The organism is Mesorhizobium sp. L-8-10, assembly GCF_016756635.1.
Lineage (GTDB): Bacteria > Pseudomonadota > Alphaproteobacteria > Rhizobiales > Rhizobiaceae.
In genome coordinates this window covers 6242551-6355268 of sequence record NZ_AP023263.1, presented here as the reverse complement: position 1 = coordinate 6355268, position 112718 = coordinate 6242551, and the positions used below count along the sequence as shown (strand labels likewise).

The 112718-nt window shown below is 64.3% G+C and carries 106 protein-coding genes and 2 pseudogenes (2 of these 108 only partly in view); 59 read left to right on the top strand and 49 right to left on the bottom strand.

Going from position 1 to position 112718, the window contains the following annotated elements:
• Nucleotides 1–1072, bottom strand: partial view of a S9 family peptidase gene (locus JN280_RS29760; protein ID WP_202307636.1) — the 5' portion only. The gene continues 1034 nt to the left of window position 1, outside the view; only the first 1072 of its 2106 coding nucleotides appear in the window; it begins with the start codon at nucleotides 1070–1072; the stop codon falls past the left edge of the window.
• Between the two features lie 112 nt (nucleotides 1073–1184).
• Between JN280_RS29760 and JN280_RS29755 the strand changes: the two genes are divergently transcribed.
• Nucleotides 1185–1556, top strand: coding sequence for an SH3 domain-containing protein (locus tag JN280_RS29755; protein ID WP_202307635.1), 372 nt, complete (start codon nucleotides 1185–1187; stop codon nucleotides 1554–1556).
• Here the strand turns inward: JN280_RS29755 and msrB are convergent.
• A complete protein-coding gene (msrB, locus tag JN280_RS29750) occupies nucleotides 1543–1977 on the bottom strand; it encodes a peptide-methionine (R)-S-oxide reductase MsrB (RefSeq protein ID WP_202307634.1) in 435 nt (144 codons plus the stop codon). The genes JN280_RS29755 and msrB overlap by 14 nt on opposite strands.
• A 417-nt stretch (nucleotides 1978–2394) precedes the next feature.
• Here msrB and JN280_RS29745 point away from each other — a divergent pair, with 417 nt between their 5' ends.
• Nucleotides 2395–2820, top strand: coding sequence for a MucR family transcriptional regulator (locus JN280_RS29745; protein WP_202307633.1), 426 nt, complete (start codon nucleotides 2395–2397; stop codon nucleotides 2818–2820).
• 91 nt (nucleotides 2821–2911) lie between these two features.
• Here JN280_RS29745 and JN280_RS29740 read toward each other — a convergent pair whose 3' ends face one another.
• Nucleotides 2912–3340, bottom strand: a complete 429-nt coding sequence (locus JN280_RS29740; protein ID WP_202307632.1) for a SufE family protein — start codon at nucleotides 3338–3340, stop codon at nucleotides 2912–2914.
• Nucleotides 3341–3517: 177 nt separating this feature from the next.
• Nucleotides 3518–3919: a DUF5330 domain-containing protein gene (locus JN280_RS29735; protein ID WP_202307631.1), complete on the bottom strand. Its 402-nt coding sequence runs from the start codon at nucleotides 3917–3919 to the stop codon at nucleotides 3518–3520.
• 544 nt (nucleotides 3920–4463) lie between these two features.
• On the opposite strand from JN280_RS29735, the gene JN280_RS29730 reads away from it, so the two are divergent.
• The 3 genes from JN280_RS29730 to JN280_RS29720 are packed head-to-tail and all read left to right on the top strand — an operon-like array spanning nucleotide 4464 to nucleotide 7311.
• Entirely contained in the window at nucleotides 4464–6179 is a 1716-nt protein-coding gene (locus tag JN280_RS29730; RefSeq protein WP_244742246.1) for a sensor histidine kinase, read from the top strand.
• Nucleotides 6154–6939, top strand: a complete 786-nt coding sequence (locus JN280_RS29725) for a peptidoglycan-binding domain-containing protein (protein ID WP_202307630.1) — start codon at nucleotides 6154–6156, stop codon at nucleotides 6937–6939. The genes JN280_RS29730 and JN280_RS29725 overlap by 26 nt, the downstream gene beginning before the upstream one ends.
• Nucleotides 6940–6963: 24 nt before the next feature.
• Nucleotides 6964–7311, top strand: a complete 348-nt coding sequence (locus JN280_RS29720) for a DUF1491 family protein (RefSeq protein ID WP_202307628.1) — start codon at nucleotides 6964–6966, stop codon at nucleotides 7309–7311.
• Here the strand turns inward: JN280_RS29720 and JN280_RS29715 are convergent.
• The 3 genes from JN280_RS29715 to JN280_RS29705 form a co-directional block, all read right to left on the bottom strand.
• Nucleotides 7298–8305 (bottom strand): hypothetical protein, encoded by a 1008-nt coding sequence (locus JN280_RS29715; protein ID WP_202307626.1) that lies wholly within the window; start codon nucleotides 8303–8305, stop codon nucleotides 7298–7300. The genes JN280_RS29720 and JN280_RS29715 overlap by 14 nt on opposite strands.
• 880 nt (nucleotides 8306–9185) lie before the next feature.
• The gene (locus tag JN280_RS29710) at nucleotides 9186–9752 is read right to left on the bottom strand and encodes a DUF1254 domain-containing protein (protein ID WP_202307623.1); all 567 of its coding nucleotides are present in this window, start codon (nucleotides 9750–9752) and stop codon (nucleotides 9186–9188) included.
• On the bottom strand, nucleotides 9745–10329 hold the full coding sequence (locus tag JN280_RS29705; RefSeq protein WP_202307622.1) for a DUF1214 domain-containing protein: 585 nt from the start codon (nucleotides 10327–10329) through the stop codon (nucleotides 9745–9747). Before JN280_RS29705 ends, JN280_RS29710 begins: the two co-directional genes overlap by 8 nt.
• 119 nt (nucleotides 10330–10448) lie before the next feature.
• Between JN280_RS29705 and JN280_RS29700 the strand changes: the two genes are divergently transcribed.
• Complete coding sequence (locus tag JN280_RS29700) at nucleotides 10449–10847, top strand: DoxX family protein (protein ID WP_202307621.1); 399 nt, start codon at nucleotides 10449–10451, stop codon at nucleotides 10845–10847.
• Nucleotides 10848–10912: 65 nt separating this feature from the next.
• On the opposite strand, the gene JN280_RS29695 is transcribed toward JN280_RS29700, so the two are convergent.
• The 3 genes from JN280_RS29695 to JN280_RS29685 form a co-directional block, all read right to left on the bottom strand.
• Entirely contained in the window at nucleotides 10913–12193 is a 1281-nt protein-coding gene (locus tag JN280_RS29695; protein ID WP_202307620.1) for a TRAP transporter large permease, read from the bottom strand.
• A 14-nt stretch (nucleotides 12194–12207) separates the two neighbouring features.
• A complete protein-coding gene (locus JN280_RS29690; protein WP_202307619.1) occupies nucleotides 12208–12720 on the bottom strand; it encodes a TRAP transporter small permease in 513 nt (170 codons plus the stop codon).
• 71 nt (nucleotides 12721–12791) lie between these two features.
• Complete coding sequence (locus tag JN280_RS29685) at nucleotides 12792–13781, bottom strand: TRAP transporter substrate-binding protein (RefSeq protein ID WP_202307618.1); 990 nt, start codon at nucleotides 13779–13781, stop codon at nucleotides 12792–12794.
• A 418-nt stretch (nucleotides 13782–14199) separates the two neighbouring features.
• On the opposite strand from JN280_RS29685, the gene JN280_RS29680 reads away from it, so the two are divergent.
• On the top strand, nucleotides 14200–15402 hold the full coding sequence (locus JN280_RS29680; protein WP_202307617.1) for a D-alanyl-D-alanine carboxypeptidase: 1203 nt from the start codon (nucleotides 14200–14202) through the stop codon (nucleotides 15400–15402).
• Nucleotides 15403–15412: 10 nt separating this feature from the next.
• On the opposite strand, the gene JN280_RS29675 is transcribed toward JN280_RS29680, so the two are convergent.
• From JN280_RS29675 to JN280_RS29660, 4 genes are all read right to left on the bottom strand, one after another.
• The gene (locus tag JN280_RS29675) at nucleotides 15413–16876 is read right to left on the bottom strand and encodes a metal-dependent hydrolase family protein (protein WP_202307616.1); all 1464 of its coding nucleotides are present in this window, start codon (nucleotides 16874–16876) and stop codon (nucleotides 15413–15415) included.
• 281 nt (nucleotides 16877–17157) lie between these two features.
• The gene (locus tag JN280_RS29670) at nucleotides 17158–17412 is read right to left on the bottom strand and encodes a DUF6489 family protein (RefSeq protein WP_202307615.1); all 255 of its coding nucleotides are present in this window, start codon (nucleotides 17410–17412) and stop codon (nucleotides 17158–17160) included.
• Nucleotides 17413–17553: 141 nt separating this feature from the next.
• Complete coding sequence (locus tag JN280_RS29665) at nucleotides 17554–17784, bottom strand: DUF4287 domain-containing protein (RefSeq protein ID WP_202307614.1); 231 nt, start codon at nucleotides 17782–17784, stop codon at nucleotides 17554–17556.
• Between the two features lie 34 nt (nucleotides 17785–17818).
• Entirely contained in the window at nucleotides 17819–18178 is a 360-nt protein-coding gene (locus tag JN280_RS29660; RefSeq protein ID WP_202307612.1) for a cupin domain-containing protein, read from the bottom strand.
• Nucleotides 18179–18311: 133 nt separating this feature from the next.
• Here JN280_RS29660 and JN280_RS29655 point away from each other — a divergent pair, with 133 nt between their 5' ends.
• Nucleotides 18312–18845: a MarR family winged helix-turn-helix transcriptional regulator gene (locus JN280_RS29655; protein WP_202307611.1), complete on the top strand. Its 534-nt coding sequence runs from the start codon at nucleotides 18312–18314 to the stop codon at nucleotides 18843–18845.
• Between the two features lie 17 nt (nucleotides 18846–18862).
• Here JN280_RS29655 and JN280_RS29650 read toward each other — a convergent pair whose 3' ends face one another.
• Entirely contained in the window at nucleotides 18863–21013 is a 2151-nt protein-coding gene (locus tag JN280_RS29650; RefSeq protein ID WP_202315106.1) for a transglycosylase domain-containing protein, read from the bottom strand.
• A gap of 245 nt (nucleotides 21014–21258) precedes the next feature.
• Between JN280_RS29650 and JN280_RS29645 the strand changes: the two genes are divergently transcribed.
• The 8 genes from JN280_RS29645 to JN280_RS29610 all read left to right on the top strand — a co-directional run bounded on the left by JN280_RS29645 (nucleotide 21259) and on the right by JN280_RS29610 (nucleotide 28160).
• Nucleotides 21259–21744: a DUF3168 domain-containing protein gene (locus JN280_RS29645; protein WP_202307610.1), complete on the top strand. Its 486-nt coding sequence runs from the start codon at nucleotides 21259–21261 to the stop codon at nucleotides 21742–21744.
• 137 nt (nucleotides 21745–21881) lie between these two features.
• A complete protein-coding gene (locus JN280_RS29640; protein WP_202307609.1) occupies nucleotides 21882–22184 on the top strand; it encodes a hypothetical protein in 303 nt (100 codons plus the stop codon).
• A 102-nt stretch (nucleotides 22185–22286) separates the two neighbouring features.
• On the top strand, nucleotides 22287–22952 hold the full coding sequence (locus tag JN280_RS29635) for a response regulator transcription factor (RefSeq protein ID WP_202307608.1): 666 nt from the start codon (nucleotides 22287–22289) through the stop codon (nucleotides 22950–22952).
• Nucleotides 22953–22960: 8 nt separating this feature from the next.
• Complete coding sequence (locus JN280_RS29630) at nucleotides 22961–24337, top strand: ATP-binding protein (RefSeq protein ID WP_202307607.1); 1377 nt, start codon at nucleotides 22961–22963, stop codon at nucleotides 24335–24337.
• Nucleotides 24338–24494: 157 nt separating this feature from the next.
• A complete protein-coding gene (locus tag JN280_RS29625; RefSeq protein WP_244742241.1) occupies nucleotides 24495–24983 on the top strand; it encodes a hypothetical protein in 489 nt (162 codons plus the stop codon).
• Nucleotides 24984–25464: 481 nt separating this feature from the next.
• A complete protein-coding gene (locus JN280_RS29620) occupies nucleotides 25465–26655 on the top strand; it encodes an MFS transporter (RefSeq protein ID WP_202307606.1) in 1191 nt (396 codons plus the stop codon).
• On the top strand, nucleotides 26652–27116 hold the full coding sequence (locus tag JN280_RS29615) for a cyclophilin-like fold protein (protein ID WP_244742233.1): 465 nt from the start codon (nucleotides 26652–26654) through the stop codon (nucleotides 27114–27116). Before JN280_RS29620 ends, JN280_RS29615 begins: the two co-directional genes overlap by 4 nt.
• Before the next feature lie 27 nt (nucleotides 27117–27143).
• Nucleotides 27144–28160: a zinc-dependent alcohol dehydrogenase family protein gene (locus JN280_RS29610; RefSeq protein WP_202307603.1), complete on the top strand. Its 1017-nt coding sequence runs from the start codon at nucleotides 27144–27146 to the stop codon at nucleotides 28158–28160.
• A gap of 344 nt (nucleotides 28161–28504) precedes the next feature.
• Here the strand turns inward: JN280_RS29610 and JN280_RS29605 are convergent, their stop codons facing one another.
• Nucleotides 28505–29401: a LysR family transcriptional regulator gene (locus tag JN280_RS29605; RefSeq protein ID WP_202307602.1), complete on the bottom strand. Its 897-nt coding sequence runs from the start codon at nucleotides 29399–29401 to the stop codon at nucleotides 28505–28507.
• A gap of 159 nt (nucleotides 29402–29560) precedes the next feature.
• Here JN280_RS29605 and JN280_RS29600 point away from each other — a divergent pair, with 159 nt between their 5' ends.
• The 9 genes from JN280_RS29600 to JN280_RS29560 all read left to right on the top strand — a co-directional run bounded on the left by JN280_RS29600 (nucleotide 29561) and on the right by JN280_RS29560 (nucleotide 39996).
• Nucleotides 29561–30007, top strand: a complete 447-nt coding sequence (locus JN280_RS29600) for a (2Fe-2S)-binding protein (protein WP_202307601.1) — start codon at nucleotides 29561–29563, stop codon at nucleotides 30005–30007.
• A 10-nt stretch (nucleotides 30008–30017) separates the two neighbouring features.
• A complete protein-coding gene (locus tag JN280_RS29595; protein WP_202307600.1) occupies nucleotides 30018–32255 on the top strand; it encodes a xanthine dehydrogenase family protein molybdopterin-binding subunit in 2238 nt (745 codons plus the stop codon).
• Between the two features lie 26 nt (nucleotides 32256–32281).
• Entirely contained in the window at nucleotides 32282–32620 is a 339-nt protein-coding gene (locus tag JN280_RS29590; protein ID WP_244743632.1) for a c-type cytochrome, read from the top strand.
• 689 nt (nucleotides 32621–33309) lie between these two features.
• On the top strand, nucleotides 33310–34488 hold the full coding sequence (gene ccmI / locus JN280_RS29585) for a c-type cytochrome biogenesis protein CcmI (RefSeq protein ID WP_202315104.1): 1179 nt from the start codon (nucleotides 33310–33312) through the stop codon (nucleotides 34486–34488).
• A gap of 3 nt (nucleotides 34489–34491) precedes the next feature.
• A complete protein-coding gene (gene ccmE / locus JN280_RS29580) occupies nucleotides 34492–34929 on the top strand; it encodes a cytochrome c maturation protein CcmE (protein WP_202307598.1) in 438 nt (145 codons plus the stop codon).
• A gap of 4 nt (nucleotides 34930–34933) precedes the next feature.
• Entirely contained in the window at nucleotides 34934–36922 is a 1989-nt protein-coding gene (locus JN280_RS29575; RefSeq protein ID WP_202307597.1) for a heme lyase CcmF/NrfE family subunit, read from the top strand.
• Entirely contained in the window at nucleotides 36919–37389 is a 471-nt protein-coding gene (locus JN280_RS29570) for a cytochrome c-type biogenesis protein (RefSeq protein ID WP_202307595.1), read from the top strand. Before JN280_RS29575 ends, JN280_RS29570 begins: the two co-directional genes overlap by 4 nt.
• Nucleotides 37390–37560: 171 nt before the next feature.
• Nucleotides 37561–39090, top strand: a complete 1530-nt coding sequence (locus JN280_RS29565; protein ID WP_202307594.1) for a Do family serine endopeptidase — start codon at nucleotides 37561–37563, stop codon at nucleotides 39088–39090.
• Between the two features lie 234 nt (nucleotides 39091–39324).
• Nucleotides 39325–39996 (top strand): response regulator transcription factor, encoded by a 672-nt coding sequence (locus JN280_RS29560; protein ID WP_202315103.1) that lies wholly within the window; start codon nucleotides 39325–39327, stop codon nucleotides 39994–39996.
• Between the two features lie 136 nt (nucleotides 39997–40132).
• Here JN280_RS29560 and JN280_RS29555 read toward each other — a convergent pair whose 3' ends face one another.
• Nucleotides 40133–41491, bottom strand: a complete 1359-nt coding sequence (locus JN280_RS29555; protein WP_202307593.1) for an IS1182 family transposase — start codon at nucleotides 41489–41491, stop codon at nucleotides 40133–40135.
• A gap of 145 nt (nucleotides 41492–41636) precedes the next feature.
• Between JN280_RS29555 and JN280_RS29550 the strand changes: the two genes are divergently transcribed.
• Both JN280_RS29550 and JN280_RS29545 read left to right on the top strand, forming a co-directional pair.
• Nucleotides 41637–43076, top strand: a complete 1440-nt coding sequence (locus tag JN280_RS29550) for a sensor histidine kinase (RefSeq protein WP_202307592.1) — start codon at nucleotides 41637–41639, stop codon at nucleotides 43074–43076.
• A 3-nt stretch (nucleotides 43077–43079) separates the two neighbouring features.
• Complete coding sequence (locus tag JN280_RS29545) at nucleotides 43080–46049, top strand: bifunctional [glutamine synthetase] adenylyltransferase/[glutamine synthetase]-adenylyl-L-tyrosine phosphorylase (RefSeq protein ID WP_202307591.1); 2970 nt, start codon at nucleotides 43080–43082, stop codon at nucleotides 46047–46049.
• Between the two features lie 13 nt (nucleotides 46050–46062).
• On the opposite strand, the gene JN280_RS29540 is transcribed toward JN280_RS29545, so the two are convergent.
• Together JN280_RS29540 and pepN are read right to left on the bottom strand one after the other, a co-directional pair.
• Entirely contained in the window at nucleotides 46063–48363 is a 2301-nt protein-coding gene (locus JN280_RS29540) for a PAS domain-containing sensor histidine kinase (protein WP_202307590.1), read from the bottom strand.
• A 226-nt stretch (nucleotides 48364–48589) separates the two neighbouring features.
• Nucleotides 48590–51235 carry an aminopeptidase N gene (gene pepN / locus JN280_RS29535; RefSeq protein ID WP_202307589.1) on the bottom strand — a complete coding sequence of 882 codons (2646 nt, stop codon included), beginning with the start codon at nucleotides 51233–51235 and terminating at the stop codon, nucleotides 48590–48592.
• Between the two features lie 158 nt (nucleotides 51236–51393).
• Between pepN and JN280_RS29530 the strand changes: the two genes are divergently transcribed.
• The 10 genes and pseudogenes from JN280_RS29530 (at nucleotide 51394) to JN280_RS29490 (ending at nucleotide 65079) form a co-directional block, all read left to right on the top strand.
• Entirely contained in the window at nucleotides 51394–53703 is a 2310-nt protein-coding gene (locus JN280_RS29530; protein ID WP_202307588.1) for a xanthine dehydrogenase family protein molybdopterin-binding subunit, read from the top strand.
• 67 nt (nucleotides 53704–53770) lie between these two features.
• Nucleotides 53771–54733 (top strand): DMT family transporter, encoded by a 963-nt coding sequence (locus JN280_RS29525; RefSeq protein ID WP_202307586.1) that lies wholly within the window; start codon nucleotides 53771–53773, stop codon nucleotides 54731–54733.
• 137 nt (nucleotides 54734–54870) lie between these two features.
• Nucleotides 54871–55293, top strand: a complete 423-nt coding sequence (locus JN280_RS29520; RefSeq protein ID WP_202307584.1) for a hypothetical protein — start codon at nucleotides 54871–54873, stop codon at nucleotides 55291–55293.
• Nucleotides 55294–55386: 93 nt separating this feature from the next.
• Entirely contained in the window at nucleotides 55387–57906 is a 2520-nt protein-coding gene (gene secD / locus JN280_RS29515) for a protein translocase subunit SecD (RefSeq protein WP_202307583.1), read from the top strand.
• Between the two features lie 389 nt (nucleotides 57907–58295).
• The gene (locus JN280_RS29510; RefSeq protein WP_202307582.1) at nucleotides 58296–60170 is read left to right on the top strand and encodes an ABC transporter ATP-binding protein/permease; all 1875 of its coding nucleotides are present in this window, start codon (nucleotides 58296–58298) and stop codon (nucleotides 60168–60170) included.
• A 90-nt stretch (nucleotides 60171–60260) separates the two neighbouring features.
• Nucleotides 60261–60317 (top strand): annotated as a pseudogene (locus JN280_RS40380) (IS200/IS605 family transposase); the annotation flags it as partial.
• Nucleotides 60318–60326: 9 nt separating this feature from the next.
• On the top strand, nucleotides 60327–60557 hold the full coding sequence (locus JN280_RS39625) for a hypothetical protein (protein WP_244743723.1): 231 nt from the start codon (nucleotides 60327–60329) through the stop codon (nucleotides 60555–60557).
• A 144-nt stretch (nucleotides 60558–60701) separates the two neighbouring features.
• Nucleotides 60702–61724 carry a helix-turn-helix transcriptional regulator gene (locus JN280_RS29500; RefSeq protein ID WP_202307581.1) on the top strand — a complete coding sequence of 341 codons (1023 nt, stop codon included), beginning with the start codon at nucleotides 60702–60704 and terminating at the stop codon, nucleotides 61722–61724.
• 86 nt (nucleotides 61725–61810) lie between these two features.
• Nucleotides 61811–63415 (top strand): DUF1254 domain-containing protein, encoded by a 1605-nt coding sequence (locus JN280_RS29495; RefSeq protein ID WP_202307580.1) that lies wholly within the window; start codon nucleotides 61811–61813, stop codon nucleotides 63413–63415.
• A 62-nt stretch (nucleotides 63416–63477) separates the two neighbouring features.
• On the top strand, nucleotides 63478–65079 hold the full coding sequence (locus JN280_RS29490) for a DUF1254 domain-containing protein (protein WP_202307579.1): 1602 nt from the start codon (nucleotides 63478–63480) through the stop codon (nucleotides 65077–65079).
• Between the two features lie 400 nt (nucleotides 65080–65479).
• On the opposite strand, the gene JN280_RS29485 is transcribed toward JN280_RS29490, so the two are convergent.
• The 8 genes from JN280_RS29485 to JN280_RS29450 form a co-directional block, all read right to left on the bottom strand.
• Nucleotides 65480–66283, bottom strand: coding sequence for a helix-turn-helix domain-containing protein (locus JN280_RS29485; protein ID WP_202307578.1), 804 nt, complete (start codon nucleotides 66281–66283; stop codon nucleotides 65480–65482).
• 194 nt (nucleotides 66284–66477) lie between these two features.
• Nucleotides 66478–67263 carry a hypothetical protein gene (locus tag JN280_RS29480; RefSeq protein ID WP_202307577.1) on the bottom strand — a complete coding sequence of 262 codons (786 nt, stop codon included), beginning with the start codon at nucleotides 67261–67263 and terminating at the stop codon, nucleotides 66478–66480.
• Nucleotides 67251–68597, bottom strand: a complete 1347-nt coding sequence (locus JN280_RS29475) for a hypothetical protein (protein WP_202307575.1) — start codon at nucleotides 68595–68597, stop codon at nucleotides 67251–67253. Before JN280_RS29475 ends, JN280_RS29480 begins: the two co-directional genes overlap by 13 nt.
• Entirely contained in the window at nucleotides 68597–68758 is a 162-nt protein-coding gene (locus tag JN280_RS29470; protein WP_202307573.1) for a hypothetical protein, read from the bottom strand. Before JN280_RS29470 ends, JN280_RS29475 begins: the two co-directional genes overlap by 1 nt.
• Nucleotides 68759–68761: 3 nt before the next feature.
• Entirely contained in the window at nucleotides 68762–69253 is a 492-nt protein-coding gene (locus tag JN280_RS29465; protein WP_202307571.1) for a hypothetical protein, read from the bottom strand.
• Nucleotides 69254–69421 carry a hypothetical protein gene (locus JN280_RS29460; protein ID WP_202307569.1) on the bottom strand — a complete coding sequence of 56 codons (168 nt, stop codon included), beginning with the start codon at nucleotides 69419–69421 and terminating at the stop codon, nucleotides 69254–69256.
• Complete coding sequence (locus tag JN280_RS29455; RefSeq protein ID WP_202307567.1) at nucleotides 69414–70226, bottom strand: recombinase family protein; 813 nt, start codon at nucleotides 70224–70226, stop codon at nucleotides 69414–69416. The genes JN280_RS29460 and JN280_RS29455 overlap by 8 nt, the downstream gene beginning before the upstream one ends.
• The gene (locus JN280_RS29450; RefSeq protein WP_202307565.1) at nucleotides 70226–70915 is read right to left on the bottom strand and encodes a hypothetical protein; all 690 of its coding nucleotides are present in this window, start codon (nucleotides 70913–70915) and stop codon (nucleotides 70226–70228) included. Before JN280_RS29450 ends, JN280_RS29455 begins: the two co-directional genes overlap by 1 nt.
• A 518-nt stretch (nucleotides 70916–71433) precedes the next feature.
• Here JN280_RS29450 and JN280_RS29445 point away from each other — a divergent pair.
• On the top strand, nucleotides 71434–72399 hold the full coding sequence (locus JN280_RS29445) for an AAA family ATPase (RefSeq protein ID WP_202307563.1): 966 nt from the start codon (nucleotides 71434–71436) through the stop codon (nucleotides 72397–72399).
• Nucleotides 72400–73436: 1037 nt separating this feature from the next.
• Nucleotides 73437–73790, top strand: coding sequence for a hypothetical protein (locus JN280_RS29440; RefSeq protein WP_202307561.1), 354 nt, complete (start codon nucleotides 73437–73439; stop codon nucleotides 73788–73790).
• Nucleotides 73791–73872: 82 nt separating this feature from the next.
• Here the strand turns inward: JN280_RS29440 and JN280_RS29435 are convergent, their stop codons facing one another.
• On the bottom strand, nucleotides 73873–75276 hold the full coding sequence (locus JN280_RS29435; protein WP_202307559.1) for a site-specific integrase: 1404 nt from the start codon (nucleotides 75274–75276) through the stop codon (nucleotides 73873–73875).
• Nucleotides 75277–75482: 206 nt separating this feature from the next.
• Between JN280_RS29435 and JN280_RS29430 the strand changes: the two genes are divergently transcribed.
• From JN280_RS29430 to JN280_RS29405, 6 genes are all read left to right on the top strand, one after another.
• Nucleotides 75483–75875, top strand: coding sequence for a hypothetical protein (locus JN280_RS29430; protein WP_202307557.1), 393 nt, complete (start codon nucleotides 75483–75485; stop codon nucleotides 75873–75875).
• 28 nt (nucleotides 75876–75903) lie between these two features.
• Complete coding sequence (locus JN280_RS29425) at nucleotides 75904–76347, top strand: PaaI family thioesterase (protein WP_202307555.1); 444 nt, start codon at nucleotides 75904–75906, stop codon at nucleotides 76345–76347.
• 666 nt (nucleotides 76348–77013) lie between these two features.
• Nucleotides 77014–78354 carry an ABC transporter substrate-binding protein gene (locus tag JN280_RS29420; protein WP_202307553.1) on the top strand — a complete coding sequence of 447 codons (1341 nt, stop codon included), beginning with the start codon at nucleotides 77014–77016 and terminating at the stop codon, nucleotides 78352–78354.
• Between the two features lie 99 nt (nucleotides 78355–78453).
• Nucleotides 78454–79482, top strand: coding sequence for an ABC transporter ATP-binding protein (locus JN280_RS29415; RefSeq protein ID WP_202307550.1), 1029 nt, complete (start codon nucleotides 78454–78456; stop codon nucleotides 79480–79482).
• The gene (locus JN280_RS29410; protein WP_244742228.1) at nucleotides 79479–80423 is read left to right on the top strand and encodes a carbohydrate ABC transporter permease; all 945 of its coding nucleotides are present in this window, start codon (nucleotides 79479–79481) and stop codon (nucleotides 80421–80423) included. The genes JN280_RS29415 and JN280_RS29410 overlap by 4 nt, the downstream gene beginning before the upstream one ends.
• Nucleotides 80423–81277 (top strand): carbohydrate ABC transporter permease, encoded by an 855-nt coding sequence (locus JN280_RS29405; protein ID WP_202307548.1) that lies wholly within the window; start codon nucleotides 80423–80425, stop codon nucleotides 81275–81277. Before JN280_RS29410 ends, JN280_RS29405 begins: the two co-directional genes overlap by 1 nt.
• A 161-nt stretch (nucleotides 81278–81438) precedes the next feature.
• Here the strand turns inward: JN280_RS29405 and JN280_RS29400 are convergent, their stop codons facing one another.
• Nucleotides 81439–81621, bottom strand: a complete 183-nt coding sequence (locus JN280_RS29400; RefSeq protein WP_202307546.1) for a hypothetical protein — start codon at nucleotides 81619–81621, stop codon at nucleotides 81439–81441.
• On the bottom strand, nucleotides 81618–81947 hold the full coding sequence (locus JN280_RS29395) for a hypothetical protein (protein ID WP_202307544.1): 330 nt from the start codon (nucleotides 81945–81947) through the stop codon (nucleotides 81618–81620). The genes JN280_RS29400 and JN280_RS29395 overlap by 4 nt, the downstream gene beginning before the upstream one ends.
• A gap of 57 nt (nucleotides 81948–82004) precedes the next feature.
• On the opposite strand from JN280_RS29395, the gene JN280_RS29390 reads away from it, so the two are divergent.
• Complete coding sequence (locus JN280_RS29390) at nucleotides 82005–82424, top strand: PaaI family thioesterase (protein ID WP_202307542.1); 420 nt, start codon at nucleotides 82005–82007, stop codon at nucleotides 82422–82424.
• A 277-nt stretch (nucleotides 82425–82701) separates the two neighbouring features.
• On the opposite strand, the gene JN280_RS29385 is transcribed toward JN280_RS29390, so the two are convergent.
• Together JN280_RS29385 and JN280_RS29380 are read right to left on the bottom strand one after the other, a co-directional pair.
• Nucleotides 82702–83859, bottom strand: coding sequence for an alpha-hydroxy acid oxidase (locus JN280_RS29385; RefSeq protein ID WP_202307540.1), 1158 nt, complete (start codon nucleotides 83857–83859; stop codon nucleotides 82702–82704).
• Nucleotides 83860–83868: 9 nt separating this feature from the next.
• Complete coding sequence (locus JN280_RS29380) at nucleotides 83869–84477, bottom strand: helix-turn-helix domain-containing protein (RefSeq protein WP_202307539.1); 609 nt, start codon at nucleotides 84475–84477, stop codon at nucleotides 83869–83871.
• A 239-nt stretch (nucleotides 84478–84716) separates the two neighbouring features.
• On the opposite strand from JN280_RS29380, the gene JN280_RS29375 reads away from it, so the two are divergent.
• The 6 genes from JN280_RS29375 (at nucleotide 84717) to JN280_RS29350 (ending at nucleotide 90412) form a co-directional block, all read left to right on the top strand.
• A complete protein-coding gene (locus JN280_RS29375; protein WP_202307538.1) occupies nucleotides 84717–85826 on the top strand; it encodes a TRAP transporter substrate-binding protein in 1110 nt (369 codons plus the stop codon).
• 91 nt (nucleotides 85827–85917) lie between these two features.
• Entirely contained in the window at nucleotides 85918–86436 is a 519-nt protein-coding gene (locus JN280_RS29370) for a TRAP transporter small permease (RefSeq protein WP_202307537.1), read from the top strand.
• Nucleotides 86437–86445: 9 nt separating this feature from the next.
• A complete protein-coding gene (locus tag JN280_RS29365; protein ID WP_202307536.1) occupies nucleotides 86446–87747 on the top strand; it encodes a TRAP transporter large permease in 1302 nt (433 codons plus the stop codon).
• Between the two features lie 22 nt (nucleotides 87748–87769).
• Nucleotides 87770–88669: a 4-hydroxy-tetrahydrodipicolinate synthase gene (gene dapA / locus JN280_RS29360; protein ID WP_202307535.1), complete on the top strand. Its 900-nt coding sequence runs from the start codon at nucleotides 87770–87772 to the stop codon at nucleotides 88667–88669.
• Nucleotides 88670–88734: 65 nt separating this feature from the next.
• A complete protein-coding gene (locus JN280_RS29355; RefSeq protein ID WP_244743628.1) occupies nucleotides 88735–90087 on the top strand; it encodes an FAD-binding oxidoreductase in 1353 nt (450 codons plus the stop codon).
• A gap of 175 nt (nucleotides 90088–90262) precedes the next feature.
• Complete coding sequence (locus JN280_RS29350; protein WP_202307534.1) at nucleotides 90263–90412, top strand: hypothetical protein; 150 nt, start codon at nucleotides 90263–90265, stop codon at nucleotides 90410–90412.
• Between the two features lie 303 nt (nucleotides 90413–90715).
• On the opposite strand, the pseudogene JN280_RS29345 reads toward JN280_RS29350, so the two are convergent.
• Nucleotides 90716–91042: pseudogene (locus tag JN280_RS29345) on the bottom strand (FCD domain-containing protein); the annotation flags it as partial.
• Between JN280_RS29345 and JN280_RS29340 the strand changes: the two are divergent.
• Nucleotides 91008–91265: a hypothetical protein gene (locus JN280_RS29340; protein WP_202315349.1), complete on the top strand. Its 258-nt coding sequence runs from the start codon at nucleotides 91008–91010 to the stop codon at nucleotides 91263–91265. The pseudogene JN280_RS29345 and the gene JN280_RS29340 overlap by 35 nt on opposite strands.
• A gap of 184 nt (nucleotides 91266–91449) precedes the next feature.
• Here JN280_RS29340 and JN280_RS29335 read toward each other — a convergent pair whose 3' ends face one another.
• The 3 genes from JN280_RS29335 to JN280_RS29325 all read right to left on the bottom strand — a co-directional run bounded on the left by JN280_RS29335 (nucleotide 91450) and on the right by JN280_RS29325 (nucleotide 93300).
• Nucleotides 91450–92232 (bottom strand): methyltransferase domain-containing protein, encoded by a 783-nt coding sequence (locus JN280_RS29335; RefSeq protein WP_202307533.1) that lies wholly within the window; start codon nucleotides 92230–92232, stop codon nucleotides 91450–91452.
• Nucleotides 92233–92316: 84 nt separating this feature from the next.
• Nucleotides 92317–92685: a DsrE family protein gene (locus JN280_RS29330; protein ID WP_202307532.1), complete on the bottom strand. Its 369-nt coding sequence runs from the start codon at nucleotides 92683–92685 to the stop codon at nucleotides 92317–92319.
• 111 nt (nucleotides 92686–92796) lie between these two features.
• Nucleotides 92797–93300 (bottom strand): cupin domain-containing protein, encoded by a 504-nt coding sequence (locus JN280_RS29325; RefSeq protein ID WP_202307531.1) that lies wholly within the window; start codon nucleotides 93298–93300, stop codon nucleotides 92797–92799.
• A 191-nt stretch (nucleotides 93301–93491) separates the two neighbouring features.
• Between JN280_RS29325 and JN280_RS29320 the strand changes: the two genes are divergently transcribed.
• Nucleotides 93492–94466, top strand: coding sequence for an AraC family transcriptional regulator (locus JN280_RS29320; protein ID WP_202307530.1), 975 nt, complete (start codon nucleotides 93492–93494; stop codon nucleotides 94464–94466).
• 333 nt (nucleotides 94467–94799) lie between these two features.
• Here the strand turns inward: JN280_RS29320 and JN280_RS29315 are convergent, their stop codons facing one another.
• Nucleotides 94800–95642, bottom strand: coding sequence for a uracil-DNA glycosylase (locus JN280_RS29315; RefSeq protein WP_202315098.1), 843 nt, complete (start codon nucleotides 95640–95642; stop codon nucleotides 94800–94802).
• Between the two features lie 51 nt (nucleotides 95643–95693).
• Nucleotides 95694–96272, bottom strand: coding sequence for a hypothetical protein (locus JN280_RS29310; RefSeq protein WP_244742224.1), 579 nt, complete (start codon nucleotides 96270–96272; stop codon nucleotides 95694–95696).
• Here JN280_RS29310 and JN280_RS29305 point away from each other — a divergent pair.
• The 3 genes from JN280_RS29305 (at nucleotide 96271) to JN280_RS29295 (ending at nucleotide 99100) form a co-directional block, all read left to right on the top strand.
• Nucleotides 96271–96594, top strand: coding sequence for a hypothetical protein (locus JN280_RS29305; protein ID WP_202307528.1), 324 nt, complete (start codon nucleotides 96271–96273; stop codon nucleotides 96592–96594). The genes JN280_RS29310 and JN280_RS29305 overlap by 2 nt on opposite strands.
• Nucleotides 96594–98270 (top strand): electron transfer flavoprotein-ubiquinone oxidoreductase, encoded by a 1677-nt coding sequence (locus JN280_RS29300; protein ID WP_202307526.1) that lies wholly within the window; start codon nucleotides 96594–96596, stop codon nucleotides 98268–98270. The genes JN280_RS29305 and JN280_RS29300 overlap by 1 nt, the downstream gene beginning before the upstream one ends.
• Before the next feature lie 233 nt (nucleotides 98271–98503).
• Nucleotides 98504–99100 carry a DUF922 domain-containing protein gene (locus tag JN280_RS29295; protein WP_202307524.1) on the top strand — a complete coding sequence of 199 codons (597 nt, stop codon included), beginning with the start codon at nucleotides 98504–98506 and terminating at the stop codon, nucleotides 99098–99100.
• 150 nt (nucleotides 99101–99250) lie between these two features.
• Here JN280_RS29295 and JN280_RS29290 read toward each other — a convergent pair whose 3' ends face one another.
• The 4 genes from JN280_RS29290 to JN280_RS29275 all read right to left on the bottom strand — a co-directional run bounded on the left by JN280_RS29290 (nucleotide 99251) and on the right by JN280_RS29275 (nucleotide 102410).
• Nucleotides 99251–100390: an endonuclease/exonuclease/phosphatase family protein gene (locus JN280_RS29290; protein WP_202307522.1), complete on the bottom strand. Its 1140-nt coding sequence runs from the start codon at nucleotides 100388–100390 to the stop codon at nucleotides 99251–99253.
• Between the two features lie 56 nt (nucleotides 100391–100446).
• Nucleotides 100447–101949, bottom strand: coding sequence for an AMP nucleosidase (locus tag JN280_RS29285; protein ID WP_202307521.1), 1503 nt, complete (start codon nucleotides 101947–101949; stop codon nucleotides 100447–100449).
• An 83-nt stretch (nucleotides 101950–102032) separates the two neighbouring features.
• Nucleotides 102033–102233 carry a hypothetical protein gene (locus JN280_RS29280; protein ID WP_244742221.1) on the bottom strand — a complete coding sequence of 67 codons (201 nt, stop codon included), beginning with the start codon at nucleotides 102231–102233 and terminating at the stop codon, nucleotides 102033–102035.
• Between the two features lie 6 nt (nucleotides 102234–102239).
• The gene (locus JN280_RS29275) at nucleotides 102240–102410 is read right to left on the bottom strand and encodes a hypothetical protein (RefSeq protein WP_202307520.1); all 171 of its coding nucleotides are present in this window, start codon (nucleotides 102408–102410) and stop codon (nucleotides 102240–102242) included.
• A gap of 175 nt (nucleotides 102411–102585) precedes the next feature.
• Here JN280_RS29275 and JN280_RS29270 point away from each other — a divergent pair, with 175 nt between their 5' ends.
• Complete coding sequence (locus JN280_RS29270; protein WP_202307519.1) at nucleotides 102586–103290, top strand: glutathione S-transferase N-terminal domain-containing protein; 705 nt, start codon at nucleotides 102586–102588, stop codon at nucleotides 103288–103290.
• A gap of 56 nt (nucleotides 103291–103346) precedes the next feature.
• Here JN280_RS29270 and JN280_RS29265 read toward each other — a convergent pair whose 3' ends face one another.
• Nucleotides 103347–103691 carry a DUF2147 domain-containing protein gene (locus tag JN280_RS29265; RefSeq protein WP_202307518.1) on the bottom strand — a complete coding sequence of 115 codons (345 nt, stop codon included), beginning with the start codon at nucleotides 103689–103691 and terminating at the stop codon, nucleotides 103347–103349.
• Nucleotides 103692–104128: 437 nt separating this feature from the next.
• Here JN280_RS29265 and JN280_RS29260 point away from each other — a divergent pair, with 437 nt between their 5' ends.
• Entirely contained in the window at nucleotides 104129–104395 is a 267-nt protein-coding gene (locus tag JN280_RS29260) for a sel1 repeat family protein (protein ID WP_202307517.1), read from the top strand.
• A gap of 457 nt (nucleotides 104396–104852) precedes the next feature.
• Here the strand turns inward: JN280_RS29260 and JN280_RS29255 are convergent, their stop codons facing one another.
• From JN280_RS29255 to JN280_RS29230, 6 genes are all read right to left on the bottom strand, one after another.
• On the bottom strand, nucleotides 104853–106811 hold the full coding sequence (locus JN280_RS29255; RefSeq protein ID WP_202307516.1) for an acetyl-CoA carboxylase biotin carboxylase subunit: 1959 nt from the start codon (nucleotides 106809–106811) through the stop codon (nucleotides 104853–104855).
• Nucleotides 106811–107338 carry an O-acetyl-ADP-ribose deacetylase gene (locus tag JN280_RS29250; protein ID WP_202307515.1) on the bottom strand — a complete coding sequence of 176 codons (528 nt, stop codon included), beginning with the start codon at nucleotides 107336–107338 and terminating at the stop codon, nucleotides 106811–106813. The genes JN280_RS29255 and JN280_RS29250 overlap by 1 nt, the downstream gene beginning before the upstream one ends.
• A 3-nt stretch (nucleotides 107339–107341) precedes the next feature.
• Nucleotides 107342–108949 carry a carboxyl transferase domain-containing protein gene (locus tag JN280_RS29245; RefSeq protein ID WP_202307513.1) on the bottom strand — a complete coding sequence of 536 codons (1608 nt, stop codon included), beginning with the start codon at nucleotides 108947–108949 and terminating at the stop codon, nucleotides 107342–107344.
• Between the two features lie 146 nt (nucleotides 108950–109095).
• Nucleotides 109096–110259: an isovaleryl-CoA dehydrogenase gene (locus JN280_RS29240; protein WP_202307511.1), complete on the bottom strand. Its 1164-nt coding sequence runs from the start codon at nucleotides 110257–110259 to the stop codon at nucleotides 109096–109098.
• Complete coding sequence (locus JN280_RS29235; protein WP_202307510.1) at nucleotides 110240–110869, bottom strand: TetR/AcrR family transcriptional regulator; 630 nt, start codon at nucleotides 110867–110869, stop codon at nucleotides 110240–110242. Before JN280_RS29235 ends, JN280_RS29240 begins: the two co-directional genes overlap by 20 nt.
• 90 nt (nucleotides 110870–110959) lie before the next feature.
• Nucleotides 110960–112718: the 3' portion of a beta strand repeat-containing protein gene (locus JN280_RS29230; protein WP_202307509.1), read on the bottom strand. 1724 nt of this gene lie beyond the right edge of the window; only the last 1759 of its 3483 coding nucleotides appear in the window; its start codon lies beyond the right edge, outside the window — the gene reads right to left on this strand; the stop codon is at nucleotides 110960–110962.

Sequence of the window (112718 nt, the reverse complement as noted above, 5' to 3'; positions counted from 1 at the left end):
TGCGCGGCAGCCCATCCTTGCGTTCGAGCCGCACGAGGTAGTCCTTGAAGCTGAGGATCGACAATATGAGGCGGCCCGGTTCGTGCGGCACCAATTCGGTCCAGTTTGCGCGTTCCGGTGCGGAGGCTGGCGCGGACATGATCTTGAAGTCCTTGGCGCCGTCGGCATTGGTCAGGATGAAGAAGACCGCGCCGCCGTCCTCGATGTCATATTGCAGCCCGGTCTCGCGCGGTGCCACGATGCGGGAGGCGGCGAGCGGATCCGCCGCCGGAATGACGTGATACTCCGACGTTTCGTGGTCGTTGATGGCGATGAAGATCCACTCGTCGTTGCGGCTGCCGCCCACGCTCATGAAGAAGCCGGGATCGCTCTCTTCATAGATCAGTTGGTCCGACGCGCAGTCGGTTCCGATACGGTGGAAGAATATTCTGGACGGCCGGTGGTTGGCGTCGAGGCGGGCGTAGAAGAAGCCGTCACCCGCCGCGTCCCAGGCGCCGGAGCCGCCGGTATCCGTGACGAGATCATCGAGATCGGCGCCGCCGTCCATATCGCGCACACGGACCGTGTAGAATTCGGAACCCTTGTCGTCAAAAGCCCAGAGCAGGCGACGGTGGTCGCTCGAATGCTCGACGTCGCCGATGCGGAAATAGGCTTTGCCCTCGGCTTCATGGTCGCCATCGAGGATGATCGTCTCCTGTCCGCCATCGCGCGGCGTGCGGAAGAAGCGCGGCTGCTCGCCTCCCTTCTTGTAGGAGGAGCCATAGGCAAAGGGGCCATCCTTCATCGGCACGGAGGAATCGTCCTCCTTGATGCGGCCTTTCATTTCACCGAAGAGGACGGCGCGCAGTTCCGCGGTGTCGGCCATCAGTGCCGACTGGTAGGCGTTTTCCGCCTCGAGATGCTTACGGATCGTGGGATCGAGGACCGACGGATCCTTGAACACCTCCTGCCAGTTGTCCGCGCGCAGCCAGCCATATTCGTCGATACGGCTGATGCCGTGGTGCGTGTCCGATGCCGGGCGCTTGTCGGTCGCCGGTGGCGTGGCCGCCGGAAATGCGTTGTTCTTGGTCATTGCTTCCCGTCTTCGATGAATCGTGAATGCTCGGTGAACATGCCGATCAGGTTTGGTTCAACAGTCGGATCATAAAAGCGCAACTATAGAGACGAACCCAGGGAGACTTTGGATGAAATCTCGTGCCGCCGCCGTTGCAGCCTTTGCGCTGGCCTGCACTGTCACGTTCTTCTCGGCGGGTGCCGAAGCCGTCGTCTTCGCGGCCTGGCAGGTCGCCAATGTGCCTTGGGACGATACGTTGAACGTGCGCAAATATCCGTCGGGCAGTTCGCAGAAGCAGGCCGCCTATCCCAACGGGACGGTGCTGCAGATGACCGGGCGCTGCACCGGCGAAGGGCCCGATCTCACAGACATTGCGTATCTTCCGCCTTGGAAGCAGGCTCAGGCCGTCCGCTACCGCTGGTGCGAGGTCTGGCATGATCCTGCCAGGAACGGCCAATTCGAGACGGGCTGGGTCTACGGCAAATATATCAGGCCGCATTGACGTCCTGTCGGGGTGCCGCTTTGCGGAATTCGAGCGCCGTGCCGTTCGTGCAGTACCGCCGGCCGGTGGGATTCGGGCCGTCGTTGAAGACATGGCCCATATGCGCGCCGCAGTCCGCGCAACGCACTTCGGTGCGGCGGATGAAGAACGACCGGTCGTCGTGCTCGGTGACGGCATCGGGCTTGGCCGGCGCGCAGAAGGCAGGCCAGCCGACGCCCGAATAGAACTTGGCCTGCGACGCGAACAGCAGTCGTCCGCAGCAGACGCAATGATATGTCCCGTCGGCCATGTTCTCCCAGTTGGTGCCGGTATAGGCATGCTCCGTTCGGCGTTCGCGTGTGACGATATACTGTTCCGGTGTCAGCAGCGCGCGCCACTCGGCATCCGTTTTCTGCACCTTCAGTTGGAGATTGCCGGTCATGTCCTGCTCCTGCGGTCGGGTATCCCCGGGATATGCTTGTCGAGCGTCTGACAAGCATCTATGTGGCCAGGCTGCGAGAACTGAGTCAGCCTAGGCTGCCGGAAGAGTCTCACATGGTCCCTTCCGATGCACCGTCCGCCCGACATACAGGTTGCAGGCTGACCACACAAGAAAGGAATGATGTCCTATTTCGAAGTCGGCGTTTTCGATCACAAGAAAAACATAGGCTTAATACAAGACTGAAGCGCCGGGAACTTCCTCGAAATATAGCGTTTGATAGACTTGATTTACTGTGCACATCAATTAAATAAGTGATGCGCGAATCGGAAGGTCGAATGCCTGTCGAGTGGTCGCGCCCGGCCCCGACAACCACAAAAAACGGGGCTGGTAGAAACAAGCATTGGGGCCTGGAGCAAGATGGATATCGTAGACGCACCCGCAAAAAATAGTGAAATGTTGATCGAGCTGACGGCCGATGTGGTCGCCGCTTATGTCAGCAACAACCCCGTTCCCGTCGGGGAACTTCCCAACCTGATCGCCGATGTGCATGCAGCGCTCGGTCGCGTCGGCGGCAGCAGCGATCAGCCTGTCGTTGACAAGCAGAAGCCGGCGGTCAACCCGAAGAAGTCCGTTCACGACGACTACATTATCTGCCTCGAGGACGGAAAGAAGTTCAAGTCGCTGAAGCGGCACCTGATGACCCACTATGGGCTCACGCCGGATCAGTATCGTGAAAAATGGGGCCTGGACGCCAGCTATCCTATGGTCGCGCCCAACTATGCGCAGGCGCGTTCGCAACTGGCGAAGAAGATGGGCCTCGGCCGCAAGCGCAAGGGTCGCTGATCGGCGGTTCGATGCAATTCTACCAAACGGCGTCGCGAGGCGCCGTTTTTGTTTTTGGGCGGCTGTTTTCTGCGACGCTGCGCGGCGTGCTCTATTCCGCGGGTTCCAGTGCCGCTTCTGCCTCGCGTTTGATTCGCCGGACCATGGAGCGCAGCCCGTTGGCGCGCTGCGGGGTCAGATGCTCATCGAGGCCGAGCTCGCGCATCGTCTCCTCCGCCTCCGTTGCCAGGATCGTGCTGGCGCGGCGGCCCGAGAACAGTGCGATCATGATAGCCACCAGCCCGCGCACTATATGCGCGTCGGAATCGCCGTGAAACGTCAGGACGGGGTCAGGGCCACCGCCGCGCGCGGTGTCGAGCCAAACCTGACTGACGCAACCCCGAACCTTGTGCGCATCGTCGCGCGACTGTTCGGGAAAGGGGGACAGGCCCTGGCCGAGCTCGATGATGTAACGATAGCGGTCTTCCCATTCGTCCAGGAAGGCGAAATCGTCCTTTATGGTTTCGATCGCAATGGTCATCCTGCCGTTGATATAGTGAGCGGCGGCGCCGAGGTCACGGAAAAAGAGCTTACGCGGCAGACGCCCGCGCGAACTTCGAAAACAAGAGGCGCCGGAAAGCGATCAGCCGCTCGTATACTGCCATGCCGCGATTCGCTCCGTGCGGGAGATCGAGGATCGAGCCGGCCATGGTCAGGACTACGGACGCGCCGACGGAATCGGAGCGGAGACGTCCCGGGTCCGTTGCATAGCATTCTCCTTGAACGCGACGCCCGGTTTCGGCTGTATCTCCCCGCCCGGAATTCCGCCGGTGCTGAGCGACGGGTCAGGCTCGGCGAACCGATCGTCGAGCAGTTCGTAGGCGATACGTGCGCTTTCACGGGCGCGCACTCCGATCGTCTGCAGGGCGGACTTGCCGGTCTCGCAGACGTCAGGTTTTCGTTCGCATATGCCCGCCAGGTCGCCGACTGCATCCCGGGCCGCGAAAACGGCCTCTATCGGGCTGACGCCTGGCGCTCCGTCAGAGCCTCCCTCGCTATGGAAGGGGAGGAGCAGCAGGACCAGCGAAAACCAGAAACCCATGCGGATGAGGAAACGCATCTTTCTGCCTCTCGTCTCGTGTCGGCGGCGAGGCCCGTTGGGGGGCGCGGCCGCTTCCTTGGCAAGACACTGGCACGGCGCGCCCAAAGGACGGCTTGCCGGAACGAATCGGATTTTCCTCAATTTCGCTTCGAGTTTTAGCGATCCCGATCCGGCGCCGGGGCGCGGGCCGGTGCCGATCGTGGCATCCGCCGGTCGGTGACCCGACCGCACGCATATCACCCTGTTTTTCAAAAATATTTCGTGCCTGCGCACGGTCCCGTCAGGCACCTGCGAAGCGCGCGGCGACGATAACCCACCATTTACTATGGTCGAAGGTGAGTGCCGATTCCACCAGCTCCGGCCCGACAATCGACATCAATACGGTGCCCAAACGCACGACCTTATCCTTTCCTTAAAGGCTGGATGAGAGGGTCGGAACCAACCAAGAGCGATCCGCAAAGCGGACAGGTGCGAGTGCGTGGCGTTGAGTGCGTTGGCAACCAGATCTTCGGAATGGCTCGCCGGGTTGGCCGCAGGTTGCGACCGACTGGTCCACCCTTCCGTGACTTGCGCGGACGTCCGCGCGCGCCAGGCCCGGCTGCTCGGTGCCTTGCTGGTCGGGCCGTTCTTCCTGGCCGCTGCCGCTGCCCAGGTGTTTGTTCCTGGCCTGGGTGCGGCTGCGGCGCTCGCGGCGATCTGCGGCTTGCTCGCCGCTGCCTGGCTCGCCGTCGTGGCGGTGACGACGACCGGCCGCGACACGCTCGCCGCCGGCGCCATGCTCGCGATGGCGGCGCCGGCCGTTGGGTCGGTCATCGCGGCGGCGGGCGGTATCGCCTCGCCGCTTTCCCTGCTCGCGCTCGGCCTCGTCGTCGAACCCTATTGGGTGGCACGGACGCCCCGTTCGGCCTGGCTTGGCAGTCTTGCCGCCATTGGCGCTTTCGTCGTCCAGGCCATGGTCGCACCGGCGCTCGCCGGTGCCGACATTGCGGCCAGCGCCTGGCATTGGCTGGTGCCGGCCGGCTATGTCCTTTCGCTCCTGCCGCGGCTCCACTCACTGCTCGGCGTCGAGCCGCATCGGGACGCGGACGACGAGCATCGCGGCATCGAAGATTTCATCGACGCCGTCGTACTTCGCATGGCACTGAATGGCGATGTCGCCGACGTTTCGCGCAAGGCGCGCGATATCCTCGATCTCCAGCCGGAACTGCTGCTGTCGAGCGGCTTGCTTGACCGCATCCATGTCGCCGACCGGGTCGCATATCTCAGTGCCTTGGCCGATATCCGCGATGGCGCAGCCTCCCGCAATTGCGAGCTGAGGTTGAGGCTGCCACGTCGGGCCGACGGCCCGGCCGGCGACAACTACCGCCTCTTCTGTGTGGAGCTGGTGCGCGCCGGCGACGCACGAGAGATCGTGGTGCTGTTGCGCCAGGCCCTCCAGACGGAAGAGCTGCGTGGTGCGCTGGCCCTTGCGCGCGAGGCCGCCGACCGCAACAGTGCCGCGAAGGACCGTTTCCTCGCCACGGTCAGCCACGAACTGCGCACACCGCTCAACGCGATCATCGGCTTCTCGGACATGCTCGCGCACGGCATGTGCGGCAGGCTCGACGATCCCAGGCAGCGCGAATATGTCTGCATGATCCGCGACTCCGGCAACCATCTGCTGGCCGTGGTCAACTCGATCCTCGACGTCTCCAAGATCGAAGCCGGGTCCTACGACATCCATCCAGAGCCGTTCCGCTTCCGCGACGCGGTGGATATGTGCAGGGCGATGCTGTCGCCCCAGGCCGATGCCAAGAAGCTTAGGTTGGACATGCATGTTGCGGGTGCCGTCGGCGACGTGGTCGCCGACAGCCGTGCCATCAGGCAGATCCTCATCAATCTCGTGTCCAACGCGATCAAGTTCACGCCGGAGGGTGGCACCATCAGCCTCGCCGCCAAGCGCCTCGGCTCGCGCCTTCATTTCTCTGTCGCCGATACCGGGATCGGCATCGCCGAGGCGGATCTGGGACGCATCGGCCAGCCCTTCACGCAGATCCAGAACGACTACACCAGGCAGTTCGAGGGAACCGGGCTCGGTCTCTCGGTGGTGAGAGGGCTCGTCGGCCTGCATCAGGGAACGATGACGATCGAAAGCGCGCTCGGGCAGGGAACGACGGTGGCCATCAGCCTGCCGATCGACGGACCGGCGACCTGGCGGGCTTCGCGGGGAGAGCTGCTGTCGATGAAGGCGGCCGAAACCAGAGAGGAGATCGATGGCACGCTCCGCAAGATTGCGTAAGGTCGAGGAAGAACCGGCCGGCGTTCTCCGGCAAGGGGCGGCGTCGCTCGCGATCGTCGTGGCGCGCAATCCTGTCCTGGTCGGAGGCACGACGGCGTTTCTCGTCGCGCTCGCCTACGTCTCGGCCAACGCATTGTGGTACCAGCCCCATTTCCACGAGGGCGCGTTCTTCTCCACCCGCGACACCGCCTATGTCGGACCGCCGGCACCGGAGGAAGACGTCGTCACGCGGTCCTCGACGACCATCCATATCGAACGCGGCGCCCGCGCGGCGGTGCCGGCGCCGGTCGGCGACCCCACGGTGGAGCGGGTGCAGGCCGTGCTGCGCGACCTCGACTTCTACGGCGGAAAGGTCGACGGCATCACCGGTCCCAATACGCGCCAGGCGATCGAAGCCTACCGCAAGACGGTGGGCCTGCCGGTGTCCGGCGACATCGACGACACGCTTCTTGAGCAACTCGGTGCTGCGACCGCGGGCATCGCGCCGCGCCTGCCGGTTCCGGTGCCGCGCGTCGGACCCGAGCAACTCGCGCCGGAGGCGAGGCCGGCCGCATCGCCCAATGGGAGCGATCCCCGCATCGTCAGGATCCAGGCCGGATTGAAGGCCTTCGGCAATGACGACATCGAGATCGACGGGATCGTGGGCGCGCGCACCAAGTCGGCCATCCGCGAGTTTCAGTCGCTGTTCGGCCTGCCGGTCACCGGGGAGCCGGACGAGGTGGTGTACAGGAAGATGCGCGAAATCGGCTTGACGAACTGACGTCGGGCAGGGCCTTAGAGGCCCATGCGGGTCACAACGGATCTATGGGTGTCGGCACTGCTGCGGCGCGTCTTCGGCGACGGCGGCTTCGGGGCCGTGATGCGGCGGGGGGCGGCTGAAGCCGGCGCCGTCTTCGTGGTTACGCGCAACAGGCTCGGCGAGACTTCGCTCCTCGGCCCGGCGCCGCAAACGGCCTATGACAGTGGACGTCCGCATGAGAGGCAGTTCGCGGCGATACTGTCCGATGTCGATGGCGATGCGATCGAAGCACGGCTGGCCAAGGAGATGCGATTCGATTCCGATGTCTGGGTGGTCGAGTTGGAGCCTGGGTCGACGCCGCTGGCCGAACTGCTTGTTCTCACGACGCCCTGAGGGTGCCCGGTGAGGGCGGGTGGGCAGGCTCGTTGGCGTTCGATCCGCTGCGGTGTCGGGCATCGGGCCGGCGCGCAAGCCTCTCCGCAACGGATTCAGCCTTCCAGCCGCGCAGTTTTTCCCGTGCCGTTTCGCGGTGGCTCAGCCGATAGCGGTCGACGAAGAGTCGAATGCCTTCGGCGTGGCCGAAAAAGGCCGGAAAGATCGCCGCCACGATCAGAAAGGCTTGTTCGACCTCGAGGTCGACCACGCGCAGCGCGAGGCTCAGGTCAGCGTAGTTCGCCGTCTCGGTGATGGCCTTGGCGTGGCGCAGGTCGATGCCGAGTACCTCAGCCAGTGCGACCTGAAAATAGTTGAGGTGCCCGGTGAGCGCGGTGGCGCGCAGCTTGGAGAATCGCGCGTTCCGGATCGCCGTCGCCGACATCCGTCCGTCGTCCGCATCGGCCGTGGCCGGCAACATCATGCCTCGCAGCTTCTGCCTCACGCTCTCTGCGGGCGTATCTGCTGGGAGCCCGACGGGCGGCGATGGCGGACGATCTTCAGAAGCGGAAATTGCGTGGCTGTCCTGCGGCACCTGGGCGGGGCGGTCGAGCGCCCTGACGAGATTGGCAATGGTCGGGTTAAGGTTGCGGCGGCGGCCGATCGCCCGGGCATGCGGCAGGCCATGCCTGCCGATCAATATGATGAGGTCGGTGTCGCTGAGAACATCGGAACGGATAAGCAGCGGCGCGGCGATCCCGACCGGCTCGTTGCTCAGTCGGCGGACGAGGGCAGGCGGCGCATGGGGAATCTCGGAGAGGGCGGCGGCGACGTAGCGCTTCGATTCCGCCGAGACGGAATCGAACAGCGGCAAGGCGAGGTCTTCGAGCTGCGCGATTTCGCGCCGCGACGGACGTGGGAGCGCGCAGAAGGCGGAGACGGCCGCGCGGAACAGGCGTTCTGCCTTTCCGTGTTCGGCTCGATTGGCAATCTGTCTGAAATCCGAGGACGACACGATGACACGCCTGACGCAACACGAAGCCGATCGGCAGATATGCGCACGAACCTGGCGCAGCCAGCCGAACACGGAGCTTCCTGCAGGCCAGCGGCTGTGCCCGGCCAGATCCCGCGCTGTCGGCCGGCGCATCGATCCCACATGGCTAGGCGGTCGCCGCTTTCCCGCATTCCGACCCCGATAAGATTGTAATCATTCATGGTTAAGGGAGAATGAACCTGTCGAGCGACATGCAGGGTGTCTCGCCCAACCATCGAGGAAAGCCCTGGCTGTCGTCTCGGGCGTCGTGCTTGCTTCACGGTCGCTTCACGGCAACAGCGCTAGACCTCGTGACGCAACAAGGCGACTAGGTGCGCCGAGGTCCCGGCTGGGGCGCCGGCGCGCTGAATAAGAGGCCATGAAATATTCGGAATTCACGGCTTTCCGGTAACAGCCTGTTAACTCTGTACTGCCCTAATCGCGGCGGAGGCGTTGCGTTGTTGCTCCGGTTCAACCGAGAGGAGCGCGAAGTCATGGGCGCTATACTGCCTTTTGTGCCGCGGACAGCGGCGACAAAGACCACCAGGCCGCAGCGCGCGGTCGCTGCGTCAATCATCATCTTCCCGGGTGTCCGCTACGAGCGGGTACCTGTCGGAAACGGCGGTAAACGGGTTGCAGCCAGCGTATCGAAGGGCGAGAAACCGAAGCCGGCGCGGTATTGAAGCCTCGCATCGTGGACGCCCATACGCGTCATGTTCCTTGTCCGGGTCAGAGTTGGGCTGCGACCATGGCCTGACCCTGCCGCGACGTTTCTATGGGACCTCTTAGCCTATGAGAAATCCTGGTGACAAAAGCCGGCGCGTCGCAGGGCAAGGCTGCTTCGAATGACGCCTGCCCGCCGCTATTCGGTGCCGCAGGTCGCGCCTTTGAGATAGGCCGAGATCGCCGGCTTCCAGCTCGGGTCGGGAACGAAGCTGTTCACGACCACGATGCCTTCCTCGATATCGGCTTCCACGAATATCGAGGATTGGAACTCCGGCGGCAGATCCTTGCGGAGTTCGACCATCTGCATCGGGGTCAGCACCAGAATGTCGAGATTGCCGTCGACAGTCGCATGGTCGTTGAAACTATAGACGTTCGTTCCGTTGCGGTCATAGACGGAGACCGACCAGAACGGAACGTGGCCCGCGGCGCGTATGCGCGCGATACCGTCGCCAAGATCGAACCGGCAAGCGACTGCTTCGATGAAGGGGTCGGTCAGACGCAGCACACGCCGGTCGCCGGCGCCGCCGGAGGCGCGAACCACAGCGTAAAGATCGCCTGACCGGGCGAGGCGAGACCATGCATCCCTTTCCGAGACCACAGGAAGGAGCAGCAGGATCGCGATATGGACGATGCCCGCGCCGACGAGGCCGAGGACAAGGGCATGGAGAAGCCGGATTCCCCCCGAAAGCAGACGGCTAGTCATTGCAGACCGTCCTCAATACCTTCGGGAGTTCGATGTCGTCCATGCCGGATCTGGCTTCGATGGGGGTGTCGTAGAGCGTCAGCAGGAACGTCATCGTGCCGGTGCCCGTGACCGGCACCCAGTTGCCGGGACCCGGCCGGGGACCGAAGGCGATCGAGAAGCTGTTGTCGGGCCGGCGCATTATCTCCTGGGAATGCGTCGCCGAGGGCCCGGAGGAGCCGGCTTCCAGTGCCGCCAGCGAGGGATCGGCGGCAAACAGGGTCCAGAATCGTGCCGGCGGCACCGAACCTTCGACCTTGTAGCCGCAGTCGCGGCGCAGCAGGTTGCCCGCCGAATCGCGTTCGGCGATGAAGGTCAGTCCCTCGGCCCGCCCGAGCGAAAGCACGCCTTCGCGTGCGATGCGCGCCTTGGAATAGGGATCAGCCTGCGGCGTGCCGATATTGGGAAAGACGGTCCAGCCGCCGATCGTCACCGAACCGATGCCGGTTTGAGAATGCAGCGGGTACCAGACGCTCGCCGTGCCCGCGCCGATGGCGATCAGGAGCACTGTAAGGACGAGGAGAATTCGCTGGAGCATCGGCACGCGGTCGGGGGATCGTTCGACCGGCATAGCAAAGCACGGCGTTCTGGCGCAAGCCACGGGCGACGTCCGCGCGACGCCTTCGGAGGGGCAGTCGGGGATGGGAGGGGTGAGCCATGCCGGCTATCTTCGAGAGGGTCCTGGACTCCCGCGCCTTCGCATTCCTCGCCCGGACGGTACTCACTTTCGTCTTCTGGTCGAGCGGGTTGGCGAAGCTGGTCGACTTCGAGGCCAATGCCGCGGTCATGGAGAGCTTCAACCTCCATCCCGGCTGGGCGGCCAATGCCGTGACGCTCGTCCTGCAACTGCGAGCGTCCGCGGCAATCATTCTCAATCGCGGCGTCTGGATGGCCAGCGGAGCGCTCGCCGTGTTCACCCTGCTGACGATCCCAATTGCGCATCCTTTCTGGGCGAGAGAAGGCGAGGAGGCGTTTCGCGACATGACCGTGCCGCTCGAGCATGTTTCGCTTGTCGGCGGCCTGGCTCTGGCTGCCGCCCTGTCGAGAAAGAGCTGAACCGCTACCCTACGTCCGCCGGCCGCGGGAAATCCTTGCGGCCGGCTAGCGGCGGATAATCCCTGCTACCTCACCAGCGCTGGCAGCGTGGTCGAGAAGGCCGGGACGAAGGTGAGCAGCATCAGAACGATCAGGTGCATGACGAGGAAGGGCGTCAGTTCCCTCACCAGCGCCGGCAGGTCGACCTTGGCCGTCATGGAGACGACGGAGAGCAGGCTGCCGACCGGTGGCGATATCATGCCGAGGGTTAGATTGTAGCAGACGATCACCCCGAAATGGACCGGATCGATGCCGAGGCCCGAGGCGATGGGCGCGAGGATCGGAATGAGGATCAGCACGCCCGGCATCGGTTCCAGGAATATGCCGAACATGAGAAGCAGGATGTTGACGATCACGAGGAAGGCGACCGGGCCGAGGTCCCAGGCGATGATCGTGGCGGCGAGGTCCTGCGGAATGCCCTTGATGGTCAGTACCCAGGCGAAGGCCTGCGATGTCGCCAGCATGACAAGGACGGAAGCCGTCAGCAGCGCCGACGAGGCAACGATGCGCGGCAGGTCCGTGGGACGCAGCGTGCGGTAGAAGAACATGCCGCAGACGAGCGCGTAGAAGACTGCGACGACAGAGGCCTCGGTCGGCGTGAAGGCACCGGAGCGGATGCCGACGATGATGATGACGAGCAGGAACAGCGCGGGCATCGCGTTGAGCGTGTTCCACAGCATGGTGCGCGCGTCCGGTCGCTGCGCGGCGGAGCGATAGTCGCGCTTGCGCGAGACGTACCAGTTCACCGCCGCCATGCCGAGCGCAATCAGGATACCCGGGATGAAACCCGCCAGGAACAGGTCGATCACGGACACGCCTTCATATTGCAGGGCGTAGATGATCATGATGATCGAGGGCGGAATGATCGGGCCGATGATCGCCGTCGAAGCCGTCAGCGCGGCGGCATAGGCGCGCTTGTATCCGGCCTCGTCCATCATGCGCACCATCATCGCGCCGGGGCCGGCGGCATCGGCCAGCGCCGAGCCGGAGATGCCGGAGAACAGCGTTAGCGAGAGGATGTTGGCATAGCCCATGCCGCCGCGCAGATGGCCGAGGAACTGCATGGCGAAGCGAAGCAGGATGGCGGTCAGCGCGCCCCCGGTCATCAGTTCGGCGGCGAGGATGAAGAAGGGTACGGCCAGCAGCGGGAAACTGTCGAGCCCGGTGAACATCTCCTTGAGGATGACGAGTTGCGGGAACTGGCCGCCGACGAGGATGGCGAGCCAGGCCGAAATGCCGAGCGCGAAGGCGACCGGCATGCCGAGCGTCAGCAGGACGAGGACGGCGATGACGAGCGTGGCGATCATGGACCGGCTCCTCCTCAGACGGCCGCCGCCGTGTCTGCGTTCACCTCGTCGCTTTCGGCGAATCGACGGTCGCGCACATAGCCTCGTATCACCAGCAGGAGGTGCACGATGAGCAGCCCGAAGCCGATCGGGAACACGGCGTAGACATAGCTGAACGAAATGCGCAGGGCCGGCGTCGTCTGGAACCGCGCGCGCTGCATATAATCGAAACCTTGCCAGGCCATGACGGCGAAGAAGGCGATCATCAGCAGTGCAAGCCCGACGCGCAGGATCTGCGCCCAGCGCCGCGGCAGCACATGGTGCAGGCTGTCGATGCCGACATGCCCGCCGAAGCGCAGCACCAGCCCCGCGCCGAGGAAGGTCATCCAGATCATCAGGTAGCGGGCAAGTTCCTCGGCCCAGACGATCGAGTAGTTCGTCAGGTAACGCAGCGCGACATTGGCGAAGACAATGACACTGATGGCCGCCAGGATGAGGATCAGCGCCCAGCGGTTGGTCGCCACGAAGATGCGTTCCGCCCTGTCCATCGCTCCCTCCTGCAGGCAAGGTTCCGCCCGGCGCCTCTCCGGCCGGGCGGGGTGTGGCCGCTCGGCCGTCGTCATTTCGTTGCGATGATCCTGTCGATCAGATCCTTGCCGTATTTTTCGTAGTACTGCTGATAGGCCGCCTTGAGCGAGCTCTGGAACTCGGCTTTCTGCTCCGGCGACAGTTCGTTGACCTGCATGCCGCGCTCCTTGAGCGTCGCGACGCCGCTCTTCTCGACGTCGTCGACGAAGGCGCGCATGGCCACTACGCCCTTGGCCGCGCCGTCGCGGAAAGCCTGCTGCTCCTCGTCCGACAGATTGTCGAAGAAGGATTTGGAGACGAGCAGCATGGCTGGCGAATAGACGTGGCCGGACAGGGTCAGGTATTTCTGCACCTCGTTCAGCTTGACCGAGACGATGACGGAGAGCGGGTTCTCCTGTCCGTCGATCGTGCCCTGCTGGAGCGCGCCGATCACCTCCGGCCAGGCCATGGGCGTCGGCGCGGCGCCGAGCGTCTCGAAGGCGGTGATGTGGACGGGGTTCTCCATCGTGCGCAGCTTGAGCCCCGCCAGGTCGGCCGGCGTGCCGATCGGGTGCTTGTTGTTGGTGATGTGGCGGAAGCCCTGCTCGCCCCAGGCGAGCGCAACCATGCCGCGGTCGTCGAATAGGGGGAGTACCTCCTGTCCCACGGGGCCGTCCAGCACGTCGCGCGCGTGCTTGAGATCGCGGAAAAGGAACGGAATGTCGGTGGCGCCCACCGCCGGCACGAAATTGCTCAGTGTCCCTGTGGAGACGATGGTCGCCTCGATCGTGCCGAGTTGCAGTCCCTCGACCACCTCACGCTCGCCTCCGAGCGCGGATGACGGGAACTGACGGAAAGTGAACTTGCCGTCGGTCGCCTGCTCGACTGCCTCGGCCCACGCCTTGGCCGCCACCCCGTAATGCGAATTCTCGGCCAGCGCGTAGCCGATCTTGACTTCGGTCTGGGCGCTGGCAGCACCTGTGGCAGCGATGCATGCTGCCAATGCGGCGGCGGCAAGGAACGATGATTTGATAGACCTCATGAGAACACTCCCCTCGAATCGACGTCGGCAAGGACGCACACTGCCGGCAGCTTTGTAAAGATGTCCGGTTTTTGTCGTGAGTCATAAGTCCGCTCGTTTCTGGTTCTTGCCGGGTGTGTGGAGCGGTATCGCGTCAGGCCAGAAGTGCCGCGTGGAAGAGTTGTCAAGGATGGCCGCAAGGCCACCGCGAAGCGGCGCCTGCTCCAGATGCGACGAGAACGTGGCGTTAACTCTTGGCGCCGCCCGTTTTACCGCCCATTCACCAACCGCCCAATTACTACAATTTTAGGTTTCGTGTTGCGCACGCGCGGCAATATAGTTCCGCCGTCAAAAAGGGGAGAGGTACGGAGGGCCGGCGGCCTTGAGAGGTTCTTTGAAGAATTGCTGTAAATATACTTTTATAAGTATTTTTTCGGCGATGGTTCTCCTATTTTCGGCACTTGCTGCTTCGGAAGCCCATGCCGCCAATTCCAGCATCATATTGGACGTGAACAGCGGGACGGTGCTCGCGGCGAAAGGCCCGGACAAGCTTCAGCATCCGGCGTCGCTGACCAAGATGATGACCCTCTATCTGACATTCGAAGCCCTTCGCTCCGGCCGGCTCGGCTGGAACCAGAAAATCAAGGTCTCCCGAAACGCCGCCGGCAAGGTTCCCATGAAGCTCGGCCTGCGGGCCGGAGGAACGATCACCGTGCGCGAAGCCGTCTACGGCATGATCGTGCGATCGGCCAACGACGCTGCGGCTGCGATGGCGGAAGCTCTGGGCGGATCGGAGGCCGGCTTTGCGCGGCTGATGACCAAAAAGGCGCGAGCGCTTGGCATGAAGCGGACGGTCTTCAGGAACGCCTCGGGCCTGCCCGATGCCAGGCAGGTTACGACCGCCCGCGACATGGCCACGCTGGCGGTCGCGCTGCTCCGGGACTATCCCAGCGAATACAAGCTCTTCGCGACGAAGAGCTTCAAGTTCCGGGGAAGGGTCATCCGGGGCCACAACAATCTGATGTATCGCTATGCCGGAATGGACGGCATAAAGACCGGCTACACCAGGGCCTCAGGGTTCAATCTGGTCAGCGCCGTGAAGCAGGGAAATCGTCGTGTCGTGGGCGTGGTGCTTGGCGGACGCACGGCACGAAGCCGCGATGCCGAGATGGCCGCATTGATGGATCGCCATCTGTCGAAGGCGTCGGCAAAAGCCGTAGAGGTCGCTCGGGCCGGACGCGACGACGCGGCGCATGTGTCGATGCCGGTCAAGGGTGTTCCAATTCCGCGAGCTGCTCCCCGCACAGACGCGGTCGCCGCGCTGGTGGCGGCCGCCGGCGACCTGCGAGACGATGTCCAGCCGGCCGTCGTACCGCTGCAAAGGGACGGGACTGGCTGGCAGGTCCAGATCGCAGCCCTCGACACGGAGGATGCGGCAATGGCGCTGCTTCGTCGGGCCAGTTCGGCGCTGTCCCGCCGCTTCTCCGACATATCCCTCTACACCGAGGCCGTATCCAGCGGATCAAGGACACTCTACCGGGCCCGCTTCGTGGGTTTCGACAGCCCGGCTTCGGCCGCGTCCGCCTGCGAGGCGCTCAAGCGGCGCTCGTTTTCCTGCCTGCCGCTGCCGGCGCAGGGGTGATGGCTCGTGGTCAGGCCGTGAGCGTATTCTTGTAGATGCGGCCATCCTTCATGATGATCCTGAGGTTCTTGTCCGGATCGGCGATCAGCTTGATGTCGGCGATCGGATCGCCGTCGATGAGCAGCAGATCGGCATAGGCTTCGGCCTCGATCACTCCGATCCTGCCGGGATAGGGATTGCGCGGACCGGACATGGCCAAGAGTTCCGCGTTGGTGCCCGTCGCCATGACGAGGACCTCGTCGGGGGCGTACCAGCGGGTCATGGTCGTGAGCAGCGCGCCCTGGTTCTTTGTCCTTGATGGGTCGAACAATATGTCGGTGCCCCAGGCGGTCTTCAGTTTGTATTTCTTCGCAAGCTCATAGGCCGTGTCGGTGCCGGCGAACATGGCGAGCTGTTTGGCCCTGTTGGCCGAACCCTCCGGATAGGGATTGGCGTATTCGTTGTCGATGAAGGCCTGGCTGGAGAACCAGGTGCCCTTGTCGGCCATGATCCTGGCCGTCTCTTCGTCCATCAGCTGGCCATGGTCGACGCACCGAACCCCGCCGCGTATGGCGGTCTGCATGGCACGCGGCGTATAGGCGTGCACGGTGACATAGGTGCCCCAGTTCTCTGCCGCATCGACGGCGGCGCGGAACTCGGCCTCGGTGTACTGGGTGACGTCGATCGGATCGAAGTTCGACGCGACCCCGCCGCCGGCGGCCAACTTCAGCTGGCTCGCGCCCAGCATGAGTTGCTCGCGAGAGCGCTTCAGCACCTCGTCAACCCCATCCGCGATCATGCCTCCGCCCAGCCTTTCGCCGCGGCTGAGCGGAGCGGTAGGCTCCGCCGGCACCTCGTAAGGCAGGCGGAAATCGCCATGGCCGCTGGTCTGCGAGATCATGGCGCCCGACGGCCAGATACGCGGCCCGGCCGTGAGACCGCTGTCGATCGCCCGCTTGAGGCCGAAGGAGGGGCCCGCAAGGTCGCGGATGCTGGTGAAGCCGCGCATGAGTGTCCGATTCGCCTCCTCGGCGCAGGCGATGTTGATGTAGCCGATGTCGGCGGTCATGAGGTCGATCATGCCGATCGGCGCCATCATCGAATGCCAATGTGCGTCGATGAGGCCGGGCATCAGCGTGCGTCCGCCACAGTCGATGACCTCGGCGCCTTCGGTCATCGGGTCGGAGCCGGCTTCGATCGCCTTGATCTTGTTACCCTCCACGGTGACGCGCTGGCCCTCGATCGGCTTCCCGGACTTGCCGTCGAACAGCCTGATATTGGTGAACGCGATCGGGATTGCAGGTGGAGCTGGGATCGCTGCGACGGACACTCCCGGCCACAAGGCAGCGGCACTGATGGCTGCGGCACCGGTCAGGAACGCCCGGCGGGAGAATCGCTGCTCCACCAGCGCGTTAAGGCGCGCGAATGCCGGGCTGTGGCACAGACAGGTGAAGTCCTGCGGCTCTGCCTCCTCGGCGGGCGAACATTTGAACATCCAGACTTCTCCTCGCTGCGAGGCCTCCGATCCATTCTCGACCGGCTGCGATGGATTTTCGGCAGGACTTCTTCGGATACTTTCTGCAATCGCAGATTGGCATGAGTCGTGCGGCTGGAAAATGCGCGAGCTATGCAGATCGGGCCGAGTCGCTTTGCGCGTGCATGAAGGGGGCCGCTTCGGACACGGACGTGGCCAGTCGGCTGTCGGACCGTCAAAGAAACGCATATACACGAGACGCGCCGGGAGCCCCCGACATCGTCGAGGCCGCTAACCCCGCCTCAGCTCTTCTTGCCCTTGTCCTCGCCGCGTTCCCGCATGAATGCGCCGAACACAGCCGGAATCCAATCCGCGCCGGCCTGAGCGCCCGAAAGCCAGCTGCGAGCGAGGCTTTCGGGCGAGAACTGGTCGAGGCTCGCCATCATCTTCTTCTCGATTTCCCGCACCCATGCCTCCTGGAGCGGCTGAAGATCCGGCAGCCCCAGGAATTGCCTGGCTTCCGCCGGCGTGCAGTCGATGTCGATCGTTACTTTCAACGCGCCCTCCGTGCATCTGCGCCGGCCGCGAGGCCGGTTCGTGGGAATCCTCGGCGTCGGACCGGCTCGAACTCTATCGTAGAGTCGCCAAAGGGCGAAGCGGCGAAAGCAGGGCGGCTGAAAGCGCAGGGCCGTGGGGCCTCAAGCGTCGCCAGGCTTTCGCTTGCCTGAGAGCAGGGCGTAGATCGCCATCGCGTGGCCGTGGCCGAGATTGAACTCGTCCTTCATCCATCCGACGATCTGCCCGGCCTTCACGCCCGGCTTCAATCGCCCGTTCTCGGCGTAGCCCTTCTGGTCGGCGAGCCGCTGGAAGTCTTCCGGACCCTTGCCGGTCTTGCTCTTGATCGTGTCGAGATAACCCTGGAAAGACATGGTTGCTCCTGTTCGAAGAGGGGGAGCCGGCTGCTCAGGCCGCCGGTTGGTCGTGTTCTTCTACCCATTCCTGGATGATGCGGGCGCTCGCATGGATGCAGACGAGCTGCAGCCGACCCGTGCCGACATTGCGGAACTTGTGCGGGACGCCGGCGCCTCCGACGACGATGTCGCCGGGGCCGGCACGCATCCTGTCGCGGCCGACCATGAACTCGGCTTCGCCGGCGCGCACGATCCAGGTCTCTGTATAGGGGTGGACATGTAGGGCCGGGCCTTGGCCGGGCTCGTTGTCGACCAGGAAGAAGGACACTTCGGAGCCATGTTCATCACCGTCGAAACGAACGGTGCGGCTGGCGCCGGGGGCGGGTTCGGTGTGGCGGACGAGATTGTACATTTCAGCCTCCCGATCGGGTGGAGATATCTTCGCGGGAAGATAATTTCGCAAATCTAACTTCTCGTCAAGATATATATCTTCCTGTCGAGACATATTCCCGCTAAGGACGAAACGAACGACGGAGGACAGCACGATGGGAGACAACACCGGCGAGGCACGCGACCACGTCGAAAGGCTGCGGGGGCAGTGGGCGAGGGAAGTCCCTGACATCGACACGTCGCCGATGACCATATTGGGTCGTGCCTACCGCCTGTCGAACCTGGTGCGGCCGAGCATCGTGGCCACCTTCGCCCGGTTCGGGCTGGACCGCGGCGAATTCGACGTGATCAGCACCTTGCGCCGCTCGGGGCTGCCCTACAAGCTGACGCCGACCGAACTCTATCGCTCGCTGATGATCTCGTCGGGCGGCCTCAGCCACCGGCTGGTGCGGCTGGAGAAATCAGGGCTGATCACGCGGGAGAAATCGACCGAGGACGGCCGCAGCTTCCTGGTTGCGCTGACGCCGGAAGGACAGAAACGTGCGGAGGAGGCTTTCCGCGCGGATATGGCGAATGAGTTGCGCTTCATCGACGCGCTCAGCCCGGAAAGGCGCGAGGTCCTGTCGGGCCTGCTGCGGGAACTGCTGATCGCCGTGGAGGCGATGGATGGGGAAAGCGAGGGGCCGTAGCCGCCCGCGGCCGGCCTCTACAGTGCCGAAAGCGTCTTCGGTTCTGTCGGCGTTTCGAGGACTGGCGCCTTGCGGAACATCTGCGTCATGTCGCGCAGCACGCGGGTGGTGGCGGCGGAGAGCACGCGAGGCCGCTCGATCTCCGGCGCCGTGTCGGTATGCTTCTTGCCCGCCCCGGCAGGCTTCTCCGCGACGGGCATCTCGATGAACGGGCGCTCGATGCCCGGGATCGGCTTCAGCTCGATGTTCTGGTGCGCATAGGCCATCAGCCGCTGCCAGGTCATCGCCGGAAGCGAGCCGCCTGTCATGTTCCTGGTCGAGGTGAAGTCGTCATTGCCCAGCCAGACGGCGCATGTGTAGTTGCCGGTGAAGCCGATATACCAGGCGTCGCGATAGGCCTGCGTCGTGCCGGTCTTTCCGGCCGAGCGGATGCCTGGCAGGGCGGCGCGGCGTGCCGTGCCGATCTCGGGCACCTGGACCAGCATCGAGTTCATCTGAGCCGCCGCCTTCTCCGACAGGACGCGGTGCGGCTCCGGAGCGTCGCGGTCGAAATCGTAGACGACATCGCCGCCATGGGTGATGAGCTGGGTGATGCCGTGGCGAAGGCCCGTCATGCCGTTGTCGGCGAAGACGCTGTAGCCGGTCGCCTGGTCCATCACGGTCATTCCCGACGTTCCAAGCACCATGGTCTTGTGCGTGCTGATCTCGGATTCCACGCCCATGGCCTGGATCAGCGCCTTGATCGGCTTGGTGGTGAGGTGGTCCTTGGCGAGCCTCACGGGAACGGTATTGATGGATTTGACCAGCGCGGTCGTGAGCGTCATGCGGCCGGAATAGCCGCGCGTATAGTTCTTGGGCGACCAGCCGCCCCAGGAGATCGGACCGTCGGAGATGACCGAGTCCGGCGTGAAGCCGTTCTCCATCGCCGTCGCATAGACATAGGGCTTGAAGGAGGAGCCGGTCTGGCGCAGGGCCTTCGTCGCCCGGTTGAACTGGCTGGCGCCGTAGTCGCGGCCGCCGACAATGGCCCTGACCGCGCCATTGGTCTCTATGACGACAATTGCACCTTCGCTCACGCCGTACTCCTTGCCGTATTGGCGCAGATGGTATTCGAGCGATTCCTCCGCCGCGGCCTGGATGTTCATATCGATGGTCGTGCGGGCGACCATCGAATGGACGCCCGATTTCTGCGCCACGCGCTTGGCTTCCTCGAACGCCCAGTCGAGGAAGTAGTCGGGACTCTTCTTGTTGCCGCGGTCGATGACGTCAGCCGGATGGAGCCGCGCCGAGAGCACCTGGCCCTCGGTCATGAAACCGCCCTGGACCATGTTGGTCAGCACCTCGTTGGCGCGGGCGCGCGCTGCCGGCAGGTTGATGTGCGGCGCGTATTTTGCCGGGGCCTTGAACAGGCCCGCCAGCATGGCCGCCTCGGCGAGCGTAAGGTCCTTGATCTTCTTGCCGAAATAGAAGTCGGCGGCAGCCGCTATGCCGAAAGTGCCGCCGCCCATATAGGCGCGGTCGAGATAGAGCTGGAGGATTTCCTTCTTCGACAGGTTCATCTCCAGCCACAGCGACAGGAAGGCTTCCTTGACCTTGCGCTCGACCGTGCGCTCGTTCGAAAGGAACAGGTTCTTGGCAAGCTGCTGGGTGATGGTGGAGCCGCCCTGGACGACCGAGTTCGCCCGCACATTCTCCTGCATGGCGCGGGTCAGGCCGAGGAAGTCGATGCCGAAATGGGTGAAGAACCGGCGGTCCTCGGTGGCCAGGACGGCTTTGACGACATGATCGGGGAACTCGTCGACCGGCACGGAATCACGCTGGATGATGCCGCGCTGTCCAATCTCGTTGCCGTAGCGGTCGAGGAAGGTCACGGCGAAGTCGCCCTGGGAACGCCAGTCCTTTGACGTTTCCTCGAAGGCGGGCATGGCGAGCGCCAGCATGACCACCGAGCCGGCAGCGCCCAGGGTTGCCGCTTCGCTGGCCAGCTCGACCAGGCAGCGTCGCCAGCCGGTCACCCGGAATCGGCGGGAGAAGATCGTCAGCCTTTCCCACCATTCGCCCAGCTTGAAGCCGGCCTCGTAGAGGCTCGAATCGATCCAGGCATCGACCGCGAGGAAACGGGTCGCCCGGGGGCTTCGCGATTTGCGCGGCTTGAAAGGATCGTCCATCATCCACCCGCCCTCGTTTCGCGACGCTGCCGACCCCTGCCAGGGCAGGCCGTAAGACGAGGTTTCCTGCCTTTTCCCTCAATTCGGCGGCGGCGGCAAGCCACTCGTGCGTGCGCCTTTGCCGAACCAGCGGAAATGATGCGGCTTCAATGTGAACAAGGGGTTGATTCCCTGATCGCTACCGGCGGATAGTCGGATGTCGAGAACCGCAACGGAGCGGCTCCACAGCCTGAGGTCGAGATCGAATGGCCCCTCCGGCCGCCGAACTTCAGAGGGCAGTGTTCCAGGCGCTCCGCCAGGACGCCCGGTTCGCTGCGCTGATCGGCGAAGCGCATGTCTACGAGAGGGCGCCGGCAAACGCGCCTTTGCCGCATGCGACCTTCGGCCGGACGGGCGTCTACGACTACGGCACGGGAGGCGAGAGCGACACCGAGCAGCTCTTCACGCTGCATGTCTGGTCGAAGGCGCGCGACGATGCCGAAACAAGAGAGATCATGGATGCTGCCCGCGCCGCTCTCGACGGCCGCTCGCTGGACGGCGACGTCGCGTTTGGCCTGCGGCTGGAATTCGACCAGATACGCTACGACGAGAACCTGGCGGTATATCACGGCATGCTGCGTTTTCGCGCCGTCGTGGCGGCGCCGGGGCAGGGCGGGCGGCGAGGTCGCGCGAGGTCGCCCTCCCCGCGCAAGGCTGCCCGTCCAGGTCGAACGCTCGGGCCGCGGCGTTGATCGACAGCGGGCCGCGGGTAGGGTTCGCGGCTCCCAAGGCCCGCTTCGGGCCTTGAATGACGATCCTGGCAGAGGGGGACGGGCCGATGGTTTGCCGTTCATTTCACGTTCAGAACGTATGGGTTAGAAGACGTGCCATGATCACCTTGCACATCTTTCCCCGCCTCGCGATCCCGGCGCTTTGCGCCGCCGGCCTGTTCGCCACGCAGGCCGCGGCCGTGCCGGCCCTGTTGCCCTCGGCGCCCGAGGGGCTCCTCTATGGCGTGGCCGCCGACTGCTATGCGATCGGTCAGCAGGTGGCGGCCGAGAACGGCGGCACGCTGGCCAAGGCTTCGCCGGCGACGCAGGGCGGACAGGCGGTCTGCCGCATCGTGGTGCTTCTGCCCGCCAAGGCGGGAGAGCGGCCGCGTCGGGCGGAATTCGTGGTGCCGCAGAACTGATGCACACCCTGGCCACCGAAGGAGCGATTTTCCCGCGCCCAAAATCGGCCTATATCGTGGCATGTCGATCCCGGCAGCCCCTCTCAACAAACATGTGATTCGATGCGGATACTCGTCGTCGAGGATGACAAGGACCTGAACCGGCAACTGGCAGACGCGCTCGTCGACGCCGGCTATGTCGTCGATCGCGCCTTCGACGGCGAGGAGGGACATTTCCTCGGCGACACCGAGCCCTATGACGCGGTTGTCCTCGATATCGGCCTGCCGCAGATGGACGGGATCAGCGTCGTCGAGCGCTGGCGGCGCGACGGCCGCAAGATGCCTGTGCTGATGCTGACCGCGCGCGACCGCTGGAGCGACAAGGTCGCCGGTATCGATGCCGGCGCCGACGACTACGTGACCAAGCCTTTCCATATCGAGGAGGTGCTGGCACGGGTGCGGGCGCTGATCCGCCGGGCCGCCGGTCATGCTTCCTCGGAGCTCGTCTGCGGTCCGCTTCGGCTCGATACCAAGGCGTCGAAGGCCGATGTCGACGGCGTGCCGCTCAAGCTCACATCCCACGAATTCCGGCTGCTCGCCTATCTCATGCATCATGTCGGCGAGGTCGTGTCGCGCACCGAGCTGGTGGAACATCTGTACGATCAGGATTTCGACCGCGATTCCAACACGATCGAAGTCTTCGTGGGACGGTTGCGCAAGAAGATGGGCGTGGACATGATCGAGACGGTGCGCGGCATGGGCTACCGCATGCGCGAGCCGGCCGCGTAGCCGGCAACATGCCGAAGCTGACGCTCGTCCCGCGCTCGCTGACGGTCCGGGTCATCGCCCTGTCGACGATCTGGGCCGTGGTTGCCCTGATCGTGATCGCGACCGTCATCACCACGCTCTACCGGCAGGCCAGCGAACGGGGGTTCGAAAGCCTGCTCTCGGCTCACCTCTTCAACCTGATCAGTTCGGTCAGCGTGTCCGAAAGCGGCGCTCTGATCGGCAGCCCCGACCTCGGGAACCTCAGGTTTTCCCGTCCGGGATCGGGATGGTACTGGGCGGTGGAGCCCGTGTCGCAAGGGCTGAACGGCGAGCTCCGGTCGCCCTCGATGTTCAAGCCCATCCCTTCGCCATCGGCTTTCGAGGTTCCCTTCAATGCCGAATTCCGACGCAGCTACACCGCTGGAGGACTGTCCGGCGAGGAGCTCGAAGTCATCGAGGCCGAGTTCGTGCTGGACGCCCGCAACCGCATCGCCCGCTTCCGGGTCATGGGCAATCTCAGCGAGTTGGAGGCCGAGATCGGCAGTTTCGAGCGCAGCCTCTACACCTATCTGTCGATCTTCGGCGTCGGCATGATCGCCATCAACGCCGTCGCCATCCTGTTCGGCCTGCAGCCGCTGCAGCGGGTTCGCAACGCTTTGGCGATGGTGCGCGAAGGAACGGCGCAGCGCCTCGACGGCAGCTTCCCGGCCGAGATCGAACCGCTGGCCAATGAGACCAACGCGCTGATCGAGAACAATCGGCGCATCGTGGAACGCTCCCGCACCCAGGTCGGCAATCTTGCCCATTCGCTGAAGACGCCGCTCGCCGTGCTGCTGAACGAAGGGCGTCTGATCGGCGGCGACAAGGGCCGGCTGATCACCGAGCAGGCGGCGTCCATGCAGACGCAGCTCGAACACTATCTGCAGCGGGCAAGGATCGCCGCCCAGCGCGACAGCGTCGTCTATCGCACCCCGGTCGCCGCCTTGCTGCAGCGCATGGTGCGCGTGATGGAAAAACTCAATCCCGACACTCGGCTGGGCTTGTCATTGCCGGCCGAGGAGATCCTGTTCGCCGGCGAGCGTGAGGATCTCGAGGAGATATCGGGCAACCTGCTGGAGAACGCCATGAAATGGGCGAAGTCCGCCGTGCAGGTCTCGGTCGCGGCGTCCGGCGACAATGGCGGCAATTTCGTCCTTTCGATCGAAGACGACGGGCCGGGCATTCCCGAGCACAAGGCGCGTGAGGCGCTGAAACGGGGCAAGCGGCTGGACGAGACGAAACCGGGCACCGGCCTGGGGCTCGCGATCGTCTCCGACCTCGTCAAGGAATATGGCGGCCGGCTCGCGCTGGAGCGCTCGGCGCTCGGCGGTCTGCGCGCCTCCGTCGAGCTCAAGCGCGCGCAGTAGGCGCGCCCCGGCGCAAAGGGCCGTCGAAACCCTTCGTTTACTATCTTTCACAGCTATGCCCTATGGGAAGGGACGAGCATGCCGCGATGGCCGATCCGGCAGTAGCGGCAGAACCCAAATTCGGTCAAAGATCGCATCTACGCGGAAGGCTTCTTGCATGACGAATTTCTTCCAGGCGCCGGCACGCGGCAAGCCGATGAGAACAAAGAGATTTCAGGCGACCGTGGTCGCCGGACTGCTGGCAGTTTCCGGCTGCAGCACGATGGGGCTCGGCCGCAACGACGCGACGACGCCGGCAACCGGCGGCGGCCAGACCAGAGCCGGCGGCGCTGTCGCCTCGGCGATCATCGACGAAATGGCCGGAGGGCTAGTCGGCGGTTCAATCGGTGCGGGTCTTGACAGCGGCGAAAAGCGCAGTGCGCTGGAGGCGGAATACCGAGCGCTTGAGCATACGCCGAGCGGAGAGGTCGTGACCTGGCGCGGCGACGGCAACCGCTACGGCGAGGTGGTCGCGGCCCAGCCCTACCGGGTCGGCTCGCAGGACTGCCGCCAGTACAAGCACACGATCTATGGCGGTGCCCAGCCGAAATCGGCGCGCGGTACCGCCTGCCGTAATGCCGACGGCAGTTGGACGCCGCTGACCTAGTCGAGGTGGCACGGATGCTGGCGCATCCGGTGCGGCCCCAATCGCCCGTGCGGCCTATTCGGGGGCCGCTTGGCTTTCGCGCCAACGGGCCCGGGCGACGCGATTGCGCGCTCGAACGGTCGGGCAGATCGACCGTCGGCAGATGCCGAACGGTTCAACCGACAAAGATGAAACCCGATTGAGAAACCCCCACGGCAGTGCGCATGCGAGTCTGCGGCATGCGCACCGGTATCCATCACACTGAGGTGTGCCGAAAATTCACGGCGTTTCAGGCTCTTCCCGGCCATAGCCAGAGGTCGGCAGTTCCACGAAGATCCTGTCCTGGGCCCAGACGGCTTTTCCCCGTTATTCATGGCTCGGATCGATAAGTCCAAGTGGATTGGTCCGTCTAATGCGATTGGCGCAGAAGCGCTAATTTCCCGGGCAAGCGGTGAACCGGCGGCGTGAACGAGCCGCCTGCCGTCTTGCAAGGATGCCCGCCATGGAAACCACCTACGACACCCGGCTTCTGGGTGACCGCGCCGCGTGGGGTGCGGTGCTTTCGATGGCGCTTTGCGTTGCTGTGCTCATCGCCTCCGAATTCATGCCCGTCAGCCTGCTGACGCCCGTTGCCCTCGATCTCGGCATTACCGAGGGGCGGACCGGTCAGGTGGTCTCGATCTCGGGCATATTCGCGGTCGTTACCAGCCTGTTCGTCGCCGGCCTGACGAAGCACATCGACCGCAAGCTCGTGCTGGTCTCCTTTTCGCTGTTGCTGGTTGTGTCGGGGCTCGTCGTAACGTTTGCACCGAACTACGCGGTGATGATGATCGGCCGGGCATTGCTGGGCGTCGCCATCGGCGGCTTCTGGTCGATGTCCACCGCAATCGTCATGCGTCTTGTGCCGGAGGATGCCGTGCCCAAGGGGCTGGCGATGATCAACGCGGGCAACGCCATCGCCGCGACCGTTTCCGCGCCACTCGGAAGCCTGCTGGGTGACCATGTCGGCTGGCGCGGCGCGTTCTTCCTCGTGGTGCCGCTGGCCCTGATCGCCCTGGTCTGGCAATGGCTCAGCCTGCCTTCGCTGCCGCCGCGGGGGCGAAGGAGATCGGGCAACGTCTTTCGATTGCTGGCACGCCCCCAGGTGGGGCTCGGCATGGCGTCGATCCTGCTGCTCTTCATGGGCCAGTTCGCTTTGTTCACCTATCTGCGGCCGTTCCTCGAAACCATCACCGGCGTCGGCGTTTCGGCGCTCTCCGCAATCCTGCTCCTGATGGGGCTCGCCGGCGTCGCGGGTACCTGGGTCATCGGTCAACTGCTGAAGACAAGGCTCTACAGCGTCCTCATCGTCATCCCGCTCGTCATGGCGTTGCTGGCCACCGCGCTGATCGGGTTCGGCTCGATGCCGGTTCCCGTCACGATCCTGCTGATCGGCTGGGGTTTCTTGGGCACCGCCGCTCCGGTCGGCTGGGGCACATGGCTGAGCCGCGCTCTGCGTGACGACGCCGAAGCCGGCGGCGGGCTTCAGGTCGCCGTCATCCAGTTCGCCATCACGCTGGGCGCAGCGACGGGTGGCCTGCTCTTCGACATTCTGGGCTGGTGGAGCCCATTTGCCCTCGGCGCCATCCTCTTGCTGGGGTCGGCTCTCGCCGCCGCCGCAGCAGCCATCGACCACCGGAAAGAAGCAAGATGACGTGTCGCCTCATCACCCGCCGGGCCGTGTTTCAGGCCATCGTGCTCGCCGGCGCCCCGTTCGGCTTCGCCGGGACGAAGAGGGGATATGCACAAGGATACGCACCAATGAAGATCCGCATCTCGTTCAACGACCAGAGCATGACGGCGACGCTCGAGGATAATCCGTCCGCGCGTGACTTCGCCTCGCTGCTGCCCCTCGAAGAACTGACGATCGACAACTACGCGAACAACGAGAAGATCAGCTACCTGCCGCGCAAGCTCACCGAAGAGGGCAGCGGCCCGTTCGACAACGAGCGTCCCGGCGATGTCTGCTACTACGCCCCTTGGGGCAACCTCGCGTTCTTCTACGCCGGATATCACTGGTCCCAGGGACTGATCCGGCTCGGCCGCATCGACGGCAGCTTCGATCCCCTGCTGGTGCGCGGCGAGTTCCCCCTCGGCATCGAACCGGTTTCCTGACCGCAGATCCACGAAAGGAGAACAACCATGCTCGGAACGGTTCTTTATGGTCCCGGCGACATCCGCTGCGAGGAGGTCGAGGAGCCGAAAATCCTCGCTCCTACGGATGCCCTCGTCAAGCTTTCGGCCAGTTGCATCTGCGGCTCCGACTTATGGCCCTATCGCGGGCTCCAGCCGGTGATCGAACCTATGCATATGGGGCACGAATATTGCGGTGTGGTCGTCGAAGTCGGCAGCGCGGTCCGAACCGTGAAACCCGGTCAATTCGTCGTCGGCTCGTTCTGCATCTCCGACAATACCTGCCCGCATTGCCGTTTCGGCTTCCAGTCATCGTGCGAGCAGCGCGAGTTCATGAGCCGCGCACAGGCACCCTATGCGCGGGTGCCGCTCGCCGACGGCACGCTGGTCGCCACCCCCGACTTGCCCGCGGACGATCTGATCCCCAGCCTGTTGGCGGCATCCGACGTCCTTGGCACCGGCTGGTATGCGGCTGACGCCGCGCGCGTGCAGCCCGGCTCGACGGCGGTTGTCGTGGGAGACGGCGCCGTCGGGCTGATGGGCGTGCTGGCAGCCAGGCACATGGGCGCGGAGCGCATTGTGGCCATGAGCCGCCACAAGGCACGTCAGGATCTCGCCCTCGAATTCGGCGCGACCGACATCGTTTCGGAACGCGGTAACGCCGGCGTTGCCCGGATCAGGGAACTGACCGGGGGCGTCGGCGCGGAGTCGGTACTGGAATGTGTCGGGACGCAGGAATCGATGGAGCAGGCGATCAACTGCGCGCGCCCCGGCGGCTCGATCGGGTTTGTCGGCGTGCCGCACGGTGTTCAGCTAGACGGCCAGGGCCTGTTCTTCGCCCAGAAGAGCCTGCTTGGCGGTCCGGCCCCCGTGCGTCGATTCCTTCCGCACCTGATGGACCTGGTGCTGGAGCGGAAGATCAATCCCGGAAAGGTCTTCGACCTGACGCTGCCGCTTGCGGACGTCGCGGAAGGCTATCGCGCCATGGACGGTCGGCGCGCCATCAAGACGCTGCTTCGCGTCTAGGGCATTGCAATGTCATCGAAAGCGGCGAGAGCGATCCGAAAGTAAACTCAAATGAGAAAGATCCTCACGGCAGCAGCCATCGGCGCAGCCGGCGCCATGTCGGCACAAGCACAGGTTTCGGATATTCACTGGTCTATCCCGGTCTGGAGGCGGCGAGGAGCCTTCCCGCAAGCAACTGGGGTCTCGCGATAGTCTCTACGCCGCCTTCCTCGACGTGGCGCTCGGCCTTGGCAGTCCCGCACTCGGCGCAATCGCAGCCTGGGCCGGACTGGATACCGTATTTCTCGTCAGCGCGGCGATCGCGCTGTGCGCCTCCGTCGTCGCGGTGGTGATGTCAGGGCGTTTCAAGCGTCGCCGTGTCGAAGGGCATCGACAATGACCTTGAAGGCCGGCAGGTTCTGTCGGCGGCTTGGGTAGTAAACGTAGTAGCCCGCGAACTTCGGGCACCAGTCGTCCAGCACCTGGACCAACTCGCCCGATGCGACATGTCGTTCAACAAGGCTCTCGGGCAGGAAAGCGATGCCGTATCCCTTCAGAGCCGCATCCACCATTGCGTATGAGGTGTTGAAGGTGAGCTGCCCGTCCACCCGGACACGAAGCTCCTGACCTTCCTTCTCGAATTCCCACGCATAGAGCCCGCCACGGCGTGTCTGGCGCATGTTCATGCAGTTGTGCCCGATCAGCTCCTGCGGATGCCGGGGCGAAGGATGCGCGGCGAAGTAGTCGGGCGACGCGACGGCGACCATGCGCCAGTCAGGTCCGATTCGGATCGCGATCATGTCCTTCTCGACGCTTTCGCCAAGTCGCACCCCGGCGTCGAATCCGTCTTCGACGATGTTGCGCAGCCCGTTATCGATGCTGAGTTCCAGCTTGATATCGGGATAGTCCGCGAGCACCGGGCCGAGCTTCGGCCACGCGACGCTTTCAAACGCGTGATCCGAAAGGGTCAGCCTGATGGTCCCGGCGGGCTTGTCGCGGAATTCCATGAGCGCGGCGATCTCCGTCTCGATCTCCGCGACGCGCGGTGCAAGCGACTGCCGGAGGCGCTCGCCGGCCGCGGTCGTTGACACACTGCGGGTCGTGCGCGTGAGCAGCCGGATGCCCAACCGCGTTTCCAGCTGCTTGATCGTGTGGCTGAGGGTGGACTGCGTGATGCCGAGCTTCGCTGCGGCGCGCGTGAAGCTCTTCTCCTCGGCCACAGCCAGGAACCACAAGAGGTCGTTGAAATTTTCCCTGGCCATCTCGCTGTCCGCACCGATCGGGCAAGATTTATGTCTCTCATCGATCAACGCAAGCGAATTCAGCGCACTAATCGTGGTGATCAGGGGCAACTACTCTTCGGGTTCGACGAGCCAACAGCCAGTCGTGTTGGCTCTCCTGCGAACCACGAGGAAAAGGCCATGGAACTGACAGTCAACGGGGCAACACATCAGGTCGATGTCGAACCGGATACGCCGCTGCTCTGGGTGCTGCGCGACGAACTGGGCATGACGGGTACGAAGTATGGCTGCGGCGTCGCCCAGTGCGGCGCATGCACGGTGCTGATCGACGGACAGGCCACGCGATCCTGCGTGACGATGGTGGACAGCGTGGCCGGCGTGGCGATCACGACCATCGAGGCCATCGAGCAGGATCCCGAGGGCAGAAAGGTGGTCGAAGCGTGGATCGCACATCAGGTGCCGCAATGCGGCTATTGCCAGTCCGGCCAGGTCATGGCGGCCACGGCGCTCCTGAAGCAGACGCCGCAGCCCACCCAGGACGACATCGCCGACGCGATGGTGAACCTCTGCCGATGCGGCACCTACAACGCGATCTCGGCTGCCGTCCGGCAGGCCGCCCAGGCGTGAGGAGGGATAGATGAACAACATGACCCTCATCGGGAACCGCTGGTCCACGCCCCGCGAGGACGGACCGCTCAACATTTCGCGTCGCGGCTTCCTCGGCGCCGCCGCAGCGCTCGTGCTTTCGGTCACCGTGCCGGTCGGACGCGCGAGGGCACAGGCCGCTGCTCCTGTCGCGCCCGGCACGCGGGTCTCAGCCTTCCTGGAGATCCGTCCCGACAGCACGGTGCTCTTCCGCAGCGCCTTCATCGAGGGTGGACAAGGCATCTTCACCGCCATGGCGCAGATCGTCGGTGAGGAACTGGACGTCGACCCCGTGAACTTCACGGTCGAGGGCGCTCCTCCCGGCCCCGACTATCTCTTGACCGGTGGCGGCCGTTTCACCGGCGGCAGCATGTCGGTGCGCATGAGCTACGAGACGATGCGCAGGCTTGGCGCATCGGCGCGCCTAATGCTGCTGCAGGCCGCGGCCTCTCGGCTTGGCGTGCCAACTTCGGAACTCTCGACCGAACCCGGCCGCGTGGTTCATGCAGCGTCCGGGCGGGCGATCCCCTACGGGGAAATCGCGGATGCGGCGGCCGACCTGCCGGTCCCAACCGACGTCGTGCTGCGCCCCCGCGCCGACTTCCGCTGGATCGGCAAGCCGGTGGCTCGCCTCGATGTTCGCGACAAGTCGACCGGCAAGGCACTCTACTCGATCGATCAGAAGGTCGACGACATGCTTCACGCCGCCGTCCAGCACAGCCCGCGTCTCGGTGGCGAACCCGGCGCGCTGGCGAATGAAGCGGATGTTCGGCGTATGCCCGGCGTCCACTCCGTTCATAGGCTGCCGGGCGCGGTAGCGGTGCTGGCCGACAGCTGGTGGCGTGCGCGTCGCGCGGTCGAAACCTTGCTGGTCACCTGGACCGAGCCAGCCGCAGGAACCGCGCATGCGATGCCGGCGGATTTCTCCTCCGAAGCCCATATGACGAAGCTGAAAGCGACGCCGGGAGAAGGGGTCGTCTTCGAGACGGTCGGTGATGCGGCGGGCGCGATGCGCGGTGCTCAGCTTGCCGTCGAGGCGACTTATGGCGCTCCTCATCTGGTGCACGGCCAGCTCGAGCCGCCTTCGGCGCTCGCGCGCTGGAATGCGGACGGGACCCTCGAATTGTGGATACCGAACCAGGCGCCCGAGATGTTCCAGGCCGATGCGGCGAAGGTCGCAGGCGTCGAGCCGGACAAGATCATTATTCATTCCCCGATCCTCGGCGGCTTCTTCGGCCGGCATTTCCTCTATCGGACGGCCAATCCGTACCCGCAGGCCATCCTCCTCGCGAAGGCGGCGGGCCGGCCCGTGAAGCTGATCTGGAGCCGCGAGGAGGAGTTCCTGCGCGATGCGCTGCGGCCGATGGGTGCCGTACGTTTCCGTGCGGGCCTCGATGCCGACGGCCTGCCGGTCGCGTTGGACGCCGTTGCGGTCGGAGAAGGCCCGACCGGCCGCTGGTTCGGCCGCCAGGCCGACAAGGTCGACAGTTCAGCGGTCGAGGGTATCGCTGGAAAGATCTATGCGATACCGAACAGGCGTGTCGCCCAGATCCATGTGGACGATCCGGCTATCATCGGCTTCTGGCGTTCGGTCGGCCATTCGATGAACGATTTCTTCTACGAAACATTCTTCGACGAGATGGCTGATGCGGGGAAGCAGGATCCCTATGAATTGCGGCATCGCCTCCTTGCAGACAGCCCGCGGCACAGAAACCTCCTTGTGGCCGTGGCCGATCTTTCCGGCGGATGGCGTCGTGGGCCGTTCACAGCCGAGGATGGCACGCGGCGGGCGCGCGGCGTCGCCATGGCGTCGCCTTTCGGCAGCGAGGTCGCCACGATCGCAGAGGTCTCGCTGCGGGACGGCGGGGTGATTGTCCACGACGTCTGGGTGGCGATCGATCCCGGAAGCATCGTCAATCCCGCCATCATCGAGGCGCAGGTGAACTCCGCCGTCGCCCTCGGCCTGTCCTCGGCGCTGCTCGAGGAAGTCGTCTATGTCGACGGCATGCCGCAGGCGCGCAATTTCGACGGTTATCCCATCCTGCCGCCCGACCGCATGCCGCGCGTGCATGTGCGCATCGTCGAGAGCGGCGCTCCGATGGGCGGTATCGGCGAGCCGGGTCTGCCTGGCGTGCCGCCCGCCGTGGTCAACGCCGCTTCCGTGCTGACGGGCCAGCGCATCCGCAGCTTGCCGCTCTCGAAGCTCGACCTGAAAGGCATGGAAGGATGAGAGGCGCGGTACTCGCCGCCTTGACGGTGATCACGGCGGCTTGGGCAACGGATCTGTCAGTTGCCCAGGAGACCGCTTCAGGCGAACGGCTGTTCCGGCAGCGTTGCGGGTCCTGCCACCAGATCGCGACCACCAGGAACGGCGCCGGGCCTCACCTGCAGGGCGTGGTCGGCCGCGCTGGCGGCAGCGTCGACGGGTTCAACTATTCGCCCTCCCTGCGCGACTCCGGCATCACCTGGACGCCCGAGACGCTGGAAACCTACCTCGCGAATCCTACGGCGATGGTGCCGGGCACACGGATGGTTCAGCGCTTCAACAACGCAGACGAGCGGCGTGCGATCATCGCGTTCCTGAACGGCCGGTAACGCGGCGCCAAGGCCTGCTTCGAGCCGCGGTGCTGGAACCGCCGGACGGCGCGGTCCGTTTGCGGGCTTTGTCGGTGAACCTCCGGATCGCAGCCGCGGATCCGGGCTTCACCGACCGGCGCCTCCGCCAGCGCGGCAGGGTTGCCGCGCAGGACCTTCCGCCGGGCGAAAAGCTGGAACGCTGGGTGTTGACCATCCTTTCGCTGGAGCGAGACCGCTACGACGCCGGCCCCGGGCTTTTCAACGCTTGTCTCGAGCTGGCCGCCGACCACATGGACATCGTCGCGGCACACACTTCCAACCTGAGCCGGGCGCTGGAGCGCATCCTGAGCGATCTGGTCCCTCCGAACGCACTCGAGGAAACGGTGGCCGTCGTGGAAGACGCGACAGTGCTGTTCCGGGTGCCCATGAACATCGCGCGGTTCCGGCCCGTGCGACCGACGCGCGGGCGAAAGCAGTCGTGGCCCTTTTGCGGCGGCGATCGGGTAACGGCACCCGGTTCCGCGTCGCGGTCGCTCGCGCCGGGAATGGGTTTCAAATGCGGGAATGAACTGACAGTTGTGAGCAAAGACGCTCTGTCGAAGATGGTATACGATCCTCGCGCCGATGCGGCACCGCCCGATGCCTCCGTCAATTGGCCGCATGGCGCGATTGTTGGCAGGGGTGCCGTCAAGGGTTATGTGATCGGCATGCTTTTCTGGATCGTGGCCGCTCTGCTTACCTTGGGTGCCAGCCTTGCCGTCCTGGCGCCGCTTGCGCGAGGGCGCCGCTCGGTTGCCACGGCCGCCGATCACGATCTCGAAGTCTACAAGGATCAGCTTCAAGAGTTGGAGCGCGACGTCGGTCGCGGACTGATCAACCCGACCGAGGCGGAGCAGGCCCGCGCCGAGATCGGCCGCCGCATCCTGAAGCTCGGCGAGCGCGGGAACGGCGGACGGAGCGCCTTGGCCTCGCCGACAGCGCGCATGGCCGGCATGGCGGCGGTTCTCGCGGTGCCGGTCGTGAGCTGGGCGCTCTACGGCTATCTCGGCTCGCCCGATCTGTCTTCGCAACCCCTCCAGGCGCGGCTCGAAGCCGATCCGGCGAAGAGCTCGATCGACGAACTGGTGGCGCGCGCCGAGAAGCACCTTGCGGCCAACCCCAATGACGGCAAGGGCTGGGACGTTCTCGCCCCGGTCTATCTGCGCATGGGGCGCTTCGCCGATGCCGTCGGTGCCTATCACGCGGCGATCCGCCTCGAAGGGTCGACCGCGGCCCGCGAGTCCGGGCTCGGTGAGGCGATGGCTTCGGCCGCCGACGGCGTCATTTCCGACGAGGCCGAGGCAGCGTTCAACAGGGCCCTGAGGCTGGAGCCTGACTATCCCAAGGCGCGTTTCTATCTGGCGACCGCCATGGCGCAGGACGGGAAGCTTCAGGAGGCAGTCGCGGCCTGGCGAGAGATGCTCGTCAAGCTGCCCGCGGATTCACCGTGGCGCGTTCCTGTCGAGCAGGCCGTCGCCGAGGCCGACAAGCGCCTTGCCGCCGGCAAGGCACCTTCCACCACATCGGAGGCCACCACCTCGGGGGCCACCACCTCGACCACGCCGGGACCGACGCAGGACGACGTGGAGGCGGCCGCCACCATGTCCGATGCCGACCGCAACGCCATGATCGAGGCCATGGTCGCGGGGCTCGACCAAAAGCTTCGCCAGAACCCCAGGGATCTGGAAGGATGGCAGCGGCTCGTCCGTTCATACCTGGTGCTCGGCCGCAAGACAGATGCGCTGGATGCGATGAGCCGCGGCGTGGCGGCCCTGGGCGAGGGGAGTGTGGAAGCCACGGCGCTGACGCAATTCGCAGCGACCCTCGGACTGAGCGGGACCGAGTAGGACATGACACGCAAGCAGAAGAGATTGTCTGTCATCGGCGGCGCGCTGGCCTTTCTCGGCCTCGCGACCTTCCTGACTTTCTGGGCGCTCGGCCAGAAGGCATCCTATTTCTACATGCCCGGCGATCTCGCGGCCAATCCGGTAAGCGAGGGCCAGCGCATCCGGCTCGGCGGGCTTGTCGCGAAGGGGTCGATCCAGCGCGGGCAGGGGACGGAGGTCGATTTCGCCATCACCGACCAGGTCGACACGGTCAAGGTGGTCTATAATGGCATCCTGCCCGACCTGTTTCGCGAAGAGCAGGGCGTCATCACCGAAGGCAGCTTCGGCCCCGGCGGCGTCTTCGTTGCGGACAGCGTGCTGGCCAAGCATGATGAGACCTACATGCCGAAGGAAGTCGCGGAAGGCCTGAAGGAAAAGGGCCTCTGGCAGGAGAGCCAATAGTTCCATGGTCGAGATCGGTCACTTCGCGCTCGTGCTCGCCTTCGCCATGGCGCTGGTCCAGGCGAGCGTGCCGCTCGTAGGCGCGCGCATGGGCGACGAGCGGCTGATGGCGGTCGGCGGGCCAGTCGCCGCCACCGGATTCGCCCTTACGGCGCTGTCCTTCCTGGTGCTCACGCTGGCCTACATGCAATCGGATTTCTCCGTGGCCAATGTCTGGCAGAATTCCCATTCGCTGAAGCCGATGCTCTACAAGGTCACCGGAACCTGGGGCAATCATGAAGGCTCGATGCTGCTCTGGGTGGTGATCCTGACCTTCTTCGGGGCGCTCGTCGCCGCCTTCGGCCGCAATCTTCCCGCCACGCTCAAGGCCAATGTGCTAGCGGTCCAGGGATTGATCGGCGTCGCCTTCCTGCTGTTCATCCTCGTCACGTCCAACCCCTTCGTCCGGCTCGATCCGGCGCCGATCGAAGGCCAGGACCTCAATCCGCTGCTGCAGGATATCGGCCTCGCCGTCCATCCGCCTCTGCTTTATCTCGGCTATGTCGGCTTCTCCGTCTGCTTCTCCTTCGCTGTCGCGGCCCTCATCGACGGCCGTATCGATGCGGCGTGGGCACGCTGGGTGCGGCCGTGGACGCTCGCCGCCTGGACGTTCCTCACCGGCGGCATCGCGATGGGGTCCTACTGGGCCTATTACGAGCTCGGCTGGGGCGGCTTCTGGTTCTGGGACCCGGTCGAGAACGCCTCCTTCATGCCCTGGCTGGCGGGAACGGCGTTGCTGCATTCGGCGATCGTGATGGAGAAGCGCTCGGCGCTGAAGATCTGGACTCTGCTGCTCGCCATCCTGACCTTCTCGCTGTCGCTGCTCGGCACCTTCCTGGTGCGCTCGGGCGTGCTCACCTCGGTTCATGCCTTCGCTACGGATCCCAGCCGAGGCGTCTTCATCCTGGCCATCCTGACCCTGTTCATCGGCGGCTCGCTTTCGCTCTTCGCGCTGCGTGCGCCCTCGCTCACCGCTGGCGGCGTCTTCCACCCGATCTCGCGGGAAGGGGCGCTGGTGCTCAACAACCTGTTCCTGACGACGGCGACTGCCACGGTTTTCATCGGCACGCTCTATCCGTTGTTCATCGAAGCCTTCGCCGGCGACAAGATCTCGGTGGGCGCGCCGTTCTTCAACCTGACCTTCGGCCCGCTGATGCTGCCGCTGCTCGCCCTGGTGCCGTTCGGCCCCCTGCTCGCCTGGAAGCGCGGCGACCTGCTGGCTGCCGCGCAGCGCCTGATGGCGGCCTTCGGCGGGGCGCTGGTCGCGGTGCTCGTCACGCTTCTTTTCGTCGACGGCGCCTCGGTCTTCGCGGCATTGGGCTGCGGCCTGGCCGCCTGGCTGGTGCTGGGTGCCCTGACCGACCTCGCGCTTCGCGCCGGGCTGGGCGCCGCCGCGCCCTCGGTGATGCTGCGACGCTTCGTCGGCCTGCCGAAGTCGGTCTTCGGCACGACGCTTGCGCATCTCGGCCTCGGCCTGACCGTGCTGGGCATCGTCAGCGTGGTGTCGCTGGAGACCGAGAGGATCGTCGCCGTGCGGCCCGGCGCGACCATCGACATCGCCGGCTACACATTGCGATTCGATCGCATGGAGAAGGTGATCGGCCCAAACTACACCGAGGATCGTGCGCGCTTCCTGCTCGAGCGGCCGGGCAGGGCGCTTGGCCAGATCACTTCGGCCAAGCGGCTCTATCCCGTCCGCCAGATGCCCACCACCGAGGCCGGCATCCGCACGCTCGGCCTGAGCCAGCTCTATGTCTCGCTCGGCGACGCCACGCAGGATGGGGCGATCGTGGTCCGCGTCTGGTGGAAGCCGATGGTGACGCTGATCTGGGGCGGCGCGCTCGTCATGATGTTCGGCGGCTTCGTGTCGCTGCTCGACCGGCGGCTGCGTGTGGGCGCGCCGGCGCGCGCCAGGCGGCAGGGTGCGGCCAAACCGGTCGCAGCCGCGCCGTGACCGCGCTGCGAGCCGTCGCCTGTTGGCTGCTGCTGGCCGCCCTGCTTGCGGGCCCCGCGGCCTATGCCGTCCAGCCCGACGAGATGCTGAAGGATCCCGCTCTCGAGCAAAGGGCGCGCCGGCTTTCGGCCGAACTGCGCTGCATGGTCTGCCAGAACCAGTCGATCGACGATTCGGATGCCGACCTCGCCCGCGACCTCCGCATCCTGGTGCGCGATCGCCTGAGCGCCGGCGACAGCGACCGGCAGGTGCTCGACTACATCGTTTCGCGCTATGGCGAGTTCGTGCTCCTCAAGCCGCGCTTCAGCCTGCGCAACGCGATCCTGTGGTCGGTGCCGGCCATCCTGCTGCTGGCCGGCGGCACGTTCCTGATCGTTTCGGCGCGAACTCGCCGCCGTCCCGCCGGCGAGCCGCTGACGGCCGAAGAGAACGAGGCGCTGGCGAGGATGCTGAAGGACGGCGAGTGAGGCCGGCCTCCTTCGACGCCGGAGTGAGATGCCGAAGGACAATCAGCAGGTTAGCCAACATTACGAAAGTTTCATCCCGCGGCAATGACGCCGTAATGTGACGCTATCTATTTCTGGCTGCAGCGGATGCCCCCAAGACGCATCCCTTCAGCCACAAGAGGACAGAGCGCAATGAACCTTCAATCCAATTCCAGCTCGGGCACCCGCAAGCGTCTGCTGGCCGCGGCCGCTTCGGTCGCCGTAGCCGGGGCAATCGGCCTCGGAGCCGTCACGTCGGGAACCGTTCCCGTCTTCGCCGATCCGGTTCGCGTCGACGCCCCGCAGGTGCCGAGCTTCTCCGATGTCGTCGAGCAGGTCAGCCCGGCGGTCGTCAGCGTCCGCGTCAAGGCCAAGTTCGAGGGCGCTTCGGACGACGGTTCCGGCTTTTTCTCCGGACCGCAGGGTTTCGACAGCCTGCCCGATGGGCATCCGCTCAAGCGCTTCTTCCGCGAGTTCCGCGGTGACGGCGATCGCGATGGCGAGCGCCGCTTCCGTCGCGACCGCCGCGACGGCTCTCCGCGTCCCGTCTCCCAGGGTTCCGGCTTCTTCATCTCCGAGGACGGCTATCTGGTGACCAACAACCATGTGGTCGAGGGCGGCACGGAGTTCACCGTCGTCACCAATGACGGCAAGGAGCTCGACGCCAAGCTCATCGGCACCGATCCGCGCACGGATCTCGCCGTGCTCAAGGTCGATGACGGCAACAAGCATACCTATGTCGACTTCGCCGACGATGCGAAGGTCCGCGTCGGCGACTGGGTGGTCGCGGTCGGCAATCCGTTCGGCCTCGGCGGCACCGTGACTGCCGGCATCGTCTCGGCTCGCGGCCGCGATATCGGCGCCGGCCCCTATGACGATTTCATCCAGATCGACGCGGCGGTGAACCGCGGCAATTCGGGCGGTCCGGCCTTCAACCTCAATGGCGAGGTCGTGGGCGTCAACACGGCGATCTTCTCGCCCTCGGGCGGCAATGTCGGCATTGCCTTCGCCATCCCCGCCTCGACGGTACGCGAAGTCGTGGGCGACCTGATGCGTGACGGCACGGTCCAGCGCGGCTGGCTCGGCGTTCACATCCAGCCGGTCAACAAGGATATCGCCGAATCGCTCGGCCTGAAGTCGGAGAAGGGCGCGCTCGTCTCCCAGACCGAGGACGACGGTCCAGGCAAGAAGGCCGGCATCGCCGCCGGTGACGTGATCACCTCCGTCGACGGCAAGGAAGTGGCTTCGCCGCGCGAACTGGCCCGCATCATCGGCGCCATCCAGCCCGGCAAGAGCGTCGAGGTCACGCTGTGGCGGGACGGCAAGTCGGAGACCGTCAAGGTCGACCTCGGCACGCTGCCGGGCTCCGACAAGCAGGCGAAGGCCGAGCAGACGGCGCCTCAGGACGCCAACGCGCTCGAGGATCTCGGCCTGACCGTCACCCGCGCCGAGGACGGCAAGGGGGTGGTCGTGACCGACGTGGAGCCGGGCAGCGACGCCGCCGATCGCGGCATCCAGCCGGGCGACGTGATCGTCGCGGTCAATTCCAGGGACGTCTCGAACAGCGACGAGGTCACGGCGGCGGTCGCCGACGCGGCCAAGTCCGGACGCAAGGCGGTGCTCGTGCAGATCATGCGCGACGATACCAGCCGCTTCGTGGCCCTGCCGGTCGCCAAGGGCTGATCAAGCAACGGCGCTCGCGGTTTTCGCGGTCCCAGCCCTCAAGAGCTGCCGCCTGCCGCGAGAGCCCCGGAGCCGGTGCTATGTCAGTTTCGTGCCGGTTCCGGCGGCAGCAGGTGTCCGACACCTGCTGCCGCATTCGTGTCGGGCACAAAGGGTGCTTGACGCTGCACGTGACTGGAGCTGAACATGGAACCCCACGTCTCCACCGATCCGGATTTCGCGTATAACGGGTTCATGAAGATTCTTGTCATCGAAGACGACCGTGAGGCTGCGGATTACATGGTCAAGGCCTTCGATGAGGCCGGCCATACGGCCCATCAGGCCGCCGATGGCGAGACCGGATTCGCCATGGCCGATGCCGGCGACTACGACGTGATGATCGTCGATCGCATGCTGCCGCGTCGCGACGGTCTTTCGATCATCGCCGATCTGCGCTCGCGCGGCAACAAGACGCCGGTGCTCATCCTGTCTGCCCTGGGCGAGGTCGACGACCGGGTGACCGGCCTGCGCGCCGGCGGCGACGACTATCTGACCAAGCCCTTTGCCTTCTCCGAACTGCTGGCGCGCGCCGAGGTGCTCAACCGCCGCGGCGGATCCAAGGAGGTCGAGACGGTCTACCGGACCGGGGACCTCGAGCTCGACCGGCTCTCGCATACGGTGAAGCGCGCCGGCCGGGAGATCATCCTCCAGCCGCGCGAATTCCGCCTGCTCGAATATCTGATGCGCAATGCCGGGCGGGTGGTCACCCGCACCATGCTCCTCGAGAATGTGTGGGACTATCACTTCGATCCGCAGACCAATGTCATCGACGTTCACGTCTCGCGGCTGAGGGGCAAGATCGAGAAGGGTTTCGACAGTGCGATCCTCCACACGATCCGCGGCGCCGGCTACATGCTGAAGGCCTAGCAGCCTGTCGGGCTGGGGCAATTGAGATTGAGTGAACAGGGATGGGTCGGCGAAAATTTCATGATCTGGGTCTTTTGATGATGCACTTCGGCCCTTCGACGATGGATCGAGCGGCGCCGGAATGGGCGCCACGCCCTCATGCCCGGCAGAGGGCGAACATCCGCTTCATGTTCCAGGCCATGGTGACCAGGTTCCACTCTCCTTTGACGTTTTCGAGGCCGCGCAGGTGAAACTGTCGGAAGCCCATGACCGATTTGATGATGCCGAACACGGGCTCGGGTGTCTGCTTGCGCAGCGCATAGACCTTGCGGCCTTCCGGCGTCGCCAGCCGATGCTGCATCGCCTCCACCGGTGTCGGGTTCTGCGGCGCCGGCGGCGCGGCGGCGAAGCGTTCCTTCCAGGATCGATTGTGGTGCTCACGGCCCGGTGCGATCATCGGCGTGATCCCGGCCTCGACGCAGGCCGCGACATTGGCCTGGCTGAAATAGCCGCTGTCGGCCAGCAGCGTCTCGGCGCTGCCCAGCGTTGCGGCAACGGCGGCCAGCTTGTCCAGCATCGGCGCGATCTGCTGCTTGTCGTTGGCCGCCTGCACCACGTCGTTGCAAACCACCAGCATGCTGCCGGCCGCCACCGCGGCCTGGGCGTTGTAGGCCTGATCGAAGCCGCCGCCGGCCACCGGCATGATGCGCGAATCCGCGTCCGTCAGATTGACCTGATCCTTGGGTCCCGGGTCGGCGGTCGGCGGCAGTGGCGGCTTGCCGCCGGGCTTGCGACCGCGCTTCTTCGCCTTCTCTTCGCGCGCCTTCAGCTTGGCTTCATGCTCGGCCTGCTCGCGCCCAAAGCGCTCCCTGGCACGCGCCTCGATCGTCGCCTTGGCCTCGGCGATCCGCCGCAGCCGCTTCTCGCGAAGGGCCAGTTCCTCGGGAACCGACATGCCGTCCGGCACATCCGCCTTGTCGGCCGCCTCGGCCAGCGCCATCAGTTCCTTCACCTCGGTCTTCAACTGCGCCTCGATCCTGCTCGCATGCTCCCAGGACAGCGCGCTGTGCCGGCTGGCATTGGCGTGCACCTTGGTGCCGTCCAGCGCCACCGTTCCAAGCTTCAGCATTCCGGCTTCCCGGGCCAGCACCAGGACCTCGGTGAACAGCCGCTCGATGTCACCAAGGAAGCGACGGCGGAAGGCGGCAATGGTGTCGTGGTCGGGATGGTCGTTGGCGGCGATGAAGCGAAACGCCACCGAATCGTAAGTCGCCCGCTCCAGCTTGCGGCTCGAGAAAACCCCGGTGGCGTAGCCGTAGACCAGCAGGCCAAGCAAGACGCTCGGATGATAGGAGGCCGAGCCCGCGCCGCGATAGGCCTTGACCATCCGCGACAGGTCCAACTGATCGATCACCTCCACCACGAAGCGCGCCAGATGCCGCTCCGGCAGCCATTCGTCCACCGAGGGCGGAAGCAAAAAACCCGTCTCACGGTCGACCTGGCGGAAATTGCTCATTGGCGGCGCTCAATCCAGGAGAATCAATCCATGAAATTGAATCGCATCTTGGATGCCGCCTCAAGTCCGACAGGCTGCTAGAGCGTGACGCGGTCCGGCTTCGCCGTCGGGAGAGACTCGCGGTCGGGCCGCATGGCACCCTGACATGTGGCACACCCTTACCTCCATCATGAAGACGACCGCCGCGCGTCTGTCGGCGCTCTATTTCCTGCTGTTCGGCATTTGCGCGATCTTCCTGGTCTTCTACATGACGTCGCTGTCGGTGCGAATGCTGACGGTGCAGACGCAGGAGACGATCAACGAAGAGGTTCAGGGACTCGTCGCAGCCTATCAGAGAGGCGGTCTGCCGCTTCTGGTCCGCACGATCGAGCGGCGCGCCCGGCAGCCCGGCGCCAATCTCTATCTGATCGCCGATCCGAACGGGCGCATCCTGTCCGGCAATGTAGAAAGCCTGGCGCCCGGCGTACTTGCGGCCGAGGGTTGGACGGGGCGCCCGTTCGCCTATCAGCGCTACGGTGACGCGGGCGCCCAGGAACGGGCCGGCAGCGACAGGGTGACGCGTGCCGGCGAGACCGGACACGACGCGATCGCTCTCGTGCTGCGGCTGCCCAATCAGATGATCGTGCTCGTCGGACGCGACCTCGGCGAGCCCGAGCGCTTCCGCGACGTGGTGCGGCGCGCTTTGATGGTGGCGCTCGGCATGATGAGCCTGGGCGGCCTGGCGATCTGGTTTCTGGTCGGGCGCAGGGCGCTGAAGCGCATCGACAGCATATCGGCTGCGAGCGCTCGCATCATGGGCGGTGACCTCGCGGGCAGGCTGCCGGTGAGCGGTGCGGGCGACGAGTTCGACCGGCTCTCCGAAAACCTCAACATGATGCTGACCAGGATCGCCAGCCTCAACGAGGGGCTGAAGCAGGTCTCCGACAACATCGCCCACGACCTGAAGACGCCGCTGACGCGGTTGCGCAACCGCGCCGAGGCGGCACTGGCCAAAGCGAGCGAGCCGGCCGAGTATCGCGAGGCGCTGGAGCGCACGATCGCCGAATCGGATCAACTCATCCGCACCTTCAACGCGATCCTGATGATCTCGCGGCTCGAAGCCGGCTATTCCTCAGAGACGGTCTCGAAGGTCGACCTCGTCGATCTGGTGCGGGACGTGGTCGAACTTTACGAGCCGGTCGCCGAGGAGAGCGGCGTAACGCTCGACGCCGAAATCGGCGGACCGCAGGTCGTCGCCGGCAACCGCGAGCTGATCGCGCAGTCGCTCTCGAACGTCGTCGACAACGCGATCAAATACTCGTCCGCCCCCGATCGCAAGCCCAAGGTAGCCGTCTGCCTCGATCGCGTCGACGGGGAGATTCGCCTGACGGTGTCCGACGACGGCCCTGGAATCCCTGACGATGCGGACCGGCAGCGCGCGACCGAACGATTCGTGCGGCTGGAGAAGAGCCGCTCGCAGCCGGGCTCCGGCCTTGGACTGAGCCTCGCCAAGGCCGTGATGAAGTTCCACCGCGGACGACTTGATCTTTCCGCCCGCGATCCGGGATTATCTGTCACCATGGCATTTCCCGGGACGCAAGGGTGACGGATGAGCGCTGAAAAGGCGATAGGAAAGACGGATCTTGGCTGGTTCGGCGGACCGGCACGGGTGCTTAGGCCCCTCGATCCCGACGAGGCCCGCGGCGCGCTTGCCGAGCTGTCGGCGGTGGCCAAGGAGGCGGACCTGCCGAGGCTCGCGAAGCTGCTTGCCGCAAAGGGCGTCCTGCAGGATTTCCTCGGCGCCGCCTTGAACCTCTCCTTCTTCCTGCGCGACTGCGCGCGCAGGCGTCCCCAGATGCTGGACCGGCTGTTCGACGAGACCACCGGGCAGAGGCTGGACGCGATCGCGGAGGCCATCGCAAGGGCGCCGTTCGCTGCGGAGGTAACCGAAGCGGCATTGATGTCCGCCTTGCGCGCGCTGAAGACGGAAGCGCATTTCCTGATCGCGCTGTCGGAACTGGCGGGCGAGGTCGAGACGGAGACGACTGTGCGCCGGTTGAGCGATCTCGCCGATCGCTGCGTGACGGCGGCCGTGGCCTTCCTGCTGCGGGACGCGCACTTCAACGGCAAGCTCGCGCTGCCCGATCCCGAGCGGCCGTCGGAAGGCTCCGGCTGGATCCTGCTGGGCATGGGCAAGCTCGGCGCCCATGAGCTCAACTTCTCCTCCGACATCGATCTCGTCGTGTTCTTCGATCCGGATGCCCCGGCGATCCGCGACCCCTACGAAGCGAGCGATCTCTTCGCGCGGCTGACGCGCCGGCTCGTCCGCATCCTGCAGGACCGGACCGATGCCGGCTATGTGTTCCGCACCGATCTCAGGCTCAGGCCCGATCCCGGCTCGACGCCGCTCGCCATCCCGGTGCTGGCCGCGCTGAACTACTACGAGGCAAGAGGCCAGAACTGGGAGCGGGCCGCCATGATCAAGGCGCGGCCGGTCGCCGGCGACCTCGCCGCCGGCGAGCGCTTCCTGAAGGAACTGCAGCCCTATGTCTGGCGCAAATATCTGGATTATGCGGCGATCGCCGACATCCATTCGATCAAGCGGCAGATTCATGCGCACAAGGGTCACGGCGAGATCGCGGTCAAGGGCCACAACGTCAAGCTCGGCCGGGGCGGCATCCGCGAGATCGAGTTCTTCGTGCAGACACAGCAGCTGATCGCGGGCGGGCGCTTCCCCGAACTGCGCCGGCGCGAAACCGTTTTGATGCTGGCCGAACTCGCTGCGCGGGGCTGGATCACGGCGGAAGCGCGCGACGCACTCACCAGGCAATACTGGTTCCTGCGCAGCGTCGAGCATGCCGTGCAGATGGTGGCCGACGAGCAGAGCCATACGCTGCCGGAGGAAGACGAGGGGCTGGAGCGCATCGCTCGACTGCTCGGCTATGACGGCGCGGCCGCCTTCTCCGACGTGTTCCGCCAGTCGCTGCATCTGGTCGAACAGCATTATGCGGCGCTGTTCGAGACCGCGCCGCAGCTTTCGGCCGGTGTCGGCAATCTCGTCTTCACCGGCGATGTCGACGATCCGGACACGTTGCAGACGCTGCACAATCTCGGCTTCAAGCGCCCGAGCGACATCTGCCGGGTCATCCGGACCTGGCATTTCGGTCGTTATCGGGCGACGCGCTCGGCCGAGGCGCGGGAGCGTCTGACCGAGCTCACCCCGGCGCTGCTGGAGGCATTCGGCCAGACCCGGCGGGCGGACGAGGCCATCGTCCGCTTCGACGAGTTCCTTGCCGGGCTGCCGGCCGGCATCCAGCTCTTCTCGCTGTTGCAGTCCAATCCCGGACTGCTGAAGATGATCGCCACCATCATGGGCGCGGCCCCGCGGCTCGCCGGCATCATCACGCGCAGGCCGCATGTCTTCGACGGGCTGCTCGACCCGCTGCGCATGTCGGAGTTGCCTGACAAGCCCTATCTCTCAGCCCGGCTCGCAGCTTTTCTGGAGGGCACGGTGCAGCACGAGGATGTGCTCGACCGGCTTCGGATATTTACATCGGAGCAGAAGTTCCTCATAGGCGTCAGGCTGTTGACCGGCGCGATCGACGCGACGCGCGCCGGCAAGGCCTTCTCCGACCTGGCCGACCTGACGATCGGCGCGGCCTTCGACGCCGTGACGAGGGAATTCGCTAGGCGCCACGGCAAAGTGAAGGGTGCGAGAGCCGTCATCCTGGGCATGGGCAAGCTCGGCAGCCGCGAGCTCACCGCCGGCTCCGATGTCGATCTGATCCTCCTTTACGATCATGACGCCGACGCCGAGGAGTCGGACGGCGACAAGCCCATGGCGCCGTCGCATTATTTCTCGCGGTTGACGCAGCGCCTGATCGCCGCTGTGTCGGCGCCGACGGCGGAAGGCGTTCTTTACGAGCTGGACCTCAGGCTGCGGCCGTCGGGCAACAAGGGCCCGGTCGCGACCCATATCGATGCCTTCCGCAAATACCAGCGGCAGGACGCCTGGACCTGGGAGCACATGGCACTGACGCGGGCCCGGCCCGTGGCCGGCGATGAAAACCTCGCGCAGGATATCGAAGACGAGGTGTGCCAGATCCTGGCGCTGCCGCGTGACAAGGCCAAGATCGCGAAAGAGGCCTCCGACATGCGGGCGCTGATCGAGGAGGAGAAGCCGCCGCGCGACCTTTGGGACCTGAAGCTCGTGCCCGGCGGGCTGATCGACCTGGAATTCATCGCGCAATATGCAGCCCTGACTGGTCAGGCCACCGGCGCTGGCCGGACGACGGGTACCGCGGAGGTCCTTTCGCATCTCGATCCGGCTTTTGCCGACGCGCAGTTGCGCCAGGAACTGGTCGACGCGCATCACCTCTATTCGGCACTGACGCAGATCATCCGCCTCTGCCTGACGGGCGCCTTCGAGCGGGACGACGTTCCGCCGGGCCTCGCCGACCTCCTGCTCGGCGTCACCGATCTTCCCGACTTCGCCGTACTCGAGGCACATGTCGAGGAGACGGCGCGAAGGGTGAGGGAGGATTTCGACCTTCTTCTGCGCGGCAGGCGCGTGAAGTAAGGCGAGCGGCCGTTCAGGCCGCTTGCTTCAACGGCCGGCGCGCCGGGATCCGGACGGAGACGATCGTGCCGACGCCTTCGGTGGAGCGGATCTTGAGCGCCCCGCCATGCAGTTCGGCCAGCGAGCGCGATATTGCCAGACCGAGGCCCGAGCCGGTGTGGTTCTTCGAGAACTGGTTCTGCACCTGCTCGAACGGCCGGCCGAGCTTGCTCAGGGCCTCGCGCGGTATGCCGCAGCCGGTGTCCTCGATCGACAGCATCATGGCCCCGGCGACATTGCGCGCCCTGACCGTGATGCTGCCCCCATGGCCGGTGAACTTCACGGCGTTGGACAGGAGGTTGATGACGATCTGCTTGATGGCGCGCCGGTCGGCGTAGAGCTGCATCGTATCGGCGATCTCGGTCTCGACGGTGATCGACTTGCCGGCGGCCTGCAGCGAGATCACCCGCACGGTCTCGTGGATCAGCGGGCAGAGGTCGATCTCCTCGCTGTCGATGGAAAACTGCCCGGCCTCGATCTTGGACATGTCGAGGATGTCGTTGATCACGTTGAGCAGATATGTGCCGCTGGAATTGATGTCGCGCGAATACTCCTCGTATTTATCCGAGCCGAGCGGGCCGAAAAGGCCCGAACTCATCAGTTCCGAGAAGCCGATGATGGCGTTGAGCGGCGTGCGCAGCTCGTGCGACATATTGGCCAGGAATTCCGACTTGGCGCGGTTTGCCGCCTCGGCGCGCTCCGTCTCCTTCATATATTTGCGGTTGAGCTCGGAAAGCTCCCGGGCACGCTCTTCTTCCGCCTTCCTGGCGAGGCTCAGGTCGTGAATGGTGGCCATCAGGCGGCGCTCGCTGTCGACCAGTTTTTCCTGATGCTGCTTCAGCTGGGTGATGTCGCTGCCGACCGAAACGGTGCCGCCGTCACGGGTCTTGAGCTCGGTCACCTGCAGCCAGCGGCCGTCGGCGAGCTGCCGTTCATAGGTCGAGACGCCGCTCGACCCGCCGGCAAGCCGCCGCTCCGACACCAGGGCGGTCATGCGCGCCTCGATCGCGTCGCGCGGCGAACCGGGAATGACATCGCGGTCGGCCAGTCCGCTGTCCTGCTGGTACTTGCTGTTGCACATGATCAGGCGCTGGGCGGCGTCCCACAGCACGAAGGATTCCGTGATGTTCTCGATCGCCGTGCGCAGGCGAAGATCCGCCGCTTCCGAGCGCAGCGCGAGATGGCGCTGCTCGGTGATGTCGACGGCGATGCCGATGAGCTGGATTTCGGGGGCCTCGGGATCCACGACCTGGGCGCGGGCCCGCATCCAGACCCAGTGGCCGGCGGCGTGCCGCATGCGGAAGACCTGGTCGATATGGTCGGTCTCGCGCGACACGATGCGATTGGCGAGGTCGAACAGGTCGCCGTCGTCGGGATGGATGATCTCGGCCACCTCGCCGAAGGACAGCATCTTCTCGCTGTGCTCGTAGCCGAGCAGGTCGTACATAGACTGCGACCAGTACATCCTGCCGCGCACCATGTCCCAGTCCCACAGGCCGCAGCGGCCGCGCACCAGCGCGAGGTCGATGCGCTGATGAGCCTCCAGATAGATCCGGTCGGCGGCCTGCGCGCGCGCGGCCTGGCTGAAATAGGCGTAGAGGATGATGAGCAGGACGCCGGCTGTCAGCACGAACAGCGTCACGTTCAGCGAAACCGTCTTGCGCCATTCGGCGAAGACTGCCTCCTTCGAGACGAGGGCGGCGGCCGCGCCCCGGCGGTCATCGGCGATGGTGAGCGCGGCGAACCAGTCCTCACCGCCGATCCGGACATCGATGACGCCGGCGCGTTCGCCGAACATGAAAAGCGGCTGACCGCCGCTCAACAGGGCTTCCAGCGACCGGCCGTGCCAGTCCGACGTTTCCGGGGAGACTGCGACGACCTTGAAGTTGCGGTCGGTGATGGCGAGCACATGGCGCGTGCCCATGCCGCCGTGCCGGCCGGTGGTGAGCAGCAGGTCTTCGGCCGACGCCCCTCCGTACAGCATCAGCCCGTTGCCGAGCTCGCCTGAGGCGAGCGCCAGCACGGCCCTGGCATCGCGCTCGATGTCGTCATGCGAGGCGGCGAGCGACATGAAGCGAACCACCGCGACGGCGGCGAGGAAGATGACGATCAGGGCCGGGATCGAGCGACGCAGTAGCGGCTCTGCCGCCAGCAGCCGCCGATAGGCGGGGGCCGCGATGATCTTTGCGTTGCCGGCGGGGCCCGCCTCGCGGCCCGGCCTGCGCCGTGCAAAAATCGTCCCTCCGGGCGCGTTCCACGCGTCCGCATTCGCCATAACTGGCTCCCCGAGAAATTTTCTGTTGAAGATCCGGCCAACGCCGCACTTCCGAATCTGCCACAAAGAATCACTGGTGATTCGGCTTGTCCAGACCCCCGGGAGCCAAATTCCTAAAATTTTACGAAATTGATTCGCAGGGCCGTTTCCACCGGCCCCGACACTGTCGGAAAACGATCACCGGGCCCCCCGCGGACGTGAGCAGTCCGTCGGGCCGCCGATGGCTTCAGGCCAGGGTGCGCTCCACAATGTCGCGCAGATCCGCCGACAGGTCCTTGGCCTCCGAGATGGCGAGCAGCGCCTCGCGGGCCTTGCCCTGCCGGACCGGCTCCAGCGAGCGCCAGGAGCGGAGCGCTGTGGCGAGCCGTGCGGCGACCTGCGGGTTGCTGCGCTCGACCGTCAGCACGGCGTCGACGAACAGGTCGTAGCCGCCGCCGTCGGCGCGGTGGAAGCTGGTCTGGTTGGCGCTGGAGAAGGTGCCGATAAGCGAACGCACGCGGTTCGGATTGGTCATCGAGAAGGCAGGGTGGCGCATAAGCGCAGCAACGGTGTCGACGGTCGCGGCACCCGGCACCGCGGCGCGGATCTGGAACCATTTGTCGAGCACGAGCGCGTCGGACGTGTAGCGCCTCTCGAATGCCGCCAGCGCGGCGCCGGCGGCGTCGGTGGCTGGCTGCCGGTGGGCGAGCACGGTAAGTGCGGCCGCACGGTCCGTCATGTTGGACGCCGTCTCGAACTGGCGCGCCGCACGGCGCGTGTCGCCGGGCTCAAGCGAGAGATAGTCCAGCAGCACGTTGCGCAATGCCCGGCGGCCGGCGCTCGCCGCGTCGGGATAAAACGTGCCGCCGTCGTCGAGCGCGGCATAGAGCCGCTCGAACGTCTCGCCATTGGCGCCGGCGATGAGGCGCGCAAGTGCTTCGCGCGCCGAGAAGATCGCGTCCGGATCGATGTTGTTCCCGATCTCGCGGGCGACATCGGCCTCGCCCGGCAGGGTCAGGGCGAGCGCGCGATAGGCCGGCTCGAGCGATACATCCTCGGCGAAGGCTCCCGCCAGTCCGGCGAGATCGCCGGAGAATTCCGGCGCCTTGCCGCCGCGGATCTGCCGGAAGGCGGTGATCAGCGCGTCGCTGAGCAGCGTATTGAAGGCCTGCCATCGGGAGAAGGTGTCGCTGTCGTGGCGCGCGAGGAAGAAGAGATCCTCCGGCCGCTGCTCGACGGTCAGCGTTATCGGCGCGGAGAAGCCGCGATTGATCGACAGCGCGGGCCTTTCGGCCACGCCCGAAAAGCGGATGCTGTGCCGCCGCTTGCGCAGATGGATCACCCCATCCTCGATCGTGGCGCCGTCGACATCGGTGAAGGCGATGTCCGTTCCACCGTTGCCGACGAGGCCGAAGGCGAGGGGGATGTGCATGAGTCGCTTGCGGCTTTCCGAGGGCGTGGGGGGTACGTTCTGTTCGATCTCGACGGAGAGCACGGCCGCGGCCGGATCGTGGCTGACGCTGACGGCGAGATTGGGCGTGCCGGCCTGATGGTACCACAGGGCGAACTGAGAGAGGTCGCGGCCGGACACGTCCTCGAACACCTTCAGGAAGCTCTCGACCGTCGTGGCCTCGCCGTCGTGGCGCTCGAAATAGAGGTCCATGCCCTTGCGGAACAGGTCGGCGCCAAGGATCGTATGGATCATGCGTACGACCTCCGATCCCTTCTCATAGACGGTCGCCGTGTAGAAGTTGTTGATCTCGCGGTAACGGCGTGGCCGCACCGGATGGGCGAGCGGTCCCTGGTCCTCGGGGAACTGATGTGCCCTCAGCGTTCGCACCTCGGCGATGCGCTTCACCGCCCGCGAACGCTGGTCGGCAGAGAATTCATGGTCGCGATAAACCGTCAGCCCCTCCTTGAGGCAGAGCTGGAACCAGTCGCGGCAAGTGATTCTGTTGCCTGTCCAATTGTGGAAATATTCATGCGCGATGATCGCCTCGATATTGGCGAAATCGCCGTCGGTCGCCGTTTCTGCATCGGCAAGCACATATTTGTCGTTGAAGATGTTGAGGCCCTTGTTCTCCATGGCCCCCATGTTGAAATCCGAGACCGCGACGATATTGAACACGTCGAGGTCGTACTCCCTTCCGAATTTCTCCTCGTCCCAGCGCATCGAGCGTTTGAGCGCGTCCATGGCATAGGCCGCGCGCTCTTCCTTGCCGTGCTCGACATAGATGCCGAGCTCGACCTCGCGGCCCGACATCGTCGTGAAGCTGGCGCCGACGCGGCCGAGATCGCCCGCCACCAGCGCGAAGAGATAGGAGGGTTTCGGGAAGGGGTCGTGCCAGACGGCATAGTGCCGACCACCGTCGAGCCTGCCCTTGTCGACCGGATTGCCGTTGGACAGGAGCAGCGGCGCCTGGCCGGCATCAGCCTCGATACGCACCGTATAGATCGAAAGCACATCGGGCCGGTCCAGGAAATAGGTGATGCGCCGGAAGCCCTCGGCCTCGCACTGCGTGCAATAGACGCCGTTGGAAAGGTACAGCCCCATGAGGGCGAGGTTCTGCGCAGGCGCGATCTCCGTCTCAATGGTGAGGCGGAAGCGGCCGGCCGCGGGTAGCTTCGAGATGACGAGGCTGTCCGGGGTTGCTTCATAATCGGTTGCCGAGGGCGCATTGCCGTCGATCTCCAGCCGCTTCAGCGTCAGGCCGTCGCCGTCAAGGAGCAGCGGCGCACCCTTGGCCACACCCCGCCGGCGCTCGATATCGAGTTCGGCCACGACGACCGTGCGCTCCGGCGACAGACGAAAGTCTAGGCTGATCGACGGAATGAGGTAATCGCTGGGGCGATAGTCCTCGAGCCGGAAGACCTGGCCGGTATCGGTGCGCATGCGGTGTTTCCTGTTTGCTTGCGGCGGGCCGGCGTTCCTGGAATGCCGCAACTGGCCCAACAAAAACGAAGGGGTGCTCTTTACACGAAACATTCCCTCGACAAAACTGCTGCCAAGGTTATTTCAACCCATCCTCTCCACCAATTTGCGAGGCAAGCATGACCGTCGTCACGCCGAAATTCGGGATGGGCGCATCCGTGTTGCGCGTCGAGGACCTGGCCTTCATCACCGGCCAGGGCCGCTATACGGACGACATCGCTCCCGATGGCCTGTTGCACGGCTTCGTGCTGCGCTCGCCGGTGGCGAAAGCCTCCTTCACCATCGCCTCCACGGAAGCGGCCGCCAAAGCCCCCGGCGTGCATCTGGTGTTGACGGGAGCGGATCTGGGTCATCTGGGCGACCTTCGGTCCGGCATGATGCAGAAGCAGCCGGACGGCACCCGCGCGCCGACGCGCGACATTCCGATCCTGTGCCGCGACCGGGTGAACTATGTCGGTGATGCCGTGGCATTCGTCGTCGCCGACAGCCGGGCCCAGGCACAGGATGCCGCCGAACTGATCGACATCGACTACGAGGCCGAGGATGCGGCGGCGGATACGGCGACCGCGCTCGAAGCGGGCACGCCGCTGGTCTGGCCCGAACTCGGCTCGAACCGGGCCTTCCTCAACGAGATGGGCGATCGCGGCAAGACCGACACCGCCTTCGCCAAGGCCGATAAGGTCGTGCGGGTCGAATTCGTGAACAACCGCCTGGTCTGCAACTATATGGAACCGCGCTCGGCGATCGCGGAATGGAAGGAAGACGAGAACCGCTTCGTATTGACGACCGGATCGCAGGGCGTCCATTCGATGCAGACGATCCTGGCCGGCGTCTTCGGCATGCCGACCGACAAGATCCGCGTGATCACCCCCGATGTCGGCGGCGGCTTCGGCCCCAAGAGCTTCGTCTATCGCGAATATGCGCTGGTGATCGAGGCAGCCTCCCGGCTGAAGAAGCCGGTCAAATGGGCCGGCGATCGCACCGAGCACTTCCTGACCGACGCGCAAGGCCGCGACAATGTGGTGAGCGCCGACATGGCGCTGGACAAGACCGGCCGCTTCCTCGGCATGAGGGTGCGACTGGTCGCCAATCTGGGGGCCTATATCTCGCAATACGGCCCCTTCATTCCCTATGTCGGCGCGACCATGTCGACCGGCGTCTACGACATTCCGGCGCTCGACGTGTCGATATCAGGCGTCTACACCAACACCTGCCCGGTCGATGCCTATCGCGGCGCGGGTCGCCCCGAGGCGGCGCTGCTGCTGGAGAAGCTGGTCGATGCCTGCGCGCGCGAACTCGGCATCGGCGTGGAGGAGATCCGGCGCCGCAACTTCATCCGGCCCGAACAGTTTCCCTATCGCACCGCCACCGGCCGGCTTTACGACACGGGCGAGTTCGACGGCCATATGACGCTGGCCATGGAGCGGGCCGGCTGGTCCGGCTTCGAGAAACGGTACAAGGCCGCCGCCGCCGCGGGCAGGATCCGCGGCATCGGCATGGCGACCTATGTCGAGGCCTGTGCCTTTCCGGGGTCCGAGCCGGCCTTTCTGCAACTCAACGCCGACGGAACGGTGACATTGTCGATCGGCACCCAGAGCAATGGCCAGGGCCACGCAACCGCCTATGCGCAGTTCGTCTCGGAGAAGCTCAATCTCGACATTGCGAAGATCAGGGTCCATCAGGGCGACACCGACCGGCTGAAGTCGGGCGGCGGCACCGGCGGGTCGCGCTCGATCCCGCTGGGTGGCGTGTCGACGGCCCGCGCCGGCGAGGACCTGGCGGAGAAGATCCGCAGGATCGCCGCCGACGAGCTGGAGGCTTCGCCCGCCGATATCGAGCTTGTCGACGGGGTTGCCCGCATCGTCGGCACGGACCGGTCGATCGGCTTCGCCGACATCGCCAGGGCGGCAAAGAAGCCGAGCGATATCGAGGGGTTCGGTGAATTCGTTCAGGATGAATGCACCTATCCGAACGGCACCCATATCTGCGAGGTCGAGATCGATCCGGACACCGGCAAGACCGAGATCGTCCGCTACACCATCGTCGACGATTTCGGCGCGACCGTGAACCCGATCCTGCTCGCCGGCCAGGTCCATGGCGGCGTGGTGCAGGGCATCGGCCAGGCGCTGACGGAAAGCACCGTCTATAGCGAGGACGGCCAGCTTCTGACGGCGAGCTTCATGGACTACGCCATGCCGCGTGCCGACACGGTGCCGTCATTCCATTTCGAGACGCGCAACGTGCCGTCGACCACCAATGCGCTCGGCATCAAGGGGGCCGGCGAGGCCGGGACGATCGGCGCGACGCCGGCCGCGCTCAACGCCGTGACCGACGCCCTCTATCGCGCCTATGGTATCCGCCATATCGAGATGCCGGCCACGCCGACGCGCATCTGGAACGCAATTCGTGAAGCCGGATCAGAAGGTTGAGCTGATCTGAAGACTCTCCTCAAGAGGATGACGCCGCATGCATTCGTGCATGCGGCGGCCTGCCGGAATGAACACAGCCGACACCCAGACCGGTCAGGCCCGCCATGATCGAAGCCCGCTGAGGGCAATTGCGCTGAAGGTCGCCTCCGTGGCGGTCTTCGTCGGCATGTCCTCCTTCATCAAGGCCGCCGGCCAGTTGCCGGCCGGCCAGATCGTCTTCTTCCGCTCCTTCTTCGCCATTCTTCCGATCCTGGTCATGCTCGGCTGGCAGCGCGAGCTACGCTTCGCGCTCGCCACCCAGCGGCCGCTCAACCACATCGCGCGCGGCGCCGTGGGGGTGACGGCAATGGCTCTCAGCTTCTTCGCCCTGACGAGGCTGCCGCTTCCCGAGGCGATCACCCTGAACTATGCGCAGCCGCTGCTGGTGATCGTGTTCAGCGTGCTGTTCCTCGGCGAGACCATCCGTATCTACCGCTGGAGCGCGGTCATCGTCGGCCTCATCGGCGTGAGCATCGTATCCTGGCCCAAGCTGACGCTGCTCGGCGCGGCATCGGGACTGAGCAACCAGGAGGCGATCGGCGTCGCGGCCGCCCTGGCCGGCGCGGCCGTCTCCGCGGTGGCGCTGCTCCTGGTCCGCAACCTGGTGCGAACCGAGAGGTCAACGACGATCGTGCTGTGGTTTTCGCTGTCGGCGAGCGTCGCCGGCCTGCTGTCGCTGCCTTTCGGCTGGGCGCCGCTATCGGGGGAACAGGCGGCCTTCCTGGTGGCCGCCGGATTTTGCGGCGGCATAGCCCAGATCCTGATGACCGAAGCCTATCGCTACGCTGAGGCATCGACCGTCGCGCCGTTCGAATACACCTCGATGATCCTTGCCATCATTGTCGGTTACCTCGCTTTCGATGAGGTCCCTACGGTCCACATGGTGGTCGGCGGCGCGATCGTGATCACGGCAGGGCTGTTCATCATCTGGCGGGAACGGCGGCTCGGCATCGAACGGGCGGGGGCCCGCAAGCTGACTCCGCCGCAGTAGCGGCCCCTGGGCAGGGTCGACAGCCGGTCCGAAATTCGACGTGTTCTCGTGGTTTCGCCTTGAACAATGCACGGGCGGCCCATGCCATGGGGGTCTGCGTCCTGCGTTGCATTCACTCTTGCCGCTTGGATCGTTTGGTGGTCAAAGACATCGCCATGCAAAGGGACCGGACATACAGGACGCGAGCGACGGATTTCCTGTCGGCGTTCTTCCTGTGCGTGGCCGCGTTGCTGGCCGGCGCCTACACGCCGCTGACCGACGAAGTTCGGACGGCCGCTTCGACGCATGCGTCGGGCACGCGCGGCACCGACAGCACCGATCCGCAGTCGTCGCCGACGACTGCTCGCCGGCCCTTCATCACAGCCGAGTGGCGCGTTGCCGAGGCCTCGCTGGTGCAGGCCGAGGGCGACACGAAGACGGCCCTGCCGCCGGCGGTTGCCTTGCTTCCCGATGTCGATCCGGGCGTCACCCGCGAAGCTTTCGTCCTGCGGGCTCCAAACGCCTCATCGGTCCGCAATTACGGCGCGCGGGCGCCGCCGACCTCTCACGATCAGGCCTGATCGGCGTGGCCCCTTCGCGGAGCCGCGCTTCCGACTGAACGTTCGCTCACATGCTTTCGAGCATGCGGCGAAGACATATCGTGAGACCAGAATATGCGGACCCCCCGATGGTTGGTGGTAACTTACGCCATCATAGTGCTGGCGGGCATTCTCGTTGCCCTGCCCAACGCCCTGACACAGAACCAGCTTGATGCACTGCCGGATTGGCTTCCCAGGAAACAGGTGACTCTCGGCCTCGACCTCCGAGGCGGATCGCACCTCGTACTGGAGGTGGATTCGGCAGCCGTGAAGGCCGACCGGCTGCGCTCGCTGCTCGGCAATGCGCGCGACAGCTTGCGCAAGGAGCGCATCCCGGCGCAGATGGCGCGCGTGGCCGGCGACTCCGTCGTCGTGACCATCGCCGACGGCGCGCAGCGGTCCCAGGCGCTCAGCCTCCTGCAGGGCCTGTCGCAGCCCGTCGGCGGGGTCGGCTTCGGCGCCCCGGCGGCCGACATCGACGTCACCTCGACCGATAACCAGATAAGGCTGACCCCGACGGAGGCCGGGTTGCGTGCCCGTCTCGATTCCGCGCTCCAGCAGAGCCTGGAGATCGTGCGCCAGCGCGTCGACCAGGTGGGCGTGGCCGAGCCGACCATCCAGCGCGTCGGCGCGGACCGGCTGCTCGTGCAGCTTCCGGGCCTGCAGGACCCCACCCGTCTTCGCGAGCTTCTCGGAAGCACCGCCAAGATGACCTTCCACATGGTCGCCAATGTGCCGCAAGGCGACAGGCTGCCAGCAGGCGTCACGATGATGCCGGATGCGAAGACCGGAGCGACCTATCCGATCGAGGATCGCGTCGCGCTCGACGGCGAGCGGTTGACCGACGCGCGCGCCGGTTTCGACCAGCGCACCCAGGAGCCGATCGTCTCCTTCAAGTTCGACAATGCCGGCGCCCGGCAGTTCGCCGAAATCACGAGCGCCAATGTCGGCCGCCCCTTCGCCATCGTGCTGGATGGCAAGGTGCTTTCGGCGCCCGTCATCCGCGAGCCGATATCAGGCGGCACCGGCCAGATCAGCGGCAATTTCACGGTTCAGGACACGGTCGTGCTTTCGGCGCTGCTGCGTGCAGGCGCGCTGCCGGCACCGCTCACGGTGATCGAGGAGCGCACGGTCGGGCCGGATCTCGGCGGCGACGTCATCAGGATGGGCATCTATGCAGGTGCTGCCGGCTTCGCCTTGGTCGCGCTGTTCATCGTCGCGCTTTACGGCGCATGGGGCATGATCGCCAATTTCGCGCTGCTGCTCCATCTCGTCCTGACGATCAGCGCACTTACCCTTATCGGCGGCACGCTGACGCTCCCTGGTATAGCCGGTATCATCCTGGGCATCGGCTTCGGCGTCGACGCCAACATCCTCATCAACGAACGCATACGCGAGGAGACCAAAAGAGGGTTGAGCGCCTTTGCCGCGCTCGACAACGGCTTCAAGCGCGCATATTCAACCATCGTCGACGCCAATGTGACGTCGCTGATCGCGACCAGCCTGCTCTTCATGTTCGGCTCGGGACCGGTACGCGGTTTCGCCGTGACCATGATGATCGGCACGGTGCTGTCGATGTTCACCGCAATATCCATCGTCAGGGTGCTGATGACGGAGGTGGTGCGCAGGCGCCGGCTGAAGACCATCCGGATCGAGCCTCTGATCAGGTTCTTCCCGGAGAAGACATCGATCTCCTTCATGAATGCGCGCTTCTTCGGCATCGTGCTCTCGGCGCTGCTGTCGCTCGCCTCGATCGGGCTCTTCGTCAAGCCCGGCCTCAACTACGGCATCGATTTCAAGGGCGGCATCCAGCTCGAGATCACGACCTCGCAGCCGGCCGACCTTGCCTCGCTCCGGGGCACGCTCGCCACGCTCGATCTCGGTGAGATCGCGCTGCAGAACATCGGCGATGCAGACCACGTGCTCATCCGGGTACAGCGGCAGGATGGCGGCGAGCAGGCCCAGACGGCGGCCGTGACGGCCGTCAAGAAGTTCGATCCCGGCGTCAAATTCGACCAGACCGAGGTCGTCGGACCGAAGGTCAGCGGCGAGCTGGCGCAGTCCGGCGTCATGGCGGTGGTGTTCGCGGCGATCGGCATGCTGGCCTATATATGGTGGCGTTTCGAATGGAATTTCGCCATCGGCGCCGTCGCGACGCTGGTGCTCGACACCACCAAGACGGTCGGTTTCTTCGCCCTGCTGGGGCTGGACTTCAACCTCACCGCGATCGCGGCGCTGCTGACCATCATCGGCTATTCGGTCAACGACAAGGTGGTCGTCTACGACCGAATGCGCGAGAACCTGCGGCTTTTCAGGAGGATGCCGCTGCGCGAGGTGATCGACATGAGCATCAACCAGGTGTTCGCGCGCTGCGTCTACACTTCGGCGGCGATCCTGCTCTCGATGCTGCCGATGGCGATCTGGGGCGGCAGCGCGGTCGAAAACTTCGCACTGCCCATGGTGTTCGGCGTGATCGTGGCGACGACCTCGTCCATCTTCATCGCCGCTCCGATCCTGCTGCTCCTGGGCGATTGGTGGAAGCGGCGCCATGCCGAGGACGAGAGACGGCCGAGCGGCCAGGCGGTCGGCGCCTGATCCACGACAGGAGAGGTCGCGATGCCGCGGCCTCTCCGCGACGGAAATTCCTTCCTACCTCCGTGCATTCGCCGATCAGTGGAGGCCCATGGAGAGGCCTCGGTCGGCGGCGATGCGGGACATGAAGGTGACCGGCCATTCTGCCGATGCGCGATGAAGCCGCATGGGCCTTAAGTGGCGATTGACAAAGTCCTGGAAGTCCTGTCCGGCCTCACGCAAAAATAAAACGTTTTGCAATTCTGTGATCAGGGGGTACCCTTCCAACAACAAAAATAGTCAAGGGTGGGTGTGAAGTGATTCGGATACGGATCGCAGGAGCCCGATTCGGCCTATTTGGTGGGAAACGCCGCAGCGCGACGCGACCACCACCTTCCAGTCCTGTTTCCTCGATGCGCAGCTTCTGGGGTCTCATGAGAGCCTATTGGTTCTCGGACAGTTGGAAGGAAGCCTGGTTCCTGACCGTCGTCATCGCCTTGCTGACGGCGGCTGCGAGTAAAGCAAGCGTGTGGATGGCCGAGGCCTCGGGCGAACTCGTCGATGCGATCGCCTTCTTCCACGATCAGGAGCGCAATACCGATCCCTTGCAGAACCTGCTGACGAGCGCCGGTACGTTGTTCCTGCTGGTGCTTATGAAGGATGCCGGCCTCATCGCAATCCGCCACCTGGCCTCCTCCACGCTGCACCGCAAATGGCGTGCCTGGCTGGACGGGCGCTTCAACGAGGCGCTTCTCGACGGCAACCATACCCATTTCCACGTCCAGCACGGCGGGGCGGACAGCGCGGGAAAGCCGCAGCCCGCACCTGACAATGTCGATCAGCGCGTGCAGGAATCGATCAAGGGCATGACCGGCGGCGCCATCGGCCTCGCCATGGGCGTGTTCGGTGTGGCCATGTCGCTCCTGTTCGTTGGGCAGAAGCTGATCGAGACCTCCACCGTGGTGGGTGGGCTTGAGTTCCTCGGCATCTATGGCAGCGCCACCCTGGCCTTTGCGGCGGTCGCCCTCTACGTGCCGGTCAACACGCTGATCGCCCTCAAGCTCGGCGGCATATTGGAGCGGCTGAACATCGCCATCCAGCGCGCCGAGGGCAGCTACCGCGGCGAGCTCACCACGCTTTTGCGGCGCAGTTTCCACGTCGCGGCCGCGCGCGGCGAGCAGGTGCAGAAAGCCATGCACCGCCGGCTCTACAGGGATATCGACGGCACCTGGTCCAAGCTCAACTGGGTGAATGCCGGCTACCAGTCGTTCGAACTGGTCTACAATTTCGTCGCCGCGAGGATCGTCGCCTACGGGCCGGGACTTCTCCCCTATGCCAACGGCAGCGTCAGCCTGAAGAGCTATGTGACCGGCGCCGAACTGGTCAATTCGCTGATCGTGCAATGTTCCTGGTTCATCCACGTGATGCCGGCGATCGCCAGCCTGAAGGCCAACGCCAAGCGCGTCACCGATCTGGCCCAGGCCATCGAGGATGTGCGCAAGCCCGACGATTTCTACCGTCTCACCGGTCAGTCCGAGTTCCAGTACAGCACCCAGCACGCGGTCTTCGGCCTCACCGTCCGGCAGCTCGAACTGATGCATCAGGGGGACGACATGGTTCCGTTCCTCACGGTCGCCAATCTGCGCTTCCGGCGGGGTGAGTGGACCTTCCTGAAGGGACCTTCCGGATGCGGCAAGACATCGCTGCTCAAGGCGATCAACGGCCTGTGGCCCTACGGTCGGGGTGACATCGCGTTGCCGGAAGGCGTGCGCTCGATGTATGCCGCTCAGGAGGTGAAGCTGCCGCCGCTTTCGCTCAAGGCTCTTGTCTGCCTGCCCGACGACGCTGACGGCCATACCGGGACGCGGGCGGCTGCCGCCCTTCACAAGGCCGGCCTCGGCGAATTCATCGAATATCTCGATGAGGAAGCGCGGGAGGGCCGGCCATGGGATCAGGTCTTGTCCGGCGGCCAGAAGCAGAAACTCGTGCTTGCCCGCATCCTGCTCCACAAGCCCGATCTTCTGTTCCTCGACGAAGCGACCGGCGCGCTCGACCCTGCGGGCAAGGTCGCGTTCCATCAGGCGCTCAAGGTCAACTGCGCTGGCATCACCGTGATCAGCGTGATGCATGAGGCCGAGCCGCCGAGGTCGAGCACCGGGGCGCACTTCTACGACAGCGTCGTCACCTTCGAGGCCGGGACAGCCGCGAAGGGCCCTGTCGAGGAGACGAAGCCGAAGCGCGCGGCTCCGATCGTGCAGCCTGCACGGACGCGCACATTGCCGGCATGACGGGCCGAAGCGCCCTTTGGCGCGCCGAACGTTATCGCGTGCGTTCCAGCACCTGAAAGGGCGCACTTGGCATAGGCTGCTGGCGGGATCTTGCGCAAGCGTTGCTGGGGGCAACAGCTGTGGGCGAGGGGCTATTGGACCACAACTCGTGGCAACGTGACCGACGAGATGTGGGTGGAGTACATCCAGAACCAGACGCCACCCGAACCCGACGACAATTTCAACGTGACGCGCCTGCCCGCCGAAGGGCGGGCCGATCCGGTTTCAGGCCGCACTGAAGCTACCGACCTTCAGGCGGTGGAGAATTCACTGAATCCGACGGTGAAGGATTTCACTCGCTTGCACTATCCCAACGCCGGTTTGATCTATGAGAGTCGCTCGCGCTGAAGTCTAGGTGCCGAAATGGTCTAATGCCACGTGGCTACCGACAACATAGGCGCATGCACAGAGTAAGTACTCTGGATTTCGGATCGCGGAGTTTCATTTGTCATGATGTCCTTATATGGTGGCTCGCAAATCCAAGGACAGCACATGCAGCCGGTTCCCCAAGTGCGCGTGAGTGCCTACCTACCCTTCATTCAATACATGGAGCGACAGGGCGCTGCTTTCCAACAGGAATTTGGGGACACGCTGCTTCCGGCCGTCGCCGCTAAAAATGTCGAGGCGCTGGTTCCGATCCACCTTGCCCATGCTTTCCTGGCCAGATGCGCACGCTCCGCCGATGCTGCGGATTTGGGATATGTGGTCGGTCGGGCGGCGACCGTCGAAGGGCTCGGCGCGTTCGGTCGGAGTCTGCTGCGCTCGCTTACCCTGCACGATGCCCTGGGAAAGGTTCGTTCGACCTTCGCGCTCTATAGTTCGGCCGAGCGGCTGTGGTGGAGGCGCTCGCTCGGGAATGTCGAGTTCCTGCATACTCATCTCTATGAGACGGGGCCTGGCAGCCTTTATGCGCAGCAGTGCGCGCTGTTCCTGATGCGAGACCTTGTCCGGCTCGTCGCTGGACCGCAATGGCAGCCGCCGGCCGTACTGATCACGCCAAGACATGACGTCGCGGTGACCCGGCATGCCTTCGGGACGGCCGATGTGCGCGTCGGAGAAGTCTGCGGGATTATGTTTCCGGTGGAATTGCTGAGTCTGCCGTTCGTCCGGCCCCTCGGCGGCGCAGCCACCCCCGAGCGTGACTTGACAGCGTTCGAGGCGTCCGCCCCGGCCAACGATTTCGTCGGGTCGGTGAAGCAGATCATCGCGGCGCTGATGGCGGAGGGCCACACCCATCTGAACTCCATCGCCGAGGCGCTGCGTTTGCATTCCCGAACGCTGCAGCGAAAACTATCCGAGAGCGAGATCGAATTTTCACAGCTTCTCGCCGAGGTCCGCTTCGAGGCGGCGGCGAGACTGCTGGACGATCCCAGGCGGCGGGTGATCGACGTCGCCTTCGAGCTCGGCTACGCCGACTCGGCCAATTTTACGCGCGCGTTCCGGCAGTGGACGGGGGTGTCGCCTTCCGACTTCCGTCGGTTGAGGGAGAAGGCTCGCTGTCGCGAAATGACATGACGCTGCGGCATGGCACAGTGTAGGCCGGGGGGGAACTGGCCACCGGCTTGCCCCGTCGCGGGTGACGTTAACGAGGAGACGATCAGATGAAGCGACTATCCATTTGCGCAGGCGCGCTGCTTTTCGCCGGACAGGTAAGCGTCGTACTGGCGCAGGCCCCTATCCCCGAATCGATCTCGACGCCAGACACGGTGGAGACGCGTATCGGCACTTTGAAGTTCAAGGACGGGGCTCCCAGCGCGGAGACCGCGAACAAACTCTACGACAATCTCGACTTCACCTACGCCTATCGCGCCTTCATGGACAATCTGCGCGGCGTGAGTATACATGCCCTGAAGAAAGGCATGCAGGACATCGGCATGAAGGAGAACGATGTGCTCGTTTTCTCCGAGCTGATGGACGCGAAATCGCTGTTCCTGACGGCCAATGCCGACACGGTCTATGTCATGGGGTACCTTGACCTCAGCAAGGGTCCCGTGGTCGTCGAGACACCGCCAAAGTTCCTCGGCGCGGTGCAGGACGCATGGTTCCGCTGGGTGATTGACATCGGACTCCCCGGGCCGGACCGTGGCGAAGGCGGCAAATACCTGATCGTGGGCCCGGATTATGACGGGCCGTTGCCAGAGGGGGGATTCTACGTCGCCAAGGCGCGCACCAACACGGTCCTGTGGTTCGGCCGCTCTTTCCTCGAGAACGGCAGCGATCCCAAGCCGGTGGTGGAGACGATCAAGCAATCGACAAAAGTCTATCCATACGAAGAAGGCGGCGTCGGCACGCCGATCGCCGAATTCCTTGCCGGCAAGGCGAAACTTGGCCGCGTCGAACCGGCGCCCGCCACCGTGTTCCACGAAGGCAGCGGCAAGGTGATGAACACTGTGCCGCCGAACGACTGGACCTTCTATGAGATGCTGAACGAGGTCGTGCAGAGCGAGCCCGCCACCGCGCTCGACCCCGAACTGATGGGCCCGGTCGCGGCGATCGGCATCGTCAAGGGCAAGCCCTTCGCCCCCGACGAGCGGATGAAGAAGATCATGACCGAGGCGCTGGCGCTCGCCAACGCGACGTCGCGCACGCTGTTCATGCATCCGCGCGACGAGAGCTGGTTCTATTATCCTGACTCGTCGTGGATCAACTATCTGTTCCAGACCGGCTACGAATTCGAAACGCCGATCCCCGAGATCACCGCCGAGGGTGTCAAGCCCTTCCCGCCGACCGGCTATCGGACCATGAACGCGCGCAGCAACTTCTTCTACGGCGTCACCGGCATCACGCCCGCCATGGCGATGCGGCTGACCGGCATCGGCTCGACCTACCTCTGGACCATGCTGGATGCTGACAAGCACGCATTCGATGGCGCCAAGACATACAAGGTAACCCTGCCGAAGGGCATTCCGGAGGAGAATTTCTGGTCCGTCACGGTCTACGACAACATGTCCCGTTCGATGCTCGACACGCCGCAGCGTTATCCGCGCGCCGGCAGCCAGAGCTATCCGTCTCCGGCGGCCGAGGCGGACGCCGACGGCTCGACCACGATCTGGTTCGCGCCGGAGCAGCCGGAAGGCGTGGGCCGCGGCAACTGGATCCAGACCGACCCCGAGAAGGGCTGGTTCACGATCCTGCGCCTCTACAGCCCGCTCAAGCCGTTCTTCGACAAGAGCTGGCGGCCGAGCGAAGTCGAGCTGGTCAACTGAACCGCGAGGCGGCGGGCAACCGCCGCTCCCATTTCATCCTGAATCAGGAGAAGAACAGACCCATGCTATACAAGATGTTTGCGGCCGCTGCGGTCGCGCTCCTCACCGCCGGCACGCCCGGCGGTGCCATGGCCGAGATGCCCCAAGCGATCACCACGCCCGACAGCGTGGAGACCCGGATCGGTACGCTCACCTTCAGGGATGGCGTGCCGGACCCGGATACCGCGAAGGCGATCTATGACAATCTCGACTTCACGTATGCCTTCCGCGCTTTCACCGATACCTTGCAGGGCGTGAGTGTCGAGGCGATCCGACAGGGCATGGAGTCAGCCGGCATCAAGGACAACGAGTTCATCCTATTCTCGAAGCTGATGGATGCGAATTCCATCTTCCTGACCGCGAATGCCGACACCATCTACTACTTTTCGTTCGTGAACCTGTCGGACGGACCGATGGTGCTCGAGACACCCCCCGGCGCTCTCGGCACAATTGACGACATGTGGTTTCGCTGGGTGACCGATTTCGGTCGCCCGGGCCCCGACCGTGGCGTAGGCGGCAAGTACCTCCTCGTCGGACCGGACTACGACGGGTTTCTGCCCGATGGCGGATATTACGTTGCCCGTTCGCGGACCAACCGGGTTCTGGTGCTCGGCCGCTCCTTCCTGCAGAACGACGATCCCGCGCCGGTGGTAGAAGAGATCAAGGCCACGACGAAGCTCTATCCATATGCGCAGGGCGGAGTCGGCATGTCGATCGGCCGGTTCCTTGAGGGCGGTGTCAAGCTCAGCCGCGACGCCGAGCCCAAGTCGCCGGTGTTCCACGAGGGGACTGGGCTCGTGATGAACACCGTGCCCCCGAACGACTACAGCTACTTCGAGATGCTGAACGACCTGGTGCAGGCTGAGCCGGCGGCCGTGATCGATCCCGAACTGATGGGGCCGATCGCAGCAATCGGAATCGTCAAGGGCGAGCCGTTCGCGCCGGACGAGCGGATGAAGAAGATACTGACCGAGGCGGTAACGCTTGCCAATGCAACGAGCCGCACGCTCGGCTTCGAGCCGGAATATTCGGGTGTCTACTATTACGAGGACTCTCAGTGGTGGAACCCCCTGTTCGCGGGCGGCTATCTATTCGAGACTCCGCCGCCCGAGATCACGGCGGAGGGCGCCAAGCCGCTTCCGGCAAGTGGTTACCGACGGATGCAGGCGCGGACGGCGTTCTTCTACATCGCCACCGGCATCACCCCGGCAATGGTCATGCGCCTGACCAATGTCGGCTCGCAATATCTAGGTTCCATGAAGGACGCGAACGGCGACTATTTCGATGGCGCCAGGACCTACAAGGTGACGCTGCCGAAAGGCATTCCTGCCGCCGCGTTCTGGTCGTTCACGCTCTACGACAACCAGAGCCGGTCAATGCTGGCAACGCCGCAGAAATATCCGCGAGCCGGCAGCCAGTCGTTCCCTTCACCCGCGGCGGAAGCGAATGCCGAGGGCTCGACGACCGTGTGGTTCGCGCCGGAGCAGCCGGAAGGCGTGGCCCGCGGCAACTGGATCCAGACCGACCCCGAGAAGGGCTGGTTCACCCTTTTGCGCCTCTACAGCCCGCTCGAGCCGTTCTTCGACAAGTCCTGGCGGCCGAGCGAGATCGAACTGGTGAAATAGGAGCACGGGGCCGATTTCGCGATCGGCCCCTGCAACCCGGCCACGTAAAGGGTTCCGCACCACGAGCGGGAGGTACCAAGGACGATGCGGCAGACGCGAGCCACGCTCAACTGCGGCAGGCCAGCGTCAAGTCCAGGAGGATCAGGAAATTGCCGGGAAGGGTCGTCTCCGACCTTCGTCGGGCGGGGCCGGCGTCCGAACGGGGTCGGTTTGCAAACCCGGTACTCGTCAAGAGGTCAGCAGTCGTCGTTGCAAAGACAGAAGCTGCCAGCCCCTTTCGCGCGCCCCAAACATTCATTCGACGATCGGCAGGGCAACGACCACTCAATGGCACGAAGCGGTCGTGCAACGCGTCACCCCTGAATGACCGCTTCCCACTCGATGCGTCAGCCTCTCAGCGCTAGGCTGAAGGCAGTCCCATCTTCTGCAAGGCGAAACGGGTCGCCTCGTCGGCCGGGAAGAAGGATTCGATCGCCAGTTCCGACAGCGTGACGTCCACGGGCGTGCCGAATACGGTGATTGTGCTGATCAGCGAAAGAACGACGTCTCCCATCCTGATCCTGAGCGGATGAACGATCGCGGTGCCTTCGTCGTGGACGACGGGGCCGCGCGTGAGCGCGCCGGGATAGGTCCGCAATTCGGCTTCCAGCTCGCCCAGCACGGGATCGCCGAAGGTTTCGTTCTGGCGGCGCAGCCGCTCCAGGAGATGAGCCCGCCACTCGCCGAGATTGACGATACGCGGCGCGAGCCCTCCTGGATGCAGGCTGAGCCGCAGCACGTTGACAGGCGGCGCCAGCAGCGAGGCCTCCGCGATATCGGCCATGAACGGAGCAATCGCGCCATTGGCCCTGACGAGGTTCCAGTGCCGGTCGACGGCGAGCGCCGGATTGGGCTCGTGTCCCTTCAAGACCTGTTCGATCGCGTCCATCGCAGGCCTGAGCGAGGGGTGCTCGAGTTGCCTTTCGCCGAAGCTGGGCGCGAAGCCTGCGGCCAAGAGCAGCCGGTTGCGCTGGCGCAACGGTATGTCGAGCCGCTCGGCCAGATGCAGCACCATCTCGCGTGACGGGGCCGCCCTGCCGCTCTCGACGAAGCTCAGATGCCGCTGGGATATTTCGGCCTCCGCGGCCAGGTCGAGCTGGCTCATGCGCCGCCTTGTGCGCCATTGGCGGATCATGCCGCCGACCGTGTCATCCGTCTGTTCCATGCCACGAAGCTAACCGATCGGCGGTGGTCATTCTATTACCTCAAGCGTAAAGCAAAAAATTCGGAGAATGGCGGTTTTCTGCGGGTTTCAGCGAGGGGGCGCAAAAGCGCGGTAAAGCCGGCGTAAAGAAAATGGCCCGGCAAGGAGACAACCGGGCCACTTCTCCAGCGACACAAGGGCGGAACGAACCCCAGTCAGCCGATTGGCGACGGCAAGCCGAATGCCTGTGCCAGCACCTGCCACGGCTTGGAGCCGGAGCGGACTGCGCTGAGCATGTCCTTTTCGACGGCGTTGAAGATCGACCGCTGGCCCTTCGCAAGCTCGGCTGCGATGGCCTCGTTCAAGCCGGCCACAAACCCCTTCATGCTGCTGTCGGCCGCGCGTAGCATATCAGCCACGGTCTCGGCCTTGATCGTTCGCCGCACGATGACGCGAAGATCACGGCGCAGTTGGGCGCGTTCGGTCGCCGCGAGGGCCGGGCCGTCGATCCGGCCATTGAGACGGAAATCGTTGAACTCGTCTTTGACGATGGCCATGGCTTCGGGCTCTTGTCCATCGCGGCCGATGTCGAGCAACTCAAACTCGCCGATGTCCAGCACCGGTTGTCGGGTTAGCTGGTCGATCAGCGCATGCGCCCGTGGCGCGACGATTTGCGGGTGCTGTTTGTCGAGACCGGCTTTCGTCCTAGCCATAAGCTGCGAATAGGCGGCCGGATCGTAGTGGAAGCCGGTCTCGGAAAGCTGGGCCATTACGCTGGTAACTGCCTTCACGAGGTCGTCGCTGGTCGCATCGCCTATCGTCTTCGCCACGCGGCTCAATAGCCGGAGCGTATCGGCCTTATCGGCTTGGGGCGTAGGGGCTGGCGCAAGCCGAGCCATCGGCAAGAGCCCCTTCCACTGAAGCTGTCCGGCGTCGTTGGCGCGGCCACGGCCACGGGCACGGGCGACAGCCTCAAGTCGCGGTTTGGTCACTGTTGCCATAGCCGCTTCTCCTCCGGGGTCAGGAAGTTCCAGAAATACCCGCGCTGCGGATCGTCCGGCATGAAGTCGGGCGGGATTGCCGCCGCGCCGTAGGGGCCGAGCGGCACGGCATCCATGCCGCGAAGCATCTTGTCCACCGTGCCCGCGCTGGGTTCGTTCTCGGCCTGCGCCCGCTGCGTTGTGGTGTTGCTCTCCAAGATGCGGTGCATGTCCGGGGAGATAATCGACACGGCATCAATCTCACGGAGCTTCCGTCGCGCTTCGGCAATGGTGATCAGCCGGTCGGCGTAGTCGTCAACGACACGGGCGCGTTCAAGGTCCAGTGCCGCTTTCGCCTGCAGCGATTGCAGGATCAACTGGTTTGCACCGGGGGTATTCAAGAGCCGGGGCATACTGCTGCGCAGCACGTCCATGTCCTTGTCCGACTGTGCGCCGCTTCCGGGCTGGCGAAGTGTTGGTACAATCCGGTTGATCGTGGCTTCGAATGCGCCGGCTGCGTCGTTGCCGATCTCAGCCAGCGAGAAACGCTCCATGAACGGCAGGTCGAGTTTCAGGCCGGTCAGATTGCCTTGCGGGGCCAGCTTCATAAGCTCGGAGAGCAATTCGAAATCCTGGGCCAAGCCAGCGGCTTTGTAGCCCTGTTCGCGGAGCTTGCCGAATTGTTCGCCGGTCTGTGTGTCGAGCGTCTGGCGGATGAACTTTTCAGGGTCTTCGTGCTGCGACATATCGACAAGCGGCTTACTGGTCTCGGCCAGCCAATTGGCGAAATTGCCCTGATACCCTTCCTTCTTCGCAAGGTTGTATTCGTCAATGTCGTCGGTTGTCGGATTGCGCAGCCGGTCGACTTCAAGCTGGGTCTTCTCAAGCTCAAGCTGGGCTTTCCGGTCTTCCGGCGCGGCCAGTGCGGCGATGTTCGCGAGGTCCGGGAAGTCGCCACCCGAGAGGAAGAACTGCTGCCCTTCCGGGGTGCCAAGGAAATCGAGGATGGCCTTCTGCGGGCTCATGCCGCCACGCAGAATGCGGTCTTGGATGGCCCGTGCCGCTCCTGCCGTGGCGCTTGAGAATTGTTCGCGCTGATGTTCCTCGCGGGTCGGTGAGCCAAGCAACTGGCCAAGGCCGCGCATCATGCCACGATTGGGGTCGAGCAGGCGGTTGTAGCGACTAGACGCACCACCAGAAACCGGCCCTACAGGCGCGTTGGGTCTTTGCCCGGTACTTCCACCGGTGACGGCCCTCAAACCCTGCCACGGGTCACGCTGGACGGCACTGCTAAAGGGATTTGCTGCGGTGAAGGGGTCAGACTGCTCAACTTCCCACGGGAACCGCGTTGCCATTAGTCATACTCCCCTTCAAACAGGCACTCGGCAACCGCGTGAATGAAGTCGTCTTGGCCGATGTCGGCCATGAGGTCCTTGAGTTCCTCTTGAAGCTCGTCAATGTCGTCCGCGTAGGCGACGAGGCGTTTGAGCTTCTTGGTCTGTGACAGGCTGCGCATCGGTCATTCCTCCTCCGGCGGCACCATGGCATCGAAAAACCGCTGGGCTTCAGCCATCGCCATCGGCCGAACCGAAAGCTTCTTGCCTTCGCGATCGTAGATTTCTACGCGGTTTAAACCGGCGTCCCTCAGAGTGTAGCCGCCCCGTTCCCGTAGAACTTCGTGGCTTGATTTCTGGTACTCAAGGTTGATCTCCTTCTGCACCTTGGCCAGACGTTCGGAGCGTTCTTTCTCCTGCAAATCCGCGTCAACATCGAAACCGGCCATGCGAGCAATATCGACCGAAACGGGGTGGCCGTTCTGGTCGAAGTAATGACCGCGAGCGATCTTGCTCGAATAGACCAGAAACGAAGTGGCACTCGCCTCAAAGGAGCCGTCCTTCGTGGATCGCAGACCGTACCGTTTCGAAGTCCAAGCGTGATTGAGATTGAGCTTGCCGTTGTTCGTGAGCATCGGCTCGGCAGCCGGGTTGTAAGTCATCTGTCCGTAGTCCATTTACTTCACTCCTGTTGCGATGTGTTCCCTGTACCAGTCTGGTGTAAGCAAGGCGTCGATCTCAGCCGCTTCGGCATCCGAGACGACCTTGCCGCCGCGTACCCGCAGCTTGGCCGTGAAGCCCTTGCCGGGGGAATGCTCACCTGAAGGCTGCGACGGGTTAGCCATTGATCTGTACTCCCTGTGGTTCGATGCCTGTGATCTTCGCCGCAAGCACATCCTGCGTGGTCAGCGGCAGGGCGTCCGGGGCCTCCGGCTTGGGCTTGGATTGTTCGGCGACCTTGCGGCGACTGGCCTCGAAGTTCAGCCAAAGCTCATAGTCATCGATCCGGGGGCCAGTGCCATCGTTTTCGAAGGCGCTGATCGTGGATTTGCCAACGGCCTTATCAGGCACCAGTAAGCCAGCCTGTTCCTGGGTGATGCCAAGAGCGAGGCGTTTGGCCTTCAGGTCACGGGCGCGACTGGGGTTGGTGGGGGTCTTCGGACAAATCTCGTCTTTGCCGGAGAGGATCGCGGCCATATCGATACCGCGTTTCATCAGCACCGTAACAAGGCGTTCTTGCACCTGTCGGCCGTAGGCTTCGATTTCCTGCCTGTGCTTTTGGCGTTCGGCCTGAAGCGTGGCGTCGATTTTCTTCGCTGCGTCCTCTAGCCCAAGGAACGGGGTCAGATAGCGTCGCAGGTCCAGCGGATTGATCGGCCCGCCGTGTTCCGCACTGACAATCGTTGCGCCTGCTGCGGTGATCTTGGCGACGATATCCAGAACTTCCGAGGGCAGGTCCGAAAGGGCAGCGATGCTCGCCACAAAAACCGTATCGGCGGGCCGGAGGTCTCTAAGCATCTTCCGGAGAGCCGTGTCGTCCAGCGGCATGATTTCGTGCGCGACATACAAGTTGTCGATGAAGGCTCGCTCGGCCATGGTCTTGATGGCCTTGAACTCGCTGTCGGCATGATAATAGGCGTATCCTTGCATCAGTTATCTCCTCTGTAGAGGCCAGTGGTTTTCTGCCATTCGCGAAGATCGTTGCTCAGCGAGCCGGATTTCTCGGCGGGCTTCGAGGCCGTAGCGCTGGGGTTGCCGAAGTCGCCAAGACCGGCCGTCCGGAGGTCGTCACCTTCGCTCGGGGCAGTGGCCAAGCCCGCCCGAACCGCGTTGGTGGTTTCGTGGATAGTTTCGAACAAGCTATCGCGGACGGTCTCGTCGTCGGCCAAGTCCGAAAGCTCGTCCATCGACATACCCGACTGACTGACAAGGGCTTGGCACGCTTGCTGCACATGGGTCGGGTCATCCGTAGGATGTTCCACGCGATAACTGTTCCATAGGTGCTTGCTGGATTTCGCATAGCGCTTCTGTGAGCGCCAATCGGCCTCGACATCTTCACGGGTCAGCAAGTCCGGCATCGCAGGGACTTCGGCCCCGCCCACACCGCGCTGGACTAGCTGCCCGCTGGCGTTGCGGTAGGTCGTCACCGGGTTGTAACGAGTGTCTATCGACCGCCTCGCGGCCTGCCGGACTTCGCGAAGGATTTCCGGGTCGTCTACCCGCTGTCCGGTAATAACGCCCTCCTGAATTTGGCGCACAAGCATGTCAATCTGTGCGGTGGTATCAGCACGATGCTTTTCGTACCTCTGCCGTTTCTTACGCTCTTTCTGCCAGTCCATCGTAGTTTACGTCCTTTCCGGGTCAGGATTGGAATTATATACCGACAGTGGTAGAATGACAACATGTCAAGTGAAATCGATTGAACGGAGTTGTGTCATGCATCAGGAATTCTCAATCAAGGAACTATGCGAGGTCGCCGGTATTCTACCGGACTTCTGCCGATAAGCCCCGGTGGCATGTCGCCAACGGCCATCCGACCGGGCTGCCGGCGCAGTATGACGGGTGGTAACCATTGGTAACTAAGTCACCTTTGGTGCTATCCGAACGGCTAGGGATTGGGTTTTTCGGTCGCGGTCGCTATAATATCGGCAAGAAAAACGGCCCGCGAAGCACGAGCCGTTTGCAGAAGACTGTAGTGGAGACGATAGGGAGGCCAAAAACGCAACAAACATGAAAGGACTACCCTTAAATGCACACTAACGTAAATGACCTTGAAAATCAAGGTGACACTGATCTGGCAAGCGATGCGACTAGTCGCAAATTGGCTGATAGACCTGTTATACCCGGTCTCACTTGGATGACGGACATTGACGAGGAAGATATAGACTGGCTATGGCGTCCATACCTTCCCAAAAATGAACTATGCGGCTTGATCGGCCGGGGTGGCATGGGCAAGAGCTTCCTGACCATTCAACTCGCTGCAAGGTTCAGCCGGGGTGATACGCTCCCCGGAGAGGGAGACGAGCGCAATCCCGGGGAGAGGGAAAGGGCTCCGATGCGAGTGCTCATGCTTTCTGCGGAAGATGACTACTCCAAGGTCATCAAGCCTCGGCTGCGAGCCGCAGGGGCCGACATGCGGATGATTGCCGTTCCAAACACGCTGTTCACACTCGATACGGACGGGATTGCGCTGGTAGAAACATATCTGCAACAGGGCGGTTTTGGGGTCATGACCATTGATCCGGTTGTTTACTACGCCGGCGGAAGAATGGACATGAATAAGGCGAACGCGGTCCGGGCCTTGATGACGCAGTTGGCGTCTCTAGGCCACAAATACAAAGTGACCATCATCCTGGTCGGCCACGTCCGCAAGAGCCAAGCCGACGACAATCAAGACGCATGGTCGGGTAGCGCCGATTGGGTCAACGCATCGCGGTCGGTTATGCTTCTCGCGCAAACCAACGAAGGCACCCGGATTATGAAGCACGTTAAGACGAACTATGGCGAACTCGGTCCTGCCCGGACCTATACCATTGACGAGGGGCGTTTCGTTTTCGGCGAGACGATTGACGAAGACGATGTGAAGCTCAAACGGGGCCGGCCGAGTGCCGAGCGGCAGAAAGCCGAAGCGTTCCTTCGGAACGTGTTGGCCAACGGCCCCATGGCCGAGACCGAGCTTTCGGCGCTGGCCAAAGATGAAGGTATTGCTCCGGCTACGCTTACTCGGGCAAAAAAGGGTGTGGTCGAAAGGAGCTACTCGTCGTCTCGCCGTTGTTTCATCTCTTGCCTGATTGATCCGCCGCCAACGACGACGTTGCAGTGAGGCGGCGGGGATGCGGAACAAAAAACAATCTGATTTTTGATTAGGGGGGGTCATCAAAAATCAAAAATTGGATCAAAAAACTCTCCCCGGCCGCTACGGGGGGCGTGACAGCTTCGCCGCGCTTCGCCGGGGGTGGTCGCGGCTAAGGCCCGGTGTTCACTAGATTGGGCCAAGTTTCGGCTGTGACTGGCAATCCGCCCGCGTGTATTTGCGGACCGCGTGTATGTTTCGCCCTGCCCAATAGCCCGCCCGCACGCCGGAACTGCCAGCGTTGGGGGGGGCCTGCCTGCGATGGTTGCAATGGCCTCAGCCGGGGGACGGAGATAGTGCCGCATGTCCGCATGTCCGCAGCGGGGCGCTCCGGGGCGGGGCCCCGGCCGCTTCTGGGGGCATTATCACTTTATCAGGCCGTTCTATCAACGGTTGATAAGGGGGGCAGGCTCCTTCGGGGCTCCGGGGCTGGCTGCGCTTGGGCACTGGCAGGGGGTAAATCGGCTGGCTATTACGTACCGGGTATTTGTTTGTGATTGATATTGCTTCGGTTTTTGCCGGGTCTTTACCGCGAACCTTGACCGTGAGGCGGAATGCTGCACTGCAACAGCCGAGGCAAAGCCGAGGTATGGCCGGAGGTCGGAAGGCATGCGCTACATCGCGCCAGCGCGCTCGGCACCGGGCCGTTGCAACCGGAGGCCGCAGCCGGGCCGTGCCGTGGGGTACCGGGTTCCCCCCTTTAGGGTCCCATCCGGGCGGGTACCGGCGGCCGGGTCCCCACAACCGCTAGGTGGAAAAAAATAACAAAACCCCGGAAACCGAACGCGGAGGCGCGTCCGCTGGCCACAAAACAACCCCTAAGTGTCTATGTTCTAAAAGCAATCAGAACCACTACCGCCCGCGCCTAGCGGGTTAAGTGTTTGAGTTGCAAAGCGCAAATCGCCCGACGACACCACCCGATCCATCTCTTCCTAACACGCCTCGATCTATGGCAAGATCGGGTATCGAGTTTGAAGGCGACTTAGGCCGGGCAGGATGGGGCCTCTATGATGCATCGTCTTTTGCTTATCCCCGCTTGTGCCGCCTCTTTCGCAAGCATGGCACAGGCCCAAGAGAAGCCACCCGCCGAGGTAGGCCGTTACGTGCTCCACAATGGAGACCTTAATCTTACATTCATGCTCGATACCGCCACGGGCATGACATGGGTTTTCAACCCGAACGATGGAGGCAGTTGGAAGGAGCTTCCCATTGCGGAAGGAACCGCCGCATGGGCTAACAAGGGATGGGTTTACCGGGCCGCCTTCGCCACCTGTGAAGCTATTCAAAAGAGGGGCGCACCATTCACGGCTGACGAAGTCAGCTATTGCGGCGAGAGCGGCTTTGACCTAGCCGCCGAATGAAAGAATGTATGTGCCGTAGACGGGCAAACGAAAAGGGGCCTGCGATGGCCCCCTTTCTTTATGCGCGGCGCTGTACGGGCCGCTATGCCGCGATGCGGGCCAATTGCGCGGACCATGCTTCGAGTACCTGGCGGGCTTCGTCCAGATAGGTATTCTTGAGATATGCGGCCGACACCTTGCCCTTGGCGTGGTCCTGTATCGCCTCGATGACATGCGGCGGCACGGAGAAGGGGCCGATCTTGATACGGGATAGGCCGGTTGCCGCCGTCCGGCGGAGGTCGCGCCACTGCCATGCGCCCGTAAAGTTGTCGTCTTCGTTGGCTTCCGGCTCGCTAGCGTAGTCGCGGCCAAGCGAGGTTTCCATGCGCTTGCGGAAAGCCCGCGTAACGGCTTTGCCATCGTCCGGGATAGGCGTCCGCCCGCCGTCCGTGGAGAAGACATACTCCCCTTCACGCGGCAGCGATTGCAGGAGCGTGACGGCCATGGGGGAGAGCGGGATTGCGTGACGGCCGATCCTCTTCGTCTGGCGCTTGCGGCGTTCCTCCGGCGGCAGATACCAGACAGGCGACGAGTTGCCGAGGTCGAAATCCACCCAACGGGCACGGCGAGCTGCACCGGGACGAACCACGGTCAACAGCATCAGTTGCGCGGACTTGCCATAGAGGCGGTCAAGCGGATCGTTGGTCGTCTCTGTGATCTGCCACAACAGCTTGATTTCCGCGTTGCTAAACAGCCGGTCACGGTGGTCCTCTTCATGGAACGGTTGCAATTCGGCGAAGGGGTTCGTGTTGGCCCGCTTGGCATAGACGGCCCACCGTCCGAAACGCTTCAAGGCTTCCACGGTCTTGTTAGCGACGGACGGGGCCATGTCGCGCAAGATCGCATCGGCGTCGCGGTCGTCCAGCTTCACGTCGCCGTCGCGGGTGGCGTAGACCTTGCCTTTCCACTTCGACAGAACGCCGTTGCCGCTTTCCTTCCAGCCGCCTGCGCCATCGGGCAGGAGGCCGAGACGGGCCGCGTAATATTCGATTGTGCCTTGGCTGGCGACGTGGCCGTTGACAGGGCGATAGTTGTAGTTACTGGCGTACTCGCGGAACAGTTCATCCACCGTGTAGCCGTCCCAAGTACCCGACAACAGGGCGTCAACGTCCTTCTTCAGCTTCGTGATGACGGGCTTGGGGTCGCGCTTTTCACGCACCAGACGCCGACACTGTGTTGCCAGTTCCTTGGCCCGGGCGAAGGTCGTGCCCGGTTCGAAAACCATCTTGGCGTTCTTGTGCGTCTCGGGGTTCCAGTAGGCATAGACGAACGACTGTGAGCCTTGGACACCCCACTTCGTGGCGCTCTTGGGCCGGGATATCAGATACAGGCCGGGGTAGCCCTTAACCCGTTCTGTCAGTTCCCGTTTGCCAGCGTCGTGGGCGCGGGTGAGACCACCCATTACCCACATCGATACACCTTCGGCTTGGCGCTCCGTCGCGTTCATTGGCCTTCTCCTTGCGGTAAAGTCCGGTAAAGGACATATGGGCATTCGTGGGCCGCAAAGCCTTGGAATGCGCGGATTTGACGCTAGCCCTTATTACCTCAAGCGTAATCGCCCGGCTTCGGACGGGATGCGATGTTCTCCGCCATCGGATCAGCCGATGCGATGCCGCCGGCAACCGAAGAGAGCAACGCCAAGGAGAAATTCCCATGTCGATTTCTGTTTCCCCGTTCCTGCGCAACGCGTTGATCGCCGACACGCTGGCCACCGGCGCAACCGCCATCATCATGATCGCCGGCGCCGGCGTGCTCGGTCCGCTGCTGGGACTGCCGCAAGGGCTTCTCTTCTGGGCGGGTGTGGCGCTCGTGCCTTTCGTCGCCCTTCTCCTGGTCACGGCGCGGCGCCAGACGGTTTCCCGCCTCGTCCTGATCGACATCATCGCCATCAACGTCCTTTGGGTGGTCGCCAGCTTCGGGCTGCTGATCTCCGGCTCTGTGGCCCCCAACGTTCTCGGTATCGCCTTCGTTACCGCCCAGGCGCTGACCGTAGCCTTGTTTGCCGAACTGCAATTCGTCGGCCTGCGCCGTTCGGCGGCGGCTTGACCCGGTTTCCCGCAGAAGGAGGACGGCAATGCATGCGATCGCACGCGGACGGATCGAGGATGTCCTGGCGAAGTCGCCCTTCGCGGCACCGCTGGGGATCGAGGTGGTCGAGGCGGAAACGGACAGGGTGGTCATGAAGCTCCCGTTCCGCCCGCAACTCGCGACGGTGGGATCGATCGTCCATGGCGGCGCGATCGCGACCCTGGTGGACGTGACGGGAGCGGCGGCGTCCGCTTCCGGCCTCGCCGACGGCGATGCCGTCGGCGGGGCGACAGCCAACCTGACGATCGCCTATCTGGCCGCGGCGGATGGACGCGACCTCACCGCGGAGGCGATCGTCATCCAGCGCGGGCGGAGCCAGACGGTGTCGGACGTGACGGTGCGCGACGATGCGGGCCACCTGGTGGCGAAGGGCATGGTGACCAGCCGGATCTTTCGGCGGCCTGTGACCGGCGGAGCTTCGGCGAGGTAGCTGTCGCGTCGGCCCGAGATCACACGTGATAGACACGTACTTTGCGCATCCAGATGACGCGCGGCGCTCAAGTGGTGAAAGTCCGACGTCTGGTACCCTCGGGGGAGGGAACGCCGCTATCGACCCTATTTGGAAGTTCACTCGCCCTCGGTTGAATTCACGCCGATGACCCGTTCTGGACCTTCGCGTCGATCGCCCGGAAGGTCGGCAGAGTGCACGATGAGGTGGCATTTCTCGCCAAATGCCTCCCCTGATGATCCCGCCCAGGAAGGTCTGGCGGTTCGCGGGTCCGGACGACCTGTGCTTCGCCTGCATTTGGCCCAAGAGGACCGCCCGCGAGGGCGCCACGCGCCAAAAAAGCAATGCGGAACCCTTTGAGCAATGTTAGTATTTGCTAATTGACGCGAAAGCGACCTAGCAGAATGGGCGATCGGGTCGCCACGGAAGTGGCTTGCTGACCTGGAGCCGAGATGCCCGGTATTGTCGCTGACGACCCTTTGGATCGTTGTTCGGAGCGTGCAGGCTGATCTGTCCCGAACGGATGCCATCAGGCGCGCGGTGCATCATGGCTGCATTGGACGAACAGGTTGCCCGGCGTCGGGAGTGGAAAAGCCTGTCGTCACGTTCACGGAGAGAATCTCCAATGAACTTCCAAGGGAGGCAAGCATGCAAATCCGCAAGAGCCGCGGCCCGTCGCGCCGCGATGTGATCAAGACCGCCACCGCCGCTGGCATCGCCGCAAGCGTTGGTCCGTTCTTCCACGCGACCCCCCTCAGCGCTGCCAGCACGCTGAAGATCCTGCAGTGGAGCCATTTCGTTCCGGCCTACGACACCTGGTTCAACACCGAATACGTCAAGAAATGGGGTGCGGAGAACGACACGGAAGTTGTCGTCGACAACATCAATCTCGCCCTTATTCCCTCGCGCGCGGCGGCTGAAGTCTCCGCGCAGCAGGGTCATGACCTCGTGATGTTCCTGTCGCCGCCCTCGGTCTATGAGGATCAGGTGGTCGACATGAAGGACGTCTATGCCGAGTGCGAGAAGACCTACGGCAAGCCGGTCGACCTGGCGGTCAAGAGCACCTTCAATCCGAAGACCGGCAAGTACTTTGCGTTTTCCGACAGCTTCGTGCCCGACCCGGTCAACTATCGTTCCGACTTGTGGGGCCACATCGCCATGACGCCGAATACCTGGGAGGATGTTCGCGTCGGCGGCAAAAAGATCAAGGACGCGACCGGCACTCCTGTGGGCATCGGACTGTCAGCCGAGCTCGATACCGCCATGGCGATGCGTGCCATCATGTATTCGTTCGGTGCGCACGAGCAGGACGAGACGGGCAATCTCACGATCAATTCGCCGCAGACGGTCGAGGCGCTCAAGTTCGTGAAGGCGCTGTTCGAAGAGGCGATGACGCCGGAAGTGCTCGCTTGGGACGCCTCGTCGAACAACCGGCAAATGCTCGCCGGCCGATCGTCGCTGGTGTTGAACGCCATTTCGGTTACCCGCACCGGCGAGAACACCAATCTGCCGATCCACGAGAAGATCGCGCTCGCCAAGGCGGCGGAGGGCCCGGTGCGGCGCATCGGGCTGGAGCACGTGATGGACTGCTATGTGATCTGGAAATTCTCGCAGAACATCAAGGGCGCGCAGAAATTCCTGGTCGACTACATCAACAACTTCGGCGTGGCCTTCAAGGCGAGCCAGTTCTACAACTTCCCCTGCTTCGCCAACACGGTGCCCGACTTGAAGGAGCTGGTCGCCACCGATGCCAAGGCAGTCCCGCCCGACAAGTATTCCGTGCTGCAGGACGTGCTCGATTGGGCGACCAATGTCGGCTATCCCGGCTACTCGAACGCTGCAATTGACGAAGCCTTCGGCAATTGGACGCTGAACACCATGTTCGCCAAGGTGGCGACCGGCTACGATACGCCGGAGGATGCGGTCGCGATGGCCGAGAAGGCGATGCAGGCGATCTGGGCGAAGTGGAAGGAAAGGGGCATGATCTGATCTCCTTGTCCTCACACTTGGCGTGCGCTTGGCAGACGAGGGTTCGCCTGACCGCGACCCCGTCTGCCAGTTCCGTCTTCAGAGAATTCCGAGGCGCCGATGGCAACGGTGGAGGCACGAGGTCTCTCGAAGCACTTTGACGAAGTCCACGCCGTCGACGGCATCGACCTTACGGCCGGCGAGGGTGAATTCCTCGTGCTGCTCGGCCCCTCGGGTTGCGGCAAGACCACGCTGATGCGAATGATTGCGGGTCTCGAGCGGCCCACCCGCGGCGACATCGTGATCGATGGCACGGTAGTGACCGACCTGCCGCCGCGAGCGCGCAACGTCGCCATGGTCTTCCAGAGCTACGCGCTCTATCCGCATCTGACGGTGGAGCGGAACATTTCGTTTCCGCTGCGCGCGCTCGGCGTTCCACGGCAGAAGATCCGCAACAAGGTCGAATGGGCGGCGCGCATGTTCGGCATCGAAAGCTTCCTGCATCGCAAGCCGCGCCAGCTCTCCGGCGGCGAGCGCCAACGGGTTGCGCTGGCGCGCGCCGTGGTGCGTGAGCCCGTCGTCTTCCTGCTCGACGAGCCTTTGTCGAACCTCGATGCGAAGCTGCGCAATTCCGCGCGCGACGAGCTGAAGCAGCTGCAGCGCACGCTGGGCACCACGACGATCTATGTGACGCACGACCAGGCCGAAGCCATGGGCCTCGGCGACCGCATCGCCGTGCTCAACTCCGGAAAAGTGATGCAGGTGGGTACGCCGCAAGAGATCTACGGCCGGCCGGCCAACACCTTCGTCGCGACCTTCATTGGCTCGCCGCCCATGAACCTCGTGGAGGATGGCGACACCTGGCTCGGCTTCCGGCCGGAGGCCTTCCTGCCGCGCGGCGTCGAGCGCGAGGACGACGCGGTGGCGATGCCCCTCCAGGTCACGCGCGTCGAATATCTCGGCGCTGACCGGCTGGTCTACGGCGTGCTCGAGGGCCGCGCGCCGGAGACGCATGTCATCTCGAAAATCCCGAGCAACATCCGCATCGAGATCGCCGCCGGGGAGCGGCTTGATTTCGTCATCCGCCGCAGCGATATCGGGCGCTTCGACTGTGCCACCGGGCGCCGTGTCGACGGAGACGCGCGGTGAGCGTCGCGTCGATCCCACGCGGAGCGGTGCGCACGCAGCGCGCTGGCGCGCTGGCGCGGCTGGCCGACAGCGAGCGATGGCTGTGGCGCATCATGCTTGCGCCGGCCATCTTGTACATCATCGTGCTGGTGGGCTTCCCGTTCATCGTGTCGCTCTACTACAGCCTGTCGGACGCCACTGTCGCCAGCCGCGCCCTGAACTTCGCCGGCCTGGTGAATTTCCGCCGGGTGATCGAGAGCAGCACCTTCTGGCTCGCCCTGCGCAACACGCTGGTCATCACGGCGATTTCGCAGATCTTCATCGTCGTGCTGGCCAACGCGCTGGCCATGGCGCTGATTGTGGACTTCCGCGGCAAATGGTTGGTGCGCCTCCTGATCCTGCTGCCCTGGGTAGCGCCGATCTCGCTCGGCTCGATCGGCTGGCTGTGGATCTACGATTCGATCTACAGCATCATCAATTGGACCGGGCAGCGGATTGGCGTTCTCGGACCGAACGAATGGCCGATCTGGCTCGGTCAGCCGAACCTGGCGCTCGCCTCGATCGTCATCGTCAACATCTGGCGGCTGCTCCCGCTGGCCACCGTAATCATCCTCGCCGGGCTGACTTCGATCCCACAGGATATCCATGACGCCGCCGCGATCGACGGCGCCGGCTTCTGGCGCCGCCACTTCCAGATCACCATGCCACTCATCCTGCCGATCACGCTGGTGGCGGTGCTCTTCGGCATCATCTTCACCTTCACCGACATGATCGTGGTTTTCGTGCTGACCCGCGGTGGTCCCTACGACTCGACTCAGGTCATCGCGAGCTGGGCCTATTTCACCGGCATCCAGGGTGGCGACCTTGCCGGCGGCGCCGCCATCTCGTTGTTCATGTTCCCTGTGCTGGTGGCGGTCGCGATCCTGTTCCTTGTCCTCGCCCGCCGGGCGGAGGTCACCTGATGACCCCGGCCACTGCACGCGCGCGCCGGGCGGCCGCCGCAGGCGGACACGCGGGAATCCTCGTCTTCTTCGTCACCTTCCTGGCGTTTCCCTTCTATTGGATGGTGATCACCACCTTCAAGACGACGCAGGACCTACACGACACCGGCAACAATCCGTACCTGTTCAACGACCCGCCGACGCTCGAGCATCTGGCCCTCCTGTTCGAACAGACCCAATATCTCCAGTGGCTCATCAACACCGCGCTCGTCGGCGTCGCGGTGGTCGCCATCACCCTCGCGCTGGCGGTGCCGGCCGGCTACGCGCTGGCGCGCATGACTGGTGCCTGGGCGCAGACGCTCGGAATCGCGATCTTTCTCACCTACCTCGTACCGCCCACCATCCTCTTCATTCCTTTTGCCCGGATTATCGCGCTCCTCGGCCTGCAGGATTCTCTGTGGTCGCTGGTGCTCGTCTATCCGAGCTTCACCGTGCCCTTCTGCACCTGGCTCCTGATGGGCTTCTACAAGGCGATCCCGCGCGACCTCGAGGAGGCTGCCATGATCGACGGGCTCTCCCGCTTCGGCGCCTTCGTCAAGGTGGTGCTGCCGATCTCGCTCGCCGGCATCCTGACCGTGATCATCTTCGCCTTCACGCTGGTGACGCAGGAATTCGTCTACGGGCTGACGTTCATCACCTCATCCTCGAGTTACACTGTCAGCGTCGGCGTCCCGACGTTCCTCGTGCGCGGTGACGTCTATTTCTGGGGCTCGATGATGGCCGCCTGCCTGATCGCCAGCGTTCCGATCGCGGTCATCTATAACTTCTTCGTCGACCGCTTCGTGGCGGGGTTTACGGTCGGCGCGGTGAAATAGGCTCCGACCGGCTCAGTCGCAAACGCCGTGAAAGGGGTGCGCGACCTTCGCTGCATCCAGCACGAATGTCGCGACTGGCGCTGGTTGCTCGTTCCGGCCAGAGACGTACGGCAGGAAACAAACCCCAAGCGGCCTTACGGCCTCGGTTCCAGGCACCACCACTACCGCAACAAGTCGGCGAGGCGTTCAGGCTTGGGCCTGCCGCGCGTGAGGTCGAGGCCCGACAGGAGATCGAGCATGTGATGCTTCATCAACTCCGCAGCCTCTGCGGGCTTGTGGGCCTCAATGGTGTCGATCAGCGCATGGTGGGCATGGCTCTTGCCGGTCGTTTCACGCTGTTTCAAGCAGAGCACGATGAGTGGGAGACGAGGTCGCGCACGACGTCCGTGAAAACGCAGTGGTCGGCGATCTCCGCGATGCCGACATGGAACCGCGAGAACAGCATGATCGCGTCGCTGTTGCGCCCGGCTTTCGTCGCCCTTCTCCTGGTCACGGCGCGTCGCAAGGCGGTCTCCCGCCTTGTTCTGATCGACATCATCGCCAACGTCCTCTGGGTGCTCGCCAGCTTCGGGCTGCTGTTCTCCGGCTCGGTGTCCCCGAACCTGCTCGGCACGGCCTTCATCGCCGCCCAGGCACTGGTCGTCGGCCTGTTCGCAGTGCTGCAATTCATGGGCTGCGTCGCTCCGCTGCCGCGTGACACGAACGCCAACCGAGAAGGAGCACGGCCATGCATGCGATCGCGCGCAGATGGATCGAGGATGTGCTGGCGCGGTCGCCCTTCGCGACACCGCTGGGGATCGAGGTGGTCGAGGCGGAGACGGGCAGGGTGGTCATGAAGCTTCCTTTCCGCCCGCAACTGGCAACGGCGGGATCGATCGCCCATGGCGGCGCCATCGCGACCTTGATCGACGTGACGGGAGCGGCGGCATCCGCTTCCGGTCTTGCCGACGGTGATGCCATCGGCGGAGCGACCGCCAACCTGGCCGAGACCGACGGCTGCGGTCTCACCACCGAAGCGCTCGTCATCCAGCGCGGCCGGAACCAGACAGTGTCGGACGTGACGGTGCGCGACGAGGCGGGCCGCCTGGTGGCGAAGGCCATGGTGACCAGCCGGATCTTTCAGCGGCCTGTGACCGGCGTAGCTTAGGCGAGGTAGCTACCGCCTCGGCCCGAAACCGGATTTGTCGCGCGAGCCAAGCGAGGGGGAAGCGCCGTTCCTCAGTTGCCAGGTCGGAGGCGTATTCCGCTTCAATAAGGGACAGGGACCAGAGCAACTGTGCTGGCACTTCGGGCGGTAACGTCACTTTTGTCAGACACGTGGCCCGACAGCGGCTCGCCGCCTACGACAAAGCAGCACGATGAGACACCGGAGCTGCGGCGTGGTGACACTGGGCTTAAAAGCCGGGATGCGGGCCTGAGCCACTTCAATGTTGCGCTTCGATGCCCCAGCGCGCAGGCGACCGCAGGGCCGCGATGTCCGCCACGCCGAGTAAGCCCATGGCGGTATCCATTTCGCGCAGCATCATGGCCAGCACGGAACTCGCGCCCTCCTCGTCGCCGGCTGCAAGACCCCACAGCGGAAGCCGGCCCAGCATCACGCCCTGGGCACCCATGGCCAGATATTTCAGCACGTCCGTGCCGCGCCTGACGCCGCTGTCGGCCAGTATCGTCATGCGATCGCCAAACGCCTCCGCGATCGCTGAAAGGCAGCTTGCCGTAGACGGAAGGCAATCGAGATTGCGCCCCCCATGCGCGGAAACCACGACACCGTCCACGCCTACGGCCAGGGCCAGCTCGGCATCCTCAATCGAGAGGACGCCCTTCACGACGAGCTTGCCCGGCCACTCGTCGCGGAGCCGCTTCACGTCTCCCCAGGAAAGGTTTGTCTCCAGCCGCACGGCCTCCTGCACATTGGCGCGGGTGATGGCGCTGCGGTACTCGGCCGGATAGTGCCCATAGGTCGGCACGCCGCCGGCGAGCATGTAGCGCAGCATCACGCCCAGCAGCCAGCGCGGGTGAACGGCCATATCGACGAGATTGCGCAGGGTCGGCTTGAACGGGATGCCGAAGCCGTTGCGCTGGTTGTATTCGCGGTTGGGCGACATCTGTGTGTCGGCGGTCACGACGAGGCATTCGCAGTCGCATGCCCGCACCCGCTTCAGGAGATCGGCGGTCAGTGTGCGGTCACGCCAGACATAGAGCTGGAACCACAACGTCGCGTCCTGCGCGGCGCGGCGGATTTCCTCGATGGTGGTGACGGACTGGGTCGACACGCTGAACGGGATGCCGAGCGCTGCCGCAGCGCGCGCCAGCTTCAATTCGCCATTATGGGCGACGAGGCCGGCAAGTGCTGTCGGCGCGATGACAAGCGGCGTCGGGAACCGCCTGCCGAAAAGGGTCGTGCCGGGCTCACGCCTCGCATGGCCTGAAAGCACCGATGGCCGCAGCACCACAGAATCCAGCGAGCTCCGCAGCCGGGACAGCGCAAGCTCGTCCTCTGTGCCCCGATCGATATATTCGAACAGGCCGCGCGGTAGTTTGCGCCGCGCCCGTTCGCGGTAATCGCCAGTGTTCAGCAGCATGCGGTTTCTCTAGGAGGAGATCACCCAGATCACTTCGGCATCCTCGGGACCCTCCGACGTCCAGATGTGTGGGGTTCCGGCGTCGTAGTAGAGGCTGTCGCCCGCATTGAGGATGAGGGGTTCGTAGATCTGGCTGTGGACCACCATCGTCCCCTTGACCACCGTCACGAAGATTTCGGCGTCGCTGACCGGCCAGGATCGGTACTCTTCGGGCGAGCGCGCCGTTACCCGCGTGCGGATCGGCGTCATGCGCTTGTCCAGCAGGTCCGCGCACAACATGGTGTTGGCGCAGCTGTTCGACTGGTAAGGGCGCCCCTCATTCGTCCTTGTCACGCTGCGGCGGCCGGGCAGGCTGCGGGAGGCTTCCCTGTCGTTGAGAAGCGCGACCACGTCGAGCTCGTAGCCGCGGGCGACGCGCTGCAAGGTCGAGATCGTCGGCGACAATTCGTTGCGCTCGATCTTCGACAGCGCCGACGCGGAGACGCCGGTACGCTTGCTCGCCTGCTGGAGCGTCCAGCCCTGCTGCTGACGAAGCTGGGCCAGCCTTGCCCCTATGTCCAGGTCGGGCACCGCCGTTTCGACACCGGGTTCCATGACTTTGGCAGGTCGGACGTTCATTGCTGACTCCAGCTCTCTTGCTGTCTGGCAACCGGGCGGAACCCGCCAAGCGACATAGCTCCCTTATACGATGTCCCTTCCTGCGGGGAAAGTGCGGATAGTACGATTATCCACTATACGAAAAGAATTTGACGATACAGCTTGACACTAGAAAGTCGTTTCGTATGGTAGACGGCTAAGAGGGGTCGGCCACAAAGCCCCCAGGGAAATTGCCAGAAGCATCTATATCGAGGGTGAACTTGAGCGCCGTCGGGCTATCGGCCCGCCGCGTCGGGGTCACTATGCCATCCACCACCGACAGCGGAGTTGAGGAAATGAATTCCATCATACGAAAACTGGGTGTTCTTTGCGCTGCGGCGACAATGAGCCTTGGAACCTTGATGATCGGTGCTGCCGACGCGCAGACGATCGTGCGCTTCGGACACGTCGACGGCGAAGGCGACCTGCTGGCAAACCCCTACTGGGCCTACTCCGAGGTGTTCAGCTCGATCGTCAAGTCGCACACCGGCGGACGCTACGAGATCCAGGTGTTCCCTAATGGCCAACTCGGCGACCTGGAGTCGCTGCTTGAACAGAATGCGCGCGGATCGCTGCAGATCGTCGGCGGCCTGAATGCTGGCCACGTGGCGGCTTACGCGCCCGCTGCGCAGGTGCTGGAGATGCCCTACACTTTCGCAACCACCGAAGTGGCGCGCGAGGTTCTCGAAGGACCGTTCGGCAAGAAGCTTTCCGATGTCGTCGCCGAGCAGAGCGGTGTTCGCATCCTCAACTACCTGCCGTCCGCGTTCCGCAACTTCTCGAATTCCGTGCGGCCGATACGCACGCCGGAAGACATGGTGGGGCTGAAGATCCGCACCCAGCAGGTTCCGATCCACATCAAGATGGTCGAGGCGCTCGGCGCGTCGCCCACCCCGATCGCCTGGGCGGAGCTTTACAGCGCGCTGCAGACGGGCGTGGTCGACGGGCAGGAGAACGCGCCCTACACCATGCTTCTGGCCAATCTGCAGGAAGTGCAGAAGTATTATACGCTGGATCACCACCTCATCAACATGCCGCTCATCACCATCAATGAGGAATTCTACCAGAGCCTCAGCGAAGAAGACCGCGCGGCGTTCGATTATGCCGGTCGCCAGGCGACCTTTGCCATGCTCGGCATCATCGCGGCGAAGGAATCGCAAGACCTGAAGGTGATCGAGAAAGCGGGCGTCGAAATCTACCAGCCGACGGCGGAGGAGTTCCAGGCGTTCGTCGAGAAGAGCCAGCAGCCGATCGCCGAGATGCTCACCGAGCAGGTCGGCGCGGAGCTGATCGGGGAATTGCGGCAGGCTATCGCCGACACGCAGGACTAGTCATCGTGGCGCCCGCGCCGCACGGCGCGGGTTCGTCCTGCCGGATCTAGACAATTCGATCCGGTCCAACCATCGGAGAGCGGAGGCGTCATTGCTCAGAACTCTCGAAATGCTCGCAGGCGTCCTGGGTTTCATCGCCTCCCTTGCCGCCCGGGTCATGCTCATCCTAGTTGCAGCCATCCTGTTCATCCAGGTCGTGCTGCGCTACGGCTTAGGCTTCTCGCTTCCGTGGCCGGAGGAGGCCGCGCGCTACCTGATGATATGGGTGGTGATGCTGGCGGGCAGCCTGCTGGTGAAGGACGAACAGCTCGTTCGCGTTGATTTCTTCGACTGGTACTGGCCGCGCCGGCTGCTTTCGCTCCGCAACGCGATCTTCCGCCTGATGCTGTGCGTGCTGCTCGCCGTACTCGTCTGGAAAGGCTACGAGAATGCCGACTTCGGACAGCGTCGCATGTCTGCAACGCTACAGGTCAGCTTTTACTGGATCTACCTCTCCGTGCCCGTCGGCGCAGCCCTGATGCTGTTCCACATGCTGGTTCTGGCGCTGCGCGACTTTGTCCGCGGCACGCCCGAGACCGCCGAACCCTCCATCCTCAAAGCCGAGATCTGAGGCAGCCCGATGGACCAATCGCTTCTCATCGTCATCGGCCTCCTGCTCGTGCTCATGGTTATGGGCAGCCCCGTCATATTCGCAATCGGCTTCGCGGGGATGGCCTACTTCGTCATCAAGCCCGGTATGGCCGGCATGCTCGATATCTACGCCCACAAGTTCTTCACCGGCATGGATGTCTTCATCTGGCTGTCGATCCCGCTCTTCATCATCGCTGGCGAGATCATGACCGCGATTGGCATGACCGACCGGCTGGTGAACCTCTCTCGCCTGATGGTCGGCCGGCTTCGCGGCGGCCTGGCCTATGTCAATGTCGTCGGCTCGATGATGTTTTCCGGCGTGTCCGGATCCGCGCTGGCCGACATCTCCGCGCTCGGACCGGTCGAGATCAAGATGATGGAGAAGGACGGCTACCGGAAGGATTTTGCGGCCGCGCTGACCGTCAGTTCCGCGATCCAGGGGCCCATCATCCCGCCCTCCATCCCGCTGATCATCTTCTCCGCGTTGACCAACACCTCGGTCGCCGCGCTGTTCCTGGCCGGCGCGGTGCCGGGCATGATGCTCGGCGTCGCGCAGATGGCCGTCGTCTTCTATCTGGCGCGCAAGAAGGGCTTTCCGCGGAACCCGATCGAGGGCCTCACCCTCGGCGTCGCCTTCCACATCTTCATGAGCGCCTTCTGGGCGATCTTCATGCCGCTGATCATCCTGGGCGGCATCATCTCCGGCATCTTCACGGCAACGGAAGCAGCCGCGATCGCGGTTGCCTACGCGCTGCTGGTCGGCGTGCTCGCCTACCGCAACCTGTCGCTGAAGGCGTTCTGGGACATCATCGACCGGGCCGCGCGCACTTCGGCATCCGTCTATCTGATCGTTGGTTTCGCGACCATCATAAGCTGGGTGCTGGCCAACGAACGCGTGCCGAGCGAGCTGCAGGCGCTCGTGCAGGATCTCCAGCTCGAGCCGTGGACGCTACTGCTGCTCCTCAACCTGTTCTTCCTGATCAACGGCCTGTGGATCGGCGATTCCGTGCAGCTTCTGCTGTTTGCGCCGCTGTTCACGCCGCTGCTCGCCGCGATGGGCGTCGATCCGGTTCATTTCGGCGTCATCATGGTGCTCAACGTGATGATAGGCCTGATGACGCCGCCCTACGGGCTGGCGCTCTATCTAGGCTCGACGATATCCGGGGTGCCGCTCGGCGCGATCGTGCGCCAGAGCGTGCCCTTCCTCCTCTCCAATCTGGCGGTGCTGCTCGTCGTCACCTACGTACCTGCGATCTCATTGACGCTGCCGCGATGGTTCGGTTTCCTATGATCTTTCTGAAAGGATTTTCTGGATGACTCTGAAAAAAGACGACCTGTCGGGCCTCTTCACGGCAATCGTCACGCCCTTCACGGACGATGCCTCCGTCGACTTCGAGGCGCTGCGGTCGCTGGTCCGCTTCCAGATCGAAGCGGGCGCAACCGGCATCGTGCCGATCGGCGGCACCGGCGAGTATCCGGCCCTGTCGCGCGGCGAGCGCGCCGACATCGTTCGGGCATGTGTCGAAGCAGCCGCCGGCGCGCCGGTGCTGCCGGGCGTGCTAGCTACCGGTTTCGCCGACGCGGTGGATGCGGGCCGCGACTTCGTGGCCGCCGGTGCGAGCGGCGTGATGACGGTCACGCCCTATTATGCCGCTGGCACGCAGGAGGGCATGCGCACCTATTTCCGCAAGTATCGCGATGCGGTCGACGCGCCGGTGCTCGCCTACGAAATTCCCCGCCGCACCGGGGTGGCGCTGAAGGCGGAGACGATCGCCGCGCTCGCCGACGATGGCTCAATCATCGGCATGAAGTGCTCGTCCTACGACATGCCCGAATTCATCCAGACGATGAAGCTCGCCGGCGACAAGCTTGCCGTGCTCAGCGGCGAGGAGCCGCTTTTCGCCACCCATGTGGCGCTCGGCGCGCGCGGCGGTGTGCTCGCTTCGGCGACCGTCTATCCGCACCACTGGATCGAAGTGTTCAAGCTCGCCCGCGACGGCAAGCTCGACGCTGCGATCGCGCATCAGCAGCGTCTCGATCGGGTCGTCAAGACGATCTTCCTGGAGACCAATCCGGGTCCGCTCAAATACTATATGAGCCTTGCCGGCATGCGCGCCGGCGGCGTGCGCCTGCCGCTCACCGACCCGACGCCGGAAACGCGCAAGGCACTTGAAGCGGCCTATGCCGGCATGGCGAAAGCGATTGCCGCGTGAGCACGCTGGTCGATAGGCTCCGAACGGTCCTTGGCGAGCGAGGCCTGATCGCCGACCAGCGCGAGATGGCACCGTTCGTCAGGGATTTCCGCGGCCGCATGACGGGCGCGGCAGAGGCCGTCGCTCTTCCGGCGAGCACCGACGAGGCGGCTGCCGTCGTCGACATAGCGCGCGAGCACGACGCTGTGATCTTCCCGATCGGCGGCAATACGGGGCTGTGCTACGGCGCCGTGCCGACTGCCCCTGGCGGCCGCCCGGCGATCGTCGTCGGCATGGGCAAGATGACGAGCCTGCGGGCCGTCGACCGTGCCGCCAACGTGCTCACGGTGGACGCCGGCATGGCTCTTGCGCGCGTGCACGAGCTTGCGGCCGCCGAGGGCCGGCAGTTCCCGCTACATCTCGGCAGCGAAGGGACGGCCCAGATCGGCGGCCTGATCTCGACCAATGCTGGCGGCACCGGCGTGCTGCGCTATGGCCCGATGCGCGATCTCGTCTGCGGCATCGAGGCGGTTCTGCCGGACGGCAGCATCTATCGTGATCTAGACGCGCTGCGCAAGAACAACACCGGTTACGACCTCAAGCATCTCCTGATCGGCGCGGAAGGTACGCTCGGCCTCGTCACCGGCGCTGCGTTGCGTCTGCGCCAGCCGAACAGGACGTTTGCGCACGGCTGGATCTCCGTCACCGGGCCTAAGTCCGCGGTCGAGCTACTGTCCCGCCTCCAGGAACGCTGCGGCGACACGATCGAGGCCTTCGAGATGCTCAATCGGGCCGAGGTGGACTGCGTATTGCGGCACATTCCGCGCACACGGCTGCCTTTCAACGCCACGCCGGCGTGGTCGGTCATGATTGAGCTCGCCCATACCGACCCCGAAGCGGACCTCGTCTCCGCGCTCGAGGAGGTGATGGCCGCCGCGCTGGAAGCCGACCTCGCCGACGATGCTTTCGTCGCGCAGAGCGAGGCCCAGGCGAAAGAGATCTGGCACATCCGCCACTCGGTCACTGAGGCGCACAAGATCGAGGGAGTCGGCATCGTCCACGACACCGCAGTGCGCAACTCGGCCGTTGCCGGTTTCATCGAGGCGGCCGACGAGATGTCGGCGAGGTTCTTCCCGGAAGCCCGCGTGCTCGTCGTCTCCCACCTGGGGGACGGGAACGTGCACTATATTCTCATGTTCCCACACGACTACTGGCGGGCCCTGCCCGACAGAGAGGCGAAAGCACTCGAGGTGGAGATGGCCGTACACAACATCGCCGTGCGCTTCGGCGGCACCATCAGCGCCGAGCATGGAATCGGTCGCAAGCTCACCTCGGAGCTACGGCGGCTGGGCGACCCAGTGAAACTCTCCGTGATGCGACAGATCAAACGTGCACTCGATCCACGCGATATTATGAATCCCGGCGCGTTGCTGGTCTGAGGCCCCCCCGAACGGTTCTGCAGGCCTTCTCGGCTTCGCTCGCAAGGTCGGACCGAATAAGATGGAGCGGCAGCCAGCAGACATAAGTTTGTGGCGTGTCGTCAAGAGTGTCGGCGAAGGCCCGGAATAAGGTGCGGCGCCATATGCCGGCCGCCGCGGTTGCAGACTGGCCGCGATGAATGCGTTCGAACTGGCGCCGCAGTCGGGTGACGGGAGCCTTGGGCAGGCGGCGCGCATGGAAGCCAGTGCCACCGAACGTCTTTCGATCAAGAACCAGTTCCTCCCGAGCGGCCTCTTCTTGCAACTGATCAGCGTCGATCGATAGCGTCGCATGGAGGATTCCGGGCGTGTAGCCGGAATCGTGCTCGTCGCCGTGGTAAGCCTGCGGTTCCTCAGAGAGGCGGCACAGCGCCGTCATGTGTCAAGAAGCGGGAGTTAGGCTCTATTGATGCCAATTAGGGCTCCGAACCGGCGGGACGGGTTGAACTCGCGCAGTACCAACGTCCGAAATGCATATGATGCACCTACGTCCGGAAGTCGCGCCGGTTGCTCGTTCCGGTCAGAGACGTACGGCAGGAAACAAACCCCAAGCGGCCTTACGGCCTCGGTTCCAGGTGCCAGACCACCACTACCGCAACAAGTCGGCGAGGCGTTCGGGCTTGGGGCTGGCGCGCGTGAGGTCGAGGCCCGACAGGAGGTCAAGCATATGGTGCCTCATCAACTCCGCCGCTTCCGCGGGTTTGTGGGCTTCGATGGCGTCGACCAGCGCATGGTGGGCATGGCTCTCGCAGGTCGTTTCACGCCGTTTCCAGTAGAGCGCGATGATGAGGGAGGAGTGGGAGACGAGGTCGCGCACGAAGTCCGTGAAAACGGAGTGGTCGGCGATCTCCGCGATGCCGACGTGGAACCGCGCGGACAGCATGATCGCGTCGCTGTTGCGCCCGGCTTTCGTCGCCCTCCTCCTGGTCACGGCGCGGCGCCAGACGGTTTCCCGCCTCGTCCTGATCGATACCATCGCCATCAACGTGCTTTGGGTGGTCGCCAGCTTCGGGCTGCGGATCTCCGGTTCTGTGGCGCCCAACGTTCTCGGTATCGCCTTCGTTGCCGCCCAGGCGCTGACCGTAGCCTTGTTTGCCGAACTGCAATTCGTCGGCCTGCGCCGTTCGGCGGCCGCTTGACCCGGTTCCCGCAGAAGGAGGATGGCAAATGCATGCGATCGCACGCGGATGGATCGAGGATGTCCTGGCGAAGTCGCCCTTCGCGGCACCGCGGCGATTTTCATGCCCGACGAGCGATTGTTTCGTCGGCGAGGGTACCGTCCAGGACGGTCAAGAGTGTGTTGAGGGGGTGAAAACGCTTCCATCACCCTTTGACGGCCAGAACGGAAATGCTCTTGACGCCCCATTTCTCCTGCGCGCTTCTCGCATTGTCCGAGATGAAACGGTAGCTGGGATTGTCCCGAACCGTCTTGACCCGAAGCCCGGCGGCCTCGATGGCAGCACGATATTTGTCGTGCTGCATGGCCCCGCCGATGCAGGCGGCCCAAAGGTTGGCGTTGCAGACAACCGTGTCGGGCAACTGGCGTTCCGTGACGATGTCCGAAAGGGCAAGCCGCCCCCCGTGCTTCAGGATACGAGCGGCCTCCTGGAACACCGCCACCTTGTCAGGGGCGAGATTGATGACGCCGTTGCTGAGAACGGCATCGGCGAAATCATCGGAAATCGAGACATCGTCGATATGACCCTCGACGTAGGCGATCTGGTGAATGCCGGCGCGATTGCGCAGTCGCTCGGCCTTCGCCCGTTGCTCGTCCGTCATGTCGACGCCAACCACCCTCCCGCCGTGACCGACCCTGAGGGCCGCAATGAAGGTATCCATGCCCGAACCGCTGCCGAGGTCGATGACGGTCTCATCTTCATTGAGATCGGCGAGATCGAAGTGGTAGCCGACGCCGGCAAACGACTCGATCGCCTCCGCCGGGATTCGGTCGAGATCGGCGGCGACGTAGCCGAGCCGTTCGGCGAGCGGGCGGCCCATCTCGAAGTGGAACTCCCCGCGCGGATCCTCGGCGACCTTGCGGTACATCGCCTTCACTTTGGATTCCAGATCCTTCGGGTCGAAGGCGACATTCGTGGTGGAAATCATGGTCACTGCCTCCCGCGATCGGCCCCAGCCGCGCGCGTCTTTGCCCACGCTTCCCTGCTTGGCCTGTTTCTCGCGCCGCAGGTGTCAGAAGCTCAACGTCGCTGCACCTGCCAGGATCCGCTCATGCATCGCGCTCGACCCGGCTATCTCAACGCCGTCGATCAGGTCGCTCTGCTCATAGCCGCGCGCCTTGACACAAGGGGTGCAGGCCCATAGTTGCCCGCCGCGGGCGAGAAAATCCTTGATCAGCGCCTGCAAGGGCTCGAGCGGATGCACGACCAGACCCTCAACCGCGCGCTTGCGGACGAGATCGACGGCAGCGCTGGTCAGGAAGATCGATACCTTCAGACCTGCCGTCATGCCGCCATTGGCGATCGTGAAGGCAACCGAAGACAGTTCGTGATCGGCCCCACGGGTTATGACCACGACCAATTCCTTAGGCGTTTCAGCCATGTCCGTTCTCCCAAGTTTGTCAATTCCCCCGCCACCGGACCGGTGCGGCGGCTAGGAGTGCGGCGAATCCCGCGGACCGGTCAAAACCGCACCGCGCGGCCCGACTGCCGGCTATTTGTTTCTCGGGTCGTCGTCCGGATTGACATAGGTCAGCGTCCAGGGACCCGTACTGTTGAGCTGGATGACGGTACCGTCATCCGCGTAGGCGAAATGCGCCACGCCCGGCGAGAGCGCAAGGAAACCGCCGGCAGGCAAGACCCGGGCTCCGTCATGGTCGGCTGTTTCTCCCATCCCCAGGCGGAACGTTCCGGTGATGACGGTCACGATCTCCGGCTTCGGATGGGTGTGCGGCGGAATATGATAACCCGCCGGGAGCTTCAGCCGCAGCGCAAACAGACCGTCTTCACCTGGGTTGCCATAGAGCACAGCGGCTTCCGCCCCGGGCGGAAGGGCTGCAGGTCCGGGCGCCCACGCGATCTGGTCCGGCAGGGCTACCTTGCCCTCCATTGCGTCGTCTTCGCCGCGCAGGTCAGCCGGAAGGGCTACGGCAACTACGCAGGTGGCTGCGGCGACGATCGGGAAAATGCGGATGTGATTCACGGCGACATCCTCCATGGTCTTGGTCCGCTTTTCAGGACAAAACCGTACCAGGGGTCGATGCCGATGCACTCGGCCTCCACACCTCTTTGGACTGGTCAAGACCGCACACGTTGAATTCGTGGTATGATATTGACGATGGCGTTGCCCCGGAATGATCGATACGCCGTATTCCTTGCCCGATCCGCCTGAGACGGGGGGCTCCGTTCATGAATGCATTGCTGGACGTGCTGTGCACAATGCGCCTGAGCGGCGGCATATTCCTCGACTGTGATTTCACCGACCCCTGGTGTGTGACCGCCTCGGCGATCGGACCTGACGAGGTCGGCCTGCTGGGGATGTCGTTTCCCTCTCACGTGATTGCGTATCACTACATCACGCAGGGTTGCCTGCTCCTGCAGATAGCCGGACAGGAGCCGATAAAGATCACGGCCGGCGAGATCGTGGTTTTTCCGACCAATGGCGGCCACATGCTCGGCAGCGACCTGAGCCTCCCCCCGGTTAGCGCGAAGCAATTGGTCCTGCCTCCCACAAATGGGAAAGTGGCGCGCATCGACTACGGCGGCGGCGGCGCATTATGCCATATCATGTGCGGTTTTCTGGGCACCGACATGCCGAACGATCCGATCATCAAGCTATTGCCCAATGTGCTCAAACTCCCGGTAGAAGAAGGTGCTTCCAGCGACTGGATCGCAAGCTCGCTCCGGTTCGCCGCGAAGGAGACGGCAGCAGGGCGCGTCAACTCGCCGTCGATCCTGGCCCAGCTTGCGGAATGCTTGTTCATGGAGGCGGTTCACCGCTACGTGGAGACGCTGCCGCAGGTCCAGCGCGGATGGCTTGCCGGCCTGCGCGATCCGGCAATCGGCCGGGCGCTCGCGCGGCTTCACGCCAGCAGGGAGCATCGATGGACGGTCGAGGAACTCGCGCGGGAAATGGGGCTGTCCCGCTCTGCCTTTGCGGACAGGTTCACTCGCCTGATTGGCGAACCGCCGATGCGCTATCTGGCCAGGCAGCGCATCCAATTTGCGGCACAGCGGCTGCGGACGTCACATGAGTCCATCGTGAGGATTGCGCTCGAGTCTGGCTACCAGTCCGAGGCGGCATTCACGCGCGCGTTCAAGCGCGAGATCGGGATGCCGCCGGCTGTATGGCGCGGACGGTACCCCGAGGCACCTGGGATATGAATCACTGGGGCCGCATGAACCTTGCGGGCGCCAAAGGGTCCCCGATAGGGTGCGGGACGCCGGGAACTTGTCGAAGGACGGTGAAAAGGTCGAAAGCGCGTCCTTCCCGATCGCTTGTCCGAACGTCTCGATATGGCGCTGACCGCTCGTTCCGGTCAAAGAGACGTATGGCCGGAAACCAGCCCCGGGGCGCTCCGATTCCGAGCGTCGGATTCTCGTCTGCTTGCCGTATCGATCAGGCGGCGTAGCGCCGGATGAAAGCAGGGAAGGATCTCCTCGTATCGGCTGCTGTTTCCGCAACTCCGCGTTCAGTCCTGACTCAGGTTGCCGCGGTCATTGCTCGAGGCTGCGCAACCTCGCCTTCACCTCCAGGAAGTCGCGCCAGGCGAGCTTCTTGTGGGCGGGGTTGCGCAGGAGATAGGCCGGATGCAGGGTCGGCATGGCGGGTATGGCGACGCCCGAGGCGGTGGTGTGGACACGCCAGTTGCCCCGCAGCCGCAGGATGTTCTCGGTCGTGTTCAGCAGCGTCTTGGAGGAAGGGGCGCCGAGATTGACCAGCACCTTCGGGCCTACGAGCTCGATCTGGCGCTCGATGAAGGGCCGGCAGATCTCGGTCTCGTGCGGGGTCGGCGTCCGGTTGCCGGGCGGTCTCCAGGGAATGACGTTGGCGATGTAGGCCGAGCCGCGATCGAGGCCGATAGCGGCGAGCATGCGGTCGAGCAACTGTCCCGACCTGCCGACGAAAGGAAGGCCCTCCAGATCCTCGTCCCGTCCCGGAGCTTCGCCGACGAACATCACCGCCGCCTTCGGGTTGCCGTCGGCAAAGACCAGGTTCTTTGCGGTGAACTTCAGGTTGCAGCCGTCGAAGCCGGCCAGGATCTCCTGCAATTCCGCGAGCGTGGAGGCACTGCGGGCAAGCTCGCGAGCCCTGGCTGCCTGCGCCTCGTCGGGCACGGCTGCGGCCGGGCGGCGCAGATCGACCTGCGCGGCGGGCGCCACCTTGCTGCCGGTTTCCCGCGTCCGCTCCTCCTGTTCCGGGCGGGCGGCCTGCCGGCGCGGCGGTTCGGCGAAGCGGTTCACGGCGACCTCGTCCAGCGCCTCGTCGACGCCGGCATCGGCGAGGAAACGCAAGACCTCACGCAGGCTGGCCTGTATGTCGTCTATTCGCGGGGTCATCATGAGCCTCTATCCATTCCTGCGTCGCAGATCGGGCTGATGTTTTCAAGGTCAGGATGAGGGGATGCGCGGATCCTGCAGCAGATAGAACTGGCTGCGCGGCGTGAAGTCGGTGATCAGGAAGCTGAAGCCCGCCGTCGCCAGCGGATCCACCTTGCCGTCGCGGAAGCGCAACCTGTCGTAAGGCTCGAAGTTGCGGCTGAACTGGGCGAAGCTGTCGGACGATATGTTGTCGCTGTCGGAGCGGCGCTGGTCGAAGGAAAGGCCATCGCCGAACACGCTGGGCTGGAGATAGAGCTCCTGCAACTCGAATTCGAACTCCACCCAGGCCTGGCCGCTGTTGTTGACCACCACGACGCGCATATGCATGAAGCCGCTCGCGAAGGCGCCGGACTGGTCGAAGGGCCGGATCGGCGCCGCCGCGCGGATCACCATGATCGCCGGGCTGGAGGAAGTGAATTCCTGCCTGACCACGAACGGGTCCTCCTTGCGCCCGCTTCCGCTGACGCCGAGGATACGAAGTCCGCCGAGTTCGTCCGAAAAGGAATAAGCGCCGGCGCGCCAGATGTGGGCTTTTCCCCTGATGTTCCCCGGGGCGGCCGGATATGCGGCGAGAAGGGGCAGGGCCATGGCGGCCCAGCACGCAAAAGTTCGAAAACCACGAAACAGCCGCAACATCGCCTGCCTGCGCTTTCCGGCCGGACGTCGCCTGGCTGATGAAGCCGGGCGAAATCCGGCGCAAGAAGAGCAGGCTAGAATATTGGAGGCCTTTGGTCACGCGCCACGTCCTGCATCGCAGTGCATTGACGTTTACGTAAATGTTGGTTACCCGATATTGCTGTGCACAACAGCGCATCCACCTGATGAATTGTCGCATGGCCTATGCGGTTTCGCAGGATGCGTGTTTGGTTTATGCAGCATCGTGGTCGATCTGCAAGGGCGGAGGAATTGATGAGCGAAATCGAACGCGAGAGCATGGAGTTCGACGTCGTGATCGTTGGCGCGGGGCCTGCCGGTCTTGCAGCGGCGATCCGATTGAAGCAGGTCAATCCCGAGCTTTCCGTGGTCGTTCTGGAAAAGGGCTCCGAGGTCGGCGCGCATATTCTGTCGGGCGCGGTCGTCGATCCGGTCGGCATTGATCGGCTGCTGCCGGACTGGCGCGCCGAGGAGGGCCATCCGTTCAAGACGCCGGTCACCGACGACCACTTCCTGGTGCTCGGACCGGCCGGCTCGTTCCGCCTGCCCAACTTCCTGATGCCGCCGCTGATGAACAATCACGGCAACTACATCGTTTCGCTCGGCAATGTCTGCCGCTGGCTGGCCGGCCATGCCGAGGCGCTCGGCGTCGAGGTCTATCCGGGCTTCGCTGCCGCCGACCTGATCTATGACGAGAACGGCGCCGTCACGGGCGTCGTGACCGGCGACATGGGCGTCGAGCGCGACGGCTCGCACGGGCCGGCCTTCGCGCCGGGCATGGCGCTGATGGGCAAATATGTGCTCATAGGCGAAGGCGTGCGCGGTTCGCTCGCCAAGCAGTTGATCGCCCGCTTCAGGCTCGGCGAGGGGCGCGAGCCGCAGAAGTTCGGCATCGGGCTGAAGGAACTGTGGCAGGTCAAGCCGGAGAACCACCGGCCGGGGCTTGTCCAGCACTCGTTCGGCTGGCCGCTCGGCACGGGCACTGGCGGCGGCTCGTTCCTCTACCATCTGGAGGACAACCAGGTGGCGGTCGGCTTCGTCGTGCATCTGAACTACAAGAACCCCTATCTGTCGCCGTTCGAGGAGTTCCAGCGCTTCAAGACGCATCCGGCGATCCGCGGCACCTTCGAGGGCGCCAAGCGCATCTCCTATGGCGCGCGCGCCATCACGGAGGGCGGCTGGCAGTCGGTGCCGAAGCTCGCCTTTCCGGGCGGGGCGCTGATCGGCTGCTCGGCCGGCTTTGTCAACGTGCCGCGCATCAAGGGCTCGCACAATGCAGTGCTGTCGGGCATGCTGGCGGCCGAGCATGTGGCGGCGGCGATCGCCGAGGGGCGCGCGCATGATGAGCTTGCCGGCTACGAAGCGGCCTGGCGGGCGAGCGACATCGGCAAGGATCTGAAGAAGGTGCGCAACGTCAAGCCTCTGTGGTCGCGGCTGGGCCTGTTCGGCGTGGCTGTCGGGGGGCTCGACATGTGGCTCAACACGCTTTTCGGCTTCTCGCCGTTCGGCACGCTGAAGCACGGCAAGCCGGACTATGCCGCGCTGGAGCCGGCCGCGAACCACAAGAAGATCGACTATCCCAAGCCGGACGGCGTTCTGACCTTCGACCGGCTGTCGTCGGTGTTCCTCTCGAACACCAACCACGAGGAGAACCAGCCGATCCATCTCCAGGTCAAGGACCTGGAACTGGAGAAGCGTTCCGAACACGACGTCTTCGCCGGACCGTCGACACGCTACTGCCCGGCCGGGGTCTACGAATGGGTGGATGCCGACGGCAATGCCGCGGCCGACCGCATGGGCATCGACGTGCGCTTCGTGATCAACGCGCAGAACTGCGTGCACTGCAAGACCTGCGACATCAAGGACCCCAACCAGAACATCAACTGGGTGCCGCCGCAGGGCGGGGAAGGGCCCGTCTACCCCAATATGTGAGGCGTCCATTCCGCGGCCACGAAAACGCCTCTCATGCCAGCGGCACTGGATGCCTGGTTGCGCGCGAACGGGCGTGGGCCACGCAGTCGGGCGCTCCAACGGTCGATCTCATCGACCGTTGGAATCACATCCCATCGGCGTAGAGCGGCCGCTTTGGCGGCGCGAAACTGTGTGCTATATTGAAACGTCAGCCCTGATGTGTTGTGCTCGGCACGAGCGTGGAGGGCTTTGAGATGCACGTTCTCAGCATCGCCTGTGTGGCTGCCGCCTGCGTCCTCGCCGCCGGTCCGGCCATTGCCGATGTCCGGGTCAGCGTCAAGACGACCAACTACGACATCACCGGAAAGACGGGCACTGCGCTTCTTCAGTCGATGGATCGACGAGGACCAAGGCGTGGCCTGCTCACCCGCGCGATCGCCCAGACTGGCTATACCGTCAGTTGGGAGGTCGAATGGGATATGCGCGGCGACGTCTGCCGCGTCAAGAACGCCACGGCCCAACTTGCGATCACCTACACCTTTCCCCGTGTCGTCAACGACCTTTCGCCCGACCTGAAGCGCCGTTGGGCCCGGTTCATGCAGGGTGTCCGCAAGCATGAGGAAAGGCACGGCACAATCGCCAGGCAGATGGTGAACGCCGCCGAGCGGGCGGTGTCGGGCCTTTCGATGCGGAACGATCCCCGCTGCCGGAAGAGCCAGGCCGAGGTGAAGCGCCGGGTCGACGCGATCTATGCCGACTATGAGCAACGCCAGATCCGTTACGACGCGTTGGAACACCGCGCCGGCGGCACTGTCGACAGGCTGGTCATCGCGCTCGCGAGGAGGGGCTGACGGTCCCGGCGTATCGCTGCGCTTGAAATCTGGGGTTCCAAATGCCCCACTTCCGCCGGGAACCGGGCGGAGTGAATGCGTCCCTTCCGGAACGCGGCCGCGGGGCATATGGCCGCCGCGGCGGGTGCGGGCGCCGCGCAAGGCAAGCCATCATCCAGGAAAAGAAACGGTATTACGCGGTCCGGGGCGAAACCGGCGCGGAGGTCCTGACGGAGAAGGGAAAGCCCACTCAGCGTCCAAAGCCGTCGCGGTCCACGCCCGCGAAGCGCGGTCATCCTTGAGAACGGTGGTGGAGCGAGGCTCCTCCCGCGGCTTCGGGTCGACGAGCGTGAACTCGGCCAGAAGCGGGGCATGGTCGGAGCCGACATCGTCCAGGATGCGCACCGACCGGACGGCGATGTCGCCCTTGCTGAACACGTGGTCGATCGGCAGTCCGACCCATTGCCGCCATGATATCGGCACGTTCCGGTAAAGCCACGTGGGCGTCGACCCGCTGACATGCTGCAAGCCGCCGGCCTCGGCGATGCGGGCGACGGCATGGCTCCAGGGCGTGGCGTTGAGATCGCCGGCGAGCAGCGTCGTGCCGTGAAGATCCGACAAGGCCGCTGCCAAACCGTCGATCTGCTTCGGCTGGCTGCTGGGCCAGGGCCAACTCAAGTGGAGCGCGGCGACCGTGACGTCCCCAGCGCCGAAGTCGATCCGTGCGGTCGCCATATCTCCCTCGTCGCTGCATGTGCCGGTCTCGCCCGCCGCAAAGGGGCGCCGTGACAGCAGCGCCACGGCGCCAACCTTGCTCTCGGCGTCGCATAGAACGCGGTGGGGATAGGCGGCCGCGATGCGATCGAGATGCCCGACCCACTGCTCCGACACTTCGTTGAGCGTGACCACGTCGGGCTGGCTGCGCCCGATGAGCGACAGAACCTTCTCCGGCGTGGCATTGTCGAAACGCAGATTGATCTGCAGGAGGCGGTAGACGGCGCGACCGTCCGGTGCAGGATCGACCGCGGCATTGACCGTGCCCAGGCCGGGCAGCCCGGCCCCGTGGGAGAGTGTCGCGAAGGTCGCAGCGGCGAGCACGATCGACATCGCCGCTTCCTTCCGGTAGCCGAGGAACAGGGCAGGCAGGGCCGCCACCGCTACCGCGACGGCCAGATGCGCCCTGAAATGCGCCATGGAATCGAAGGCCGGATGCCAGGCCCCGAAGAAGCCCGCCACCAGAGGAAACGACAGCGCGAGCGGCAAGGCGAGGGCGGCCAGCCTGACAATTCCCGTGACGCGCGCTTTTTCCATGGCGGATCAGGTGCCCGACGATTGCGGCCCAATCAAGATGACGGAGCCCCTCCGTGCTACTGGAACGCGGTCTCGGAGAAGCTCCGAAGCTTGCGCGAATGGAGCCTCTCCGGCGGCATTTCCGCAAGTTTCTCGACAGCCCGGATACCGATCGTCAGATGCTGCGCGACCTGCCGCTTGTAGAACTCGGTCGCCATGCCGGGCAGCTTCAATTCTCCGTGCAGCGGCTTGTCGGAAACACAGAGCAGCGTGCCGTAGGGCACCCGGAAGCGGAAGCCATTGGCGGCAATCGTGGCCGATTCCATGTCGAGCGCGATGGCCCGCGATTGCGACAGGCGTTGAACCGGACCGCGTTGCTCGCGTAGCTCCCAGTTGCGGTTGTCGATGGTGGCGACCGTGCCGGTGCGCATGATGCGCTTGAGGTCATAGCCGGAAAGTCCGGTGACCTCGGCGACCGCCTCTTGAAGGGCGACCTGGACCTCGGCCAGCGGCGGGATCGGAACCCACACCGGCAGGTCGTCGTCCAGCACATGGTCCTCGCGCACATAGGCATGGGCGAGCACGTAGTCTCCGAGCGCCTGGCTGTTGCGCAGGCCGGCGCAGTGGCCGAGCATCAGCCAGGCATGAGGCCTGAGTACCGCGATATGGTCGGTAATGGTCTTGGCGTTGGACGGACCGACGCCGATATTGACCATGGTGATGCCGCCGTGGCCGGGCTTTGTCAGGTGGTAGGCCGGCATCTGCGGCAGGCGCGGTGGGCTTCCGCCGTCGCTCGGCGCCGTGTCGCCCGCCCGCGTGACGAGGTTGCCCGGCTCGATGAAGGCCGAATAGCCGCCGCCGCCTTGCGCCATCAGATCGCGGGCATGGGCGCAGAACTCGTCGACATAGAACTGGTAGTTGGTGAACAGGACGAAGTTCTGGAAGTGGCGGGGGCTCGTCGCCGTGTAGTGCGACAGCCGATGAAGCGAGTAGTCGATGCGCTGCGCCGTGAACGGGGCGAGCGGCAGCGGCTCGCCTGGGATCGGCTCGAAGGTGCCATTGGCAATGAGATCGTCCGTGCCGTTAAGGTCGGGCACGTCGAACATGTCCCGAAGCGGGCGCCTGATGTTGTCGGCTATGGAGCCGTCGACATAGGTGCCCTCGACGAAGGCGAAGTGGACGGGGATCGGGGTTTCCGACTCCGACACTGTCACCGGCACGCCGTGGTTGCGCATGATCACGCGCAACTGGTCGACGAGGTAGTTCTCGAAGAGATCCGGCCGGGTGATGGTGGTCGAGTAGTGGCCGGGGGAGGGCATGTGGCCATAGGCCAGGCGGCTGTCGACTTGCGCGAAGGACGAGGTCGACACGCTGATTTCCGGATAGAAGGCGCGGAAACGCCTGCTATTGTCGCGGCCCTCGCCGAGCTGCTTGAAAGAATCCCGCAGGAATGCGGTGTTGCGGTCATATAATATCTTCAGCGTCGCGACGGCCTGCCGCGCATCGGTGAAGCTCTGCCGGGCAAACGGCTCCGGCGTGGCGATCGATTCGATCGGTTGTGGGTAGATTCGCTTTTCCATGACCCATTATAGGGATTCGGATCGGCCTGCGGGAGGGGGCTCCCCGTGATTCGGGGACGCAGGGGCCGCTCTTGCCGCCCTTCTCAGGCCCGTTGCAGGCTGACCAGCAGCACTAGGCCGGCGCCCATCTTCTTCTGCGACGGCGCCTCGATGGTGATGCGGTCGCCGGCGTTGACCTTCGGCACCATCAGGGCCGGAGCCGCGACGAGCGTCGCCAGGAGCGCTGAGCGGGCCAGAAGGCGGAGGATCCCGGTCAGGGTGTTCATCGTCGTTGCCTCGTTCATCTCGGTTCAGTTCCTCGCCGGCGGGGCGCAGACGAGCCCTTGTTCCATCACGCAAGGGACGATCATGCCGATCTCCCAGGACCGTGCCTTCCGGCTCGTCTCCGCCACCAGGATCGACAGCAGGATGCCGAACAGGGCCATCAGCAGGCAGACGATCGTGAAGCGGCGGGCGAGCATCGGACATCCCTTCGTTCAGTTTCGAAGCCAGAATGCATCCCCCGCGCTGAACCATTGCTGAGAGCGGCGTTCATCCGGCGTTCAAGAAACTTGACAGCAGGGTCAATATTCCCGGCTTGCGTTGCACCGGCACGGAACTATCTGTTGTCGGCGACCAATTACCGGAGATGTGCCGATGACCACCCAGTCGAAGCCGATCGAGCTCTATTACTGGCCCACGCCGAACGGCTGGAAGATCACCATCATGCTCGAGGAACTGGCCGTTCCCTACGAGGTGAAATACGTCAATATCGGGCGCGGCGAACAGTTCGAGCCGTCATTCCTGAAGATCGCGCCGAACAACCGCATGCCCGCCATCATCGATCCGGAAGGTCCCGGCGGCGAGCCGATCTCGATTTTCGAATCCGGCGCCATCCTGCAATATCTCGGGCGCAAGTTCGGCAGGTTCTACGGCACGGACGAACGCTCGCGCACCGAGATCGACCAGTGGCTGTTCTGGCAGATGGGCGGGCTCGGGCCGATGGCCGGCCAGGCGCATCATTTCCGGCAATATGCACCCGAGAAGATCCCATATGCGATCGACCGCTACACCAACGAGGTGAACCGGCTCTACGGCGTCATGAACAGGCGGCTCGCGGACCATCCCTATCTGGCCGGCGACTACTCGATCGCCGACATGGCTTCCTATGGCTGGGTGCGGCCGTACAAGAACCAGGGCCAGGACCTGGAGGACTTTCCGAACCTGAAGCGCTGGTTCGAGGCCATCAGCGCTCGGCCGGCCGTGATCGAGGCGGTTGAGATCGGCCAGGAATATCGGCGCAATCTCGCCGACGACAAGGAGGCCCAGAAGGTGCTGTTCGGGCAGCGCGCCCGGGCCTGAGGCGCACGGACTGAGCCCTCACCCGACCGGTGCCGGCCGGGTGAGGGAGTGGGGCGCTAGAGCTTTGACCAGGTCTGGCCTTTGCAGATGAGGCCGCCGAGCACGCAGCCCTTCATGTTGAGCGACGCCCCCGACAAAGTCGCCTTGCCGGAATAGGTCTTGTCGTCCGCGGGATCGGTGATCTCGCCGCTGTATTTGTTGCTGCCGCTGGCCTGCATCTTGCCGATGCGCTTGCCGGCGAACTTGCCCGATTTCAAAGTGATGCAGAACGCGCCGCCGCAATTCGCGATCGCCGCGGTCTCGCCGCTTGAAGTCTTCCAGTTTCCCTCGATAGGGTCGGCATAGGCGGTGCCGGCCAGAAGCATGGTCGCCGCGACGGCCAGGCTCAGTTTCCGAAACATGACGTCCTCCCATTGGTTGCCTGCGGCGGGCCTCGCTCTTCGCCGCTTCCGTTTACGCAAACGTAAGCTAGTCCAGCCCGTGCCGAAGCGGAAGCGGTGCCGTAGGGGAAGATGCGCGATATTTCACGGAAACCCCGCAGCCTGGAAAGTCGCGCTCCAGCCATATCTTAGTCGTCGTCAGCCTCTTTCGTGGTTAGCGAAGGCTTTCGCCGGGCGCATCGGATTTTTCTCGAATCTTTCGGAAAAGCGAGGAAAGCCGGGGCCCCTTATCCTTAACGAACTCTCTCGTTTACTTATTGTTTTAGCTTTGTTTTCCTCAAATTAAGCAAGCCATTTAACGGCGAATTCAAGCGTTCGGCGCATTCTCGGAAGCATCGAAAGGGCGGCTCGACGGCAACGCGGGACAGGCTCTCAGGAGACGAGACAGGGGACTGGAAATGGCACGTTTCGAAATGCTTGAAGCTGGATTTGGCGCCATGGGCTCGACGGCACAGGCCGACATCCTCTTGGAACTGGGCATGATGTATGCGACCGGGCGCGACTGCGCGACCGACCTCGTCGCCGCCCACAAGTGGTTCAACATCGCCGCGATCAAGGGTTCGGCCCGCGCAGCCGAGCTGCGGTCGGAACTGTCGGCGACGATGTCGAAGACCGAGATCGCCCGCGCTCTTCGCGAAGCGCGTGAATGGATGACGATGCACTGATCGGCGCCGGGCGACCGATCGGGAACTGAACGAGTTCAAACAGGGATGCCTTCCGGAAAAGAGCGCGGATAGCGCCGGACCGGATGGCCGAGGCGAGAAAGGGCGGGGGCCCAGTGAAAGGCCGCGACCGGCGAGAACAGGCCGGCGCGGCCTTTCCGCGTTCGAGGTTGCCTTCCGCGCCCGCCTGCCGCGTTCGGCAGCTATCACAACGGGGCCGCACTGATCCCGGGCCGCGGAGTGGTCGCGGCGGCGCTCCAGACCGGCAAACCGACCCAGGCGATGATCGGCCGATCATCTTCGACGAGAAGGGCGACAGCGCCAGCTACGACATCAACGTCTGGCGCGACGGCATATACGGCAAGGTGCGGGAATGGGCGCGCCCCCGGGTGACGTCCCAACAAAATGGCCGGGCCGTCTCCGGCCATTTTGTTGCCGGGCCGCCTGGCTCCGCCACATCTCAGCTTTGGTCCGCAATCTCGGCGAACCGCACCAGCACCGTGCCGTCGGTGACCTGGGCGCCTTCGGCGGCGATGGCCTCGACGGTGCCGTCGTGAGGCGCGGCGATGGTGTGCTCCATCTTCATCGCCTCGAGCACCAGCAGGGGCTGGCCCTTCTTCACAGCCTCGCCGGCTTCGGCGCGCACGACCTTCACCAGGCCGGGCATCGGAGCGCGCAGGCTGTCGCCTCCGCCCGCGTCCTCCTCCGAGCGCGACAAAAGATCGGTCACGGAAAAGGTGTAGGCCCGGTGATCGTCGAATACGGTGACATGGCCCGGCCATGCGACCGCCCGGGTATCTTCCGGCGACAGGGAGAGCGACTGCTTGAGGCCGTCGACGGCGATGTCGAAGCGGCCGCTCGGCCGCGCCGCGACGGCCGCGCTCACCGTGTGGTCGGCCAAGCTCAGCTTCACCGTGCGCGCCACCTGATGGAAATGCGCATAGCCCGCGAGGCTCGACCAGGGATCGGGCGAGGCGGGCACGGCAGCCCCGGATGCGGCGAAGGCGGCAATTGCGATCGCCCGTTCGCTCGGCGCCTCGCGCTCCGTCAACCCGTCCTGCTTGCGCCCGATCAGGCCGGTGTCGACGTCGCCCGCGGCGAAGTCGCCGTCGCGGGCCAGCGCTGACAGGAAGGCGATGTTGGTGACCGAACCGGCGATCTCCGTCTCGGTCAGCGCTATGTCGAGCGCCTTCAACGCCGACGGCCGGTCGCGCCCGTGGACGACCAGCTTGGCGATCATCGGGTCGTAATAGGGCGAGATCGCATCGCCGCTTCTGACGCCGGTCTCGATGCGCATCGCGGCACTCGCGGGCGCGGCTTCCGGAAAGCGCAGGTGGTGCAGCGTCCCCGTCGCCGGCAGGAAACCGCGCGCGGGGTCCTCGGCATAGATGCGCGCCTCGAAGGCGTGGCCGTCCAGCTTGATCTCGCTTTGGCCTCGCGGCAGCTTCTCGCCCGCTGCAACGCGCAACTGCCATTCCACGAGGTCGATGCCGGTGACCATCTCGGTGACCGGATGCTCGACCTGCAGGCGCGTGTTCATCTCCATGAACCAGAAGCGGTCGGGCCTGAGCCCCTCGGAGGCGTCGACGATGAACTCGATCGTTCCCGCGCCGGAATATCTGATGGCCTTCGCCGCCTTCACTGCGGCCTCTGTCATGGCCTTGCGCAGTTCCGCCGTCATGCCGGGGGCAGGGGCCTCCTCGATCACCTTCTGGTGGCGCCGCTGCGCCGAGCAGTCGCGCTCGTAAAGATGCACGGCATTGCCGAAATTGTCGCCGAACACCTGCACCTCGATGTGACGCGGCTTGTCGACATATTTTTCCACCAGCACCCGGTCGTCGCCGAAGGCGGCCTTGGCCTCACGCTTGGCGCCTGCGAGCGCGTCGGCGAAATCGTCGGGGGTTTCAACCCGCCGCATGCCCTTGCCGCCGCCGCCCGCTCGCGCCTTGATCAGCACGGGATAGCCGATCTCCCTGGCCTTGCCGGCGAGCAGCACCAACCCCTGGTCATCGCCGTGATAGCCGGGCACGACGGGCACGCCGGCCTTCTCCATCAGCCGCTTCGCCGCGTCCTTGAGCCCCATGGCGCGGATCGACGCGGCAGAGGGGCCGATGAAGACCAGCCCCGCCGCCTCGACAGCCTCGACGAATTCAGGATTCTCCGACAGGAAGCCGTAGCCCGGATGGATGGCCTCGGCACCGGTCGCCAGCGCCGCCGCGACGATCCTGTCGGTCCTCAGATAACTCTCGCCGACAGGCGAGGGGCCGATATGGACGGCCTCGTCGGCCTGGGCGACGTGGAGCGAACGCGCATCGGCATCCGAATAGACCGCGACGGTCTTGATGCCGAGCAGCCTCGCGGTGCGGATCACGCGGACGGCGATCTCGCCGCGATTGGCGATCAGGATCTTCGAAAACATCAGCCCATCTCTTTCAGCGCCGCTATCTCGGCAGCATGGCGTTCTGTGGTTGCCGCGTCGAAGCCGACGAAGACGACACGTTCGGGTGTCGCGTTCTCTCCCAGGAAGGCCGCGACCGTGCGGACCGCGATCGTCGCTGCCTCGTCCTTGGGGTAGCCATAGACGCCGGTCGAGATCGCCGGGAAGGCGACCGAGGCGCAGCCATGATCGCGCGCGAGCTCGAGCGAACGGCGATAGCAGGAGGCGAGCTGCCCGGCCTCGCCCGCGCCGCCGCCATGCCAGACCGGTCCGACTGTGTGGATGACATGCCTGGCCGGCAGCCTGTAACCGGCGGTGATCTTGGCGTCGCCGGTCTTGCAGCCTCGGAGGGTGCGGCATTCAGTCAACAACTCGGGGCCAGCGGCGCGATGGATGGCGCCGTCGACGCCCCCACCGCCGAGCAGCGAACTGTTGGCGGCGTTGACGATGGCATCGACCTCGAGCTTGGTGATGTCGCCAGTCACGGCCTGCATTCGGTCCTTTGCCATGGCCTACATCCTGAACACGCCGAACTTCGTTTCGGGCACCGGCGCGTTGAGCGCGGCCGAGAGCGACAGGGCCAGCACCTCGCGGGTCCTGGCCGGGTCGATGATGCCGTCGTCCCAGAGCCGGGCGGAGGAATAGAGCGGGTGACCCTCGCGCTCGTATTTTTCGAGGATCGGCGCGCGGAACTCGGCCTCTTCTTCCCTGGACCAGTTCCCGCCCTTGCGCTCTATGCCCTCGCGCTTGACCATGGCGAGCACGGTGGCGGCCTGCTCGCCGCCCATCACCGAGATGCGGGCATTGGGCCACATCCAGAGAAAGCGGGGCGAATAGGCGCGGCCGCACATGCCGTAATTGCCGGCGCCGAAGGAGCCGCCGATGATCATCGTCACTTTCGGCACCTGGGCCGTCGCGACGGCCGTGACCAGCTTGGCGCCGTCCTTGGCGATGCCGCCCGCCTCATATTTGCGGCCGACCATGAAGCCAGTGATGTTCTGCAGGAAGACCAGAGGGATCCGGCGCTGGCAGCAGAGCTCGATGAAATGGGCGCCCTTCAGGGCGCTTTCGGAGAACAGCACGCCGTTGTTGGCGATGATGCCGACCGGCATGCCGTGAATATGGGCGAAACCGGTGACCAACGTGGTGCCGTAGTTCTGCTTGAACTCGTCAAGCTCCGAGCCGTCGACCACGCGCGCGATCACCTCGCGTACGTCGTAGGGCTGGCGCAGGTCGGCGGGGATCACGCCGTAGATCTCGTCTCCCGCATAGAGCGGCGCGTCGGGCGACCTGAGATCGAGGCCGATCGTCTTCTTGCGATTGAGGTTCTTGACGATGCGCCGGGTGATGGCGAGCGCCTGCTCGTCGTCATATGCGTAGTGGTCGGCGACCCCGGATTCGCGGGTGTGGAGGTCCGCGCCGCCGAGTTCCTCTGCCGTCACGTCCTCGCCGGTCGCCGCCTTCACCAGCGGCGGGCCGCCGAGGAAGATCGTCGCCTGCTTGCGCACCATGATGGTCTCGTCCGACATCGCCGGCACATAGGCGCCGCCCGCGGTGCACGACCCCATGACGCAGGCGATCTGCGGGATGCCGGCCGCGCTCATATTGGCCTGGTTGTAGAAGATGCGTCCGAAATGCTCGCGATCGGGAAACACTTCGTCCTGGTTGGGCAGGTTGGCGCCGCCGGAATCGACGAGATAGACGCAAGGCAGATTGTTCTGCAGCGCGATCTCCTGGGCGCGAAGATGCTTCTTCACCGTCAGAGGATAATAGGTGCCGCCCTTCACCGTGGCGTCATTGATCACCACCATGACCTCGCGGCCCTCGACCCTGCCGATCCCGGCGATCATGCCGGCCGAGGCGATATCGCCGCCATACATGTCCCAGGCGGCGAACTGGCCGATCTCGAGGAAAGGCGAGCCGGTGTCGAGCAACTGCGCCAGCCGCTGGCGCGGCAGGAGCTTGCCGCGCGCGACATGGCGGTCGCGCGCATCCTCGGGGCCACCGCGTTCGATCGTCGAAGCCTTGGCGCCGATGTCGGCGACCAGCGCCCTCATGCGGTCCGCATTGGCCTTGAAGGTGTCGGAAAGGGGGGAGAGCTGGGTGTGGAGGGTGGCCATATGAGTTCGTTCTCAGATCCCTTGGTGCCGCAACGGCCTTTATGCTTGTCGGTTCGGAGCAGTGAAGCCAGCGGATCGCCGCCACCTCCGGTCGAACTATATCGCGAAAAGAACCGGCGCGCTGCCGGTCCGCTCGCGCCGCGACTTCAGATTGCTTCCGCCATGATCTCCCGGCCGATCAGCCAGCGCCGGATCTCGCTGGTGCCGGCGCCGATCTCGTAGAGCTTGGCGTCGCGGAGAAAGCGTCCGGTCGGATAGTCGTTGATGTAGCCGTTGCCGCCGAGCAGCTGGATCGCGTCGAGCGCCATGCGCGTCGCCTTTTCGGCGGCGTAGAGCACGCAGCCGGCCGAATCCTTGCGTGTGGTCTCGCCCCTGTCGCAGGCTGCCGCGACGGCATAGACATAGGCGCGGCAGGCATTCATCGTCGAATACATATCGGCGAGCTTGCCCTGGACGAGCTGGAATTCGCCGATCGGCTGGCCGAACTGCTTGCGCTCGTGCACATAGGGAACGACGGTGTCCATGCAGGCGGCCATGATGCCGACCGGGCCGGCCGCGAGCGTGACGCGCTCGTAGTCCAGGCCGGACATCAGCACCTCGACGCCGCGTCCCTCCTCGTGGAGGACGTTCTCGAAGGGAACCTGGACATTGTCGAAAACCAGCTCGCCGGTGTTGGAGCCGCGCATGCCGAGCTTGTCGAGCTTCTGGGCCACCGAGAAGCCGCTCATCTGCTTCTCGACGATGAAGGCGGTGATGCCACGGGAGTTCCGCTCCGGGTCGGTCTTGGCATAGACGACCATCGTGTCGGCATCAGGCCCGTTGGTGATCCACATCTTGGTGCCGTTGAGCAGGAAATGATCGTTGCGCTTCTCCGCTCTCAGCCGCATCGACACCACATCGGAGCCGGAGCCCGATTCCGACATGGCCAGAGCGCCGACATGGTCGCCCGTGCAGAGATCGGGCAGATAGCGGGCCTTCTGTTCCTGCGTGCCCCAGCGATTGATCTGGTTCACGCACAGATTGGAATGGGCGCCGTAGGACAGGCCGACGGAGGCGGAAGCGCGGCTGATCTCCTCGATCGCCACGACCTGTGCCAGATAGCCCATGCCGGAACCTCCATGTTCCGGATCGGCGGTGATGCCGAGCAGGCCGAGCTGGCCGAGTTCTTTCCACAGATGCGGCGGAAACTCGTTCGAGCCGTCGATGTCGGCAGCGAGCGGGGCGATCTTTTCCTGGGCGAAGCGTCGCACCATGTCGCGCAGCGCCTCGATGTCTTCGCCGAGCCCGAAGTTAAGCGAGTGCGTGTACATTTTTCTTCTCACTTGAAATGGCCGCGCCGGTGAGGCGCATCGTCATTGAAAGATAGGTTCCCGCGACCTCTTCGACAGACAGGCGCTCGTCCGGCCTGAACCACACGATGACGCCGGTGATCATCTGGATGATCGCCATGGCGGTCAGGCCGATGTCGTCGATGAGGAAGTCGCCGCTGCGGGCTCCCTCGCGCAGGATGGCGCGCAGCTCCTTCTCGTAGCTCGCGCGCAACCGCAGGATATGCGTGAGCCGCTCCGGCGACAGGCTGCGCAGTTCCAGATTGGAGACGTGGGTGGCGTGACGGCGCGTGACATGGAAGCGGATGTGATGGTCGACGAAGGCGGCGAGTTGCGCGACCGGGCCTTCTGCATCGGCACCGGCGGTGTTCCAGCCCGATATCAGCGCCTCCATGTGTTCCCGCATCAGCGTGAACAGCAGGTCTTCCTTGGTCGGGAAATAACGGTAGAGGGCAGCGGCCTGGACGCCGACCTCGGCGGCAAGCTGGCGCATCGAAACCGCCTCGTAGCCGTAGCGGGCAATCAGATTGACTGCAGCCTCGCGCAGCGCCGCTTCCGTCTTCTCTCCGTCCGAACCCGTGGTCCGCGCCATGGATCATCCTCCCGTTGCGCGCCTTAATAAAACAAGCGTTCAATTAATTCAAGAGGGCTGCAGGTCGTTTGACCGCCGGTGCTCGGAATCTCAGACGACCAGGAAATGGCCCGGTGCAAGCAGCAGGTTGGCCGAGATGGTCGCGAAATGGGTCGAGCCGCCGGCTGCGCTGCCGTTGGGGTCGTAGAACAGCTTGCCAGTCTTGACGTCGAGGATGATGCGATCGTCGGCGTCGTGGGCAAGGCCGGTCTCGTTCGCCCAATATTTGGTCGGATCAAGCGCTCCCCGCGCCGTTCCCAGTCCTGCCATCACGGCATTGTCGAGCAGGATCCCGTCGTTGCTTGCATCGAAATCGAGGATCGTGTCGACATTGTTGGCGCCATTGAGAGCGGCTTCGAAGACGAAGCCGTCCCTTCCTGCTCCGCCGACAAGGACGTCCTTGCCGAGGCCGCCGCTCAGATAGTCGTCGCCCGCGCCGCCTTCGAGCCGGTTGGCGGCGTTGTTTCCCGTGATGACATTGGCGAGACCGTTGCCTTTGCCGATGGTTGCAGAGGTGCCGGTCAGTACCAGATTCTCCACATTGGCCGACAGCGTGTGGCTCACGAGGGAACGCACTGTGTCCTTGCCGCCCGACGCCGCCTCGACGACGGTGTCGCCGGCGCCGATGAAATAGGTGTCGTCGCCGCCAAGACCCTTGAGCTGGTTCGATCTGGTATTGCGGCTGCCGTCGAGCAGGTTCGACAGGTTGTTGCCGATGCCGGCGATAGACGCCGTTCCCGTGAGGACCAGGTTCTCGACATTGGCGGACAGCGTATGGCCGACGAAGGCGAAGACCGTGTCGTTGCCGCCGCCGGCGGCCTCGATCACGCTGTCGCCGGCACCGACGAAATAGGTGTCGTTGCCGCCGAGACCCCGGAGCTGATTGGCCCTGGCGTTCTGGGAGCCATCGATCGTGTTGGCGAGATTGTTGCCGGTGGCGCTCGCTATTCCCGACCCGATAAGCGTGAGGCTCTCGACATTGGCCGACAATGTGTGGCTGACGAAGGAGCGCACGGTATCGTTGCCGCCATTGGCCGCCTCGACAACCGTGTCGCCTGTGCCGACGACGTAGATGTCGTTGCCGCCTAGCCCTTTCAGCGTGTTGGCCTTGGAATTCTGCGCCCCGTCGATCACATTGGCGAGGTTGTTGCCGGTTCCGGTGAGGGCAAGAGAGCCGATCAGCAGGAGGTTCTCGACATTGGCCGACAGAACGTGGCTGACCAGTGAACGTACGGTGTCGTTGCCTGCGGATGCGGCTTCGACGACCGTGTCGCCGACGCCGATGAAATAGGTGTCGTCGCCGGCGAGGCCCCGCAGCACATTGGCCCTGTTGTTCAAGGTGCCGTCGATGACATTGGCGAGGTTGTTCCCGGTGCCGTTGATCGCCGCGGAACCGAGCAGCGTGAGGTTCTCGACATTGGCCGACAAGGTGATACCGACCATGGACCCGACAGTATCGGTGCCGCCGCCGGCCGCTTCGACGACGGTGTCGCCGGCGCCGAGCACATAACTGTCGTTGCCGCCGAGGCCCTTGAGCACATTGGCCCTCGCATTCTGCGAGCCGTCGATGGTGTTGGCGAGGTTGTTTCCTGTACCGCTGACAACGGCCGTACCCACCAGGACCAGGTTCTCGACATTGGCTGCGAGCGTATGGTTGACGAAGGTGCGCACCGTATCCTTGCCGCCGCCCGCCGCTTCGACGACCGTGTCGCCTGCACCGATGATGTAGGTGTCGTCGCCCGCAAGCCCCCTGAGCACATTGGCCCTGGAATTCTGGGAGCCGTCGATCGTGTTGGCAAGATTGTTGCCT

What these genes read in the sequence shown, in the direction of transcription:
- JN280_RS29755 (WP_202307635.1), top strand. Translation starts at nt 1,185, where the DNA reads ATGAAATCTCGTGCCGCCGCCGTTGCAGCCTTTGCGCTGGCCTGCACT.
- msrB (WP_202307634.1), bottom strand. Translation starts at nt 1,977, where the DNA reads ATGACCGGCAATCTCCAACTGAAGGTGCAGAAAACGGATGCCGAGTGG.
- JN280_RS29745 (WP_202307633.1), top strand. Translation starts at nt 2,395, where the DNA reads ATGGATATCGTAGACGCACCCGCAAAAAATAGTGAAATGTTGATCGAG.
- JN280_RS29740 (WP_202307632.1), bottom strand. Translation starts at nt 3,340, where the DNA reads ATGACCATTGCGATCGAAACCATAAAGGACGATTTCGCCTTCCTGGAC.
- JN280_RS29735 (WP_202307631.1), bottom strand. Translation starts at nt 3,919, where the DNA reads ATGCGTTTCCTCATCCGCATGGGTTTCTGGTTTTCGCTGGTCCTGCTG.
- JN280_RS29725 (WP_202307630.1), top strand. Translation starts at nt 6,154, where the DNA reads ATGGCACGCTCCGCAAGATTGCGTAAGGTCGAGGAAGAACCGGCCGGC.
- JN280_RS29720 (WP_202307628.1), top strand. Translation starts at nt 6,964, where the DNA reads ATGCGGGTCACAACGGATCTATGGGTGTCGGCACTGCTGCGGCGCGTC.
- JN280_RS29710 (WP_202307623.1), bottom strand. Translation starts at nt 9,752, where the DNA reads ATGACTAGCCGTCTGCTTTCGGGGGGAATCCGGCTTCTCCATGCCCTT.
- JN280_RS29705 (WP_202307622.1), bottom strand. Translation starts at nt 10,329, where the DNA reads ATGCTCCAGCGAATTCTCCTCGTCCTTACAGTGCTCCTGATCGCCATC.
- JN280_RS29700 (WP_202307621.1), top strand. Translation starts at nt 10,449, where the DNA reads ATGCCGGCTATCTTCGAGAGGGTCCTGGACTCCCGCGCCTTCGCATTC.
- JN280_RS29695 (WP_202307620.1), bottom strand. Translation starts at nt 12,193, where the DNA reads ATGATCGCCACGCTCGTCATCGCCGTCCTCGTCCTGCTGACGCTCGGC.
- JN280_RS29690 (WP_202307619.1), bottom strand. Translation starts at nt 12,720, where the DNA reads ATGGACAGGGCGGAACGCATCTTCGTGGCGACCAACCGCTGGGCGCTG.
- JN280_RS29685 (WP_202307618.1), bottom strand. Translation starts at nt 13,781, where the DNA reads ATGAGGTCTATCAAATCATCGTTCCTTGCCGCCGCCGCATTGGCAGCA.
- JN280_RS29680 (WP_202307617.1), top strand. Translation starts at nt 14,200, where the DNA reads ATGGTTCTCCTATTTTCGGCACTTGCTGCTTCGGAAGCCCATGCCGCC.
- JN280_RS29675 (WP_202307616.1), bottom strand. Translation starts at nt 16,876, where the DNA reads ATGTTCAAATGTTCGCCCGCCGAGGAGGCAGAGCCGCAGGACTTCACC.
- JN280_RS29665 (WP_202307614.1), bottom strand. Translation starts at nt 17,784, where the DNA reads ATGTCTTTCCAGGGTTATCTCGACACGATCAAGAGCAAGACCGGCAAG.
- JN280_RS29660 (WP_202307612.1), bottom strand. Translation starts at nt 18,178, where the DNA reads ATGTACAATCTCGTCCGCCACACCGAACCCGCCCCCGGCGCCAGCCGC.
- JN280_RS29655 (WP_202307611.1), top strand. Translation starts at nt 18,312, where the DNA reads ATGGGAGACAACACCGGCGAGGCACGCGACCACGTCGAAAGGCTGCGG.
- JN280_RS29650 (WP_202315106.1), bottom strand. Translation starts at nt 21,013, where the DNA reads ATGGACGATCCTTTCAAGCCGCGCAAATCGCGAAGCCCCCGGGCGACC.
- JN280_RS29645 (WP_202307610.1), top strand. Translation starts at nt 21,259, where the DNA reads ATGGCCCCTCCGGCCGCCGAACTTCAGAGGGCAGTGTTCCAGGCGCTC.
- JN280_RS29640 (WP_202307609.1), top strand. Translation starts at nt 21,882, where the DNA reads ATGATCACCTTGCACATCTTTCCCCGCCTCGCGATCCCGGCGCTTTGC.
- JN280_RS29635 (WP_202307608.1), top strand. Translation starts at nt 22,287, where the DNA reads ATGCGGATACTCGTCGTCGAGGATGACAAGGACCTGAACCGGCAACTG.
- JN280_RS29630 (WP_202307607.1), top strand. Translation starts at nt 22,961, where the DNA reads ATGCCGAAGCTGACGCTCGTCCCGCGCTCGCTGACGGTCCGGGTCATC.
- JN280_RS29625 (WP_244742241.1), top strand. Translation starts at nt 24,495, where the DNA reads ATGACGAATTTCTTCCAGGCGCCGGCACGCGGCAAGCCGATGAGAACA.
- JN280_RS29620 (WP_202307606.1), top strand. Translation starts at nt 25,465, where the DNA reads ATGGAAACCACCTACGACACCCGGCTTCTGGGTGACCGCGCCGCGTGG.
- JN280_RS29615 (WP_244742233.1), top strand. Translation starts at nt 26,652, where the DNA reads ATGACGTGTCGCCTCATCACCCGCCGGGCCGTGTTTCAGGCCATCGTG.
- JN280_RS29610 (WP_202307603.1), top strand. Translation starts at nt 27,144, where the DNA reads ATGCTCGGAACGGTTCTTTATGGTCCCGGCGACATCCGCTGCGAGGAG.
- JN280_RS29605 (WP_202307602.1), bottom strand. Translation starts at nt 29,401, where the DNA reads ATGGCCAGGGAAAATTTCAACGACCTCTTGTGGTTCCTGGCTGTGGCC.
- JN280_RS29600 (WP_202307601.1), top strand. Translation starts at nt 29,561, where the DNA reads ATGGAACTGACAGTCAACGGGGCAACACATCAGGTCGATGTCGAACCG.
- JN280_RS29595 (WP_202307600.1), top strand. Translation starts at nt 30,018, where the DNA reads ATGAACAACATGACCCTCATCGGGAACCGCTGGTCCACGCCCCGCGAG.
- ccmI (WP_202315104.1), top strand. Translation starts at nt 33,310, where the DNA reads ATGCTTTTCTGGATCGTGGCCGCTCTGCTTACCTTGGGTGCCAGCCTT.
- ccmE (WP_202307598.1), top strand. Translation starts at nt 34,492, where the DNA reads ATGACACGCAAGCAGAAGAGATTGTCTGTCATCGGCGGCGCGCTGGCC.
- JN280_RS29575 (WP_202307597.1), top strand. Translation starts at nt 34,934, where the DNA reads ATGGTCGAGATCGGTCACTTCGCGCTCGTGCTCGCCTTCGCCATGGCG.
- JN280_RS29565 (WP_202307594.1), top strand. Translation starts at nt 37,561, where the DNA reads ATGAACCTTCAATCCAATTCCAGCTCGGGCACCCGCAAGCGTCTGCTG.
- JN280_RS29560 (WP_202315103.1), top strand. Translation starts at nt 39,325, where the DNA reads ATGAAGATTCTTGTCATCGAAGACGACCGTGAGGCTGCGGATTACATG.
- JN280_RS29555 (WP_202307593.1), bottom strand. Translation starts at nt 41,491, where the DNA reads ATGAGCAATTTCCGCCAGGTCGACCGTGAGACGGGTTTTTTGCTTCCG.
- JN280_RS29550 (WP_202307592.1), top strand. Translation starts at nt 41,637, where the DNA reads ATGTGGCACACCCTTACCTCCATCATGAAGACGACCGCCGCGCGTCTG.
- JN280_RS29545 (WP_202307591.1), top strand. Translation starts at nt 43,080, where the DNA reads ATGAGCGCTGAAAAGGCGATAGGAAAGACGGATCTTGGCTGGTTCGGC.
- JN280_RS29540 (WP_202307590.1), bottom strand. Translation starts at nt 48,363, where the DNA reads ATGGCGAATGCGGACGCGTGGAACGCGCCCGGAGGGACGATTTTTGCA.
- pepN (WP_202307589.1), bottom strand. Translation starts at nt 51,235, where the DNA reads ATGCGCACCGATACCGGCCAGGTCTTCCGGCTCGAGGACTATCGCCCC.
- JN280_RS29530 (WP_202307588.1), top strand. Translation starts at nt 51,394, where the DNA reads ATGACCGTCGTCACGCCGAAATTCGGGATGGGCGCATCCGTGTTGCGC.
- JN280_RS29525 (WP_202307586.1), top strand. Translation starts at nt 53,771, where the DNA reads ATGAACACAGCCGACACCCAGACCGGTCAGGCCCGCCATGATCGAAGC.
- secD (WP_202307583.1), top strand. Translation starts at nt 55,387, where the DNA reads ATGCGGACCCCCCGATGGTTGGTGGTAACTTACGCCATCATAGTGCTG.
- JN280_RS29510 (WP_202307582.1), top strand. Translation starts at nt 58,296, where the DNA reads ATGCGCAGCTTCTGGGGTCTCATGAGAGCCTATTGGTTCTCGGACAGT.
- JN280_RS29500 (WP_202307581.1), top strand. Translation starts at nt 60,702, where the DNA reads ATGCAGCCGGTTCCCCAAGTGCGCGTGAGTGCCTACCTACCCTTCATT.
- JN280_RS29495 (WP_202307580.1), top strand. Translation starts at nt 61,811, where the DNA reads ATGAAGCGACTATCCATTTGCGCAGGCGCGCTGCTTTTCGCCGGACAG.
- JN280_RS29490 (WP_202307579.1), top strand. Translation starts at nt 63,478, where the DNA reads ATGCTATACAAGATGTTTGCGGCCGCTGCGGTCGCGCTCCTCACCGCC.
- JN280_RS29485 (WP_202307578.1), bottom strand. Translation starts at nt 66,283, where the DNA reads ATGGAACAGACGGATGACACGGTCGGCGGCATGATCCGCCAATGGCGC.
- JN280_RS29480 (WP_202307577.1), bottom strand. Translation starts at nt 67,263, where the DNA reads ATGGCAACAGTGACCAAACCGCGACTTGAGGCTGTCGCCCGTGCCCGT.
- JN280_RS29475 (WP_202307575.1), bottom strand. Translation starts at nt 68,597, where the DNA reads ATGGCAACGCGGTTCCCGTGGGAAGTTGAGCAGTCTGACCCCTTCACC.
- JN280_RS29470 (WP_202307573.1), bottom strand. Translation starts at nt 68,758, where the DNA reads ATGCGCAGCCTGTCACAGACCAAGAAGCTCAAACGCCTCGTCGCCTAC.
- JN280_RS29465 (WP_202307571.1), bottom strand. Translation starts at nt 69,253, where the DNA reads ATGGACTACGGACAGATGACTTACAACCCGGCTGCCGAGCCGATGCTC.
- JN280_RS29460 (WP_202307569.1), bottom strand. Translation starts at nt 69,421, where the DNA reads ATGGCTAACCCGTCGCAGCCTTCAGGTGAGCATTCCCCCGGCAAGGGC.
- JN280_RS29455 (WP_202307567.1), bottom strand. Translation starts at nt 70,226, where the DNA reads ATGCAAGGATACGCCTATTATCATGCCGACAGCGAGTTCAAGGCCATC.
- JN280_RS29450 (WP_202307565.1), bottom strand. Translation starts at nt 70,915, where the DNA reads ATGGACTGGCAGAAAGAGCGTAAGAAACGGCAGAGGTACGAAAAGCAT.
- JN280_RS29445 (WP_202307563.1), top strand. Translation starts at nt 71,434, where the DNA reads ATGACGGACATTGACGAGGAAGATATAGACTGGCTATGGCGTCCATAC.
- JN280_RS29440 (WP_202307561.1), top strand. Translation starts at nt 73,437, where the DNA reads ATGATGCATCGTCTTTTGCTTATCCCCGCTTGTGCCGCCTCTTTCGCA.
- JN280_RS29435 (WP_202307559.1), bottom strand. Translation starts at nt 75,276, where the DNA reads ATGAACGCGACGGAGCGCCAAGCCGAAGGTGTATCGATGTGGGTAATG.
- JN280_RS29430 (WP_202307557.1), top strand. Translation starts at nt 75,483, where the DNA reads ATGTCGATTTCTGTTTCCCCGTTCCTGCGCAACGCGTTGATCGCCGAC.
- JN280_RS29425 (WP_202307555.1), top strand. Translation starts at nt 75,904, where the DNA reads ATGCATGCGATCGCACGCGGACGGATCGAGGATGTCCTGGCGAAGTCG.
- JN280_RS29420 (WP_202307553.1), top strand. Translation starts at nt 77,014, where the DNA reads ATGCAAATCCGCAAGAGCCGCGGCCCGTCGCGCCGCGATGTGATCAAG.
- JN280_RS29415 (WP_202307550.1), top strand. Translation starts at nt 78,454, where the DNA reads ATGGCAACGGTGGAGGCACGAGGTCTCTCGAAGCACTTTGACGAAGTC.
- JN280_RS29405 (WP_202307548.1), top strand. Translation starts at nt 80,423, where the DNA reads ATGACCCCGGCCACTGCACGCGCGCGCCGGGCGGCCGCCGCAGGCGGA.
- JN280_RS29395 (WP_202307544.1), bottom strand. Translation starts at nt 81,947, where the DNA reads ATGAATTGCAGCACTGCGAACAGGCCGACGACCAGTGCCTGGGCGGCG.
- JN280_RS29390 (WP_202307542.1), top strand. Translation starts at nt 82,005, where the DNA reads ATGCATGCGATCGCGCGCAGATGGATCGAGGATGTGCTGGCGCGGTCG.
- JN280_RS29385 (WP_202307540.1), bottom strand. Translation starts at nt 83,859, where the DNA reads ATGCTGCTGAACACTGGCGATTACCGCGAACGGGCGCGGCGCAAACTA.
- JN280_RS29380 (WP_202307539.1), bottom strand. Translation starts at nt 84,477, where the DNA reads ATGAACGTCCGACCTGCCAAAGTCATGGAACCCGGTGTCGAAACGGCG.
- JN280_RS29365 (WP_202307536.1), top strand. Translation starts at nt 86,446, where the DNA reads ATGGACCAATCGCTTCTCATCGTCATCGGCCTCCTGCTCGTGCTCATG.
- dapA (WP_202307535.1), top strand. Translation starts at nt 87,770, where the DNA reads ATGACTCTGAAAAAAGACGACCTGTCGGGCCTCTTCACGGCAATCGTC.
- JN280_RS29355 (WP_244743628.1), top strand. Translation starts at nt 88,735, where the DNA reads ATGGCACCGTTCGTCAGGGATTTCCGCGGCCGCATGACGGGCGCGGCA.
- JN280_RS29350 (WP_202307534.1), top strand. Translation starts at nt 90,263, where the DNA reads ATGAATGCGTTCGAACTGGCGCCGCAGTCGGGTGACGGGAGCCTTGGG.
- JN280_RS29340 (WP_202315349.1), top strand. Translation starts at nt 91,008, where the DNA reads ATGATCGCGTCGCTGTTGCGCCCGGCTTTCGTCGCCCTCCTCCTGGTC.
- JN280_RS29335 (WP_202307533.1), bottom strand. Translation starts at nt 92,232, where the DNA reads ATGATTTCCACCACGAATGTCGCCTTCGACCCGAAGGATCTGGAATCC.
- JN280_RS29330 (WP_202307532.1), bottom strand. Translation starts at nt 92,685, where the DNA reads ATGGCTGAAACGCCTAAGGAATTGGTCGTGGTCATAACCCGTGGGGCC.
- JN280_RS29325 (WP_202307531.1), bottom strand. Translation starts at nt 93,300, where the DNA reads ATGGAGGATGTCGCCGTGAATCACATCCGCATTTTCCCGATCGTCGCC.
- JN280_RS29320 (WP_202307530.1), top strand. Translation starts at nt 93,492, where the DNA reads ATGAATGCATTGCTGGACGTGCTGTGCACAATGCGCCTGAGCGGCGGC.
- JN280_RS29315 (WP_202315098.1), bottom strand. Translation starts at nt 95,642, where the DNA reads ATGACCCCGCGAATAGACGACATACAGGCCAGCCTGCGTGAGGTCTTG.
- JN280_RS29305 (WP_202307528.1), top strand. Translation starts at nt 96,271, where the DNA reads ATGGCGGCCCAGCACGCAAAAGTTCGAAAACCACGAAACAGCCGCAAC.
- JN280_RS29310 (WP_244742224.1), bottom strand. Translation starts at nt 96,272, where the DNA reads ATGGCCCTGCCCCTTCTCGCCGCATATCCGGCCGCCCCGGGGAACATC.
- JN280_RS29300 (WP_202307526.1), top strand. Translation starts at nt 96,594, where the DNA reads ATGAGCGAAATCGAACGCGAGAGCATGGAGTTCGACGTCGTGATCGTT.
- JN280_RS29295 (WP_202307524.1), top strand. Translation starts at nt 98,504, where the DNA reads ATGCACGTTCTCAGCATCGCCTGTGTGGCTGCCGCCTGCGTCCTCGCC.
- JN280_RS29290 (WP_202307522.1), bottom strand. Translation starts at nt 100,390, where the DNA reads ATGGAAAAAGCGCGCGTCACGGGAATTGTCAGGCTGGCCGCCCTCGCC.
- JN280_RS29285 (WP_202307521.1), bottom strand. Translation starts at nt 101,949, where the DNA reads ATGGAAAAGCGAATCTACCCACAACCGATCGAATCGATCGCCACGCCG.
- JN280_RS29280 (WP_244742221.1), bottom strand. Translation starts at nt 102,233, where the DNA reads ATGAACGAGGCAACGACGATGAACACCCTGACCGGGATCCTCCGCCTT.
- JN280_RS29275 (WP_202307520.1), bottom strand. Translation starts at nt 102,410, where the DNA reads ATGCTCGCCCGCCGCTTCACGATCGTCTGCCTGCTGATGGCCCTGTTC.
- JN280_RS29270 (WP_202307519.1), top strand. Translation starts at nt 102,586, where the DNA reads ATGACCACCCAGTCGAAGCCGATCGAGCTCTATTACTGGCCCACGCCG.
- JN280_RS29265 (WP_202307518.1), bottom strand. Translation starts at nt 103,691, where the DNA reads ATGTTTCGGAAACTGAGCCTGGCCGTCGCGGCGACCATGCTTCTGGCC.
- JN280_RS29260 (WP_202307517.1), top strand. Translation starts at nt 104,129, where the DNA reads ATGGCACGTTTCGAAATGCTTGAAGCTGGATTTGGCGCCATGGGCTCG.
- JN280_RS29255 (WP_202307516.1), bottom strand. Translation starts at nt 106,811, where the DNA reads ATGTTTTCGAAGATCCTGATCGCCAATCGCGGCGAGATCGCCGTCCGC.
- JN280_RS29250 (WP_202307515.1), bottom strand. Translation starts at nt 107,338, where the DNA reads ATGGCAAAGGACCGAATGCAGGCCGTGACTGGCGACATCACCAAGCTC.
- JN280_RS29245 (WP_202307513.1), bottom strand. Translation starts at nt 108,949, where the DNA reads ATGGCCACCCTCCACACCCAGCTCTCCCCCCTTTCCGACACCTTCAAG.
- JN280_RS29240 (WP_202307511.1), bottom strand. Translation starts at nt 110,259, where the DNA reads ATGTACACGCACTCGCTTAACTTCGGGCTCGGCGAAGACATCGAGGCG.
- JN280_RS29235 (WP_202307510.1), bottom strand. Translation starts at nt 110,869, where the DNA reads ATGGCGCGGACCACGGGTTCGGACGGAGAGAAGACGGAAGCGGCGCTG.